The sequence below is a fragment of the Bacillus cereus group sp. RP29 genome, from assembly GCF_040459765.1.
Lineage (GTDB): Bacteria > Bacillota > Bacilli > Bacillales > Bacillaceae_G > Bacillus_A > Bacillus_A paranthracis.
The window spans coordinates 3,687,894-3,803,236 of sequence record NZ_JARVHN010000001.1; the positions used below are offsets into that span (position 1 = coordinate 3,687,894).

The following is a 115,343-nucleotide window of genomic DNA, read 5'->3' on the forward strand; positions in this document are numbered from 1 at the left end:
CGTTTAATATAATATTTAATCATTATATTATTATTATACATTTTTTAAAATATTATTTAATAAAATATTATTTAAAAATGACAAATTATTAAAATCTCATTTAGAAATCCCTTCTTTTCAACACTATACTAATAAAACATGATAGCTTTAAATCAGCATTGCATATCCACCCAACAAATCGGTCAAAAACATTACAATGAAACCAAATTTCTACACAAAACAAAAGGGAAATACATATAAACTATGTATCTCCCTTTTATTTTGTACCCAAATTTTATTACTGCGTTACAGTCATAACCTGTCCACTGCGATCAACCATAATTTTCATTTTACCGTCTTGTGCATTATATAACCCTAATTTATGCAAATCTTGTTTACATTCTTTTACGAAGAAAGGCAATGTGCGAATTTGATCGATATCAGAACTCGTAATGAAATGAATTAAATGATGCGTCATTTCTTTTATATCATGAACAAGCTCTTCCTTTTCTCGCTTGATCCTTTCATTTTCAGCTCGTAATACGCGTAATTCCCCTTCGAGACCACGTGCATTCTTTTCATCCTTTGAACGCTCTGCAGCCATGCTAGAAAGCTTATAGATTCCTTCCATAAACTGATGTAGTTCATGCTCTTTTCTTTCACTACAATGGCTTATCGTCTCAAAATTATCAACAATACCAGATATAACTGTTACAAGGCTTTTTTCATTCTCTGTATTTTGAACTTCTTCTCTTAACTCTTGCTTGTTTTCTTTTTTCATCTCAACAATCGGTTCTTTTACAGGTGTATATTTTCGCTTTCTTCCTGGTTTTTGTTTTTCAATATTTTCAAACGGTATTTCACATTTTTTTAATTTGTAATACGTATTTTGCAATTGACTTTCTGTTTTTGGGAAAAGATTTAGTTCTTTTTTACTAACGTATTTTGAAATATTAATAATGTTTAAACCGTGACGTTGGGAAAATTGATACACTTCATACAGTAACTCTAGCTCAGACTTCAGCCATGTAATCGCTGATTTTTCATACGCTCGCATCCCGCCATGTTTTTCTATATCTATTTGAAATAATACCATTCTATTATATAAATCAACTAGTTCTTCATATTTTACTTGGAATTGTTTTTCTATTTTTTTAAATTCCGCTTCTAGTTGCATATCGTTCATTTTATTATTTGACATGTTTTGTAAAAGACTTAATACATTGATTGCTGTGTGGTGATACATAATCTGTGTCACTCCCCCTCATCCTTTCACAATTCTCATCTGACTCCCATGTCTTCTCAGAAAATAGCAATTTTTTCATATCCATATTATAACATTTCGAAATTATCTGTCAAATAATAAACATACAAAAATGTATAGAAAGTATATAAATAGAAAAAGATTTTTTATTAATATGCATAATTGCATATTAATCACTTTTAATTATATTATATGGTATTTAGAATGTAATTTCACCGAAAAAATTTGCGTTATCACGAAAAATTACTAAAATAATCCAAAGATACATTTTTCTATTTTTAAACAAAAAATCTTCAAATAAAGATTTTTCATACATACAATCACAAACACTCCAAAAACGCTCCATCTTTCCACCTATACAGGGTATAGAACACTAAAAAGGAACTAACCAATATTACACAAAGTTAGTTCCCTTCTCTCCACTAAAAGAATAGAGTTATAAGTAGAAATCTATAAATCTTCAATTGAAACCTCACATCGCGTGTGGCTCTATTAAGCACTAACCGCCATCATCACTCTCAATGTCCCACTTCTTCCACTTACCTAAAAAACCCGCTATCTATCTCTGGTCTTAACATGGCATGGGGCTCTATTGGGCACTGACCGCCACCAAGCATGGCTAGAGTTTCTATTCCAGCTAAAAAAAGCTTTTAAATCTCTTTTACAGCACTAACTTATCTACTAAACCAATTAACTCTTGAATATCTGGCTTACTTACTTGAGCATTTGCTCCTACAGCTTCGCCTTTATGGAATAATTCATTTGTAATTAAGGAAGAGAAAATAATGACCGGTAAACGATTCATTACTTCACTATCTTTAACCACTTTCGTTAAATGGTGTCCGTCCATTTTCGGCATTTCAATATCAGTAATTAGCAAGTGAATATGTTCAAACATTTTTTCCCCTTGCTCTTTCGCTAGTTTTTCAATTTGTGCTAACGCTTCTGCACCATTACTGAAGAAGTTCATTTTCGTATATCCAGCTGACGATAATGTTTCTTCCAATATTTGGCGAAGCATCGCTGAATCTTCTGCAATATAAATCACTTTTTCAGCTCGATCTGTTTTCTGTTCTAACCCTGCAAGTGATTTATTGTCATAACCAGTACCACTAATTTCACATACAATTTTTTCATAATCTAATAGCAAAATAATTTGCCCATCTAGCTTTACAATACCAGATGTCGTTTCTTCTAGCCCCATAGATAATGAAGCTGGTTCATCAATTTGTTCCCACGAAATACGTTGAATACGATGCACTTCATCCACGCGGAAAATAACTTTCATTTGGTTTAATTCAGAGATAATAAATTTCGTTTGATCAAGTGGCTTTGTCGATTTTAAATTAAGAGCTGTCGCTAAGTTAATAACAGGTAAAATTTCACCACGTACTTGAACAACACCTTCAACTGCGTGATGAGATTCTGGCACAGTTGTAACAGGGAATGGATTAATGATTTCACGTACTTTCATTACGTTAATACTAAATAGGTTTTCACCAACAGTATATGTAACAATCTCTAATTCATTTGTTCCACTTTCTAATAAAATACTTTGTGCTTGTGACATAAAGGTGTCGCTCCCCTTCCATTAATTCCGTATATCTAATTATTAAGCTTTATAAAAGAGAAAAAGTCAACTACCTATATGAAAAATATAGATAGTCGAACGATTTATTTTAAAAGACGCTTAATCTTGTATAAACGAAGCAAGTGCCTCTAATAACACTTCTTGTGCTCCTACAATTTCTGTCGGCATTGCTTCCCACTTTTTCGAAAGCTCCGTTTCTACTCTTATTCTTAGCTCCGAATCCATTTCTTCTAGCACATATTCTTTCGTCGCTATATCAACATCAAGTAGCGCAAGTGCATATAATTCTGGATCATTGATTTTTTTAAATAATTGTTTCAATATAGCTGGTGCTATATGTTTTAATTTTTCAATATGAATTTCCTTATCTGAAAATAGTAACTCATATTGAATAAAAGTAACATTATCTTTAATCACTTTAAAATAGCAATTATTTTTTTTATCATTTACAAAATAACCGTTCGGATCTGCAATAATACTCTCTACTTTACGAATTAAATCCGGCAAACTACTCGCCGCCATAACAGTCCGCTGCTCAACCTCACTTGGCGAAATGAATGTAACGCGATACTTATTCTGCGCCATCCTCCTCACCTCTCCTTTTATAAAAATCTATCGTCACAAACTATCCAAAAGGCACTGGTCAACTATGAAATGATTATCTCATCCCAACCATCCCAGTAGCTCTCATATCTATGCTCTTACAACTACGTGCAAATCATGTCTGTTATCTACACTTCGATTAAATCTTCTCATATTACCCTAGTAACTCTACATATCTCTGGGCTTTTAAACACCGGTCGAGAATCTATTAGGCACTAACCGCTACCATATATCGCCGGGTCCTCTCTCAAAACCCAAAAAGGGCCTTTAAGGTCTTTTTAAGGCTTTTAAAAACTTTTTAAGAGCTTTTCAACAACTCGATGTTATTGAACCAAAATGCAATCTGCTGATCCGTTATCCCTGATAGTGTAATAAAAAACTCACGGCACTTCATCTCGTCCTTAAACAGTTGATACTTCCATTCTCCTTCGCTACCAACACTTACGAAATAAAACTCATGAATACGGCCAATGATTGATTGCTTTTCGCCAAATGAATATGGAGGTACTTGCTTAATTTCAAATTGATCCGGTAAATATATATGCTCTTCTCGTTCCATTTTTAACACTTGCTCAGCAAGTTCACGTTTATTTTCGAAAAAAGGCAATTGTAAAATTCGCTCTTGTCTTGTCGTCATACGAATAAAAAACCCTTTCTACTACATTACAATTTTACTTTATGATATATTATCGAATTAAGTTTACAACTTCATTTAATACTTCATCTGACACTTTAATTACTTTCGCATTTCCTTGGAATCCACGTTGATAAAGCATTAAATCAACAAATTCTACAGATAAATCTACGTTTGAGCTTTCTTTTGCTGACCCTCGTACATTACCTGCACCATTCTCACCAGCAACACCTATTCCTGGAATACCCGCTGATGGTGTCGCAACGTAATTTCCATTCCCTGTTTTCATTAATCCACCTGAATTCGGGAATGTAGCTACAGCTAGTTGTCCTACAACTTTCATACTACCATCTGAATATTTCATCATAACGAAACCACCGTCAGAAATAGAATAATCATTTGCAATTGCAGCTGGGCGCCCCGTTACTTCTGTTGTAGAAAGAGTTTTCCCCGTTGGATAATTTGTTAATCCGCTTAAATCAAGTGTTAGACCACTACCAAAAGGAATTTGAACAGATCCACCTTTAGTAATTTCACCAGTTACTGGATCTTTTTGTACAGCCTCATCTGTCTCCTTTAAATTTCCTAACGTATCAAATTTAAGATTTTTTTCGCCCGTCATGCCTTCGACAGGCTTAAATTCTTTTTCATTTTTAGAATCATTCCTTACAGAAACTGTATATGTATATTCGCCTGGCACTGGCTTTTCAACTTCTTTACCATCTACATTCTCTTTTGTTGTCTTTTGCTTAATATTTACACGTAACGTTAATGAGTTCCCTTCCGCATCAAAAACTGTGAATTCGTGAGATAATGCATTTTGGTTTCTAGGAAGGTTTCCACCTATTGTCGCTTTATCTGTTTGAATCCCACCAACAGCTGATCCCATCGGAATATGAATTGGGCTTGGTCGTGAAGAGAAATCTATTTCTTGTGTTCCTGTTTTCACACCATAACCTAGCACATACTGTCCACCTGTAGTTGTAACATAGTTATCTTTCGATACACCGAAAGACCCTTTTCTCGTATACTCTACATTTCCAGCATTACGATCACCAACTAAAAATAAACCGTTTCCTTCTATCGCTGTCTCCATCTTATCACTAGTTAAAGTAATAGAACCATCACTAAAATCTGTAGATGTCCCACTGAACTTTACACCGTTACCAATACTCTTTGGATTCGTACCAGCATAAGCACCATCACCACGTGAACCAACCGTATTATTATATAGCAAATCATCAAAAATAGCCTTTTGCTTTTTATATCCAACTGTTTGTGCATTTGCAATATTATTTGAAGTAACACTTAATGCATTTTGTGCTGCATTCATCCCTGTAATACTTGTATATAACGCTTTAATCATAACCTTTGTACACTCCTTTTATTAATCTGGCTTAACCTCTTCATTTTTTTCTATATCATCTTTCTTCTCATCTTCCGGATTAGTTTCTGTTATCGGTTTATCAGAAACCCTTTCTATGAAACGAAGTGAGACAACTTGATTATCAACAATAAGTTGCACATCGTTATTTTCCGCAAGTCGAACTGTTTCTACTTGACCAGTCACTTGCTTTCCATTATTACTTACACCTCTAACGTACTTTCCTAAAAACTTCATCCCTCCATCAAGAGCTGTCGAATACATCGTTGATTGCAGTTTATCTACTGCTTTTGTCATATTCTGTACTTGCTCCATAAGCGATAGCTGTGCTGTTTGGTTCATCATTTGGTTCATATCCATCGCATTAAACGGATCTTGATGTTGAAAGCTTGCTAAGAAAAGTTTCAGGAAATCATCTTTATCCATAATACCGGGTGTTTTTTGAGTATTTGCTGATACTCCGTTTGCTTGTTGAGCTGTCGACTGTGCACCAGTAACAGATGCGTTTTTTGTTTGTGCTCCTGCTTGTAACGGAATATGATTTGTACTCGTTGTATTTAATCCAACTGTTGGCACACTTTATTCCTCCAATAATCCCGCAAATTCTTTTGATTCTTGTTTCTCATGTTTCGTACTTGCTAATTTCTGTTTTTGTCTTTGCTCTTGTTCTCGCTGTTCTTTTCGATTTTCATCTTTATCTGAATAGCTAATTTGAATATTGATTTCTTTTTCTTTTAACTTCAATCTCAATTCATCAAAAATGATTTCAACACGTTTTTTTGCATCATGTTTTTCCATTTCTACGTGAACATCAATTTGATCTCCATGTTTTTTCATAAACACTGTTAATGTACCGAGTTTCTCTGGATTTAACTGAAATAAAACACGCTCTTGTCTCACTACAAATTTTTGTAACGCTTCTACTTGCGCTTCCATTTTCTTTCCTAAGTCAGGTAACGTAACCTTCTCAGCGCCACTATTTGATTTTCCTATTTGATCGGTACCCGTTGCTTTATTTAGTAACTCCGCACCCGTTGAACTCGAATCATTTAACACATCACCTTCCGGCAACTCTATCTTTACATCATCGCTCTCAGCTTTCGGAAGATCTCCATCTAATTCTTTGGACTCTTCTTGTTTCTTTGCAATATTACAAGTTTCTGTTTCTACCACTTTCAATACTTGCATCGTTTGCTCCGGCATCGTCAATTTATCTAATACCGTTTGCATTGTATCTTCTAAACATATAGCATTTTTGATATTCATATTGGAAAGAAGCTCTTGTAATTGTTGTAATTCTGCTGCGGGCAATTCGTTAAGTTTTATATTTCCATATTCTTTATACAGCTCTTGTATTTTTTGTATGTATTGATATAACAATTCTGGCTGCACACGTAATTGCTCAATTGCAACCATTTGCTCAGATACAGCTAATAACAACTGTTCTGTTTCTTTTTTTTCTTCTTTCTTTACAATTGGCTCTTCTTTCGTTACTGATTGTTTAGAAAGAATATATTCTTTTTTTTCTTCTTTTGGTGCTTCTTCTTGTTTCATTTTCTCCGTTTTCGGCTGCTTTTTATTTTCCATTCTCATCGTACGATCGAATGAAGAATCTTCACTTTTTGATTGTACTTCTAGCCCTTTTTCTTTTTGCGGAGGTAAACTTTGTTGCACCGGTAATACAGACTGTATCACTATATTCACCTCATCCATTCATACACATTTTCAAATCAAGAAGCATTTTTTCTTCCTGCTTTTCTCGTACTTTTGCAAGCTTTTTACAATTTTCTTGATACATCTCATCAATGACACGTTCTTTTTCTTTTACTTGTTCTAAAAGGCTTTCATTTTTTTGAATAAAATCTTCCGTTTTTTTAATTTTCCGATTCCATTCTTCTATTCTTTCAGGTGAAAACGTATGTGAGGAAAGCATACCAGCCATTATACGTTGCCCAGTTTGTACGACTTTACTACGCGATTTTACTACATATAAATCATATTCTTTTTTTTGTTCTATTTTTCTTTTTTCAGCTGTTAATTCATACACTTCTTTCAAAATCTGTTCTTTTTCTTGATTTATTTGCAACTTTATCGTGTCGTACTGCTGCTTATCCACCTGTTTTTATAGCCCCTTCCTATTATAACGCTCTCTTTTTCTATTATATAGTTTTTTTCCAAAAAAATCTGTGAAATATTAAAAAACAAAAAAATAAGACCTCTTGGGCAGAGGTCTTATACGATATGGTGCATCGCTTCAACAATATCATCAAATTGGAAACTATCAGATCGACCTTGTTTTAAAAACGTATTTATACCTTCTACTTTGTTTTTACATTCAAAAATATAAGCATTTTCTGCATTTTCTTGAATCGTTCCTAATTTAAAATACAATTCATTTTCTTTATAAATAGATAAGATTTTTCTCATTTCATTTGCAAGTTGCCAGTGATTTGGCGACACGATTTCTTCCATAATCCTACTTACTGAATCTAGCACTGAAATAGCAGGGTAATGACTGAGCGTTGCAAGTTCACGCTTTAATACAATATGTCCATCTAAAATACCACGTGCTAAATCTGGTACAGGTCCGTTTAAATCGTCCCCATCAACGAGTACGGTATAAATACCTGTTATGGATCCCTTTTGTGTTTTCCCAGAGCGCTCTAATAACTTCTTCATATAACTTTCCATTAAGAGTGTTTTACCACCGATCGGCAACTCTTTAACGGCAATATCAACACTTCTACGCGCGTCAGCAAAACGTGTGACAGAGTCCATCATAAGTAATACGTTATTGCCTTGGTCTCGGAAGTATTCAGCAATAGATGTTGCAAGCTTCGCTGCACGAAGCTGCATAAGGTGACTTTCATCTGACGTCGCTACGACAACGACGCTTTTCCTCATACCTTCCTCGCCTAATTCTTTTCGAATAAAATCTTTTACTTCCCGGCCACGTTCTCCTACTAAACTAATAACATTTATATCCGCTTTTGCATTTTTAGCAATCATGCCAAGTAAAGTAGATTTACCTACACCTGACCCAGCGAAAATACCAATCTTTTGACCGATACCAATTGTTAGCATGGAATCAATGGATTTAATTCCTGTTTCAAATACATCAGTAATCTCTTCACGTTCAAACGCATGAATAGGCGGGGCATCTAGTTTTATTTTTTGTAGTGGAATATTGTCTGCATCCTCATTTAGTACTTCACCGTTTGCACTTAACACTTTTCCGAGTAAATGATTGCCACGAGGTATAACAACATCTTCTGCAATTAGTGTAACGGAATCTCCGTAACATACTTTTTCTGTCTGTTCAAACGGGAGTAACATGTTGTTCTCTTTTTCAATCGCAATCACTTCACATAAAACATTATGTTCTCCAACGAAACAAACATCTCCAATTTTCGCCTTTGGCCCTTTCGCTACGAAAAACTGTTCTTGTACACTATGAACTTTACCGACTTTCGTATAAAACGGTGTTTCAATAAACGTATTCCATTTTTGGTTTTCATTCATTAATAGTCGATTCATACATTTTGCTCCTCAAATAACTTCTCTTCTTCCCATTTCTGGCGAAGTTTCGCAAATATAGGTGCAAATTTAAATTCAAAGAACTCTTTCTCTTCTTCTAGAACAAATTCACCGAACTGTAAGGAGAAATCGTATTTCCATTCTACTAATTGTAGTAACCAATATTCTTTCGAATTTTCCTTCTCTTCTTGAATACGTTCAAATGTTTCTGGATGTACGGTAATAACTAGTTTTTCAAACGAAGTCGGCAACGTTTGAACGATGCCAGTTAAAATTGGTAACACATCAAGTAAACGCGAATCTACTGCTTGATTCACAATTTTTTCTGCTAGTTGAAAAGATTGATCCCATAATAATTCTGTCCATTGGTACGCTGTTTCTTGTTGTTCCTTTTGAAACTGTATACGTGCGGATTCTATCTCTTTCATCTGCTGCTGAACATGCATTTGAAATTGTTCTTGATCATGTAATAACTGCTGACGCTCTCGTTCTAATATTTGCTGCTCTTGCCTTAGTTGATTCAGTTCAGTATGTAACGATTGTTGCTGCGCAAGAAGTTCTTCATGATCTACTTGTATTTCTTCTTCTACGTGAACTGGTATCGGTTTTGGAAATTGTAATTCATACGTTTCTTCAGAAAAAGAAACAGAATTCTTCGGAATTCTGTTTTTAAATAAGGACATCATCTTCACCTCTTTGAACGATAATTCTTCCTTCCTTCTCTAGCTTTTTCACTGTGCCTGTAATCGTTTGCTGCGCTTTCTCAGCATCCGTCATCTTAAGCGGTCCTAAGCCATCTAATTCTTCTAGAATCATCTCTTTACGGTTTGAAGACATACATGTAAATAATTTCTCTTTAATTTCTTCTTTTGCAATTTTAAGTGCTTTCGCAATAACACCATTATCTGTAATTTCCTCTAATACACGACGAAGTGCGAGATCTTCAAGTCCGAGTAAGTCTTCAAATACAAACATGTTTTCTTTAATTTTCTCAGATAACTCATAATCCATTTCATCCAGCTTTTGAAAGACTGTTTTTTCAACACCTCGTGAAACGTTATTTAAAATGTTTACTATTGTTTTCAAGCCATCTGTTTTATTAATTGCATTAAATGCCATATTATTTAATTTTGATTTTAATAAATCCCCAATTTGATTTATTAATTCACCATCAACTTGCTCTAGCTTCGCAATCCCCATTACCGTTTCTACTCGCTTATGATCTGGTAATCTCTCAATTAATTGAGAAGCAAGCTGCGGTTTAATATAAGAAGCGATAATCGCAATCGTTTGTGGCGATTCATCATTAAGTACAGTAAGAAGTGGTTCTAAATCTGTAAGTGAATTTAAGAATTCAAACGGATTATCTTTGTTATACCAAAGATCTTCTAATAATTTTTCTAGTTCGTCTTCTGGCATATTTTTAAATATGCGACGAATATATTCTTTATCTGGAGTCACTAGGTTTAATTCTTTTACATTTAATTCATACAAGAACTCCCCTAGTACATTTTCTAACGTTTCCGGTTTATATACACGAAACTTCGCGATTTCACGAAGTAATACTTCTTTTTCCTCAGCCGTCATATATTCAATGACTTTTGCTGCCACCCCTTCTTCTAATGTACGAATAAGGATAGCAGCTTTTTCTTTGGAGGAGATTTCATCTAACATCGTTGTTCCTCCCTTACTGTCCATTTAACCATTTTTTAATTACTTTTGCAGTTCCTTCTACATGTTCTTTCGTAGCATCCTGCACTTGTTCATCTAACGTCGGTTCTTTCGGTTCTTCTGGTTCTGGTTTTGGCTCTGGTACTATTTTCTCTTCAGGAATTTCCATAATACTTTCATTACTTGCAGCAATTTCCTCTTCTGCTAAGTATTCTTCATATTCCTCTTCTTCTTTCTTTCTCTTACGTCTTGCTAAGAAGAACCATACTAGACCACCAATCGCTAATAAACCAGCTGGGATTCCACCGAATAACCACCAGTTTATACCGCTTTCTTCTGTTTCTTTCTTCTTCTCTTCTTTCGGCTGATCAAACTGAACAGTTACAACGTTAACTTGACCGTTTGTAAAGTTTCCATTCGGATCAGCTTGAAGCCCAGCAGCTGTGCCGATTGCTTCTTTGAAAGTAGTCATATCTATTTTTCGTTTTACTAACGTATCGTTGTCTACCCATACTACAACATTTGTTTTCGTTAATTCTGGGTGTTTCTTAATTGTTTCAACTGTTTTATCTATTTCATAGTTTTCAATTTTGTTACCATTTTTATTATCGTAGACGATTTTACCATTTTGATTATTGTTCGTACCATAGTTTGGTACTTCGCCGTTCGCTGTAATACCAGCACCTTGCTTCGTCTCTGCACCTTCTTGTGCAGTAGAGCTTTCTTCTTGCTCTTGTTTACTACGAAGTACACCTTTATCACCATACTTTTCTGACTGACGTGTAACTTCATCATAGTTTACAGATACTTTCGTATTCACTTTATATTCATTCGGTTTAAACATCGTCATTAACGTTGCATCAATATCTTGCTTTAATTTACCTTCAATTTGATGCTGCATCTCTACTTCTTTTTCATAAGAAGAGGAACTAGTAGAATGCGCTTCATCTGCCCCTTTTGAGATGACACCTTTTTTACTATCAATCACACTTACTTCTTCTGCTTTCACCCCAGGAACTGCTGCACTAATCATTTGCTGTATACCCGCAACTTGATCAGCAGTTAATAATTGTCCACGTTTTACCCCAACAGTAATCGCAGCTGTTCCTTTTGCTTTTTCTTCATCAAAAATTGTCTCTTTTTCAGGTAATGTAATTTGAACATTCGCCGTTTCAACTGTCGCAAAGTTTCTTACAATATCTTGCTCCAATTGCTTTTTCGTACCGACAATTTGCTTCATTTTTTTATCTTGCTCACTTGAACCGAGCGAGCTTTCTAATAAAATTTCCTCACCGCTTTTAGAATTAAACGGTAAGCCCATCCCATTCATTTCTTTTCGCACCCATGGAGCATCATTTTTTTGCACACGAATCGATCCATCGGCCGCTAACTGATAATCGACACCTAACTTTGATAATTCTGCTGTAATCTCTTGCTTATCTGCATCATTTAAATTTTGATATACAACAACATATTTATCTGGCAAGGTGAAGTATAAAAGTGCTCCTGTTACAATCGCTAAAAGCGCAGCACCGATTACTAACTTATGCCACGTTTTTAACGATTGGATAACATTTTTCATCTTTTCCATTTAAACACACCCGTCCACTTTCCTAAATTTGCATATTAATTAGTGACTTATAATTTTCAATAAGATTATCACGTACGAGAGCAGCCGTCTTCATTTGAGACTCAGCCTTCTTCTGCTGAATTAAAACGTCATGCGTTTCTCCTACCCCTTTAGTTAGTAAATCATATACTGCTGTTTGCGCATTGTTTTGCGTTTGATTCATATCTTCCAATAAATCGATAAACTTTTTCCCCTCAACTACTGATGTTTGAGAAGTTTTTGGTGCACCAATTTGCTGAACCACACCAAATGGTTGCGTATTTAACATTGGTTGGATTTTCATATTACTATATTCCCCCTTATCCTCGGCCAATTTCTAAATCTTTATCAAGCATTTTTTTATTCGCATTTAATACACTTGTATTTGCTTCATACATTTTTTGGGCAACCATTACATTCGTCATTTCAGCAGTCACATCAATATTTGGATAACGCACATATCCTTCTTCATTTGCATGTGGATGTGTTGGGTCATACACTAAGTTTTCAGTTTTATCTGCTTCAATACTTTTTATTTTTACTCCATTAGTAGGAGACCCATCTAACATATTTGCAAAACTATTGTTTGATTCTAGCACTACACTACGACGCTCATATAAATCTGCCCCCGGAGCCGCCGTTGTATTTGCATTTACAATATTATTTGAAGTAACTTCCATCCACTTTCTCGCTGTCGTTAGTCCTGAGCCACTTGCATTAATTGCCTGAAACATCGTTGTCTCTCCTTCTACTTTTAACGTCCGCGTGCCGCTTGATTAATTGCATATTGTGTATTAATCGCGTTAATTGAAATACCATATAACTGATTTGCTTTCATTAAATCTAGCATTTCTGTCGTTACATCCACACTATTTCCATCTTTATTCGTTTGCATTGATTTTGTTTGAATCTTTGCATATGTATTTTTCGTATTTACTGTCGGTAAGTGCATTTCATTCGTTTGATATAAATCTGGATTACTCTTTAAGTCTGCAGCATTGTTCTTATATAATGCACTACTTTTATTCATTTGCTCAGCAAATGTTACATCTTGTGCTTTATAGCCGGGTGTATTCGCATTTGCAATATTACTAGAAACAGTATTTCGTTTCGTCACTAAATAATTCATATAATGGCCTACATCACTCACTAAATCTGGCATATTCCACACCCTTTCTTTTTTAACTTAATGATCCACTGATGGAAGTTTCACTTCATTATTTATTTTCTTATATGCGTTTATTAAAATATTAACAATCATGTACCCTTACATATTTTATTCCATTTTTCCATTGTTGTCTTTAGAAAAATACAAAAATATAAAAAAGAATACAAAAAAACTGTATACACGCAATAATCTATGAAACATTTCAATCTATGATTTACAAACTAAAGTTCATTTTCACATTATTTAGATTACTACTTTTTTCATTACAGTCATAAAATGAAACCTCAATCAGCGGAAATCTTTATTTAAATAAAGGAATGGATCCCCTCTTAAAAGGGGAATCCGTTTCTAAACTCTAGCACTAAAATTTACCGTAAAATGAATTAGCTTTCATGCGTCCATCATTTGTCATAATCATTTCTTCCAAAATCTTTTGCTTATCCCGAATATGCTGTGCCGCCTTAATAATGAATGGACTTACTTCTGCTGCAACTTGCGCACGCGTTTCCTCATCCAATGTCATCATCCAGCGATTTAACATTTCACTCTTCTCAGCAAACTCTTCATCTGACACTTGCAATTCACCGATTTCATTAAAACAGCCGACAAACGTCCGATAAATATCATTGTTCATTTTCAAGTGCTCCGCGGTAACCGTCTATTAAATCTTGTAACACTTTCACAATCTCATCAATGTCTTTTGCTTCACGCGTTACTTTCATTGTTTGAATTTGAATACTAATCCAATCATATAAGCCATATAAACTATCATATAAATCCTTCGTAATTTCAGGATTTAATTGAAGCTTCAATTCTTCAAAAATACGTTCTAACTTTTCAAGAAGCGCATCCCCTTCTTGTAGTTTAAAAGCATGTAACAGTTCTTCTAAATTACGAAACTCTACAATGCATCTTTCATAAATAAAAATTGTATTTTTAATTGGATTACTCGTCATAATATCATTTTGCATATAACGTTGCCATGCTTGCATACAATCACTTCCTTACCTTTCATTAATCATCACTTTTTTGTTTTGTCATTGCTTTAATTGTTTTTAATTGCTGATCTAACATTGATAGTTGCTGCTCTAACTTTGAATATTTATCAATTATTGCTTCTTGTTTCTGTTTATTCATTTCATCAATAGCTACAATTTTTTTATCTAGCTCTTTTACTTGTGCCTCAATACTTTTAGTACGTTTTCCTATAACTCCTTCATCACCAAATATCCCATCTAATTTCTTTTCCATATCATGCCCTAAGCCATTAAATCCAAAGAAAAATTGCTTTGCAGCCTCAGGATTTTCTTTAAAAGCTGTCTTTAATTTTTCTTCGTCTAATGTCATATTCCCAGTCTTATCAACTTGAATACCATAAGAAAATAAAAAGTTATTTTCTTGTGAGTGTTTAAATAGACTAGACATTGTATTGCCAATGGAAAATGCAACATTACTTCCCTGCATTACCCCATTTTTCCCTGCAAACAAATCTAAAGTGGATACCGCCTTATTATATTCATCTTTCATTTTTTTGATTAGCTCAATAGAATCCTTGATGTTAGAATCTTCAATCGTAATCTTAATAGGATTTGTTGTTTCCTTCTCTAAATTAATTGTTAAACCCGGAATTGTTTCAATTTTGTTAGATGTACTAATTTCTTCAATTCCATTTATTGTATATTTTGCATTTGTAGCAGCTGTCACTTCATGCGCAGCCACAAATACTTTTTCACCACTTGCACCAACAGATGATTGTACTAAACCTATTTCTTCTAAAAAACCTTCTTTACCATCTACTAAATTTATTGTTCCCTTCTCTCCCGCTGTAGTAGATGTAAAGAATAATTGTCCACCTAACGAATATACGGACACTCCATAATTCCCATTATTGATTCTATTTACTAAATCTTTATAAGTCATATCCTTAGATACTCCAACTTCTTTACCATTAATTTCAAAAGTAACATCCTTTTCAATTTTTGCATCTAAGTCTATTTTATTTTTCGGGTTATCAGGATCAGATATGTCTACTGGTCTTGTTGTAATTTGATGGCGTTCTGCAACTTTTTCAACTGTAATATTGTATGTTCCAGCAATTGCTGATGCATCTGCTTGCACAGTAACAAATCCTTCTTTTGATAAAGCTGTTTTCTTTTCATTCCCTTTAAAAGCATACATATCTTTAAAAACTTGCACAAAGCTACTAAATTCCTTCTTCATGCTAGCATAAATATTTCGCTCATTACTTAATGTTTGCTTTTGATTATTATACGGTGTTTTTTTCATTTCTAAAGCTTGTAGTTCTAAGTTTACTAGATTAGAAGTATCAATTATATTATTACCAAGATTCCAAATTTGTTGTCTACCGCCAATATTAGATACTGTTGTTCCCATAAAAATCCACTCCTTCTCTACATATAGTCTAAAATACTCGTTTTGCTCATCGTGCTAACCGCTTTAAGCGTCGCTTCATATGTTGCGTTTATGTATGCTAACTCTGAAATTGCTGCCGCTAAATCAACATCTTCAATTTCTTTACGATTTTCTTGAAGCGCTAGATTTTGCTCACTTAAAATCGTCTTAAATGTGTCTACAGTGTTCATAGTTGAGCCAACTTCTGTCGTACGGTTAATGACACCATCTAAATTTTTCTTATTTTCTTCTAAAAATGGTTGTAATGCTTTTTGATCACCACTTTGCAAAGCATCTTTCATCTTTACTAGCGTTTGAATTACAGGTGTTAATAAATCATCACCTTTACGAAAGGCTTTAATTTCGTAGCCATCATTCAACTTCCACATTACATCTTCATTTCCACCTTGATATGTTCCATCTTTTGTAAATGGCAGCTTATCAACGCTATCACCACCAAAAAGATAGCGCCCTTGTTCCTTCGTATTTGCTAGATAGACGACATGTTCTAAGATTTGATCAATTTCTGTTCCAATAGATTTTAACTCTTTTTCACTATTCGTCCCATTTAATGCTTGTATCGTTAATTGATCCACTCTCGTTAAAGATTTCACAATACCTTGCAATGTATTTTCTGTCTGACTTAGCACATTTCTAGAATCCGCTAAATCCTTTTGCATTTGTTCAATATTCGCCAATGAATGTTGAATCGCAAATGATTTACTTGCCGCAAGTGGATCTTCACTCATAAGAAGGTTTTTCTTCCCTGAAGTTACTTGATTTCGGTGGTATTGTTGTTGCACATTCAAATCCATTAACTGATTCTTTGCCCAGTTTGCATTTTGAAATGTAGATACTCTCATTTCTATATCCTCCTTTATCTATTTCAAATTAATTTGACGAAGAAACCACAATTATTTCCGGTTCTCCCCTATCCCTCTACCGCTCCATAGCTCTGATCTCACACTGATAGGTCCACTGTTAGACACTGACCGCTTCTTCACTTCGCTTGCTCTCTCTTTAAACATAAAAGAAAAGATCTTCGCTTTATCACTCATTCATCGTTATGCAATAGACGATTCATTCGCGATTCATGGCTGCTCCCTCTTCTAACTTATCCGGCAACCGCCCCATAGCTCTGGTCTCACACCGATAGGTTCACTGTTAGGCACTGACCGCTTCTTCACTCTGCTAGCTCTCTCTTCAATCATAAGAGAAAAGGCCTTCGTTTTTATACCTCATTATCTAATAATCGAAAATAGACTATCAAACACTTCATTCATCGTAGTAATAGCTTTAGAGTTCGCTACGAAATATTTTTGGAAAGCCATTAAATTTACCATTTCCTCTTCCATATTCACGCCTTCGATGCTCATTTTTTCTTGCTGAATTCCTTCTAATAAATCCTTATGTATACTTTGGTAAGCATTTACTGAACTTTTATCAGACGCTACGCCTACTAAAAGTTGATCTAAAGCTTTTTTATATGTAAGTCCAGGTTTAAAATCTCCCTCAGTAATACCTGCAAGTCTGTTTGCAGTTTCAGCTGAAATTTTCATTTTCGAAATATCTTTTGTAAAATCAGGGTTTATTTCAATTTTTTTCGCACCTTCTCCAACAAAGAAATCTTTTTTCATAACTGTATTTACTTGTTTTTTTAATGAATTTACAAATTCATTTAGATTATCTTTATAACTAGTAATCTTTGCTTTCGTATCAATTGCTGATTGAATTGCCCCACCATTTAATGGAATATCGGTTCCGTATATTTGTACCAACATAGGCTCCTTATCCTTCTGCAATTGAAGTGGATATGTATCTTGTCCATTTACTGCTAAAATGCCATTCATTCTAACACTTGCAATATTAGGATTAGTAGATTCATATGATACTTCTATGTCTGCATACTTAGCCATCTCTGTCATAATACGATCACGTTCATCTAATAGTTGATTCGGTACTTGTGTGCCAGCTTGTCCGATTTTCTTGTTCGCTTCTGCTAGACTACCAGCAAGCCTATTAAATTCATCAACGTGAGCTTCTATATCTGCTGTTGTTTGCATTTCTATTTCTTCAAACTGTTTAGCAAGTCGATTGACTTGGTTCGTAAACTTCCCAGTTTCAGCAATTAATGTGTCGTAATAGTTCGATTGCTCTGGATTTTTTGCCACTTCACGAAAAGCGTTAAAGAATCCGTCTATTAAACTAGATAATGAGTTTTTACCCGTCGTTCCTACCATAGACTCTACTCGTGACAAAGTAGAATTCATATATGCATAGTAAGAGAACTGTGACATTTGATCGTTAAACTGTTTTGTCTTCACTTCATCTGTAATACGATCAACACCTAACGTTTGTACACCATAACCAATTCTCTGTTCCGGCGTATGACCATTACTTGCTCCAGCAGAACCGAGATTCACTGCTTGACGCACATAACCAGGCGTATGAATGTTAGATAAATTTTGTTTCGTCGTTTGTAATCCCATTTGTGCCGCTAACAAACCCGATAGCGGCGTATTATAATCAGATAATCTCATAATCTTTCACTTCCCCTTTACAATAGTTCGTTCATAAAGATTTGTGAATTATTGTTTCGTTCTAAATTATATTCAGAAACGGAATCCACAATACTTTCTGTAGTTTTTAATAGTACGTTTAAGTAATATTGATTTTTCAAAAGAATCATTTTTACATTCTCTTCTAATTCAGCTACACTTTTTTGTAATTCTTCCATTTTTTCAATTTCTTCGTTAGAAAAATGCGAAAATAATGCACTTACGCGAAACGGTTCAATTCCCTTTTCTTTACAAAACTGAATAACCATTTCTTCAAACGAGATTGATAATCCTTTTAAACCATCTATGTACTGCAATTGCTCTACTTGCAATTTTTGAACTGCATTTACATTTTTATGTTTCAAATTCTCATATATTTGTTCTCCAAGCGTTTGAATGTTTTTATATGCTTTTTGAATAATAACGAGCTTTTCATATAATTGTATGTACATATCGTTTCCTTCCCTTTTACAAGACTAAATTTACAATTAAACCGTGGATTTCTCCAATCTGATTTAACATTTCTAAATGTCCCGTTTTCGTATTAATTAAATTCATAACATCTTCTAACTCATTTAATCCCATTTCCGCCTGTTTCACAATCGTCATTTTCTGTGAATAGCCATAACGTGGATGGCGCGACATGACATCTTTATATTGCAATACATTATCTACGTAAAAATTCAAAAATGACTTTACTGTATTTTTGTATTCCATTACATTATCAAGCGTTAATTCCATTTCAATTTTCTCTTTAATTTCTCCAATGTTATCGACAAATGCTTCCATTTGTTCTAGCAATTTATCTTTTTTCGGATCTGCATGCAAATTATCCGAAAATACAAGTCCTGTCCTGACATTTGCTTCTTTCGGCATTTGAGTAGCAGGCGGTATATGCGATAAAATTGGATTATGCGAGATCGAACGCAGCATATATATCACCTATTTATTTTTTTATTTCTTCCTAAACTTAATCGTAAAATCCAGTTATTTATAATTATACTCTGAACACTAATATTTTGCAGTTATTTTTTATAAAAGATATGTTACAATTTAGCATGAGGTGGCACAAATCTATGAATATTTTTCTTTGTGGTTCAAATCAATTAACAGCATTAGATCAGGAAGAAATAAAAAAATTTTTAACTGACTATGCTCACAAACATAAAATTTACATATTATGTTATAAATCTATTGAAAATGAGGTTCTTCGTTTCTTCATCGAAAACGAAAGACTCGCTCAAAATTTATGCCTTTACACGCTACAGCCGTTACAAGCATTAACAGATGAATTTCAAGAGGTCGTTGATTACTTAAAAAAACACGGAGCCGAGTATGTCGCTTTTGATCATCCTTCCGACTCCATTTACCGATCAGATTATATGTTTTTTGTAAAACAAATAATCGAAGATACCGATTTAGTTCTCTGTTTTTATAATGGGGACAAGCATACATCTGTCATTCCCGTTGACGTTGCAAAAGAAACAGGAATTGATGCTGTTATTTATGATTTACCAGGTTTACATGAAAAACAGATGAAAAAAAACTTTGAACAAAAAATCCGTATGATGTAAAGGGGGAGGCACAATATCGTTATTGTGCCTATTATAAATATGATAATTGAACAAGATTATGATCATTTTATCGCGAGTTTTAAACAACAATTCAATATGGATATCGCTTCATATAAACAAGATAGAATGCGTCGTAGAATCGATGCTTTTATTTCGAGAAAGGGCTTTGAGAACTACACTAGTTTTCTAAGCAATTTACGTACCGATCAAAAGTTATTTTTAAGTTTTATTGACTATATTACAATTAACGTTTCAGAGTTTTTTAGAAATAAAGAACGTTGGCAAACGTTAGAGACGAAAGCACTACCAAAATTACTCGAACAAAATAACGGAAAATTAAAAGTATGGAGTGCCGCTTGCGCTGCCGGTGAAGAACCATATACACTCTCTTTAATTTTATCGAAGCACCTAGCTCCATATCGTTTTGAAATACAAGCAACAGATCTTGATTTTCACATTTTAGAAACTGCAAAACGCGGTCAATATACAGAACGTTCTTTAAAAGAATTACCTGCCGATTTAAAAGAGCGTCATTTCACAAAAGAGAATGATATATATTCATTACACCAAAACATTAAGCAAAACGTGACGTTCAAGCAGCATGACCTGTTAATGCAGTCATTCGATACAAATTACGATTTAATCATTTGTCGCAACGTAATGATATACTTTACTGAAGAAGCAAGGGTAAAACTTTATGAAAAGTTTAGTCGTGCTTTACGAAAAGGCGGCGTATTATTTGTTGGTAGTACTGAACAAATTTTAACACCTGAACGTTATAATCTTCAGCGCTTCGATACATTCTTCTACGAAAAAATATAAAAGAGGTCGTCACAACGTAAAGTGACGACCTTTTTATATAACTCGAATTAAAATAATAGCAACAATCCATACAAAGAGAAAAAGAAACGTCATAGACCATTTATGTTCTTGCATCGTATGTTTCAAAGCCTGTGATAATTGTGTCATATTCATTTCTGCAAGTGCTCTCCATACGCTTACATCCCGCTCTTTAGCAGTGCGATCTGTAACGCTAATTAAAATGGTTTCGTTAGACAATTTCGTTATATAAGCAGTAATAACCGTTACCATTAAATTTATATTTCCTTCTGAAGAATCACTTTCCACTCTAGAAAGGAGTGCACTTACATCTAGTAACGGAATATGTACCTTTCTACCAAATGATAGTTGTACTTCAGCAAAATCATACGTCCCATCTAACAAAGGAAGCTCTTTTATATGCGCCTGCTTCACAAGTCCTTGCAAGCTTTTCATTACTTGTTCAAATATTTTTTCTGTTTGCTTTCCTTCTCCAGATAATGTATGTAACTTCTTAAAGAGTTGTAATACTGTATCCATCTCTTTAGAAAGCATTTCCTTCATAACCTTTCCATCGCCTAAACTCGCAAGTAAAATCCCTATTTCATTATTCTTCGAAATAATTTTAGACTGACCAGTAAACACTAGATTACTATGCTTTCGTTCTTTCTGGATTTCATGTTCTGAAATAGCTGCAGGCTGTTTTAATGGTTGTAGCGTCTTATTTTCAATTGTCGTACGTTTAATCTCCATCTAAGCGCCTCCACTACTATGAAATTATTAGCCCCATTCTTTATTACTTTTTAAAACTAAAAACAATACGAATAAACCTGACATGATAGCAAATACATTAGAAGCTTGTATTTCTTGGTCACTTTCAGCTTCTTTCTTGTCTGCTGGCTCTTCTTTTTTCTCTTTCTTTTTCGAAATGACTTGATTGTTATTTTTATTATCTTTATCTTTTTGAGCCGTCGCTTTATTTACTTCCTTGTTGTCTGTGAGAGGCTCTTTTATAACATAAGTAATTTTTTCTTTCTCTTTCAATGGTTCATTTATAAGATCGTTTACTTTCTCTTCTTTTTTCGGAATTTGAACAACTGGTGGTTTTTCTTCCTGAAGCGGGATTTCTACTTTCGAGTCTTCCTGCTTCTCTGTTTCTTTCTTATCTTCTAATTTATTTTCTAATTTATCTTCTCGTTCTTCTATCTTTTTATCCTCTTCTGTTTTTTGCTCCAAAACAGAAACGACATACTCACTTGCTTCAATCAGTTTATTTCCAGCCGCATCTACTACCTCTACAAGTAGTTCGTATGTCCCACTTGGCAACGCATCCGTTATTTCAAATACTTTTTGCCATTCCATGTCGCGCTTATTGTAATCTAACAAAAATGTAATCTCTTTATTTTCTTTTCCTTTTAATGTAACACGAACTTCTTTCACAACCGATTCCACGTCTGCCGCCTTCACTCTTACACGTATAGAATCGCCTCGTTTTCGTTCGATTACATTCTCCTTCGCCTCGTCAATAGTGACTTTATGCAACTTCGGCATCTCTTTATCTATTGTTGGCGTTTCATTATTTATACGAATAAGTGGGACTTTCACTTCATTTTCTATAAGCTCTTCTTTCTCATTTTCTTTAAAACTTTGAATGAGCTGAAGGTTCCAATCACCTTGCAAATCAAAAGTCTCGACCTTGTAGTTAGCAATCCATCGCTTCGTTTCCTCTTCATACTTAAACGATAGCATTCTTTCTTGTTCATACTGATCGCCGTTTTTTGGCAAGCGCAAAATACCTTTTATACTTTGAACATTTTTCTCTTTCGGCTCTACAATAACCAGCACTTCTTCGCCAACTTTTAATTCCGGCTTATTTACTGTAATAACCCCTTGATCCGTCTCTATCTTCTTTTCGGTTTCTTGTTCATTTTTTGCTTCTTGTTGTTCCTCTTTATCTTGCTTCATTTCCACTTGTTCTAGCTGTTCTTGAACTTCCTTATTCTCTTCTTGCACATTCACTTCATTTATATTTTGTTCTGGCACATTTTGCTCTTCTGCCTTACTTTGTAGCGGGAAGAGCAAGCACACATGTATGCATAACCAGCTCATTAGAAAAAACTTTACGTTTTTCATCTACTAGCTCAAACTCCTATTTCAACGACTTATAGCGATTTCGTCACTTTTACTCCGAAAAATCCATCTACATTTACAAGTTCACCATACGCCACCAATACATCATTTACATAAATACGAATTGGTTCGTCAATATCTTCATCTAGTACAACCGCTTCATTCTCTTGTAAACTTAAAATATCTTGAATGGTTTTCACTGTGCTTCCAAATACAAATTTCACGTTCATTTCTACATTTTGTAAGATGGATGTGTCCATGTATACTGGTTCCATCTGTTTTACTTCTTTAAATTCAATAGGTTGCACAACAGGTTCTACAACTTTTTCTTCTTCAATTTCTTCCGTAACAATCTCTTCTTCTTCCACCATTGGATATAGAAGTCTTCTTACCATTTCTTTCGCTTCTGAAATCGGTAAAATTTGATACATTTTTGATTGAAGCAGGTCGCCAATTTCAAGGTTGAACGTAATTTGAACGAGTTCGTCCACTTCCATTGACTCTCCCAAATATTCCATTTCTTCTTTTAAAGTTACAAATTTAACATTTGGTGGCGTCATGTCCATTTTTTCTTGAAACATTTCTGACATCGCCGTTGCAGCATGCCCCATCATTTGGTTCATGATTTCTTTAATACCGCTCAGTTCTAATTCACTAAGTTCTTTCTCAGAATCAACTTCCCCTGTCCCCATCATCATTAAATCTACCATTGTTAAAGCTACATCTTTCGTAAATACGAATACATTCTCATTCTTTAGTCCTTCAACAAAATCAACATTTAAAATAACAAACGGGACTGGTACTCCATCATAATGACGAACATTGATCGCTTCTACATTCGGTGTACTAATTGAAACTGGCTGATTTAAAAGCGTTGACAATACTGTTGAAGCGGAACCAATTGAAATATTTGCAATTTCACCAAGGACATCTTTCTCTTCTTGCGTTAAATGTTCTTTTTCAACTTGTTCTTCTACAATCTCAGTTTCCACTACTTCTGCTGGCTCATCTTGCTCTTCTACTCCACCAGATAATTGCATTAATTTATTTATCATTTGTTTCGCATGTTCAACTGAAACAATTTGCACAAGTTTAGAGTTTACAAGATTATCTATTTTTAAATCAAACGATACTTTAACAATCGTTTGATTTCCATCGATTTCCGAGATTTTCTCCATTTCTTCTGATAGCTTTACAACTTTAATTGTCGGCGGAGACATATCTACTGTATCTTGGAAGAATTCAGACATAGATGTAGCTGCGAACCCCATCATTTGATTCATCGCTTCTTGTACAGCACTTAGCTCTAATTCACCAAGTTCTTTTCCGTCCTCCACTTCACCTGTTCCCATCATCATTAAATCAGCAATGGATAATGCAACATCTTGCTTAAGGACAAGAAGGTTTTCCATATCTAATCCTTTTGTAAAATGAATATTTAGTACAACGTGTGGAACTTCGACGTCGCTTGAATCATATAAATCTACCAATTCGATGCGAGGAGCAGTAATGCTTACTTGCCTATTTAAGATTGTTGATAATACAGTCGAAGCTGAACCAAATGATATATTTGCAATTTCGCCAAGAATATCGCATTCTTGAGGCGTTAAATGCTCATTTTCTTTTTCTAGCACAATTGTGCTCGTATCCCCTTTTGTGTGTTGCTCAGGCATTTTCTCTGCCTCCTCATTTCTGTTTTTCTATCAAATGATATAAACTCTCATTTTATTTTAACAAACTTATTATATAAAACGTTAATATGTATTTATTCCCATTTTCAGATTAGTAACGATTAACCAAAAAGCTCCCCAATTGTATACAAGTGGGGAGCTTTCCTTCATTCCTATTATAAACCTTCTGGGTTTAAAATGAGGACCACTCGTCCATCACCGAGAATTGTCGCACCAGAGAAATAATTAGAACTCTCTGCAAAGAAGTCACCTAATGACTTTAAGACTATTTCTCTTTGACCGATAATTGTGTTTACAATAAGTCCATAGCTGCGATGTGTATTACGAACAATTAACACAGGAACCATTTGACCATCATATGACGCAAACGCCTCATCTGCTGTTTTCTCACCAAATACCGTACTTAAATGCTTCACTTCAATAATTTGATTACGGTAATTTAACACATCTTTTCCTTGTATGGATTGGATGTCTTCTCTCTTGATTCGAATTGCTTCAACAATATTACCAAGAGGTAAAGCATACCGTTTATCATTCGTTTGAACAAGCATAGATTGTATAATAGACAACGTTAATGGAAGTTCAATTCTAAATGTACTTCCCTTGCCTTCTTCAGAATCAATAATTAAATGTCCACCTAAACTATGAATTGTATGTTTCACTACATCTAATCCAACCCCGCGCCCAGAAAGGTCTGATACAACTTCAGCTGTACTAAATCCTGGTTGGAAGATCAAATCAAATATTTCACGGTCTGTTAATTTATTTGCCTCAGATTCTGTTACAACACCATTTTTAATCGCTTTTTCTAATACTTTCCCTTTATGAATTCCATTTCCATCATCCGTAATTTGAATTACGACATGATTTCCACTATGGAACGCTTCTAATTTAATCGTACCTGTCTCATTTTTACCTGCATCACGACGTTGTTCAACAGTTTCAACCCCATGATCAATTGCATTACGAATTAAATGAACAAGCGGATCACCAATTTCATCAATAACAATTTTATCGACTTCAGTATCTTCACCTGTAATTTGTAAATCGATTTTTTTCCCTAAATCTTTCGCTAACATACGTACCATACGCGGGAAACGATTAAAGACTGTTTCAATCGGCACCATACGCATGTTTAGAAGTACATTTTGAATATCTTTTGAAATATCGCCTAATCGATTTAAATGCTCAATTAATTCTTTGTTTTGAATTGCTTGCGCCAATTCATCTATGCGACCACGCTCAATTACACTTTCTTCAAACATGTTCATTAATCTTTCAATTTTTTCTAATTGAACACGTATGGAACGATTTTCTACTTTACCATTTTTCGTTTTTGCAGTGCTTTTAGCTGGTGTAGCATTAGCAGATTGTTTAGATACTTCTTTAGTTGATTCCACATGCGTATCCGCTTGTATAACTTCTTGTACGACTTCTTGTGTAACCAATTTTTCCGAAACTACTTCTTTTGATGTATGTCCTTGCTTCACTTCTACTTTCTCAATTTCAGAAACATGAAGCACTACTTGTTTTAATTCTTCTTCACTTTGATCAGTATCCATAAATACTGTGAACTCAAACCCGAAAGCGTCTGCTTCAATTTCTTCAATACTAGGAACTGTTTTTTTTACATTACCTACATTTTGTAGCGCTTCAATACACATAATGGCACGTACTGCTTTTAAAATAGCTTGTTGCTCAACAGTTATATGCACTTCATGTGAAGCTGCATCATCGTTATTTATGGTTTCTTGTTCTATATGTTCATTAGGAATTTCTATATTGCCGTTCAATAATGCTTCTAATTTCTGTTTCGTTGCAATTACATCAATATTGCCCATTCCACCTTGCTGCACATCTGCAACCATCTTCTCTAAATTATCAATGCATTCAAAAATCACATCAATAATCTCCGCATTTACAACTATATTCCCATGACGAATTTCATCTAAAACGTTTTCCATTTTATGCGTTAAATCCGCCATTTCCGTAAATTCCATACTCGCTGACATACCTTTAAACGTATGGGCTGAGCGGAATATTTCTCCCACAACATCCATATCAGTGGGGTTTTGTTCTAAAGTTAGCACATTTTCATTTAGCGATTGTAAATGTTCTTCTGATTCCTCAAAAAATATATTTAATAGATCTGTTTGCATTTTAATCCCCTACCTGTCTAACAAACATTTCATTCATGTATAACAATTTAGTGTTTTAAAACGAGAAAAAAGGGGGCCACACGCATATCCGCTATCAATGTTTAGATTCCTTGTGGCACCCCTTCTATATTAGCTGTTTGCTACTTTTGTTAAAGCTTCGATTACACGATCTGCTTGGAATGGCTTTACAATAAAGTCTTTTGCCCCACCTTTAATTGCATCTAATACCATACCTTGTTGTCCCATTGCAGAACAAATAACAACTTTTGCACTTGAATCAATTTTAATAATTTCTTTTAATGCTTCAAGTCCGTCCATTTCTGGCATAGTAATATCTAATGTAACTATATCAGGCTGAAGTTCTTTATACTTTTGAATTGCCTCTACTCCATTTTCCGCTTCTCCGATTACTTCAAATTCAGAATTACTTTTTAATAAGTTTTTAATCATTGTTCGCATGAACATCGCATCGTCTACAACTAAAATTTTATGTGCCATTCTTTTTGATTCTCTCCTTCTATGTATAAATATATCTTAATATTTCACCTTATCATTCTCACTCATTATACAAAATAAAATGATAAAATTTAATATTTTTTTAAAAGAATTTTCGTATTTTTATTATTTATTATCAAAATAACAATATACTATTCTTTTATATAAATGACAACGCGACGGTTTTTTTCCCAATTTTGCGGTGAATCATTTGGTACAACTGGTTTTGTGTCTGCATATCCTACCGCAGCTAGCCTTTTATCATCGACATTATACACTTCGATTAAGTGGTGAATCATATTTGCTGCTCGTGCGGAAGATAATTCCCAGTTTGAAGGGAATTTGTCGTTATGAATAGGTCTACTGTCTGTATGTCCTTCTACAACAATGGGATTTGGTACCGATTGGAAAAACCCAACTAATTGACTTATTATCTCTTTCGCTTCTGGTTTAACGTTCGCGTCACCCGTATCAAATATTAAATTATCTACTATAACGACGCTTACTCCCGTATCCTCTCGATATACATTCACTTGACTAATACCGTTATTATCTACATATGCTTTTAACTTCTTATATAATTCATCCATTCTTTTTTTCGAAATCATTTTTTCATCATTTTTTTCATGCGAAATATCTGGTATTGTATTTTCCATTACTTTTGCATCTACTTGCTCCGTATCACTAAACTTTTCAAGCATCTTTGACAATTTTACTGCATCCTGCTTTGAAGTAGCAACTAGTAATACAAAGAAAGTTAATAATAACATCGTTAAATCTGTAAAAGTCGTCATCCAACGAGGCGATCCCTTTTGCGGTCGTTTCATCATCACCATACCACTCCTTGCAATATTAGGCTGCTCGTTTTACTTTTTTTATCTTTGTTTCGTATACATACGTATCCAGTTTCAACTTTAATTTAGACGGAATTTGTCCACGATACAATTCTGAAATTGCTTCAATAACAAACTTCTTCTCTGTATATAAATCCTCAATCCCTCTATACACTTTTTCAGCAAGTGGGATTGCAATCATATTTGCAAGTACGGATCCATACAATGTCGTTAACATCGCAACTGCCATCCCGGTACCAATTTGCGATGTGTCTTGCAAGTTTTGAAGCATAATGATAAGACCGATTAAAGTCCCTATCATGCCCCAAGCAGGAGCGAAATCACCAATTTTATCTAATAATACAGCTCCTTTTCTTAACTCATACACTTCCGTTTCGACATCTTTCATTAACACTTCTTTTAATTCCTCTTCATCGTAACCACTTAACATTAATCGAATTCCTTTTTGAATAAAAGGGTTATCTACTTGCTCTCCATCAACTTCTAAAGAAAGCAGGCCGTGTTTTTTAGATTTTTTCGAAAAATCAACAAACAAATCCGTTAACTGTTCTAAATCTTCTTCTCTTCTATGTAAAACAGTAAAAATACTTTTCGTATATTTTTTTATTTCTCCAAATCGATATGCTACAACAATTGTTGCTGTTGTTCCCCCTATGACAATTAAAATAGATGAAACATCTAAAAAGTTTTTAAAAGCTTTTATTCCGCCTCCGCCAAGCATAATTGCCGCTATTACAATAGAAAAACCTACTATTATGCCCACTGGGCTAGAAATATCAAACTTCCTTTTTTTTCTTTCTGGTCTAGCAAATCCTTGATTTTCGTCTCCCATATTCCTGCCCTTTCCTTTTCATTTTTATAAAACATTTTTTTATTTTAATAATGCGTTTTCACATATAATGTTTATTATACGCTTATCATCTATTTATCGCAATATACTCATAAAATTGACACATTTCATTTCCATATTAGAATTATATTATAGAAATATGAGGAGGATCACGATGGAACATAACATTTTACAAGTCATTGCACTAGCAGAAAAACTAAAATATGAAATGCGACATAGCTGGCTTTCTAACGGACGTCAAGAAAGCGTTGCTGAACACACGTGGCGCATGTCTTTAATGGCCATTTTAGTTGAACCTTATTTAGATCAAAAAGTAAATATTGAAAAATTACTTAAAATGGTTATTATTCACGACCTAGTCGAAGCAGAAGCCGGTGATATTCCTGCTTTTGATACAATGAATAGTCATGAATTACAACTACAAAAACAAATGAATGAACAAGAAGCAATTTTAAATATTAAACGAACATTAAAAGGTTCTCTCGGCGAGGAATTATATGATTTATGGATGGAGTTTGAGGCGAAAGAAACGTACGAAGCAAAAGTTGCTAACGCACTTGATAAGCTTGAGGTAAAAATTCAGCATAACGAAGCTCATATTGATACGTGGCTGCCAATTGAACATAAAATGACATTCCAAGTAGCAAAGCATACAAACTTTGATTCTTTCCTATCTAAATTACAAAAAATCATTGAGCAAGATGGTGAAAATAAATTATTAGCTGCTGGCATTGACGTTGAAGCTTGTAAGCAATAATGAAATAAGACACTCAGCACGAGTGTCTTATTTCATTATTGTTGATACAGCCTGCTTGTAAATAAGTTGTTGTTTTCCATCAACTAACATTAAAACGGTAAATTTGTCTATTGCAACAATTTCTCCTACTATTCTAACGCCACTCTTTAAAAAAATTGTAACAATACCTTTTTCTTCTTTTATTTGTTTATATAGCTCTTCTTGTAAATGTTCCAAATATATATCTCTCCTCTTTGTTGAATATCTTAATATAAAAAACTACAAATTATTTATTTATGCACTTTATCTTTCACATTCATAAACTTATTAATAAGTATATCTAAATCTCGGCTAAATAACAAAACTTTATCATGATCCAATCCATGTCTAGCAACAAGTTGAATTAGCTCTTTCTTTTTAGTTTCTATTTTATTTTGTAGTTGTCCCATCTCCATCTCTTCACTAAAACTCCCTTTTCCCATAATATTACTTGTAAAATTATAGTACAAATCCTCTCATAAAAAAATATAAAAATGTTTTTTTTTACAATTTTTATATTTTTTATGAACAAATCGCGAAATATATAACGATTTCTTCACATACCCCTAGCTCCATATACAATCAAAATGACCATACAGGCGTTTGTCTAATTAAAAAAGAGACTGGCTCCTTTTCCATACGAAAAACATACTGTATACAGTAGTCCATGAATTATATAGATTAACTTACTCAAAAGGAGGAAAACATATGAGTTATGGTGGAAGTTGCGCTGGTTTCGGCGGTGGATTTGCTTTGCTTATCGTACTATTCATCCTTCTAATCATCATTGGATGTAGCTGTTGGGGTGGCGGCGGATACGGATACTAATATATCCTATCCTTAACAAATGAACGAAAAACTATAAGAAAACAGCTCATATTTGAGCTGTTTTTTCATACTTTCGTATGAAGTTATGTCCCTCCTTTTTCTAATTTCAACTCAAAAAAAAACGTTTACTATGAAATAAGAAATATTTTTACTTAGGAGGATTACAATGATTAAAGGTCTTTACGAAGCACATTTACCTGTCCGCAACTTAGAGGTATCAATATCTTTTTATGAATCACTTGGACTGAAATTATATAAAAGAGGAGATGATATTGCTTTCTTTTGGATTAAAGAAAATGAAAGTTGGCTCGGTCTTTGGGAAGGTACAGAATACAAAGTAAATTATCATCCCTCTTTACGACACATCGCCTTTCAAGTAAGCTTACATGATTTAGAACATGCGATACATCGGCTAAACCAAAAAGGCATTTCAGCACGAAAAGACTTTGGAATGGAGCCAATTGAACCGATTGTTTTTCCAAAATTAGCGCATGCCGCCGTATACTTTAACGATCCTGACGGAAATAGTTTAGAATTGATTGCACATTTACCTGTTGGACTCCCTACAGAGGAGAAAGTGTATTTAAGTGAGTGGAAAAAACAAGTTCAAGCATCATTATTACATAAGGATTAATCTTTTATGTCAGTTTCTTATTCCACGCTTCTTAAAACAAATACTAACTTCAAAAAACTATTTTATGGGCAAACATTAAGTGTGCTTGGAGATTGGTTTCATACAGTAGCTTTATTAACATTCGTCTATAGCATAACGGAATCACCGTTTATGATCGCACTTACTTTTATAAGTAAAGGTTTACCACAACTACTTCTTAGCCCTTTTATAGGCGGAGTGGTAGATCGTTTTTCTAAAAAGAATATTATGATTTTTACCGATATTACACGGGGAATTCTAGTCCTTACATACATACTCGCAAGCTATAAAATTGAAATTATTTTCATTGCTAATATATGTTTATCTGTACTTTCTTGCTTATTTGAGCCAGCTAAACAAGCAACCTTAAAAAACATCGTACACGAAAATCATTTCGTAACTGCTAACTCTCTTTCTAGTACAATGAATGGTTTTATGTCTATTATGGGTGCTTCTTTAGGCGGGATAATTGCACAATCTTTACATATTGAGTTCGCTTTTTTAGTAAATAGCCTATCATACTTTATTTCAGCCTATTTTATTTATCATATGAGTGTTCCCTCTTATGATACTTGTAAGAAGAAAAAAGCATTTTTTACTGATATAAAAGATGGTTACACATACATATTACAAACAAAAATCATTTTAATATTAATTCTTGTAGGCATTTCATGGGGGCTTATTGGAGGTGCTTATCAGCTACTTCTAACAATCTATGCCGAAAAAATTTTCCACACGAACATTGGGATTTTATATACGGTTCAAGGGGCTGGGCTTATGATAGGAAGCCTTCTCGTTAATCTTTACATATCCAGCAATAAAGAAAAAATGAAAAAAGCATTTGGTTGGGCCTACTTCCTACAAGGCTTTTTCTTTCTTGGATTCATTCTATCCGATCAACTTATTTTCGGTATCATTACATTACTCTGTATGCGCATAGCAGGAGGAATCATCGTTCCACTTGATACGACATTACTTCAAACTTACACGCACGAAAATATGATTGGTAAAGTTTTTTCCTTTCATTACTCAATTTATGGTTCACTCATACAGTTATCTATGTTCATTACAGGATGGCTATTAGAAATCCTTTCTCCTCAAATAATTGGTAGTTTTCTAGCTACATGTTGTATTTTTGTTAGTTTTATATGGCTGTTCTTGTATTATCGCGGGAAACTTAATGAAGAATCTACTATTACTTAATAGCATGTTTATGTACATGCTATTTTTATTTATCTCGAAATATAAAGGAAAAAGACGATTTATTTTCCTTACGTTCTAATTTTTTAGAATGTACAATAAATTTAGATTATAAGAAAGGGGATGCCATAATGTTTGACGATAGACTTACTATTTCAGCTGAACAGCAGAAGCTCATTTCCAACGCAACTCGTATTCAAATTCTTCACCTTTTAAAAGACGAAGCACTCACTGCAAAACAAGTAGCTACTAAACTAAACAAATCTACTGGTAGCATACATTATCACGTTCAAATTTTATATGATGGAGGGTTACTTGAATTAGTAGACACGAAGGAAAAACGAGGGATTATTGAAAAATATTACAAGGCAAAATCTGCTCATTTCTATATTGAAGAAAGCGGCACAGAGGGAACGAATACAGGTAGTCATATTGTTTCTCATTTATTTTTAACTCCAGAGGAATTACAACAGCTTACTTGGGAGGTTACACAAGTTTTATTACGCTGGGAAAACAAAACCGCTCGTCAATCAAACTCTGAAGAGGAATACGCTATTTCCTGCAGGATAAAAAAACAATGAAAGAAAGGTCCAGCTGCTCATGAAAAATAAATTATTATTATTGTCGGGAACAGGAATTTCTCGTTTAGGTGATTTTATGTATCTCGTCGCCCTAAACGTAATGGTTTTACATAGCACAAACTCTCCTGCTGCTGTAGCAGGATTATGGATTGTCGGTCCAATTGCGACCGTTGTTACAAAAATTTGGTCTGGTAGCATAGTAGATCGATTAAACAAGCGGTCCATTATGCTCATCACAGATATCATTCGAGCAGTTCTCATTGGCTGCGTTCCACTATTTGATTCTATTTGGGCCATTTATATTTTTATCTTTTTGACTCGCATTGCTACATCATTTTTCGATCCAGCTTCATTTTCTTATAAAACAATGCTTATACCTGCTGAAGAACGCGCTCAATTCAACGCTTGGAGTAGCTTTTGTACAAGCGGGGCTTTTATTATCGGTCCAGCTCTTGCTGGAATACTTCTCACCACGCACTCAGCATCCTTTGTAATTTACTGCAACTCACTTTCCTTTCTACTTTCTACTATTCTCATTTATTTCTTACCTAATATTACGTTACAAACAAAGCAAAGCGAAGAAGTTGCAAATACTTTCGTACAAACATTACGAAGTGATTGGAAACAAGTTTTTTCATTCGCTCGAACTGAAACGTACATTATTCTCATATTCGTTTTATTTCAAGCGACTATGCTTGTCGCTATGGCACTTGATTCACAAGAAGTTGTTTTTACAAGACAAGTACTGTTTTTAACCGATATAGAATACAGTATGCTTGTTAGTATAACTGGCGCTGCTTACGTTTCCGGTTCATTTCTTGTCTCTCTCTTTGCCAAACGTTTACCAATTCAATATTGTATCGGATTAGGGACAATTTTCACAGCAATAGGCTATGTAATTTTCGCCTTTTCAAATTCATTTATCGTCGCGGCAGGCGGTTTCATTTTACTTGGCATTTCTTCATCATTTGCTGGTACTGGCTTTTTTACATTTTATCAAAATAACATCCCAGTTCATATGATAGGACGTATCGATAGCGTATTTGATTCCATAAAAAGTTTTATCCAAATCTTTTTCATTTTAGCAATTGGAGCATCCGCACAATTTCTTTCCGTTCAAATGACTGTAATAAGTAGCGCATTACTCATTCTTTTCCTTTCCTGTTTATTAGCAATCCGAGTAATGACTCCTTCACGTGAAAAATATTTTAAGGCTACAGGATCATCATTGGAATATTAATTGCAACATATAAAGCGGCTACTTTGCCGCTTTTTTCCCCGTATGAAAGGCCAGTAAGCCTCCACTGATTAAAGTTTTACTTTATGTTAAAATATTAATGAAATTTGATTATGTGGGGGGCTTTTTTGAATACTATATTCATGTTCATTTGTATTATATTAGTAGCTTCTATTTTACAAACAAGTACCGGTTTTGGCTTTTCTATTATGGCAACACCTTTCTTACTCATGTTATTTCTACCACAAGAAGCTATACAAATAAATATCATTTTATCATTCATTATTTCTATATCACTCATTTGGAAAATAAGAATGGACATTGATTGTATTCTACTGAAAAGATTAATTTTCGGCAGTATAGTTGGTGTTCCTTTTGGTATTATCATTTTCACTTCTATTAACATCAACACATTTAAATTAGCAATTAGCATCCTACTCTTACTATTAACTTTGATGCTAATCTGTAACTTTAAGATTCAATCAACAAAATCTAGAGATTTCATAGTTGGCGGATTATCCGGTCTTTTAACGACAAGTATCGGTATGCCAGGACCACCCCTGTTACTGTACTTTACAGGAACTGATACAAAAAAAGAGAAGCTGAGAGCAACTACTTTAGCTTTTTATCTATTTATATATTTCATTAGCCTACTAACGCAAATACTCTTTACTGGCACAAACAAGACAATTTGGGAATCAAGTTTTTACGCTATTCCAATCGTATTTCTAGGTTTGTATATAGGTCAAATTATTTTCAAATGGCTTAATCAACGAGTTTTTAAAATATTTACGTATATTCTTTTGAGTTGTACAGGTATATATCTTCTTATTGAAAGTTTGCATTTGTTATAAAAGGTGCTTTAGTATGTGTCATAACGGCGGATAAGTTTTCAATATTTTTAAACGTGATAACAATAAAAAGCGGCTATTATGCCGCTTTTTATTTTCAAATTAAATATTTTAAAACTAGAAGCCCACCCATCGCTATTACAAACACATTGAAAAAAATCAGCCAACTTTTTTCAAACTCTTTATATCTCTCTTCTTTCACCCCGCGTTGTTTTAGCTTCTCAATTACAGTTTTCAGTTCTTGCTCATGCTCGGTACTTCCTAATTGTATATAGTTATTATCTATAGTAATTCCATATACATTCTTCATTTTTTTATGTCGCGAAACTGCTTGAATTGAGTTTATTAGTACATTGTATTCATTTAATTTTTTAAAATAACAATCTAACGATTTAATTCGTAATCTTGTATTTGTTAAAACAATGTAATAATAAAAAGTAGCACCTGCAGTTATTATACTTGGGATAACTTTAGAATTCACAAGGCTCCCCTCTTCCACTAATATTTCACATTCAATTTCTTCTCCCTCTTGTAACTCTTTCCGAACTGATTCTTCCAACATTTGCACCGTTAATTTCTTCAATAATTCTCCGTTTTTCACATAATACTTATCTACATTTATAGTCTCATCCGCTTCTTTCTCCAAACGTGTAATCTCTTCCTCTGAATATTGGAGCTCATTTAACATAGATAATAATCTTTTATCCATATTACACACTCCCTTTCCATAGTTTTTGAATTTTTTTCTTCCCACGAGAAATTCGATTGTATATATAATCCGCCGTTACTTTTAATTCTTTTGCAATGTCATCAATGGAATACCCATCAATATACCTCTTTAAAAAGATATATCGATCTTTCTTATTTAAATCTTGAACTATTTCCATAATCTCTTCTTCTTGTTCTATGTCATACCTATCATGGACACCTGTATCTATCTCTACGTCTTTATCAATTTTATTCTCTTTATATACTTTCTTTTTATATTCCAACGCCTTTAGTTTAGTAATACCAATCATCCAAGATTTTAAGTTGCCCTTTTCTGTATCAAAATGGTCGATATGAAACCAAATAACAGTAAATACATCGTTATAACAATCATCCACATATTGTTTTTCAATAGGGGTACTTAACGATTTATGAATAATGTACAAAATTAATTTTCCATATTGATCAATCACTTCTTTCAAAGCATCTTGATCGCGTTTTTTCATAGCTATAATGAAATCCTCTTCAGAATTGAAAATCATAAGCATCTTCCTTCCTCAATTCCCCTTTAGCAGCTGCCTTTACTTACTATTGGTATTTCATTCTCATTTTCTATCACTTTTGTAAAAAATTATTAATTTTTATTTCTATGTTTATGATAACAAACAAAATACCTAAGTTCAGAAAGTAGTATCTACATTCTGAACTTAGGTATTAACAATTAAATTATTCACTTATACTAACGTTTCATCACAAATCTCTGTTACGTTTTTAAAATATTGCAAGTTCTCCTTCGCTTCAGCTTCATTAAATAAATTGAGTTGCTTCATTATTTCAGTAGCAAATTCAACGTACGCAGACCCTACCGCTGTTATTATTTTTCCATCAACCGTTACATCTTTGTTTTGTTTATATTCCCATTCATGTAAATGAGCTAATTGTTTTTCATCTGATGTTAATGATGTTGAGAATTTCTTCTTATTCAGCACCCCTGCTGCATGTAATAAAGATGTTCCGGCACAAATACCCGCTATCCATTTATTTTGCTTATGTAATTTGTTCACAATAGATAACAATTGTTCATTTTCTAAATGATCAAAAATATGTCCGCCTGGTACGATAAACACTTCATAGTCCGCTACTTCAATATGCTCCATAGACACATGTGGTTGACACAAAAACCCACCTTCTCCTGTAACTGTTTTTCCGTCTACAGTTGCTGTTATTATTTCAAATTGCTTACTTATCAAAAATAAACTCGCTATATTCACTTCAAATTCTGCAAATCCATCAAATAAAAAGATTAAAGCTTTTTTCATATTATCCCCTCCCCCTATACTTATTCGAAGACAATCACCTTTCTCCTCCCCAAAAAGGCAAACCTACATCACAGGTTTGCCTCTTTATTCATTTCTTATTTAATCCTTTCTCATTTAAAAACTCTTTCATATGCATTCTTTTTTCTTTAGACATAAACGAACTCATCGATTCCGTCCATGTGACGCTTTTCTTGTTTGATGATCTTTCTTTATAATACGCGCTCATCGTTTCATCGTATTCGTTTAGTAATTCATCATATTTCTTTTCATCATAGCCATTTTCATGAAGGATTGCTGCTACTGGTAAGCGTGGTTTTACTCCGTGATCTTCATCTGGTACACCGACTGTCATTCCGAATACAGGATATACTTTATCTGGTAAATGAAGCAATTCGCTCACTTCTCTCGGATTATTACGAATACCACCAATATAACAAATACCGTATCCTAACGATTCTGCTGCTAACGCCAAGTTTTGCGCAAAGAGTGAAGCATCTACCGTTGCTACGATAAAGTCTTCTACTCCTTCATGCTTTATCTCTGTACCATGTTTTTCACATGCCATTTCAAGTCGTTTTAAATCTGCACAACAAACAAAGAATGCTGCGCAATCTTTCACATGACGATTTCCGGATAACTCTGCTAGTTTCGCCTTTAAGTCTTGATCGGTTATATATATAACAGAGTAAGCCTGTACAAAATGCGAGGAAGCAGCATGCTGCGCAGCTTGCACCATTCTTTCTACTACATCTTTCGGAATAGGTTCTTCTTTATATTTACGAACTGAAACGTGTTGCTCCATTTTATGTATCATCTCATTCATGAAAATCACTCCTTTTTCTCTTCCTAATGAAAAATTAACATATCTTTTCCAATATTCACAACTTATAAGCACAAAAAGAGCAATTCTTTTTGAATTGCTCTTTTTAAAAGATCTATTAATACGGTAAATGAAATTATATCGTCGATTTTTTCAATATATCAACGATTCCCTGCACTATATCGACGATTTTTCAAATATATCGTCGATTCGACAAAGAATATCGACTTACCGACAAATAACGACAAACTCACTCCGAATTATTCCTTATCTTATTACGCTGTTTTCAACACTTTAACACCTTTTACGATATTCCAAATGAAGTAATAAATCCCTACAAGAATGAATACTGCATATGTGATCATGATCCCAATTCCAGCACCATCAGATTGATTGAATCCTAAACCGTATATTCCTGATATCGCTACCCCTCCGAATAAAATTGCATATGGGAAAATATGTGACCAAAATGCTTTTTTCGCGTGATATTTCACTTCATCCTCTGCAACGAAGTACACGATAATTGGTAATAAAAATGGGGCAAAAAAGATACTAAAGTAACATAGTGAAGATAATATATTATTTCCTTTCATCCGATTCACCTCTAAATAGTTTTTGTTATCTTCATTATGTCAGGAATCCATTCTAGAAACTATCGCTTTACCTTTCATTAAGATGACATATTTGTAAGATTCCCCTCAAAAAATCCCGCCTAGAATGCTAGGCGGAATCACTTCCACTATATTCGATTCATAAACCAATATTGCGTAATGGCTAAATATTCACGTATATTCGATGGAATGACAATTCGCTTCGGTGTTTCGGCCGGAAGACCTTCTAATTGTAAACCTTGCTTAGCTGCTATTTTTTTCGCTCTAAACATGTGGAAATCGTTTGTTACGATCATTCCTTTTTTCATATTGTCCGGAATTAAAGGTTTTGAGAATTTAATATTTTCATCTGTACTCGTTGACTTATCTTCCATGATAATGCGATCTTCTGCAATTTTTAGTTTCATTAATCCATTTTTCATTGCTAATGCTTCTGAAATATCTTCCCCTTTTCCTTTTCCTCCAGACACAATAGCAATTGCTTTCTCATGTGCTTTCAAATACTCAGCTGCTTTATCAATACGATATTGCAATGAGTACGATGGTTTCGTTCCGTTTACTTTCGAGCCTAATACAATGATATAATCAGCTTCATAGGTCGCATTCATGTGCCCATGCTTATAAATGTTATATTGTAAAAATCCCACATAAACGGCGCAAACCATTATAATTCCTATCATATACTTCATTATTTTTTTCTTTCTCATATCTATATACTCCTATGTTCTTTGCTTCTTTCATGATAATATCCATTTATTTGTTTGTATACAGACAAATTCCAAATCACCCTAATTTATCCTCTAGAAAGTAATATTTATATTTCTTTCGGGAACAGTAAGTACAACTTTGCACGAAGGAGTGTCTCTATTGCTTCTCTTTTTATGTAACGTATCGTTCTTTTTTATTTTATTTTTACTATCACTTAAGATGCTCGGTAAATCAGCTTTAGCACAACTAACTCCTCATGATTTTGGTGCGATTATCTTTTTATCTTATTTAGCTTTTCAAGCCATACCAGTCTCTGGTGCTTTGCAAGCTTTTCTCGGTATGGTTGTAATTACATGTTTACATTTAATCCTTACAAAATTAAGCCTATTCAACAAACTAAATCGTTTTATTCTCGGGCACCCGATTATTTTAATTAAACATGGTGATATTATTTTTGAGAACTTACAAAAAAGTAGGTATCCCATTGCTGAATTACTTTCTAATCTTCGCGTTGCAGGATACCCGAGTGTTCATGAAATTGAATACGCTATTTTAGAAGCGAATGGAGCCATTAGCATTTTACCAAAGCGTGAACTTGTACCATTAACTCCGAAAGATTTGAATATAGATGTTAAGTATGCTGGATTACCAATTGCCCTTATCGTCGATTCACAAATTCAATACGATAACTTAAAGTTAATTCATAAGGACGAAAAGTGGTTATATAAAGAATTAAAAGAAAAAGGAATTACAAACATTAAAAACGTTGCCTTTGCGTCTGTTCAAGAAACAGATGGATCTTTTGCTATTAGTTTAAAAAAATAGAAAATCCCCTTCATTTCTTAAGGGGATTTTCTTCATTATATCGCTTCTTTCTTTCCCGCCATATTTAATGGAACAGGATGTTTCATACGATTCATCGTAAATACGATAATCGCTGTCAATACTTCCGCTACTGGCATAACGAGCCAAATTCCGTTTATCCCAAATAATTTCGGCATAATCCATAATAATGGAATAATAAATAGTAACCCTCGGCTCATTATAATAAGTACTGATTTTGTCGTTTGTCGCACTGATTGGAAGTACTCTCCATATACAATGTTATAGCCTAAAAATACGTATTGGATAAAGAACAGGCTAATACCCGTTAATGTTAACTCCAATAACTCTGGAGATTGGACATCAAATAGACCAATAATATATTTCCCAAAGAATAATCCGACAATTATTGCAACGCCTCCAAGTACAACTGCAATTTTCACAGCAAACTGTAATCCTTCACGTAATCTTTCTGATAAATTTGCACCGTAATGGAAACTAGCAATTGGTTGCAATGCAGCACCTACACCGAAGAATAATAGTAATGTCATCGCATGAATGCTGTTTACCATCGCATAGGAAGCTACTCCTACTTCTCCTGCATATTGAACGAATGCAATATTAAAACCAATCGTTACAATCGCTACTGTACTTTCGGCTGTAAAGCTCGGGAAACCTATTATCATAATTTGTTTAACTGTATCCCATTCAAAATGGAATTTCGTCCATTTTAAAATACTACTTTTTCTCAAGAAGTGCGTTAATAATACAAGGAAACCAATCGCTGCTGAAAGGATAGTTGCTGAAGCAGCTCCTGTTACGCCCCATTTAAAGATGAAAATAAAGATATAGTCAAACACTATATTTAATACAGCTGTTACAACTAAACCTGCCATTGCTAAATTAGGATTTCCATCATTTCGTATAAATGTACTTAAAATATTTTCTAAAACGTATATCATTCCAAATGTTAATAATACGTGTAAATAGTCTAATGCATACGGTAAAATCACTTCGTTTGCACCGAATAAGTATGCTAAATCTTCTATTCTCCATAAGCAAATCGCCGCTAAAACGCCTACAATAATGACTGCTACTGTCATGGATTGAGTAAAAATAGACCTTGCTCTTTCAATTTTATTTTCACCTAATGCAATGGAATATAACGTTGCCCCGCCCATTCCAATCCATAATGAAATAGAGAAGAAAATTGAAAACGCTGGAATAGCCACGTTTACTCCTGCTAAACCGTTCGCCCCAACTCCTCTACTAATCATGACCGCGTCAATTACAATATTCACTGACATTAATACCATTCCAAGAACGGCCGGTATTAAATAAGAAATAAATAAACTTTTTATCGGTTTTTCTCTTAACTTTTCTGTTGCTTCCATACTATTTTGCTCCTTTTTTTCAACTCTCTTTTCTTAGTTTAAACCTTCAAGTAACTTGAAGGTCAATAGAGAATTTAAAAAATAGGTAACTGAATTATATGAATGAATGTAAATTTGTAATCAATTCAAAGGTTTTCATCTTATTTTTTTACTACAGGAATTTGAATTTCTGTTACTTGCTCCTCTGGATTTTCTGTTACAGACCAATCGATTAATCCAATCTCAATCGCATCTCCACTTACCTCATATCCTTCTTGATCAATGTATGCAAGTAATTCCTTATACGTTGCACCTGTTTCTTCATACGGTCCATGATGATAAGAACAAGCATATAAACCTTCCTTAATCTCATCTGAACTCTGTACTTGGAAAGGCATGTAATCCAAAAGAATAAAAACACTGCTATATGCTTGAAACTCATTTTGCATGAATCCTTTTTTCGCGACTGTTACACCGATATCTCCAGAAAATAAGCTATCATCCATTTGCCTCATATTTTTTTGCAACGAATGAATGTAGTACTCAAACATATCATCCGTCGTATCCGGGGCAACCGCAATAGCTGTTATTTTTCGCTGCGGGATCTCTTTTATTACCACTTGTTCAGCTTTTGCTTTTGTTGCTTCCTTAATTAAATGAATTCTATGCTCCATTTTCGCCAAAGCATACTCAATTTCTCTTTGTTTTTTCAACATCATCTCTTGTTGTTTTTCCAGTAAATTGAGTGCATATGCTGGATTTCTTTCATCAATATATTTTTTAATTTCCTTTAATGGAATGTTTAATTGGCGTAAAAACTTAATCGTATCTAATAGTGAAAATTGATCGATTGTATAATAGCGATAATTTGTTTGTGGGTCCACAGTGGACGGATGAAAAATTCCCTTCTCATCATAATAGCGTAAAGTAGATTCCGCTATATTATGCATTTTTGCCATTTCTCCAATTGTAAAGCGTTTATTTAATAACATCTTGTATTCCCTTCCATTTCTATTTATTTCATTATATGTTCATTCTGTCTTCAAAACAAAAAAGAATTCCCCTACGAGAATTCTTTTTATTAACTCTTAAACCTCTATTATTATAGGAAGGATCATCGGTTTTCTTTTCGTATTCGTATATATAAACTTCCCTAAAGCCTCTCTTACTTCTCTTTTCAAAATACCCCAACTATTCACATTCTCTTTCTTCAAATTATTAATTGTAATAACAGCTAATTTATTTAATTCCTTCAAAAACTCTTCTGAATCACGAACATAGACGAATCCACGAGAAATAATATCAGGACCTGAAATTATTTCTCCATCCACTTTATTAAAAGTAATAACTATAACGAGCATTCCATCTTCTGAAAGTTGTTTTCGATCACGTAATAATGCATTTCCAACATCACCAATTCCTAATCCATCTACATATATATTTCCTGCTTGTATTTTTCTCGATTGAACGGCCACTTCATTACTTATATCTACAACATCTCCATTACGAACGATAAAGATATTCTCTTTTTCAACACCAATTGATTCTGCTAACAAACTATGGTGATGTAGCATTCTAAACTCTCCATGAATTGGGATAAAATATTTTGGCTTCATTAATGTGAGCATTAACTTTAATTCTTCTTGATATGCATGGCCAGATACATGGACTCCAGTAGAACTGCCTGATCCGTAAATCACTCTTGCCCCTAATGCAAATAAGTTATCGATAATTCGCGAAACGTTACGTTCATTTCCTGGAATAGGAGTCGCAGCTATAATAACTGTATCTTCTGGTAAAACATCTACTTGCCTATAGTTTCCACTAGCTAAACGCGCTAAAGCTGCCATTGGTTCTCCTTGACTTCCTGTACAAAGTATTGCGACCTGCGATGGATCTAAACGATTTACCTCACTTGCTTCAATTAACATACCATCTGGAATATTTAGATACCCTTTCTCTAGAGCAACTTCTACTACATTTACCATACTTCTGCCGAGCAAAGCCAGTTTTCGATTTGTTTTTATACAAGCTTCAACTATTTGCTGCACACGATTCACATTAGAAGCAAATGTAGAAATAATTACTTTTCTATTTGCTTTCATAAATATTTCCTCTATCCGTTCTCCTACCGATCTCTCTGATGGAGTAAAACCTGGTCGTTCTGCATTTGTACTTTCCGATAGTAAAGCTAGTACACCTTCACTACCTATTTTAGCCATTTTATGAATATCAGGATGTTGGTTATTTACTGGTGTTAAATCAAATTTAAAATCCCCAGTATGTACTACATTACCTTCTCGAGTATGAAACACAATACCGAGACAATCTGGAATACTATGATTCGTTTTAAAAAATGTCGTCTTAATAGAACCGAGATCAATTTCTGATTCTGCGTGAATGACGATTAATTCTGTATCATTTTGAAGATTATGCTCTTTTAATTTAATTTCAATTAAACCTAACGTTAACTTCGTCGCATAAATTGGTACGTTTAGTTGTTTTAAAAAATATGGTATTCCGCCAATATGGTCTTCATGTCCGTGCGTCACGACTAACCCGCGAATTTTTTCTTTATTTTCTTGTAAGTATGTGATGTCTGGAATTATTAAATCAATTCCTAATAAACTTTCATCTGGAAATTTAGATCCACAATCAATAACGACAATATCATTTTCATATTGAATAGCGTACATATTTTTCCCTATTTCATTTACTCCACCTAAAGCAACGATAGACAAGTTATTTTTTAATGACTTCAAATGATAAGTCCTCCCTTTCACATTTATAATTCGTGAAATAGCATTTAGGCTTTATTATTTGTAATAAAAAAGGACTTCATACTATTTCATACATATAAAATCCACACGCTAATCTTATATGTATATCCCTAATAACACCGTCTCTCTCTAAAAAAGCTCCCATTTTTTCATTGATTTTTTGCAAAATATATTATATATTAATTACAGGTTCAAATTACAAGTTCAAAAGAACTTGTAATCAGACCCTTTGTTTAATGGGTTTTACATATTTTCATTAGGCAAATTCCGAGAAATCGTATGATAAAAATAAAAATGATAAGGAGAGGATCCGATGGAATTCGAATTTTTCTTTCAAATTGCACTTATTTTATTAAGTACAAAGCTTGCTGGTGATCTTAGTGTTAGATTAGGCCAACCTTCTGTACTCGGTAAATTAATTGTCGGTATCGTTATCGGTCCAGCTGTATTAGGTTGGATTGAAAACTCAGAACTTCTAACACAATTAAGTAATGTTGGTGTTATTCTTTTAATGTTTATGGCAGGACTTGAAACAGACTTAGAGGAATTAAACGCAAATCGTAATTCTTCTTTAGCTGTTGCACTTGGAGGTATCATTCTTCCATTCGTAGGTGGTTACGTTTCTGGTCTTATTATGGGAATGGAACAAGGAAATGCTGTATTTTTAGGATTACTTCTATGTGCGACAAGTGTTAGTATTTCCGTACAAACACTTCGTGATTTAGGAAAGATGAAAACACGTGAAAGTACAACTATGCTGGGCGCAGCTGTATTTGATGACATTCTTGTCGTTATTTTATTAGCATTTGCAATGAGTTTCCTAGGTACAGACGATGTTAACTTAACAATGATTATCTTGAAGAAAGTTGTATTCTTCGCTTCTATTATTTTAATCGGATGGAAAGGTGTTCCTGCGATTATGCGCTGGTTATCACCGCTACGCGTATCTGAGTCTATCGTGAGCGCGGCTCTTATCATCTGTTTCTCATTCGCATATTTCGGCGAACTATTAGGAATTGCTGGTATTATCGGTGCTTTCGCAGCTGGTATCGCTATTTCTCAAACGAACTACAAACATGAAGTAGAAAAGAAAGTAGAGCCAATCGCTTACGCTATGTTCGTTCCAGTATTCTTCGTAAGTATCGGTATGAATATTACATTTGACGGTATTGGCGATCAAATTTGGTTCATCCTAGCATTAACAGTAATCGCTGTATTAACGAAACTAATCGGTTGTGGCTTAGGTGCACGAATGACTGGATTTGATGCTAAGTCTTCTGCAATTATCGGTTCTGGAATGGTTTCTCGTGGTGAAGTTGCACTTATCATCGCAGGAACAGGACTTTCTTCAGGTCTACTAGCACAAGATTACTTTACAGCTATCGTTATTGTCGTTATTTTAACTACAATGATTACACCACCAATGTTAAAATACACTTTTGGTGCAAAAGATAAAGCAATGAAAGCAAGTAAATAAGTTTAATAAAAAAGAAGCTTACTATCTTATAAGATAGTAAGCTTCTTTTTCGTTTTATCTTTAAACAATCCCGTTCGTTTTTAACCTTTTTCAAAAATAATTCGTGCATCATCATCATCAATATCATTACGAAATGAATACACCATAATGCCATAATCATCTACATATTCACCTAGCTTCATTTCCTCCACTTTCTTATAAAAATCGTCTACCTCATAGTGTGGAATATACGCATCCCAAACTGGTTCATGTATTCTTTTGTACGCTGTCACTTCTAAATCATATCCATCTTCATAATATCCGATGTGATAATGTTTACTAGGTTCATATTTCTTCATAATAAATTCCCCTCTCTTTGAAAATTTATCATATTTCACATCATAAACAAAAGCGAGCTGTATATTACAGCTCGCTTCATTCATTAAATACGTTCCATCGCTGTCTTCAACGTTCCAACAACAAAGGCAATTTCCTCACTTGAAATAATAAGCGGTGGTGCTAGCGTTAAAACGTTATTATATCCTGCTGTTGTCATACCGTTTCGTCCTATAATTAACCCTTTTTCTTTACAAGCATTTACAACACTTGCAATTTTGTCGTTATCAATTGGCTCTTTCGTCTCTTTATCATTTACTAGTTCAATTCCAACTAGTAGTCCTTTTCCTCTAATATCCCCTACAAGTGGATGTTCTCCAATTTCTTCTTTTAATTGCTCTAATAAAAGCGAGCCCATTTGTGCAGAGCGCTCAATTAAATTTTCATTCTCCATAATTTCTAAGTTTTTAAGTGCTAGTGCACAAGCTGCAGGATTTCCACCAAATGTATTAATATGACGGAAGAATTCATATTCTCCCTTTCCTTTAAATTCTTCATATATTTCTTTTTTCACAGCTGTTGCTGATAATGGTAAATATGCACTTGTAATCCCTTTTGCCATTGTAATAATATCTGGTTTCACATCATAATTCATAAATCCAAATGCCTTTCCTGTACGCCCAAAACCGCAAATCACTTCATCGCTAATGAGCAAGGCACCGTGTTTTTGACACGTTTCATGAACAGCTTTCATATAGTCTTGTGGCGGCATTAAAATGCCTCCGCCTGTAATAATTGGTTCCATAATAAAAGCTGCAATCGTTTCACTTAGTTCCCATGTCATGACCCGATCTACTTCTTTTACACATTCTACATCATAAATGTTCTCTCTTTCTATTCCAGGCATACGATAACAATCTGGCGGCGTTACATGTAAAAACCCTGAAGCAAATGGCTCATATTGATATTTACGCTGCGCTTGCCCTGTCGCTGCCATCGTTGCCATTGTATTCCCATGATAGCCGCGGTAACGTGACATAAATTTATAACGATGTGGCTCACCTTTTTGCGCATAGTATTGTCTTGCTATTTTAAAAGCTGTTTCGTTCGCTTCCGAACCACTATTAGAGAAGAAAATAACATACTCTCCTCCAAGCCATTCATTTAATTTTTCTGCAAGCTTTATAGCCGGTTCATGTGATTGTGACATCGGAAAGTATGATAATGTTTGTAATTGCTTATAGGCCGCCTCTGCAAGCTCTTTTCTGCCATATCCACTATTCACACACCAAAGACCACTCATACCATCTAAATATCTTTTTCCTTGTATATCTTCAACCCAGCACCCTTCTGCTTTTGCCCCTACCATTGTACTATTTGGACTAAAGGGACGCATTCCGTGCCAAACATATTGCTCATCTTTTGCTAATAATTCATCAGTCTGTTTCGTTTTCATCATTTCTTCCACCTTCCATAACAACTTATTTTTCACAAAAGCTGCGCTGGTACCATGATGATTTAAATTTCTCCCTGCTTATTTTCATTCCACAAAATTAAGACAAATCCTACTTACAAAGCAGTATTATTTACAAGAAAAGGACAAAAGAAAAAGGAGCTTTTCTTATCTATCGAAAAGCTCCTCTTTTTTAATGCGAAGACGCGTCACTAATACCATGCCCAGTATTAGATTTTACGAGAATTTCATCAAATTTCGCTGCATCTTCTTTCTTACTAGATAAAACAGTTCCTAAATACGCTGCAAGAAATCCAAGCGGAATCGAAATAATTCCAGGTGTCGTATATGGGAATATCGCTTCCCCAACAAATATAGCTTTTCCAGCTACAGGGTTCCATACATTTGGGCTTAACGCGACAAGAACAATAGCTGATACAAGACCAGCAATCATACCAGAGATGGCACCTGTTGTATTGAAGCGCTTCCAATATATTGTAAATAATATAACTGGCAAGTTTGCACTCGCTGCAACTGCAAATGCTAACGAAACTAAAAATGCTACGTTCAATGTTTGAGCAAATAACGCTAGTATAATAGACAATACCGCTACTCCAATAGACGCATAACGAGCCATGGATACTTGCTCTTTTTCCGTTGATTTCCCCTTGCGGATAATTTCATTATAAAAATCATGTGCGAATGCGGATGCTGCTGTTAATACAAGGCCTGCCACTACAGCTAAAATCGTTGCAAAAGCAATTGCTGATACGAAAGCAAATAAGAAATCTCCGCCCAATGCTTTCGCTAATAAAGGTGCTGCCATATTACCAGCAGGGTTTGCTTTCATAATCGCCTCATTCCCTACAAACGCCGCTGCCCCAAATCCTAAGAAAATTGTCATAATATAAAATGCGCCAATTAACCACGTAGCGTATACGACAGATTGACGTGCTGTTTTTGCATCACGTACTGTAAAAAAGCGAACAAGAATGTGTGGTAATCCTGCCGTACCAAGAACTAGTCCTAAATTTAAAGATAGTGTATCAAGACCATCTTTATACTTTACTCCTGGATTTAAAAACGAATCTTTTAATGGAGTTGCTGTTTTCATTTGAGCAAACATTTCCGTCACACTAAAATTAAATTTTGCGAAAACGATAACAGAAATAATAAATGTACCGGCCATAAGTAATACAGCCTTAACAATTTGCACCCAGCTCGTCGCGGTCATTCCGCCAAAAATAACGTACACTGTCATTAATGTACCAACAATTAAAACGGATGTTGTATATTCGATCCCTAATAATAACTTAATAAGTGCACCCGCCCCAACTAATTGTGCAATCATATAAAAAATTGAAATCGTCATCGTATTAAGCGCTGCAACTCCGCGAACTTTTTTCGCGTCAAAACGCGCCGCAATCATATCCGCTAACGTGTACTTCCCTAAATTCCTTAGCGGTTCTGCGACAAGGTATAGAACAACTAAATAAGCAACTAAAAAGCCGATACTATAAAAGAAACCATCAAACCCAGTTAATGCGATCGCTCCAGCTATACCAAGAAAAGACGCAGCAGACATATAATCTCCCGCAATGGCCAGACCATTTTGCCAACCAGTTAATCCCCCTCCAGCTGTATAAAACTCACTCGCATTTTTCGTTTTTTTCGATGCAAAATAGGTTATGACGAGCGTACCAAGGACAATAATTAAAAAGAGTGCAAATGCCGTCGTATTCAAGTTCAGCCCCTCCCTTTTTGCATATTTTGTAGAATTTTTTGCGAGATTTCATCAAAGGATTCCGCCTTTTTGCTATAAATCATACATAAAGCCCAAGTCATAATAAATTGTGCAAAAGCAAATACCCACGCCCACGTAACATCACCAAATGCCGGTGTATTGAGTACCTTTGAATACGATGTTAAAATAGGTAACGCAATAAAAAAACTTAAAAAGAAAATACTCATTGGAACGATAAACTTCTTTTTCTTATTTAATAACAATTGAAATTCTTCTGACTGAACAACCTCTGTATAATTCACCTCATTTTGTAACTTACGTGCTGACGTATCATCTCTTTTCATTCTCTTATCCCCTCTCTTACTAGAAATGCAATTCCCCCTTGTATACCTAAAGACTAAATTTTATAAATATTCAGAAACTTATTTTCATTTTAGACAATCCATACATTCCTGCAAAGATTTTTCGATAGACATTTTTCGGCATTTTCCCCTAAGTTTTTAATATACTTTTTCAAAATAAAGTGACACCTTACTTATTTTTTCCTCATTAAAACAAAAGCAGTGCTTAACGCACTACTTTTTTCTTTTTTTCCTTTTCTAAATTACGAGCTGTTTCGCTTAATTCAACGTCTTTTCCATCTTTAAGCGTTCCAAATATGAAATCGAATACTGGATTTGAAACACCAAACCAAAACTTTTCATTTTTATAATGGTGTAATATGTGCTGTTTTTTTAGCCATCTTCCAAACTTAGTAACAGGACGAATTGGCTTATGTGCAATATAATGTTTCCATTCATAAACGAGAAGCATAATAATCATTCCAATTCCGAACGAAAGTGCAATAGTAACACTTTTTGTTATAGCATATGATATAAGTAAATATATAGTAAAACTCGGTATACTAAACCATACAGGTAAAAATAACAGTTTTAAATCATCTGGATAGACGTGATGGTCATAATGTAATCTTCTTAGCATTTTTAATAAAAATACGTTTTTAGGTGGTTTTAAGTGAAATAAAAAACGGTGTGTCATATATTCGTTTAGCGTATAAAAAATAATACCAAACAAACAAGCTAGCAAACCGATCCATGTGAAAAATTGCATTTTTAAAATAATGATAAAAACAAATAAAATACTATACATAATAACGATATCATGTTGTAAAAAGAACTCTTTCCCCACCCTCTTCATCTTCCTTCCCCCTTTTCAAAAAAAACAGTCGCAACATATCGTTACGACTATTTCTTTTCTATATCTTATTCTATACGCTTTACAAATTTGCCTGTTGCTCTATTGTCGAGAAAAAATTGTTCGGTCCAAATATATTTTGCTTCGGAATAATATGTTCCACCGCAAACACTGTTACTTCTCCTCTTTGGGCCTCTCCAATGATAAGCCCAAATATTTCATGATTTACAGCAAACGTTGATTGCTTTGTTTGTAGTAATCTTGCTGCATTCTGAAATACCGCTTCATATAGTGGATTTCTATCAGTAATTTCTTTTCTGATTTTTGGTGCTAACGTAATAATGATTTCTTTTCCGTCAATAGTGGTTCGATACATAAAAATCTCCCCTTCAATCTTATGTGAACAACTGTAAAGCTTTGTATGCAAAATGGATAGAATATCCTACTAAAATAATACCTGCTCCGGCTGTTATATAGCCAAGTGCTTTTTGCTTTAATAAAGTTCTGCCAAAATGGACAGAAAAAGCAATATTTACATTCCATAAAATAATACCAACGATAATACAAAGACTATACAAAAAGGCTTCTTGTTTCGTTACCTTCGTAAGCAATGAGCTAAGTGTACTTCCGTATATACCAAACCAAAAAACAAGATTTAATGGATTGGATATCGCAATTAAAAAACCTGCCATAAACGATTGTTTAAGGCCGCCTACCTCTTCTTTTTTATATTCCATATTCGATTGAGAAATTCCTTGTTTTACACTTTGAAATCCTAAATAAAATAATAAGAAAAACCCTGTGCAATACATAAAAGCTTGTACATATGTATACATAAACAGAGAAGATAAACCGAAATAGATGAGAAGCATAAACAAAATATCTGCTGTCATTCCACCAATTCCAACAACCCACGCATGCCAAAAACCTCGTTCAATTCCTCGTTTTAACATTTCAATATTAATCGGACCTACTGGCGCAGCTAATGAAATACCTAATACAATTTGTTGTATAATCGCTCCAAACATCACTCTATCCTTTCTACTTCCTTTACTATTAAGTAATGATATAATAATTAAAAATAGACTAGCTTCCCTCAAAATATTTACTACTAAAATACCCTTTTTTATCCAAAATATGCAAAAGAGCCATCCAGATGATGACTCTTACTTTTCTATCTTATGAAGAAAAGGACATTTTCCTTTTAACGGTTCTACATCGTCTCCTATAAAGTATTGTTTCCATTCACGATGATCCGGATCACCATAATGACTAATGTTAGGATGTTTCGGCAGCTGATCCCACTTTTCAACTCGCTCACGGACCGTTTGCCTAGAATATGCTCCTTTAGGACGATCCCCTTCTAATCCATCAAATATAGTACGTGGCTGAAATCCAATAACGAGAGAATTTCCTAAATGCCTAGTTTTTCGTTGTTTATAGGCTGGTGCGTTTCCAAATGCGAATATCGGTTCCCCGCCAAATGAAAATTCCCATAAGTAATGGTCTGGGTCTTTAGGAATTTGCTTTGGCCATGTTTCCTTATCGTTTTCATGTAAATATTGTAGTACTTTCCAAAAGTAATCACGGTAATATTCCAGTGATTGCTCCTCACATTCCGGTTCTACAAAAAGAAAAAAGCCTCTTCTTACAATTGGACGCTCTTTCATTAGCTCTAAAAAAGATAACATTGTATGCGGCAAATGACTCCAATCATTATGAGATAGAAAGGAATAGCGAAGTTCATTCTTTTTCAAAGCAGTTAAACCAAAATAACATGGGAAAGTTGGTTCTAATACGACGTTAGAAAAATTTTCAAATTCTTTTGCAACCCAATTCGGTATATCCGTTCTCATTCTCATTCCTTCATTATCTAATAAATAAGACTCATTCATTCTTTCACCCCATTATGTATAGCATTCAATTAAGACTATTACATACTTGGCCTGTCCTATACCTATTTAAAAATTTGGTTAAAAAATTATTTAAAAATACAAAAAATAAAATCGCTTACTTGACTAAATTCTCCCAATTCGTGTATATTTAAATTAATCATTTAGCAGAATATTCAAGATTATAGCATTTTTAGTTTATATTATCTTTTCAAATGAATTTCACTAAATGAAAAAAGCAAATGTTTTTAGGAGGAATTGTAACATGCAAGGAAAAGTAAAATGGTTTAACAACGAAAAAGGTTTTGGATTTATCGAAATTGAAGGCGCTGACGATGTATTCGTACATTTCTCTGCTATTCAAGGCGAAGGCTACAAAGCTTTAGAAGAAGGTCAAGAAGTATCTTTCGATATCACTGAAGGAAACCGTGGACCTCAAGCTGCTAACGTAGTAAAACTTTAATCCAACATATGACAGGAGGTTACCTTACTTGGTAACCTCCTTTGTTATTCCTTTGTATATTTCCGTTTTCCAGAGCAAAAACTATGTGAAATGCGCACTATACAAAGGAGGAATTATTAATGGGATCAGAAGTAAATGATTTTGAAGAAGTGAAATTCTGTGTAGAAACAGCACAAAAAATGGTAGGATCAGCGACAATTTCAATGGATCCAGATACATTAGAGCATGCTACTACTGCTGTAGAAGCAGCTCGCTCTCAGCTTGAAATTATGAAATCTGTTGCAACAGATTTAGACGAGCCATTTTTAATAAATGAGGAAAAGAAATTAAGCGAGTGTGAGCATCAATTAAATGAAGCGAAGCACTAAAAAACATCCAGAGAGTTTTCTCTGGATGTTTTTTCATGACAACTGTTCCCCATATTTTTTCAATGTTTCTCCAACTGTACATTGTCTTATACAAAAGGAATGAGCATAATACTTACTATTTGTCTTTCGATTATGTTCTCGCAAAAAACATCCTTCACAATACGTTTCTAATAAGTCATTTACCTCTGTAATGAGTTGCTTTTTATCCACCTTTGCACCTCTCTATTCGGTTATTTCTTTATGACTATCAATCACTGTTCCTTCTAATGCTTGCGTAGCTAATTGATGTGCTTCTTTATTTTGTTTTCTTGATATAGGCTCACATACAAGTTTTAATTTCATTTGCTTTGCTTTTTGCTCAATTTGGTCTAAATAATGATTTAAATGTTCATCATAACAAGGCCATTCTCCAGCCAATTGCTGCAGTACAACTTGAGAATCTCCGCGAAGCGTGACCGCTTCATACTTAATCCCTAATTCCTCGAGTATATTCATGCTATATAGTAATGATGCATATTCCGCTTCATTATTATCATATATGCCTTCTATATATGCATTACGGCGAATTCGGTATTTTGTATTTCCTTTTTTATAGTATACACATATGCCTATACCAGCTTCTTTCGTCTGTACATCATAGCCACCATCAAAATAAACGAGTATTTCTTGGGGTTCTTCCTCCACTTGTTTGCTCAGCTTCTTCATTTCCTTTAATGACCATTCTGCATCCATTTCATCGTAAAATAATACTTCTTTCACTCTTCCTGTTTTCTCGAAATCCTCCGCAAATTGAAGTGCTTCTTCTATGTTCATATAATCTGTCGTTAATTCCGTCTGAAAACCGCGTTTTGTTTTATACAACCAATGAATTTTATATTTCATACTAGATTCCCCTTATGTAAGACTTCTTATATGTATCCAGCTAATGAAAGCCTCACTTTATTTTATTATATTTTATCAAGAGTCAAAGAATTATATTCAATATTATCACATGCAAAAAGAGCTATCCCTATAGGAATAGCTCTTTCATCTATTACATAAATCTTTCAAATTGTACTCGTTTATTAATCCAGTACATTACAGGCATACCAATCGCCATAACAACAAATTCACCGATTGCACATGTTAACCAAGTCAACATGAATGGTAAATCAAATGCAAGATGAAGTTCAATTGCAATCATAAACATTGTAATTGTAAAAATGACTGTATTAAAAATCATACGAGCCCAAACACCTTTAATAAATCGCATAGAAATAATCGTTGCAACTAATGCAAGAATAGATTGCCCTACTCCAAATACTAAATCGTAAGCGATCATAGGTGAGAAAAAGAGATTCGTTAAAAATACACCTAATACAATTCCGTAAATTGCTTTCTTATTAAATACAACGAGATGATTAAACATCTCTGAAATACGAAACTGTACATTCGTAAAGCCAAATGGCTGAATAAGCATAGAAACAGCAATATATAATGCCGCTAAAATACCATTACCGACTAAAGTTCTAATATTCATGACAAAATCTCCTTAGTTTTTTTACGTGGGATGGTTTCGAACCACGTTATTCGTTTTTTAAGCAACAAGATTATATTTTACGCGGTAGCCCCCCTTTCGTCAATAGATTCCTACCATGAACTACCCTTTTTCTTTTAGACAACGTATAATGAAATATATGAAAGATTTAGGAGGTTTTACTTCATGACTGCAACAATTCAAAATGAAAAAGTGATCGTTACCATCTCTGACAAAGGTGCAGAATTACAAAGCGTTCTCTTAAAAGAAGACAATACAGAATACTTATGGCAAGGTGATGCTACTTATTGGGGACGCCGTGCACCAATTTTATTCCCAATCGTCGGCCGATTAGTAGATAATACATACTACGTAGATGGTAAACCTTATTCTTTAACACAACACGGCTTTGCTCGTGATCTTACATTCTCTGTAGAAGAACAAAGTGAAACGAAAATCACCTACATTGTAACTAGTAATGAAGAAACATTAAAAAAATACCCATATGAATTCGAATTACTCGTTTCTTATGAACTAGACGGACAAACCGTTCATGTAACATACGAAGTGAATAACCCTGCTTCAAAAGAGATGTTCTTCTCAATCGGAGCACATCCTGGTTTCAATTTCCCGTTATTAGAGGGCGAGTCATTTACAGATTACCATCTATCTTTTAATGGTTCAGAGCGTTTAGAAACGAGCGTATTAGAAGGACCTTACCTTTCAAATAAGAAGCAACTAATTGCTGAAAGTACGAATGAATTGCCACTTACATACGACCTATTTAAAAACGATGCACTTATTTTTGAAAATATGAATACGGATGAAATCTCCATCCGTTCTCATAAACATAATAAATTCGTAAAAGTAGAATTTGACGGATTCCCATTTGTCGGCGTATGGACACCAGGCGAGAATGCACCTTTCTTATGTATTGAACCTTGGTACGGAATTGCTGATGAAGTAAATCCAGCAAAAGATTTCAAGGAAAAAAAAGGAATTCAATCTTTACAAGCGAATGAAACATTTACATGTCGTTATAGTATTACAATCGGCTAAGTTACTCTATCCCCTACTTCAAAGAAACATATAGGTAGGGGATCATCTTATCATTTGGAGGTTTCTCATTTTGATTGAAGTATATATTGATGGTGCATCAAAAGGAAATCCTGGTCCTTCTGGTGCAGGCGTATTTATTAAAGGGGTTCAACCCGCTGTACAATTATCATTGCCCCTTGGGACAATGTCCAATCATGAAGCGGAATACCACGCTTTACTTGCGGCATTAAAATATTGCACGGAGCATAATTATAACATTGTCTCTTTTCGTACAGATTCGCAACTTGTTGAGCGAGCTGTCGAAAAAGAATACGCAAAAAATAAAATGTTTGCACCACTATTAGAGGAAGCACTGCAGTACATAAAAAGTTTCGATCTCTTTTTTATTAAGTGGATTCCAAGTAGTCAAAATAAAGTTGCTGATGAATTAGCTAGAAAAGCTATCTTACAAAATTAACGGGGGTATGAGTGTGAAAAAAGATTGGATTGCTCCTCTTGCTTTATTATTTGTGTCTTTTATTTGGGGAGCTACATTTGTTGTCGTTCAAAATGCTATGTCTTTCGTTGGTCCATTTACATTTAATGGTATACGTTTTTTATTCGCTGGAATCATTTTATTATTCGTTCAACTGATTTTCTCAAAAAAAACTTCAAAACAACATATAAAACAGAGTAGCCTCGCTGGATTAACCGTTGGATTCTTTTTATGCGTCGGCTATGTATTACAAACATTCGGCTTACTTTATACAACTTCTTCAAAAGCTGGTTTCTTAACAGGGCTTAGTATCGTTATGGTACCAATCTTGTCTTTTATCTTTTTAAAACAAAAAGCTACTATTTTTATCGTAATTGGCATTGCTGTAGCAACAGCGGGTTTATATTTATTAACAGCAGGTGATTCTTTTCAATTAAACATTGGAGATATACTCGTTCTCGGTTGTGCAGTTGCTTTCGCTGCTCATATTCTCGTTAACGGCTTCTTCTCTAAAAAAATATCACCTTTATTGTTAAGCACATCGCAAGTATTAGCTGTCGGTATGTTTTCTTCTATTTGCGCCTTTTTGTTTGAAGATTGGGAAAAATTATTTTCAGTAGCACTATGGACGAATTCTTCCTTTTTATTTGCTCTATTTCTAACTTCTCTGTTCGCGACATCCATTGCTTTTTTCATTCAAACATCAGCACAAAAACATACGTCTCCAACGAGAGTAGCAATTATTTTCGCAATGGAGCCCGTTTTCGCTGCCTTAACAGGCGTTCTCGTTGCAAACGAACAACTTTCTATTTCCGCTATTATCGGATGCCTCTGTATTTTCCTAGGCATGGTTTTTGTTGAATTACCTTCTAAAACAAAAAAAGAAGCGCAGGCTGCGTGAAGTTACGCTTGTAACTTCCGCATAAAAGCCTTAGCGCTTTTTTTATCTGTAATCTCTTCTTCTTTCAATCGTTCTAATAACGCAACAAAATAACTGCCATCAAACTGCAATTGATGCTTAATTGTCGCTTCTATTGCTGCGTTTACAATGCCATCAGATGCACCCGTATATCCTTGTCCGAACATAATAAATCCTTGTGCTTCCTCTGATAATTTAAATCCTTTCGTATGTAAGAATGAAAGATAATCTTCTACTGTTTGCATGTTATTCCCACCTACTCAAAAATTCTCCACTTCCTATCATACATGTTTTTATACGCCATGAGAATGAAATTTCTTTGACAACTTTGTAAATCAGCCTATACTCTACTTGCAATGGAGGATTTCCTTATAATATGGAGGAATATGTACAGTGGAACTTATTTCATATTAAAGGGGAGACACGATGAAACAAGCACTATTAATTATCGATGCGCAGCAAGAATTAATGGATGGAAATGAACAAGAAAGTGAAGTTTTTCGTAAAACCGAATTATTATCTACACTCAATACAGCCGTGCAGAAAGCAATAGATGCCAATGCCCTTATTGTTTTCGTAAGAGATATCGATGTTGCTTCTGGTAGCGGAGAAGGCTTTGAAGTACATAATCAAATTCAAGTACCTCAATCTGCAATCCTTATTAATAAAGCCGCAACAAATTCATTCTATGGTACTTCTTTACTTGAACTGTTAAAAGAAGAAAAAATTAACCATATCGTTATAGGTGGATGTAAAACAGAACATTGTATCGACACCGCTGTTCGAACAGCAACTGTACAAGGATTTGATGTTACATTAATTAAAAACGGTCATTCCACAACTGATTCTGACGTATTGACTGCAGAACAAATTATCTCTCACCATAATAAAATTCTCCATGGTCATTATAATGTTGATCATTTTTCTATGGTAAGGGATATCGAGGAAGACCTCTTTCAGCCGACTCATAATCAATATCGTGATTAGCGAAAAAGAATCCTTCGTTCAGAAGGATTCTTTTTCACCCAAAAATTTGTGCTGCAATGCTATATAACTCATTATTCCTTTTTAATAATTGACCGCTATTTTTCATCATAATTGGTGGTGTATTCACCTTTTTAAAACCAGTAATCTCTAATACTTTCATGAAATCTTTCTTTCCTTCTAGTACATCAATTCTTAATTTACCATTATGCCCTTTTGCTAAATCATGTACAATTCTCATTGCCATCTCATCATTTTTAGCAACAACCGGTCCTATTATTTTATTTTCTGGTGTTTGTATGCTTAAACCGTAACCTAATACTTTTTGTTCCTTGTCCCTTACAACAGTGCACTGTTCACTTTGCATAATTCTTTTCTTTAAAAACTCTTTTCTATTTGTTCCAAACGCATATTCATCTATTTTTATTATTTTTTCTAACTCACCCTCTTCATAGTTCATTACATAATCTTCATTTCTTACACAATAATCATTCGCATTGTACGAGTTACATATGTATTTAGAAACATAACTTACTGCTCTAAATCCTAATTTTTCATATAAAGGTTTTCCTTCATCCGTAGCAATAAGCATAAATGGAGTTTGAGCTGATACGCTATTCATGCATGAATTTGTAATCATCTTTCCAATTCCTCTTCCCTTATAATCTGGATGTACAATTACCATTCCGATAGATGCCAACGCCTCCCCATATAATATTATTGCTGCGCTAGCAATAAGTTCCTTTCTCTCATTCCATACGCCGTATACAATACCTGAGTTAAAAATTGTTTCAACTTCTTCCCTGTTATAATCCCAACCAATATAAGATGATAATGCTACAATATCGCCTATTTGTTCTTCCTTAAGACGCTCCACGCTAAATTCCAATTCAATCATACTCCACCCCTTATCTAGCCATCTTCCCAATTCAACTTGTACATGTTACCCTTTATTTGTCACACACATATCCTATTTTGACCAAGACTATATTGTAAGTGAGGTGACAACATGCCCATTACAAATCGATTTTCTACCACCACTAACGGTGCACTTGCGATTACAGGAAACACACTCGGTTTAAGTAAAATCAGTAATCAAAACCGTGCTGGTACAATCGGGGCAATTGGCGCATTTATAACTACCAATACCGCTTTACAAGTAACTTCTTTTCCTGCTGGTACAACATTAAACTATACACAAAATAGTTCTACCGCTCTTTTAAATATACCTGCTGGTAGTACGATTCTTTACGCAGAACTCGTTTGGGGCGGAAACTATTTATCTCGTGATCAAAACATTACGAACGTATTAGGCAATCCTGTTTCTTTTACAACACCTGTTTCAACATACTCGATTACTCCATCGGCTGTTACAGCTTCCAATCAAACATTCGTTTCTGGATCTATCACATTTGGATTCTATACACGTTCTGCAGATGTAACATCCCTCATTCAAGCAGGAGGATCTGGCTCTTATACAACCGGCTCTGTCCCTGGACTTGTAGATCCTATAGATGCTTCTAACGGAACAATTAATTCAGCTGGGTGGACGCTTATCGTCGCTTACCAAAATGGAACATTACCTGCAAGAAATTTAACCATTTATGTAGCAGGTAACCGGGTTTCTGCAGAAACTGGTAGTGCCGATGTATCTGTTTCAGGATTTTTAACACCTTCAGGAGGGCCTGTAAGCGGGAGATTGTTTTTAAGTTCTACCGAAGGAGATGCTGATTTAATTGGGGATCAGGCTCTATTCGGGCCAAATTTCAGTTCATTAAATGCCTTATCTGGACCTAACAATGCTGTAAATAATTTCTTCGGTTCTCAAATTAATAATGCCGCTGGAAACTTAGATACAACCGGGACATTTGGAACGCGAAATCAAAGTGCTTCTACAGGTACAAACATCTCCGCTGGAAGACAGGGCTGGGACATTACTTCCATTGATATTTCTCCTTATTTAACAAATTCTCAAGTGTCCGCCGCAATCCGTTTAACAACTAACGGAGACGCATATATGTTGAATACAATCGGTTTACAAATCAACATAAATTCACCTAACATACAAGCAACAAAAAGCGTGAATAAAAGTGTTGCAGCAATTGGAGACGTTCTCACTTATACAGTTACTATCCCTAATACAGGGCTTCTCCCCGCCAATAACGTTATTTTTACAGACATTCTTCCTAACGGTACTTCCTTTATACCTGGAACTGTAACAGTAGATAATGTCCTGCAAACGAATGCAAATCCGGCCGCTGGTATATCTCTTGGAACCATTAATAACAGCGCTTCTCGTACAGTAACTTTCCAAGCTACTGTCGTTTCTTTTCCAAATCAAAATCCTATCTCCAACACTGCTAATATTACATTTCAATATACACCAATCGCTGGAGGAACGACTTTTAACGGTCTTGCAACAAGCAACTCTGCTGGAACACAAGTTAACCTCGCAGATATTAATGGCACAAAATCAGTTAACAAACTTTTTACCGATATTGGTGAAACGTTAACTTACAGTATCGCCTTAGCTAATATAGGGAATATTGCTGCAACGAACGTTATATATACGGATCCGATTCCTAGCGGGACTACTTTCGTTCCAGGAAGTGTAACTGTTAACAGAATTACGCAAGCTGGAGCGAATCCCGCAAATGGTATATCAATTGGGTCTATTGCCGCTAATTCTACGACTACTATTTCATTCCAAGTATCCGTTCCATCTATCCCCCAAACAAACCCCATATTAAATAGCGGGACTACAACTTATCAATACATTCCTGTACCAAATCAACCGGCAGTAAGCGGGACTGATACGACGAATATTGTCTCCACTCAAGTGAATAATGCTACTGTAACAATGACAAAAGCGGTAGATAAAAATTTTGCCGATATTGGTGATACACTAACGTACACCGTTTCCTTTACAGGTACAGGTAATACAAGTGCAAACAATGTTATGTTTACAGATGCCATTCCTACTGGAACCACTTTTGTCCTTAACAGTTTAACAATAGATGGCACAACGCAAGTGGGAGCAAATCCCGCTAACGGTGTGAACATTGGAGCGATCCCAACTGGTACAACAAAAAATGTTTCATTTCAAGTAGTTGTAAATACGATACCCGCGCTAAATGTCGTATCTAATGGATCAAGCGCTTCTTATCAGTACACTGTCAATCCAAGCCAATCACCCGTTACAAAAAACATTTCTTCTAATCTCGTTTCCACTCAAATTAACAATGCGAATTTAGCATTAACAAAATCAACAAATAAACAGTTTGCCACAATTGGGGAAACGATAAGTTATACAATTCTTATTACAAACAGCGGAAATACAGCTGCAACTAATGTACAACTAACAGACCCACTTCCAAACGGAACAATATTGACCCCTGGTTCTGTAACACTCAACGGCATTTTGCAAAATGTAGATTCTCTCGTTGCTTTACCTATCGGCACAATTCCTGGCGGAGCTACTTTTACACTTTCTTTCCAAGTAACAGTCATCAATATTACCGCTCAAAATCCTATCATTAATAATGCTTTCGCTTCTTATTTATACACTGTAAATCCTAGTCTGCCACCAAATTCAAAAACAGCAAATTCTAATTCTGTTACATCAACAATTAGACTAGCAAACCTTCAAGCTACTAAATCTGTAGATAAAACGTTTGCAGAAGTTGGAGATATATTAACCTATACCTTCGCTCTTACAAACAACGGAAATGTTACGGCAAACAATGTATTACTATCCGATTCAATAGCGAACGGGACTTCCTTTGTACCGAACAGTGTTATCGTTAACGGCGTTAATCAGCCGGGCGCAACACCAGCTAGCATCAATATCGGTAGCATCAATGCTAATACTACGATTACAGCTTCATTCCAAGTATTAATCACTAGCATTCCAAACCCAAACCCTATTTCGAATAGTGCCTCCATTTCTTATAACTTTATTGTTGATCCAAACGCTTCGCCTGTAAGTAAGAACACTACTTCAACTACTACATTTACGCAAGTAAACGATGCAAATGTCATTTCAGCTAAAACAGTGGATAAAGGGTTCGCTACTGTAGGGGATGTATTAACTTATACCGTCGTTTTAACGAATGCAGGAAGTGTTTCTGCTGATAGTCCTACTTTCGTAGATACAAATCCAGACGGCACTACCTTTATCCAAAACACGTTCCTGATTAATGGTGTACTCCAAAATAACGCCGATCCAAATGTCGGTGTTCCGTTACCTTCCATTCCTGCGAACGGTTCACTTACCGTCTCTTATCAAGTAACTGTCACCTCTTTACCAACACAAAATCCAACAATAAATTCATCTAGTACACAGTATAGTTTTATTTTAAATCCGGGCGATCCACCAACTATAGAAACATCTTTAAGTAATACTGTAAGTACACAAATTAATGTAGCAAATGTAGTTATTGTTAAACAGGTAGATTTAACTATTGCTGATGTTGGGCAACCAATCACATATACCATTGCCCTAGCTAACCCAGGAAATACTACTGCAAATAATGTTGTTGTTACTGATATACTACCTCCTGGTACGACTCTCGTACCAAATAGTATTTTTATAGGTGGTGCTTTACAGCTAGGTGCGGATCCAAGTGTTGGCCTTCAAGTTGGTACGATTCCAGCAGGCGGAATTACAACAATTGTTTTCCAAATTAGTGCAACCAGTTTACCTTCACCAAATCCAGTTCAAAACAGCGCCGCACTTCAATATAGCTTTATTGCCGATCCAAATTTACCTGCTGTTGTGAGAAATGCTACTAGTAATATAGTAACGACACAAATTAATACTGCTAATATTGTCGCTACGAAACTAACAAGTACAAATTTCGCTGATGTTGGTGATGTCATAACTTATGCAACGATTTTAACGAATAACGGCAATATCCCTGCCCCTAATGTAACGTTTACAGATATCATTCCAGCTGGTACCATCTTCCTTCCTAACACTGTAACGATTAACGGCGTCCCTATAGCTAATGCAAACCCGGCTAATGGCATTTTAATTGGTACGATAGGAGCGAATTCATCACGTACTGTTTCATTTCAAGTTTCTGTACTAACTATTCCTAGTCCAAATCCGATTACGAATCAATCGAGCACTACATTCCAATACACGTACGATGCATCCAAACCAGTTGTAACGCAGATGTTGGCCTCTAACACCGTACAGACAACTATTAATAATGCTACCATTGCCGCTGTAAAATCGGCAGATAAACAGTTTGCTAACGTAAATGATATGATTACGTACACGACTACTTTAACGAATAACGGGAACACACTTGCATCAAATGTAATTTTTACAGATGTACTTCCAAACGGAACATCATTTATCCCTAATAGTGTAACAGTAAATGGAAATGCACTCCCTAATACAAATCCAGCAAGTGGGATTGCAATTGATCCAATAAACCCTAATACAAGTGCAACAATCTCATTTCAAGTAATAGTAAATTCCATTCCTAGTCCAAATCCAATCCCGAACCAAAGCAATACAGCGTACCAATATGTCATAGATCCTAACTTACCTCCAGCATCCGCTAATGCGTTAAGTAACGTAATAACAACTCAAATTAATAACGCTACAATCGTCGCTACGAAGTCAGTAAATACACCGACAGCTGCAATTGAGGATATCGTTACTTATACGATTGCCGTTACGAATACAGGAAATATTCCTGCTAGTGCTACAGTTTTAACAGATGGACTCGGCGCAGGCGCTTCATTTGTCCAAAACTCTGTAACTATCAATAATATTCCGCAGCCGGGTTTAGATCCATCACTTGGTATTCACTTAGCAGATATTCCCCCAGGAGATACTGTATTCATTACTTTTCAAGCACAAATTTTAGCGATACCACCTAGTGGCACATTAACAAATAATGCTCTTGTAAATTATGAATACACCGTGAATCCAAACCAATCACCTGCTGTTGATAGCACAATTACGAATACGACGGTTACTCCAATTATTGATGCTACTTTAGTTTTAAATAAAAATGCGAGTACAACTTTCGCTACAATTGGTGATACGATTACATTCACTTCATCTATTACAAACACAGGAAATACTACTGCGAACAACATTGTGTTTACAGATTCCATTCCAAATGGTACTGCCTTTGTCCCAAATAGCTTTAAAATAAATGGTGTAACCGTCCCAAATGCAAATCCGCAAAACGGTATCAATATTGGTAACTTGAATGCAAATGCATCGATTACACTCAATTTTCAAGTAAACATTACAACGCTGCCAAACCCGAATCCAATTCCGAACAAATCATCGCTTCAATATAACTTTATTGTTGATATAAATGAGCCGCCTGTTTCCCGAACAGTTCAATCCAATAAAACCTTTACACAAGTAAATACTGCTTCCGTTATCGCAACAAAAACTGCAAGCAGTGCATTTGCTGCTGTTGGAGATACAATTACGTATACAACTACCCTCACTAATAGCGGAAATACTACCGCAAACACACCTGTTTTTATCGATATATTACCACCCGAACTTTCATTCGTTCCTGATAGTGTACAAATTAACTCCATCCCACAACTTGGATTTAGACCAGATAGCGGAATCTCTTTAGACGCAATTCCATTTGGAGAAACGATAACAATTAGCTTTCAAGCTATTGTTGGCTCAATACCAGCTACAAATCCAACATTGAACCAATCTAGCACAACATACTCTATCATTGTTGATCCTAACCAGCCGCCGGTGACAGAAACAGCTACAAGTAATCCAACTTTAGTTCAAATTAACGAAGCGATTATTCAAGCAACGAAAAGTGTGGATCGACTATTTTCTGACATTGCACCTGGAAATTCATTTTTAACGTATACTGTTTTATTAGAAAATATAGGGAACACAACTGCTACGAATATCATTTTTACAGATCCGACTCCAAATAATACAATATTTATAGAAGATAGCGTTCGAGTAGGTGGGGTTTTATTACCTGGAGTAAATCCAGCGAACGGGATACCAATTGGGGATATTATTGCAGGAGATTTTATAAATGTTACCTTCCGTGTGCAAGTAGTTAGCATCCCAAATCCTATTTTTACAATCGGACCTGGAGGACCAAACTCACCAGTTGTAAACGGTGCTTCTATTGATTATCAATTTATGACAGGACCTAATTTACCACTTGTTTCACGAAATACGACATCTAATTCTGTTTCGACACAAATAAATTCTGGGGAAATTGTGGCAATCAAATCTGTAGATAAAACTTTCGCAACGATTGGCGATACAATTTCTTATACAATTACATTAAGCAACCCTGGAAATGTCACTTCACAAAATATAATTTTCACGGATACTTTACCTGATGGAACGGCATTCATATCTGGCACTCTTACAAACGATTCTGGTACACAGCAAATCGGAAATCCATCTAACGGGATTCAGATTGGAAATATAAACCCAAATGGAACGGCCGTGATTACTCTTAATGTACTTGTTACAAACATTCCAAGTATAAATCCAATTTCTAATTTTAGTTCTGTACAATTTGCACATGTGGTTGATCCTAGCCAACCTGCCGTAACACAAACGAATGTATCTAATTCTGTTTCGACAACAATTAATAGTGCAATATTAACGACCCAAAAAAGCGTTGATAAATCTATCATTTCTGTTGGAGATACGATTACGTATACAACAACTATTACAAATACAGGAAATACGACTGCAACGAATATAACGTTCACGAGCGCAATTCCAGCTAACACTACCTTTATACCAAACTCAGTCAAAATAAATGGGGTTCAGCAATCTGGTGCGCAACCAGCACTTGGAGTAACTATACCAAATATCGCTACTGGTGAAACAGTAACCGTTACTTTCCAAGCAACTGTTCTTTCTGTTCCCCCTTCAAGTTCAATTATGGGTAGTGACACAATTTTATATTCTTATACTGTCGATCCAAACGGAACTCCTATTACAACTTCTACTTCAACGAATATCGTTACAAACCCGGTACTAGATGCTATGATAACGATGGTGAAATCTGTAGATCAAACAATTGTAACACTAGGTGATACCATTACCTATACGACACTTTTGACAAATATCGGTAATACAAACGCTACGAATATTACTTTCACTGATCTTATACCAAATGGTACAACGTTTATTACTGATAGCGTTACAATAGGTGGCATTACACAAATCGGGCTCAATCCTAATACCGGCATAACAATTGGATCAATTGCTCCTAACAGCTCAATATCTATAGCATTTCAAGTTACCGCTACTTCTACACCAGCCCAAAATCCTATTGCCAATTCCGCTACTGCTTCTTACACATTTATCGCTGATCCAAATGCACCAGTTGTTTCAAGAAATGTTACTTCAAACACCACATTTACTACAATTAATACAGCTACCATTCTTTCATCTAAACAAGTTGATAAAGCATTTAGCCACATCGGAGATACACTCACTTATACTGTCACTTTAACAAACAATGGAAATTCATCTGCACAAAATGTTATTTTCACAGATACTATGCCGAGCGGAACTACATTTATTGCAAACACATTTTCCATTAATGGAGTTCCTCAAAGTGGTGCGAATCCAGTAAACGGTGTAAATATTGGACCGATAACAGCGGGGGCTACAGTAAATGTTTCCTTCCAAGTAAACGTGACCTCATTACCGACCGAAAACCCAATTGTAAATTTCTCATCAACATCTTATCAATTAGTCTCACCGCCTGATACAGAAACTTCCATTAGCAATCCTGTTTCAACGCAAATTAAAGAAGCCATATTATCTATGACGAAAAATGAAAGTGCATCCTTTGCAGATATCGGGCAAACTGCCTTTTATACTACTTCTATTTCCAATATAGGAAATACGGATGCAACTAATATAGTATTCACAGATGTATTACCAAGTGGACTCACATTTGTTCCTAACACATTAACCGTCGATGGCGTTTTACAACCTAACGCGAATCCAAATACAGGTGTATTACTTGCAGCGCTTCCACCAAATGAAATATATAGTATCGTCTTTCAAGTGACAGTAAATAATATTCCCCTTAGTAACCCAGCACCGAATACAGCATCAACGACATATGAGTTTACTGTTGATCCTGTTAACCCTCCAGTGTCGAGTTCAGCTACTTCCAACACTACGCTTCTTCAAATAAATAACGCAAATATTATAAGTACAAAAACGACAGATCTAGCCTTTGCGGATGTTAGTAATACAATAACATTTACACTTAACCTCCCTAATACCGGGAATGTGGCTGCAACTGATGTTACCGTCATCGATATACTTGATAGCAATTTAAGTTTCGTTCCAAATAGTTTCACAGTTAATGGGCAAACCATTCCAAATGCTGATTTATCTACTGGTGTAAATATCGGTTCCATTAATGGTGGTAATGCCGCAATCGTCACATTCCAAGCAACTGTTACTACACTTCCTACACTAAATCCTATTTCTAATTCTGCTTCTATCACATATCATTATGTCGTTGACCCTAGCCAGCCATCTATTACAACTTCTAATCAATCTAATACAACAACCACACAAATTAATAGCGCTATCCTTACTGCACAAAAAAATTCAAATGTATCTACGGTTGACATTGGGCAAGATATTGTCTACTCCGTTACAATTACAAATAGCGGAAATGTTAGTGCAACAAATGTTATTTTCACCGACCTTATTCCAGATGGAACTTCATTTGAACCGAATAGTTTTACACTTAACGGAACTAGCATCCCAACTGCAGATATCGTTACAGGGGTTCCAATTGGTGATATCGCGCCAAACCAATCTGTCATTGTGGCATTTAATATTCTCGCACATGAAATCCCGCCTATAAATCCAATTACCAATCAAGCTAGCGTTAACTTTCAACATATCGTTAATCCGGCTAATCCACCAGTTTCAAAAAACATTACTTCTACTACTGTTTCAACAAAAATCGAAAGTGCAATTTTAAACACGATTAAAATTGGAGATAAAGCTTTTGCAACGATTGGTGATACGATTACGTATACAACTACGATTATGAATACAGGAAATATTCCAGCTAACAACGTTGTTTTCTCAGACCCTTTACCTTCATGGGCACAATTTGTTGCAGGATCAGTTGTTGTTGACGGTACTTCATTACCATCCGCTTCTATCACCAGCGGTATTGGCATAAATACAGTCAATCCAGATCAAACTGTAACAATCATATTCCAAGTTCAAATTGTAAGCAATCCAACAACATTCACTCCTGAACTCCAAAACTTAGCATTTGTGAACTTCCAATATAACGTAGGCAATGCATTACAAGCTCAGCCTGGCAACGTGGAAACGAACGTCTTTGTTACTTCTATTAATACAGCAATACTTTTAGCTGTAAAAACTGCTAGTACAGCCTTTGCGAATATTGGAGACACAATCACTTATACAGTTTTAATTCAAAATAGCGGCAATACAAACGCTACGAATGTAAATTTCTCAGACCTCATTCCAGGAGGAACGACCTTTGTTGAAAATAGTTTTGCTGTAAATGGAAGTACCATTCCAGGTGCCAATCCTAATAACGGAGTGAATATCGGAACCGTTAACGCGAGTAGTTCCTTAACCGTTACTTTCCAAGTCATAGTTACATCTACTCCACCTTCAAACCCAATTACAAACGTTGCATCTATTCAATACGCATTCATCGTTGACCCGGCAGCTCCTCCGATTATAGGCACAATAACTTCTAATAGTGCTTCCACACAAATTAATAACGCGACTGTTACAACTGTTTTAGAAGCAAATCGTACAATCGTATCTATCGGAGATATCATTACGTATACAGCAACATTAACGAATACTGGGAACTTCCCTGCAAACTCTGTATTACTCATTAACGGTGTTCCTGAAGGGGCATTATTTGTTCCAAATAGTGTCAAGCTTAACGGGATTTCACTTCCAGATGCAAGTCCAACTCTCGGTATTCCAGTTGGTATTATCGCACCAGGTGATTCTGCTACGATTACGTTCCAATTTCTTGCAAACTCTATTCCACCGCAAGGAGCAATTATAAATCAAGCACTTACAAGTTACACGTATATTGTCGATCCGAGTCAACCTCCAGTTACAGCAACCTCCTCATCTAATACGGTTAGTACAGCTGTCGTTGATGCATCGCTGTCTGTAATTAAAAATACAGATTCTCTCGTACAATCTACTAACGGTACAATCACTTACACTGTAGTCGTTCAAAATAACGGGAATACAACTGCAAATACAGTTACTTTAACAGATTTGGTCCCAGAAGGAACTGCATTTATTCCGAATAGCGTAACCATTAATGGCGTTTCAGCTCCAGGTGTCGATCCAAACGTAGGGATACCATTAAACTCCATAGCGCCTTCAGACATTATCACCATAACATTCCAAGTGATCGTTCAATCCATTCCAAGCGTGAATCCAATTTCTAATATAGCCCGTATTGCCTATACTTTTATCGCCGATCCAACCGCTCCTATCATCTCTCGAACAATAACGTCTAATCCAGCAGTCACACAAATTTCGGATGCGAATGTTCTTTCATTAAAAGCAGTCAATGCACAACAAGCAACAACAGGTGATATTTTGACTTATACGATAACGCTAGAGAATACCGGAAATATTCCTGCTTCAAATCTTATATTTTCAGATACTCTTCCAGAAGGGACTACATTCGTAGACAATAGTTTTACACTTAACGGAACAGCTATACTTGGTGCCAATCCAAATGCAGGTGTTACTTTGCCTAACCTAGCAGCAAACGCTACTCACCTTATTTCGTTCCAAATTCTTATTAACGATCCATTCTCGCAACAATCGATTACAAATCAATCCAATACAACATATACAATTCAACCAGATCCAGGGCAACCGCCTATTACGGAAACATCTACTAGTAATATCGTCATTACAAATTTCGTGCAAGCACAATTAACAATTACAAAAACATCCAATCCAACAACTGTAGATATTGGTGGAACGATCCTTTATATTTCTGAAGTGAAAAATATCGGCAATGTTGACGCAATAAATATTATTTTTACAGATTCGATTCCAGCTGGGACTACATTCGTTCCCGACAGTGTCACAATTAACGGTGTACTTCAGCCTGATACAAATCCAGAAAACGGAATATCAATTGGAACGATCCCATCAAATAGTTCCAAAACAATACTATTTCAAGTACAAACAAACAATCCACCTACTGAAACCGAAATTGTAAATCAATCTTCAGCAACGTACCAATATGTAAGCATTCCTACAGCTCCCCCAGTGAATCGCTCTGCAACCTCTAATATCGTTACAACATCACTTCAAAATGCAAATATTATTTCTGTTAAGCAGGCAGATGTTACTTTCGTATCCATCGGGCAAAATATTACCTACACAAATACACTACAAAATATAGGAACTGTTCCGGCTAACAATACATTGTTCATTGACAATATTCCAGAAGGTACGATATTCATTGAAGATAGCTTATCAATAAATAATGTCATTCAGCCTGGTGCGAACCCTGAAAATGGAATAACTCTTGGCACGATACAACCAGATGAAACAGTCACTATTTCATTCCAAGTACAACTTACAAGTATACCTCCTGGCAATACAGTCATTAACATTTCAGACACTTCGTATGAATACCAAATTGAGCCTAGTTCTCCAATTATTCAGCGTAGATCGTTATCAAATGCAGTAAATACTGAAATCCGTACAGCATATATTAGTGCAATTAAATCCGCTAACAGATCTATTACACGCATCGGTCAAATCATCACATATACAGTCGCAGTTACAAACGCTGGTACAGTACCTATTACAAATACTCTCCTAATTGACGCAATTGCTGCTGGCACCACATTCATTCCAAATAGCATTCTTGTAGATGGTATACCAAGACCTAACGAGAATCCAATTACTGGAATCACCCTTAATATTATCCTTCCAAACAATACAATTATCGTTACATTCCAAGTAAATGTAGTCTCTATACCTCATCAAAATAACATTAATAATATCGCCGTCATCCACTATGAGTATCAGCCAGACCCAAGCTTACCACCAATTTCAGAAACGACATCTTCCAATACTACAAATATACAATTTATTGATGCTATTCTTATCGCTACAAAATCTGCTAATACAATATTAGCTAATATTGATGAAACTATTGAATATACAGTACTCATTCAAAATAACGGATCCACTACAACTAACTCCATCTTTTTTACAGATACGATAGAAGATGGAACAGTCTTTATTCCAGGAAGTGTAATAGTTAACAACACGGTACTTCCTGCAGCAGATCCAAATATCGGTTTTTCTATTCCTAATATTGCGTCAAGTCAAGCGACTACAATAACGTTCCAAGTTTCCGTTACGAATTTACCTGCTGTAAACCCAACACCTAATACTGCAAACATCGTCTACGACTTTATTTTCAACCCTGATTTTGCACCAATTCAAAAATCGACTACTTCCAACACTACTTTCGTTCAAATTAATGATGCTGATATCGTTTCACTTAAAACCGTTGATTTAACTTCTGTAACAATTGGTGACATTTTAACTTATACAACAACTTTAACGAATACAGGGAATACAGATGCCACTGCTGTTGTATTTACAGACAATATTCCTGGTGGAACTACCTTTATTGACGGTAGCGTTTTAGTAAATAACATTCCGCAGCTTAACGCCAATCCAAGTACCGGTATACTTGTAGGAACGATTGCTCCTAACATTTCTATCCCAGTCACATTTTCTGTTACCGTCATAGCGCTTCCAGCTAGCGGCCATGTTCAAAATCAATCAACTTCTCGTTATACGATAAATGGAGAAGAACAAATATCGACTATTAATATTACCTTCACTGAAGTTATTACTGCTACTGTAGTCGCAACAAAAACAACGCCTATCCAATACGGTGACCTACAAACGATTATCCCTTACACAATTTCCATCACAAACAACGGGAATATACAAGTAGAAAACATTATCGTGACAGATATCATCCCAGCAAATACGAACTTTATAGAGAACAGTGTTATTGCGAATAGCAACGCTCGTCCAAATGACAATCCACTTAGCGGGATACAAATTGATAACATTCCGCCTAATACAACAGCAACTATTCTATTCCAAGTACGTGTTACTTCGATCCCACAAACAAATCCAATTTCTAACACGAGTACAATTAAATTTCAATACACGTTACCAGATCGACCACCTATTACAGAAACTATTATTTCATCAGCTGCCGTAACAGAAATTAATCACGCGACTTTAAATAGTAATAAAGCTGTTGACCTGGCATTTGCAACTGTCGGTGATACGTTAACGTATACGATTACACTCAATCAAACTGGTAATGTTGCAGCAAATGATGTAGTCATTCAAGATATAATTCCTCAAGGTACCACATTTATAGAAAATAGCGTTATTGTAAACGGAAAAACGCTTCCGGGAGTTAATCCAGTAAGCGGTATACCAATTGACACTATAATTGTTGGTGGAGATGCTATCGCTTCATTCCAAGTTTTTGTGACTTCTATCCCAACACCAAATGAACTTAACAACAATGCAATTACTACCTTTAACTATACTGTCAATCCAAATAACGCACCTGTTACAAATACAACCACAACAAATACTGTTACAACAACCGTCCAAAATGATAATGTCATTGCGATAAAAGCTGTTGATTTCACGAGTGCCTTACCTGGTCAAACTTTAACGTACACCATTACGATTACTAATAGTGGTAATATCACTATTGAAGATCTTCTTCTAGTAGACACGGCACCAGTAGATACGACATTCGTTATTGGTAGTGTTACGATTAACGGAATCAATCAACCTAATGCGAATCCTGAAAATGGTATTACGCTAGGCAACCTTGCTCCAAACGAATCTGTTATTATTACATTCCAAGTGACAATGTCTTCTTCTACTCTTCAATCTACAATCAATAACGATGCTACTATTTCCTATACACCTATTGTCGGTCCAACCGAACCTCCTATTACGATTACAAGGCAAATAAATACCGTTACAAAGCAAACAAATACTGTTACAACAATAATAGTTGATCCAATGGTTAGTATTGAAAAAACAGCCGATAAATCTATCGTGGCGACAGGGGACATCATAACTTTCACATTAGAGGTGATAAATCATTCACCAATTCCTACAATCAGTACTTCCGTCCTAGATATAATTCCAGCCGGTACAACATTTATAGAAAACAGCGTATCAATTAATGGTACTCAAGTTCCAAATATCCGTCCAGACACTGGTATGAATATCGGCTCTTTACCTGCAGATGGAGTAGCAACGATAACATTTAAAGTTCTTGTAACTTCTATTCCTTCAAACAGTACAATTATAAATTCTGCAACAGTTACAGCCGCTTTCCAATTGACACCACAGGATCCGATTATTACTTTCGTTGTTAATTCGAATATTGTTCGTATACCAGTTCAATTTGTAACTGCGACAGTCACGAAAAACGCTTCCGTCAGCTCAGCTTATTTCAATCAATATTTTGATTACACGGTGCGTATTACAAATACTTCTGAGATTTCACTCTTAAATATTTCTTTACAGGATACTATTCCAGTAGGTTTACAATTTATGAGCGGCACCGTCTCCATTAACGGAGAACGCTCTCCACTAGCGAATCCGAATATCGGTTTCCTAGTTGCTACTAATTTAGAACCAAGCGAAACAATTATCGTGTTATTCACCGTACAAGTGATAAGTCCACCTGTTACTAATGAGTTTAAAAATACGGCTAATATTTCGTTACAACTTCAAGCCTCGCCTACCGATCCACCAATTACAGTAACCGTTACGAGTAACGAAAACATCGTCACTTTTGTTCCAGAAAACCAAGATGAAATACTTCCAAATTTCAATTGCTTCTTTGACGGGGAACGTTTTATTCGCATTACTCCTCGGAATATACGAAATTACCTTTGGACTTGGATTTGGTGGGATTAAATGAAACAAAAAGAGATTGTAGTTTGGTTGAAACCAAATTACAATCTCTTTTTCATTCTCTTTATCGTACTACTTAATAACTCGTCCAAGCATTTATAACCGAGCATCATCTCAAGTTAATTTAGTCGTAATAAGTTGACCTGCCTCATTAATTGTTACTTTCCATTTCGCTCCACTAACAGTCTTCATAATGATACCTTTACTTGCTTCTATTTCAATATCTCCAAACATTCTTCCGCCTGTTGTTGCTAACCAAGCATTCCCATTTTCCATAGAAGATCTCGCAAATATACGATTAATTCGAAAACGTTTATGGTCTTGAACATAACCACTCAGTGTAATTCTCGCTTTATATAGTTGACTCGCCTTCATATTCGATATAATTGTGTCGCCTACATTTAATGGAACATCCGATGCAACAACCCAATTTCCAGTTGCACTTAATGCATACTCAATTTTAATTTTCTTCGGGCTCTCTCCCCATCCAAAATACATGCCAAAACAATTCAACATTTGGATTGGATTTTTCGTAAAATCTAATTCAATCACAACTGGATTACTATCCGGAACATCGATATAGTTTACACTTTGTTCATCTATTAAATTAAAACAATTTGCAAGATTCCCCCCGTAAGGTAATTTCCCACTTACTTGCTTAACAGTATACTTCTGCTGAGCATTTACTAATATATCATCTTGGTTCCCTATTAAATGTGGTTTATTTAACGTAATCGGCAACTGAATCCGAAGAGATTCTTCATAGGTAGACTTACAAACATTGTATTGTCCTTTATCTACAATAGTTGTGGAAAGTAAATTCGAAAAAAGGTAGTTACGATGCGAATTAGAAGAAAATTCAATGACAATCTGTTCGCTACTCATCCGGTACGTATCCCAGATCATACAATCAAATGTATTATAAGCGCCCGTACAACGAATTACTTTTTTCGTTTGCTGTCTACATTGTACTTGAATATCATGAAATGTATTACCTGAACTTTCATTTGGCAAATCACTATTTCCATCTACTTCTATCCCATACTGACATCCATCAATAAATATAGATTGAAATACATTTGCATTAATCCAGCAAGGGGTATTTATATCATCTATAAATTCTGTCTTTAAATGTATTGCAGTTTGAAAGTTTTTAATTTGAATAAAGTTGACTTGAAAAAAACTAATATAGTCCCATGCTTTTTGACAATAAAAGTGTATAGCCTTTCCTTTATATGACGACGTTGCATTTATTATATTTATATTTGATATAAGAGAGTGATTAGGAACTTCTATTTGTTGTGAACCGGAAACATAAATAACTGCAGATTGAAACAGTGGATTTATAACTTGAACTGTACCACCTGTTATAGACGCATTTTGTTGCAATTCGAACGCATTAAAATCTCCATCGATTTGTAGTGTTACAGTAGGATCTAGCTCTAACCTTACATTTGATTTAACAACAACCGGCTTTACAATTTTGTACGTATTTACCCCTGTAATTCTAACCGTCGAAATTCGATTCGCTACACAATAATTTATAGCTTGCTGAATTGCTAATGAACTATCATTTCCCGAGTTTGGAACTGCTCCAAAACAATCAATATGAACGCTATTTTCTGGTGTACAATCTTCTTGGGAAGAAATATATTCTGACAAAATAAATTCACTCCTCATATTACCTTTTTCATATAATATGTGAGTTTTATCTTAAAAGTTTCTATAATAAAAAAAACAAACGACTTCTACAGTCATTTGTTTAATTCATATAAATCTTTCGTTTCTTCTATCATTTTGGTTAACGAGAAATATCTCTCTGCTTTCTCTCGTGCTTTCAGTCTAATACCATTCACCTTTTCTTCATTCTCTTTTAGTTCCTCAAGCGCACTTACAAATCCTGATTCGCAATATTCAGATATCAAAACACCTGATTCTCCATCTATTACTGCTTCATTTATTCCGCCGACATCTATTGAAATAATTGGTGTTCCTGTGGCCATCGCTTCAATTACCACCATCGGAAACACTTCACGAAAAGATAATAAAAGTAGGGCATCCATATTCCCTATAAATCTATGTGGTTCCGAAATATTCCCTAACATCTTTACATTTTGCTGCAATCCATACTTTTCTATTTCTTTCATAATAGACTCTTTCTCTGGTCCATCACCAGCAATATAAAACTTAAAATCATCTCTCTTTCTCAACACATTTGCAATTTTTACAAATAGTCGATGGTTTTTTTCTTTGGATAATCTGGCTAATATCCCTACATGATAAGTAGATTCTGTCTTTTTCTGCCGAAATAAAAACTTTTCAATATCCACACCATTATAAATCGTCTTTATTTTTTCTGCAGCTACATGCATTGAAATTAAATTATTTTTTTCAAACTCACTTACTGTAATAATATTGTTCACATATTTATTCATAAAATAACGAAAAAGAGTTGGCATTTTCTTCTCTAATATCGTTACATTATGCTTCGTATACACAATTTTCATCTTTTTTTTCATAAACTTTTGAAGTAGAAAAGCATATAATACCATTCGTAAACTATTGGCATGAATAAGTTCTATCTTTCGTTTACAAATTTCGTTTCGTAAGTAATAAATATTTCTCAAATGATTCCATCGGCTAAGTAACATAAAATTTTCTTTTCTAGTAAGAGATTCATATAGCTCTCCATCACCTGCAGCTGTATAAACCTTAAAATCCTCATAACGCAAATTACTTTCCAATTTACAGAAATAACTTTCAGCTCCGCCTGTTATCAATTTATCTGTCATCAAAAGTATATTCATAATTGCGTCTTCCCAACTACATTGATTTTATTTTTTCTATAGGCATGATAAGCATACTTACTAAAATAGTAAAAGATTTGCACTGCATTAAGACATTTTTGGTCTCTTAATAATTTCCAATACCGAAAAGCTGCTTTAATTTTATTTCTGGAAACCGAATTTGCTACAATTCGATACTTCGCTAATACTTGCTGTATCCCTTTCGCTTCATGCCCTTCATGTAATAATTTCAGCCATAACGCCGTATCTTCCGGCTGTACACTAGGCATTTCAATATGCGGAATTTTTTCACGATCAATTATTACTGTTAAACATCCGATAATTGTATTTCCTGCCAAACAATGATAGTCAACAGATTTCGGTACATTCACTTCTCGATTTAGTCCATTACCGTTTTCATCGATTAAACTATACGATGCATATGAAAAGGCCACACTCATTTCTTCCATAAATAACAATTGTGTCTTCAATTTATGCGGTAACCATATATCATCACTATCTAAAAAGGCAATATATCTTCCTCTCGCCTCTTGAATTGCTATATTCCGAGCCTTAGCAGCACCAATATTTTCTTTTAATGATACTAACCTAATACGCGAGTCTCCTTCTATTATCTCTTTAATTTTTGTAACAGATTCGTCAGTTGAAGCGTCATCAACGATAATCATCTCCCAATTTTCATATGATTGATTTTGTACAGATACAATCGTCTCACCTATAAATCGTATACTATTATAAGAAGGTGTTATTACAGAAACATGAGGCGCCTTATTATGTGCTGATTGACATTTTACCATCTATCTTTCCCCTTCCTTCATATATTGAAATGTACTTCACAACAATTGCTAAAAATAAAAAGAACGCTTCGTTAATAATGAGTGACAATGACATCATCTGAAATAAAAATGCAACCATAGTCAATAAAAGATACGGTTTTTCACGAAACAAAGTATACTGCGTTAACTTGAACATTAATACAAATAAAAAAGCGCTATATAAAAGAAAACCAATGGTACCCGATTCAGATAAAATTTCTAAAAATGTATTGTGCACATATAATTTTTCATTAAATTGAAATTCATAATAATTCGAAAAATTAAACGCACCGATTCCGATATATGGATTAGATAAATAATATTTAAAAGCTGCTTCCCATAATGTAAATCTGCCACTTCCATTATCATGCGAAAAATCAGAAATTCGTTTATTCAATATGTCATCCAATTGGCCACCCATTACACTATTAGATAAACTAAAGATCACTACACCAAACAATAGTAAACTTATCATTATTTTTATTTTTTTTGCAAAACTAGAAGTACATACATATACAAAAATGACAAGCACAAGCGCTAATATTCCTCCCCTTGAAAAAGTTAATAAACTTGTCGTAACACATAAAATCAATCCTAAAATGTTCGTCATATTATGTAAATTTGTCATATAATACATAAAAAATATTGTATTATAAAAAATAAAAATGTTAGGATCATCTAGCAAACCAATTAATCTTGGATATCCTCTATCAACTAATAGTCCAGCAAAAATTTCTCTTTCTTCTCCACCGTATAACCCAAAGTGCTGTAAACCAACTATATAAAGTATTAAGCTTACAATATTAAATATAAATCCTACATAAAAAATAGATGATTCAAGTGTTGCTATTTCAATATTTCCTAATAAATTTCTCATTATAAAATAACAACCTAAAACAAGTAACACACCAAAAATCATACGAATGCTAGCATGTAAATATATAGAAAGAATTCCACTCAAACAATAGATGAAATAAAATAGTAAAAATACAACTTCATGAAAATATAGCTTTTGGATATGGAAGTTTTTAATTGTTAAACAAAAATATATGACTAAAAAAATCATATAGATCTTCAACGAAAATCCAATATATATATTGTATTTACTTAACATGACAAATAATATTAGAAGCATAATCCATTTCATCGACATTTTCATATTATTTTCCATATGCTATATCCCCTGTTTCGTAATATAATCCTTTTTGCGTGTTTTTGTTATAAACGAAAAAAGAAGTTTTTTCAGCTCATAATCATATAGGAATATACCAACTACTACGATTAACGTATTCAGAACGAGCGCAATGAAATGATATGTATGCAACATATATTGCACCCCAATAAAAGTTACGCCAAAATAAATTGTATAAGGTATGACAATTTGGAATACAATTTTCTTCCTCACTACACTTACTGCTATATACCCAACTAAAGCTACAATTTCAAATAAAACCATAGCATAAGCCGCTCCTATCACTCCACCAATACTACTAAAACTATAAAGCATAATCCCACCTATCACTAATGCTATACATTGCACAACCGTTCTTTTATTTTGACGTCCACTCGTTGTTAAGCCGTCAGCTATAGCAATATTTAAACTTTGTAGCACAATGAGAAAGGATAATATTTGGAGTGGCTCTACTGCATTGCTCCATTCCTCATAAAAAAATATAGAAATAAAGTATGGTGCTAAATGATATAAACCGATTGTCATACAGACTCCCACAATCGCCATTGATTTTATTTGAAGTAAGTTTAATTTCGTATGCTCTTCTAAATTTTTTTGATTATAATGCTTAAAAAGCACTGGGTAAAACGCACCTGCAATTACCCCTGGCACTTGATATAAAGCTGCTGGCATCCGGTACGCCACTGCAAAAACACCGACCATACTTAGTGGCAATGTATAGTTAAGTAAGATAGGCGCTAATTGCGGGGTGCTCATTATTAAAAAACCGCTAATAATAAAAGGTGTTAATTGCCAAAATAATGCTTTATGGATTACGACTTTCATATTCATTTTCGTCTTTTTTCTCATGATATATATGCTGAACAAACCACCGATCATATACCCAAAAGCATATAAACGAGCTGTTACATACACCGGTAACTCTCCGAAAATACAAAAACATGTAATGATGATAACAACTGACGCTGATACAACTTTAATAAGTGCTATATACTTCATTCGTTCCATCAACTGAAAGTAGGCAATCCCTATATTTTGGAAAGTTAATCCTATTAACATGAAAAACATTACGTTTATCATCATGTAAATTACATTTCTATCCGCATACATATAATGAATAGCAATATAACCGATTATAGAAATAAAAATAAGTAGGATCATCCTTATTTTTATATACGACGATAAAATCTTCCCTAAGTCTACTCCATCTTTTGCCCCTTCTCGAAGAAACGTGTTAGTAAGTCCTAAATCTGTAAAAAATAACATAAAAAACGTCACTGCTATAGCAACACTAAACATCCCATAATTTTGTGCATTAAAAAAATTTGCTAAAGCAATTAAACTCACAGCCTGAAGAAGATTAGCTAAAATTGTGCTATAAAATAGATGGATAATATTATTTAAAATAGATCTACCCATACCTGTTCTCCTTTGCAAGCAACCTACTTACATATATTTATCTTGCACCATTACGGTTCAATACAATTAAAACAGTTTTACATAAAATACGAATATCCATCCTGATCGTTTTCATTTCAATATACTCCATGTCCAACTTCAATTTTTCTTTTGCATCAAGATTATATCCTCCATTTATTTGTGCCCATCCTGTTAACCCTGGTTTCACGATTAAGCGGTCTTTGAATTCTGGAATATACGTATCAAATTGTTTATAAAAATACTCTCTCTCTGGCCTAGGTCCAACAAAAGACATATCGCCTTTTAAAATATTGAAAAGTTGCGGCAATTCATCAATTCTCGTTTTTCTTATAAATGATCCAACTTTAGTAATTCTTGGATCATTTTCATCTGCCCACTGTGGTCCATTTATTTCAGCATCTGTTACCATCGACCTTAATTTAAATACATTAAATTTCTTCCCATTCATGCCTAAACGTTCTTGAAAATAAATTGGAGCTCCTGCTGTTTCGAAAACAATTATAATACAAAAAAACAACATAATTGGCAGCGTAACTAGTAACAATATGAGTGAAAATATAATATCAAACAAGCGCTTTATACTTCGATTCAAAATACTGGTCTTTTCTTGGGCCGGAATCGTATACAACTCGGCTTGATTTGTTTCACGAATCATAAATCGTTACCCCCACATTCAAGAATATAAAACTATACCTATTAATTCACATTCTTTCTTCTTTATATTTGCTATCACTTTTTGCACAGTACGTAGGGAATCTTTTCTCTTTTTAACTGCTAAGACCACTCCATCGCATTTTCCTGCAATCATGTGCGTAGCAGGAAGCTCAAATACTTCAGAGGAATACAAGAAAATGTAATCAAAATCTTCCTTCCATTTTGCAATTACATCATCAAATTCATCTGTAGCAACTAAAGGTGTACCGGTGTGTACTGTTTTTTTTGCAGGAATACAATATAAGTATTTAGATAAGTTACTAGAGAAAGTTTCATAACTACAGGAGGGATCGCTTATTATATCATTCACTGTTTTCGTATGGTTGCTTTGTAATAATAGATGTAGCTTAGGATCGGAAAAATTCACATCGATAAGTAACACCTTTTTTTTCATTTCTGCAAATACTAGCCCTATATTGACTATAAACGAGGCAACAACGCCTCTATCCTTCGTTGAACTAATTGTGAACACTTGTTTCCCCGATTTTTTTAACTCGTGATACAGCGTATAAAACTGCTCTTTCATTAAAGTATCATGCGGGTCAAATGGAAGCCGTTTCTTTGTCTTAAACATCGACATGTTCACCTCGATATATAGATGATTGCGAATCAACTTCTGTAAATTTCTTTTTTCTTTTCGGTTTCATATTTATGTAACCAATAACAGGGATTGTTGTTATTTTCTCCAAATCTTGTTCGACGTATATACGCTCATCAAAATAATCTCGAAATACAGCTAAACCTACCCCAACAAAAAAACTAACAAGTAAAGAAATAGGGATAATAAGTTGAAATTTCGGAAACAGTTTTTCAGCTTTTTCCTGTAACTCAGGGTCAGTTAATATTTTTACTCCCTGTACATTCGTATACTGCTGAAAGCTTTTTTGAGATTGTTCTGCCAGTGACTTTACAATTTCTTTTACAATTTTAGGATCCGAATCTTTTACTGTAACAGTAACAATTTGTGAATTGTCCATATTCACTACTGAAATCTTTTGAGCTAATTCGTAACTTGATTGCTCTAATTTCAAAGTTTTTTTGACGGTTGAAATAATAAGTGGACTTTTTAAAATATCAACATACGAAGTTACGAGTTGCTTATTTTCCTGTGTTTTATTTGCTGAATTTTCCTTATTAAACTCATCTAAATTCCCAACGAGAATTTGTGTTGAATATTGATATGAAGGCTTTAATACGTACATAGAGATAAGAATTAGAGAAACAGTTAAACAGCACATCGTCAAAATAATTGTTACTATCCTTCTTTTCAATAACTGTTGAAAATCCTTCATACTAATTTCTTGCTTCAATTATTTCACCGCCTTTGTCTGATTCATATTCTGCACATCATTCTTTACAGATAACTCTTTCTTCTTTCTATTCGCTTGCTTTGTTACATACTTTCCGACTCTGAATGCAAATTTTTCTACAAATATATACGAAAGCATTGCAAGTATAAATGAAAAAACGAGTGAAAAAATTAAAATGATAGGCAACGGCAATATTTCATGAAGCATGTATATAAGGGAAAATAACGATATGATATGGTATAAATAAAGACTGTAAGAAATCTTCCCCAAATATAACAAGTATTTATTACGCAGCAACGATGACAAAGTTGATACTGCTAAACTTAATATGACAAATAAACATGCACTTATCGCTACTACGTAGTCTCGCAATATAAAATTATTGAGCACTTTAATTTCTCCGATAAGCCCTTCATACATATAAAGTAAAATCGCTAATAAAAACCATGCAATTTTCTCATTTTTAGTACGATTACTATAAAAAATTATTACATTATTTTTATACTTCGCAACTAGTGCTCCTAGTAAAAATAGCACCGTGTAATGTGGTGTTAACATATAGCTTGTTAATGTTAAACTCGAGCGAAATAAAAATAATATCGCAACAGAGCATATACTAAAACTAAACAATGTCAATAACGAATCCCTCAACGTTTTTCTTAAACAAACCATCAAAACTAACGGGAAAATGATTGATATTCGCATTTCATGAACAAGTGACCAAATTACGCCGTTATATGCATCTGTATTATATTTCCCAACCAATAATATATGCTGCACGATTAGGCTTAAAGAACTTTCAATCGTCCATGAGCGATTAAACCATTCACTTAAATGAGAAATTCCATATTCACTCATTGTAGTTTGGCATAAAATAGCTATAAGTATCGCTACGATATATGGAATATAAATTCTGCATATACGCTTTACAAGGAATGACCTATAGCTATCATAATTTTTTTGAATAGATTCATACAAAACAAATCCACTCAAAACAAAAAAGATAATAACAGATTCGTTACCACTACTAAAAACAAGACGAGCAGGTGTTTCTTTTAATAGATACATAACAAATGGTTTATTATCTTCATAACTGTAATTTTGAAATACTGAAAAAATCATTAAATGATGGCCAATCATTACTACTAATGAAGAAATCCCTCTAATTGAATCCAGTTCTTCATACCTATTCATCGCTTTATATCAACTCCTAATGAAATGATAATAATCATTTCAAAGCGACACCATTATTCATATTCCTCTCCTTTCTTTTCATTCCAATTTTTCATATTAAAATGATTTATAGCGTAATTTTTAATGTATTGTAACATTTTTTTTGTAATATTATGAATAGTTAATCCCTTTAATTGGTATATACCAATTTCAACCTCGAAAAATGAAAAAGATTGCTAGAAAAGCACTATAAAAATATCTTGTATATTTACAAGATTAAAGATAGGAATAGCATTTTTTATTTTATTTAATTACTAGCACCACTATATGCTACATGTCGTTTCTCAATTCGTTCCTCAATTTCTTTCATATTTTCTTTATTATTTAATAGTGATTGTTTATTTTCAATTAATAATTGTTTAAAAGATTTTCTCACTTTTTTTCTCATTTTCATTGTCCTCCTTGGGGGATGATTTATATAAAAGATAAAGAATTATCTGGTTGTTCTTATAATAATTGATTGTTGTGAATTCCATTTGAACTTCATATGAAAATTCCGTTTATTTTCTGACAACTTTGTGAACACTCAAAAAAGAGTCTCCTAAAACAATTTTATAGTCGTTTCATTCAATTACATAAATCGCCATTTGCATCATCTTATATCAATTTACCTTGTCGAAATATTTATATATTTTAAGCTGCATTCCATATACTTTCATCTACTAAAATTCTTTTTTTCAAAATAAAAAAGAAGGTGTCACCTAGTCTAAGTTCGACTTATGCAACATCCTTCTTTCCAAACTATTTACAGCATATTGATTAACATTTCAGGTCTTCCCCAATTCATTTCTTCACAAACGAATCGTAGTTTTTCTTCATCTATTGTGTGTAATCCTTCTTCTAGTGAACATGAAATTGGAACTTCACAATGAATTTGCGCTAATTGTAATGAAATATTTAAATTCTCTAAATCACTTTCGATCTTCGTACGTTGCGCTTTCGTTAATGATGCCACATTTTCTAGTACAGTTGCTACTGTACCATGTTCTTGAATAAGCTTATACGCTGTTTTTTCACCGATACCTTTTACACCTGGGTAATTATCGCTCGTATCTCCCATGAAAGCTTTCGCATGCACGATTTGCCACGGTTCTACACCTTTTTCTTCCATAATTTTCTCTGGTGTGTAATACTCGTAATTTCCAATTCCTTTGCGCAGAAGCATAACTGTAACGTTCTTATCAACAAGCTGAAGTAAATCTGTATCACCTGTTAAAATATAAACTTTCGCTTCATTGCAGTATTGTTTTGCTAGTGTACCGATACAATCATCCGCTTCATACCCTTTCATGCCGATAACTGGAACAGATAATTTCGCAGTCATTTCTTGTACTAGATCAAATTGCGGAATTAATTCTTCAGGTGGCGCTGCACGATTCGCTTTATAATTTGAGAACGACTCTGTTCTAAATGTTGTACTTCCCATATCCCAGCATGTTACGATGTGTGTCGGTTCAATTGCTTGCATTGCCGTTAATAAATGTTTCATATAACCATGAATCCCGTTTGTAGGGGTACCATCTTGTCGTTTCATAAACTGCCCGTAGACACTTGTTGCATAAAAAGCACGAAATAATAGTGCCATACCATCAACTAATAATACTTTTTTCATAATTCCTCTCCTACCAAAAAAAATAATAACCCCACGTCATCACGTAAGGTTATATAAATAGATTACCATTCTACGTTTTTCAACTTTGTCTATTATACATTGTTTTTGTATATTTAGCATCATTTACACATTAAGACGTTTTACTACAACAAGTATGAAGAATCCCTGTATACGTATTTTTCCCAGTTGAAACTACTACAGCTTTTGCATTTCCACTAACAATATACGTCCCTTTGAAACATACATTTTCAAGTTCAAGTGGATTATAGTCTTTCATTCTTTTCAAAGGAATAAATCGTTTGCGTTCAAGATGATAGCAACTTTCAAATTTCTCAATACTTGCATCGTTTCCTGTTAGCACAGATTCATTTACTAATAGATCATTTGCATAAATGATACGTACATCTGCTGGTACTGTATCACCTTCTGAAAGGAAAATCATATCTCCTGGAACAAGCTCTTGTACTGGCAAATCCATCATTTTTAATTCACCGTTTAAACCTGTTACACTAGAACATTCTACTCGAGACACAGTAATCTTCTCACATTGTAATCCATCTCTCACATGTTGTTTTGAAAAACCTGGGATCATTCCACCTAGCTTCATCATCACTTCTGCAATACGAGCTCTTTTTGAAGTTAATTCATTTCGGCCGTATACTTGAATACGTTTTTGTGCCTCTTTCATAGATAATCCATCTCTTGTTGTTTTAAAATACGCAAATACAGATTTTACATCTCTCGTTGCGATTTCAATTAATAAATCTTTATTTTTTTGAAGCATCGTTTGTTCTTTCATTGATTTTTTGCTTAATTTATATGACGTGTTACCCACAGTTTTGTTTGCATATAACATATTATCGTCTCCTCCTTTACAACGTAGGAAGAAACGCTTTGTTTCTCAATTTATCCACTTTACGGTGAAAGTGTCTAGCGCCTAAACATACATATAAACGCTACATGATGATAAATATAGAGGGAGGAACAAGTCGTTTCCTGCCTACATCATATATTTTTGATTTGAAGTATATGGGTAACGGAACCGAGTCAGAATTTGACATGCTCCTCACCTCCTCGTTTTATTTTATAGTTTATACTATGAAATTACTCATAGCTTTGTAACAAAAAGACCCTTACTCCGAAAAGAGTAAAGGCCATGACATACACAAATAAACGATTCCTAATACAATTAGAAATCTACGGACCTCTCCCTCGCCGAGTTTTAGCACTGTATAGCATAGGTACATTACCAGCTACATTAAGAAAAACCTTAATTCGATCATTCCTGTTGACCCATTGGCGTCTCTCGACATTTTTGGGCAGTAGCATTTCTCTATACAGGAGCCTCACCTAACAGAGACTTATTTTTATTACATAGAAAATGTTACTCTTATTTAAAATAGATGTCAACACCTTGAATGGAATCTTTTCCTTATTACAACAACTCCCTCTCATATACATACTATTTCTCTTTCTACGTATCAAATGAATGAAGCACATATTTTAAAATTAGTAAAAATAAAAACCTTACGTTTAAACGTAAAGTTTTTAATAAGTTATACAACCAGCAATTACAATCCCAATTGAAAGCGATAAAAACATAAGAAAAAGACCGACCGCTTGATTATCTTCTTCAAGACTTTTATTTATATTAAAGCGTGGTGTAAGCCACTCAGCTAAATAAAAGACGATAATTTGAGCCAAAATCCCAACCGCTCCCCACGAAACCATATCAAGAAGTGAAATGGAATTAGCTGCTGTTGAATATAAAACAATAGCTAACCCCAGTAATCGCCCTCCAAGTACATAGCTTACTGCCTTATTCCCTTGGGCCATTAACTTAAATTCTTTTACTTTCGTTGTCACTTCCATCAGGAAAAGACCTATGCATAAAAGACCAAGTGTTACTGCTAAATATAATAAAAAATTAATCATATACTTCCTCCTTTTTTATACCTACTGGTAAATAGTACGATTCATTCCCCGTAATTTTTTCACCAGCACGAATACCGATACTACTTGCTTTTCCTGCAATTAAAAACGAACCAAACACATACGACAGTTTCTCCATCCCTTTCTCTGTTTCCAAAGATACGACTGGAAGTTCTGTATACTTTTGAAATATCGGCAGTGACGCTTTATACGTTTGGTGTGCATTTTGAATCATAATATTTTCGTCCTTATCACGAATGGTAATCGTGTCTCCCTCTCTACCAAATGAAGGTTTTTGAACGAAAGAACCTTTTCCTAAAAATAAATCTGGTTCTAAATATGTAGGTAACATATATTCTTTAATCCACTGTCGTTCCTCATTTGTATAAAAGACCTCTTCTTCTGCTAATCCCCAAATAAGACACTGAACTGATTTAGGCTGAAGTAAAAATGCTGACAAAGGATTTATAATAAACAGCTTTCCGGCTTTTACGAGTTGCAACAACTCCACACCTACCAAATCCCCTGTTTCAGGATCTTGATCCTCAATTAAATCTTCTATCGGATATGTTTGACGATATAAAACATCAATTTGCACTCCATCCCTATCCACTAAAGAATCTTTTGTAATTCTAAGTTCTGACATTGGCACGACTTTATTTTCAACACGGCATAACTGACTTAAATACATAGTCGTATTCCAATCCTCAATATGCTCATGATGCGCTGTAAAAACAACATTTGGGTTGTCTATTCCCTTTGTCGCTTCCATTACAGCTTTTGTAACACCAGAGGATAGCAATCGCTCTTGGCCTAAGTTTGGATCATCATAACCTAGCTTTTTACAAACTTCCCCATTCATTTGAAAGCATTCCATAATAAAGGTAGGTGTATCACTATTAAACTCAAGCATTTTCATTTGGTTATCGCCTGTTAAAACGAAATCAAATCGTGAAATAACAGATTCAGGATATAATCCTTTCATTCTAATGAACGATAAGCTTGCGGGGGGAAATCCAAGTTCAAGAAGCTGTTCGTCACTTAAATTACGCAAAAGTCTAGCAGTCTTAAAAAATATTTTCCCCATTCGTTCAGTTGCAACTTGTAATTGTTTCATAGTCTCATTTGTTATAGGAAAAACATGAAACAAACTATACTCACATTCATATAAATCCGACCAGAAATCCTGATATTTTGAATAAAACTCTTTTCGATCCCTTATGTATTGCGACATATGTTAGCCCCCAAATCCTCCCTTTGAACCGCTTCCAATTCCACCTTTAAATTCCGCAGACGATTGATACGATTTAAATGCCGATGAATTTTTAAAAGTGGATTTATTTTGATAGTATGTTCCGCCATAGAAATAATGTCCACGATAACCTGAACTACTATCATCACACTGCCATACCCCAAGTTCATCATCCCAATCCCAATCTGAACAACTTTTATCATTCGGTTTTGGGGGTAAATCTTGTGCGCAGCCAAATAAGGTGCCAGTCATTAAAGACGTTACGACACCACCTACTAGCCATTTCGTTTTTGTCACCTTCGCACTCCCCTTTATAAAATATATTTCTATTATATAAGAAGCCATGATAAAGTAGAAGAAAAAGGAAGAAGAGGGATGAAATGCGCTTAGAATATCGACTTAATGATGAAACAAAAGGGTATCCTGCTTTATGGAATTACACAAATATTTCTAATTCTGAAATTATCGCACGCATGACTTGTGAATATTTTATAAAAGATAAAAATACATATGTTGTTACTGCAACTTCAGTAGATCCAGATGGAACAGTAGTTATATATATTCAACAAGAAACTTTCTCTAACGATCCTTCAGATCCTACTTACTTCCACATCGGTTTTGAAATTAGAGAGCTAAAGGATACAAGTTCAAACTTGATTGAAAGTAAAGATGTATGGAACTATGAAGAAATCTTGCCATATCTGCATTCAGATATTATATATATTCAACAAGACGGCATGCATATGGAATTTACTTTAGATTCAAGAGAAATTGATGAAGACAGAAAATGCTATATTTATTACGGAAACTTCACAGGTGAATCAAGATAACATGGATATATGTATACAACAAAAAAACCTTACGTATAAAACGTAAGGTTTTTATATAGCCCCACATATGCCGTTCTCTCTAGATGTCCATAAACCTGCTCTCACAGGTGGATGCTCTCACAAATGTTTGTAACTTCCTTCTTAAAAAGATGGCATGTTAGCTACATTTAAATATTGAACTTCCATATTAAACTTATTGGTTTAAGACATGCATAAGCTACGTACACCGTAGGAATTTTATATAATGTTAGTTGAAATAAGACCCCCGCACGTGCCGCTCCTCGTAAATGTCCAAAAACCCGCTACTCGCAGGTGGATGCCCTCACAGTTACCGTACATCTTCCTCCACAAGGAAGGCTTGATGATGGTCACTAAATATTGAGCTTCCGTATAACTAACATCGGTTTTAGACATAAATAAGTTACGTACACCGCAGGATGTATTATTTACTTGTCGTTATATTATCACATTGTTTCCAATGTGTAAAATACAAAGTTTTTCGAGCAATCTCTTGCTTGTGACCTTATTTTAATACAAATTATTTTTGCATGCAAGTGATTAATCTTCTTCTTTTGCAATTTGATTTTCTGGATAAGAAATCCAATCACTCCAGCTACCTGCATACAATTTAACATTTTGGAATCCAGCTAATTTCAATGCAACGATATTTGGACATGCTGTAACACCAGAACCACAATATACAATTGTTTCCTTATCTTTCGAAAGATTTTGGAATCGTTCTTGTTGCTGAGCTTCATTCTTAAATTGTCCTGATTGCAGCATTCCATCCTTCCAAAAATAATTTACTGCTGTTGGAATGTGTCCTGCTTTCGGATCAACAAGTTCCTCTACACCAGCATAACGTTTTGGCTCTCTAGAATCAATTAACGTAACATCTGCACCTGCATAGATATTCTCTCTCACCGTTTCCATCGTTACAAGCATATGATTTTGTATATTTTCTTTGAATGCTTTTCGTTTAGCAACAGAAATTTCTGTTGTTACCGGTAGTCCATTCTCTTTCCATGCTGGAAATCCACCATCTAATATATATACTTTCTCATGTCCTACATAGTTTAATAACCACCAAAGACGAGAAGCATTTGCACCCGCTTCACTGTCATATGCAATCACTGTCGTATGTCCATCAATACCAGCTCGCGACAGCTTGTCTGCAAACTCCTCAATATTTGGTAACGGGTGGCGACCACCATGTTCTGTTATAGGACTTGATAAATCTACATTCAAATCAAAATATAATGCATGAGGAATATGTTCCTCCTCATACTTTTCTCTACCCCAATTAGGATTCGCTAAATCAAAACGACAATCGATTATACGGACGTTCTCATCTTCTATATGCTCACGTAACCATTCGACTGTAACTAACATCTTTAACGACCTTCTTTCTCTTTCAAACGACTTACATACTCCATAACCATTTCTTTTGTAACATATTTACGCTCTAGTGTAACACCATTTTTTGCAAGAGCATTAATTTGCTTCGTTACAACATTAATGACATCAACCGAAAATTCTTTCCCATTTGACGCAAGAGATACGGCTGCTTCAATAGCTGCTTCACGCTGCGCATCTAATTGTAAACATGCTTTTACACTTTCATTTTGTTTACGAGAATGTGCTGTAATTGCTTTATGTACTTCCATCTTCTCTTCCCCCTAAATAAGTTATACGTTCTGATTTAATTCCATTGCAAGCCGAAACATATCACGGCATACAATCCCATTTTCAATAATCTCTTCTTCATAATGCTTCGAAAAGTAATCAAAATCAATAGAAAAAATACGAAATCCACATTTTTGATAGAAAGCAAGTTGTGAAACACTAGAATTGCCTGTACCAACTTCAAGTTTTGACATACCATATCCTTTAGCAGTTTCTATAGCATGACTTATTAGCTTCTTTCCAATCCCTTTTCCTTGCAAATGCTCTACAACCGCAATATTCATAATTTCCATCGTCTTCGGCCTTGTTTCCAAAATTACATATACACCGATTACATTATCCTCTTGCTTAGCTACGTATGTTAATCCTCTTTGTACATATGCACCAATTTGCTGTTCACTTGGATCAGCAAGTAGTAATAAAGACTTCGGTATAGCTTCTTTTGAAATACGTTCTATTACAACAGTCATAAAAAATTCCCCCTTCTCTATTGTTCTAAACCCTCCTTGTCTACCATAAGTAATAGAAAGGAGGGATTCACCATGGACAACAATGAGAAAAAATGCAACGTCATCTCTATTGATGGAAAGAAGAAGAAGAGCGACACGTATTCCTATCCAAAATTAGTAGTAGAAAATAAAACATATGAATTTTCTTCGTTCGTCTTATGCGGTGAAACACCAGACGGCAGACGACTCGTTCTTACTCATATGATTTCTACCGATGAATTTGCTGGATTTGTCAAATCTTTAGATACGGTACTACAAAAGAAAATCGAACGAATCTTTTTCTCATAACGACTACATCACATACATTTCTTTTTCAATCTCTACTAATTGCTTTTGCAATTGTTCTTTACTTTGTTCATATAGTGATACATCAATCGTTTCAGCCAATGCAAATAATACACTTTCATAATAATTCATCACATCTTGCTGCATCACTTTTTGGAATAAGTTCCATTTCAAATCCCACTCTTGCTTATAATGATGAACAAATAAATCTTTTTCATCAGCTACATAGTTTGATACGAGAGGTTCTAATACAGATTTAGCGTCTTCTTGCATAAAGGCTTTGTCATTCTTTTCAAAAAAGCTTTTCTCGTTTTTAAAGTGTGCCAATGCTTTTTTGAAATCTTTTATTTCAACTGAAGGAAACGGTTCTTTATGTGTAATATCTTTATATTCATATTCCACTGTTCCATTCATAGAAATTGATTCATTTTCTACTTTACAGTTCACCACAATTTCATTCTTTGCACGCTTCATCGCTTCATCTATCCATCTTTCAAGGCGTAATGATGTCGCACGCATTTCTTGTAATAAATCATGCTGAATAAATGCTACTAATTCCATAACACACTGCTGCAACTGCACTTTCACATTTCCATCCGTTCGAAGTGATGCTGGATTAATAAATTCAGTAAACACATCGTTATAACGTAGGAATAGACGTTGTTGCACGTAATAAAGCAATTCTTTCACTTCATTTTGCATCGCCTGTTCTTCAGCAAGCACACTATATGATGAAATAATATGAAGTAGTTGATCACGCTCTGCTTCATATTTTTTCGTTTGCTTCTCTTTCTCTTCATTCCCCTGCTTTGCACCATTTATCATATTTACTAACAGCTGATCTGCCCCTTGCAATGCACCATATAAAGCATGAACAGATACGAGCATTAAATCTCTCATCATAAAGGATGTAAATGATTCCTCGAACTTAGTAATCCCAGAGTTTTGTAAAATACCGTACTTCTCTTTCTCAATATTTTTTCCTTGTTTCTCTTCAAGCGCACATAAACTTGAAATTGCAAATAAACGTGGATTTCTAATACCGTATTGTAGTAGCTGGTCTGCGATATAACCTTTTACCATTTCAAGTTCTTCTTCAGACTCTGCTAAATCGGCCGCATTAATTAAGAAGAACATTTTATCAAGAGCAAAAGTATCCTTTACACGACCGAGCTGAATTAAAAATTCACGGTCAGCACGAGAGAACACGTGATTATAATACGTGACAAACAAAATAGCATCTGCGTTTTTAATATACTGGAACGCAACGTCTGTATGGCGGGCGTTAATAGAATCCGCTCCAGGTGTATCTACAAGCGCTACTCCTTGCCTTGTTAATGCACAATCATAATAAAGCTCCATGTACTCAACAAAACAAGATTTTTCTTCATTCGCTACATAATCAGAAAACTCTTCTAATGTAACTTGTACTTTCTCGCCTAAATGTGCAGAAACTGTATCATACCCTTTTTGTACTGCTCGTAAAAAGCTAAATGTTGTTTTTTGCTTCCCAGTTGGTGAAGGGTATTTCATAACTTTATCAATCTGTGCTAACGCTTCATCTAACGTAGTAATCTCATAATGAAACAGCTTATAAACAGCTTTCATATCTTCTAATAAGGCTTGCTTTGATTTAAATTGAACCATTACTGTTCCGTGTGGTTTTTCCTCTGTAACTGGCAAAATTTGATTAATCGTTGCCGTCGTCGGATTTGGTGACACTGGAAGTACTTTCTCACCAAGCAATGCATTGGCAAATGATGATTTCCCAGCACTAAAAGCTCCAAATAATGCTACTGTAAATTGTTTCGTTTCCACACGGCGCCTTTTTTCTATTACCTCTTGCTGTACATGTTTTAGCGCTGGCAATGGCTCTAATATCGTTTCAGCTTTCTTCACTTTCTCTAATATACGCTGAATATTTAAAGCTGCCGTTCCTTTTATCTCTTCCTCACGAGCCGTTACGTTATCATTTACAATTTCCTGCTCTTGTAGTGTGAATTTCTCACTAACAATTTGTTTTTTACTTTGCAATATCTCTTCTATTTGCAATCCTTCTGGTGTAGCAACACGATCATGCCAAACATTTTGTAAATAGCCTTCATATGCCTCCAAATTGTTACTGTATTGCAATTTCGTTTCTTTCGCCGTTTGCAACATCGTATATGTTTCAATCTCTTCTTCAATACGATCAACTGCTTCTTTTACCTTTTGCTTTAAAACGACTGCACTTTTATCAAAAATTTGCTGTGCTTTTGTAAAATAACGTTTCTTTAATTCATTCGCTACATCCGCTGTATAAAGAAGTAAGTAATCACCTGTGAAACCTGCACCTTGTTTAATTACTTCTGCTAACATTTCTGGTCCAAAAGCAATTTCTAAATCATATATGTCTTTCCCAATCTCTTCTGTAAACAACCCTTCTTCTTTTAAGAAGGCAACAATAAATTCTTTCACATGAAAATCAAGTTGCGTTTCGACAGTCTTTTGCAAAGCAGCATAAAAAGCATCTAAACGTCTCTGTTTTTCTTGCTCAGTCTTTCCTTTCGCAAATAGCAAACCAACTTTAAATTTTGTTAATTTTGTTTCTAAGTACGCATTTGCCAATTCTCTCATTTCAAATGGCATTAAATACGCGTTATCTAATATAGCTTGTAAGCCTTTTATAAATTCATTTCTCATTTGAGACTCTTTATTAGCCTCGCGATGTTTCATTTCCGTTAGCTCTTCTTTCTTTTCAACTATTTCTGAAATGGAAAGCGGTGATGCTAACTCTTCCTCATATTTCAAAAGAGCTTTTTCATTTTCAGAAAGAATAAACGAGAAATGTTCCCCCATTAAATATTCTGTTTCTCGCACCATTCCATCTCTTACATACTGCTCTTTTTCTTTCATAATAGAAGTAATTAACGTTTCTAGCTTTTCAATTTCATTATGTGGATGGTTCATCATTCGTAATGATGTATAATAAACTCCATCTACTTCAATATCCCAGTTAGAGAATGATTGTTTTACACTATCGCTATAATCTGCAAACGATAATTCATTTTCTTTATGTTTATCTATTTGATTTACAACGAGATAAACCGTTTTATTACGTTGTTTCAATTCTTTAACAAATTGTAAATTCACTTCCGATTGGACGTGATTATAATCCATCATATAAAAAATTACGTCTGCTAGATGCAGCGTTGATTCTGTCGCTAGTTGATGGGCATCATCTGTTGAATCAATCCCTGGTGTATCAACTAACATAACACCTTCAGGAATTGGTGCATCATTCCGATAAATATGAACACCAATTACCTCATCGCCATCTTTACAAATTTGTTTTAATTCTTCTGCTGAATATGCACCGTCATATTCGTACTGCTCTCCAGATTTAATCGTTACAACAACACGATCAAATCCCTTTTCAATTTTAACGACGTTAGCGCTTGTCGGAATTGGACTTGTCGGTAACAACTGCGCTTTATATAGATGATTCATCATCGTTGATTTCCCTGCTGAGAAGTGACCGCAGAATGCTATCATAAGCTGCTCTCGTTTATATTTTTGAATTACTTCAAACAACTTTAAACTATTCTCTGCATCGCCGTGTTTTTGCCACTCTTCATAAAAACAAACAAGCTTTTTCATACCGTTTGTCTGTACTATGTTTGTCATCCCCTTGTTCCCCTTTATCCAAGATGTATATGCTATTTGCAAGCTAATAACCAATGAGAAATGCACCTACTCATTGATTACCTTTTCACTTTACTATCATACTAAATTTTCAGCATATTCTCATTAAAAATAAAAAATCCCTTTCATTCTTTTTACAAATGAAAGGGATTTTATGTAATATCACTCATTTTGCTGTTCCTACTCCATTTAAAACATACTTTGCAATAACTGCATATACAGCGACTGTACCTGCTACTAATGCATATACCATACTCATGCACCAACCTTTTTTGATAATGATTATCACTTTTGAATACATTTTATCATTAAAGAGAATCATTATCAACACTTTTTCATAAAGAAAGCCCCTTATAAGAAGGAGCTTCACTGCCTGTTTTGAAGAAGATTAAAACTTGTTGTGCACTCTTATTATATCTCATCTTACATAACTTAATAGTTAAAAAAAATGGAAATCCACCCTATACCCTCCATCTTACATTTTGTATAATAAAAGGGAATTACTTAACAAGGAGGAAAATAATGACACAAAACATTTCACAAGGCGAGAGGATACACTCCATCGATATTATTAGAGGAATAGCTGTACTTGGTATTTTTCTTGTGAACTGGCCTGTTATCGCCGGGATTGACTCACGTGATATTACAGGAGTTTACGAGGGGCTAGATAGCTATATCCGTCTATTTTACGATATGTTTATTCAAACAAAGTTTTATACTATCTTTTCGTTTTTATTCGGCCTAGGATTTTACATTTTTATGACTCGTGCTGAAGCGAAAACAGATCGACCAAAAACTTTATTTGTTCGTCGCTTACTTATTTTATTATTATTTGGTTTCTTACATTACGTTCTTTTATGGGACGGAGACATTTTACATACTTATGCAATTACCGGGTTTTTCTTATTTTTATTTTACAAAAGAAAGCCACGTACTATTTTAATATGGTCAATTGTACTATTAAGTTTCATGCAATTGTTCACATTATTAGGTTCTCTTGTCATGTTAATCGTGCCAGTAGAGGAGTTAGGCCTTTCCACAGCAATTATGCCGTTAGAAAACTGGGGCTTACAAATCACAGACCGATTCTATTCTTTCTACTCTGAAGCAATAAGTAACAGTCTTATTATGCTTCCTGAAACACTAGGATTGTTTTTACTCGGATTATATGCCGGTAAAAAAGATATTTTCCGCCGTGCGAAAGAATTAGATCCAAAACTAAAGAAATGGCAAATTATTATGTTTGTTTTAACATTACCGATGTGGTTTATTATGGTTTACTTCTTTATGAACAATCAGCCATACACACCATTTTCACTTATGGGTATTACGATGATAAGCGGAAAGACATTATTCATATTCTACATTTTCACGCTCATGCGTTTATTACAAAAAGAAAAATGGCAAAAGATATTACGTCCGTTCCAGTACGTTGGTCGAATGGCATTAACAAATTATATCTCGCATACAATTGTTACGTTGCTTGTATTCGGAATATTGTTCAAAAATGATTATCTTGCTCCATTATGGGTAGGACCACTATTTTGCATCGGTTTCTACACGCTGCAAATCTTTATTAGCCGCTGGTGGCTGTCACGTTACCAATACGGGCCACTTGAGTATATATGGCGCCTTGGTACGTACGGAAAGATGATGCCACTTAAAAAGAAAAGCAAGGTCTCGTAAACAACACAAAAATAAAAGGTTCAAATCGCATGCGATTTGAACCTTTTATCAATTTTACGCTTCTCTTACCGCACTTTGCATAGACACCGGCTCTTCTTTTACTTTCACTTTACGCTGTGGCACCATATTAAATACGATATTTAAAAGGACTGCTGACGCACTTCCTAGTACGATTCCGTTATCTGTTAAAATACGAATGCTTTCTGGAAGTTGTGAGAATAATGTAGGAACGACAGTAACTCCTAGTCCGATCCCAACAGAACATGCAACGATTAATAAGTTTTCTTGTCTTCCAAAATCAACGCTACTTAACATTTTAATACCATATGCCATTACCATACCGAACATCGCTAACATCGCACCGCCAAGTACTGATTTCGGAATGATTGTTGTAATAGCTGCGATTTTTGGAATGAATCCAAGAACGATTAACATACCACCACACGTGTAAATAATCACGCGATTTCTTACTCCAGTTAATTGAACAAGCCCTACGTTTTGTGAGTATGTTGTATACGGAAAGGCGTTGAAAATACCACCTAACACCATCGCTAATCCTTCTGCACGATACCCTTTTGTTAATTCTTTTTCACCAATCTTTTTATTGCAAATATCAGATAATGCAAAATAAACACCTGTCGCTTCTACAATCCCTACGCAAGCAACGAGAATCATCGTAATAATTGGCGTTAATTCAAACGTTGGTGTACCGAAATAAAATGGCTGGATACCATGGAACCAATCCGCTTCTCCAACCGCTTGCAAGCTTACTTTCCCCATAAATGCTGCAACGATTGTACCGAACAATAGACCTAGTAAAATAGAGATTGAACGAATAAATCCGTCGAAGAAACGATACATAATGATAATAAATAGTAACACACCAAATGCTAATGCTAAATTTTCAAGACTACCGAAATCCTTACTTCCTACTCCTCCAGCCATATCATTAATTGCTGCTGGAACAAGTGTAACTCCAATTACGGTAACGACAGATCCTGTTACAACAGGTGGAAACAGCTTTACAAGCTTTCCAAATAATTTCGCAAAAATAACAACGAATAACCCCGCAGCAATAATTGCTCCATAAATAGAGGATACGCCGTATTGTTTTCCGATTGCAATCATCGGCCCAACGGCTGTAAATGTACAACCTAGTACAACTGGGAGTCCAATACCGAAAAAGCGATTTGATAATGCTTGTAAAATTGTCGCAACGCCGCACATTAATAAATCAATTGAGACTAAATATGTTAACTCTTTTTGATTTAAACCAAGTCCGCCGCCCACTATAAGCGGAACGATAATTGCGCCAGCATACATAGCAAGCATATGCTGCATACCAAGCGATGCGATTTTAATTGGATGTTGCTTCATCGTTTATTTCACCTCCGCAGTTTCTTGCTGTACAAATGTAACTGCGTTATTATGAAGTGATGCAATTTCTGCTAGTGATTCAACACGAACGCCTTGTTCACGAAGCTTCTTTCCTCCATCTTGAAATGCTTTTTCAATAACAATACCAAGTCCAGCAATACTTGCTCCAGCTTGCTCTACTAGGCTCATTAAACCTAAAGCAGCCTGACCGTTTGCTAAAAAGTCGTCAATAATTAAAACGCGATCACTTTCATCAATATGATTTCGAGATAACGAAATTTCATTCGTTTCTTGTTTTGTAAATGAATATACGTTTGCAACATACATATTATCTTGTAACGTTAACGATTTACGCTTTCTAGCAAAGATTACTTTTACACCAAGCTCTAATGCAGCCATAACTGCTGGTGCAATACCTGAAGATTCAATCGTCACGATTTTTGTAATGTTCTCTTCTTTAAAACGTTTAGCAAATTCTTTTCCGATTTCTTGCATAAGTACTGGATCAATTTGATGATTTAAAAATGCATCTACCTTTAATACATCACCAGATAAAACCTTTCCTTCGTTCAAAATCTTTTCTTGTAATACTTTCATGTTTGTTCCCCCTCTTATGCAATAAAAAAACTCCAAAAGCCGCCACCACTCTTTACAAGTGAGAGACGCGCTTTTGGAGTTTCGCAAAAAAGAATGCTAAACAAGCAAATATATTCGTCCTCACTCATAGTCAAAGTATTTACGGTACTTCGGTAGAAACTTGCAGGCCATATCCCCGCGATTATATGAGTGTAGCTAACTATTTATTTTATAGAAGGATTATAACGCACTTTTTATACTTTGAAAAGCTTTTATTCATAAAACACGTACAAATTTTATAAAAACATCATTTTCGTTCGAGTTTTGTAAACTCTTTCATTCCCAATTATAACTTCGTTAAAATGATTGGTCCATCTTCTGTAATCGCAATTGTATGCTCATATTGAGCTGATAATTTCCCGTCCATCGTTCTCGCGGTCCATCCATTTAAATCTACTTTCGAATATCGCATACCTACATTGACAATTGGCTCAATTGTAATTACCATTCCTTCTTGTAACTCAGGCCCTTGTCCTTGCTTCCCAAAATGAAAAATTGCTGGTTCTTCATGAATTTTTTTACCGATTCCATGTCCCGTAAAGTCTCTTGCGACAGAAAAACCTTCAGCAGCTACATAACTTTCAATCGCATAACCAATATCTCCTACATGATTACCGATTATCGCCTGCTCAATGCCTTTATACAAAGCATTCTCGGCTACTAGTAATAACTTTTCTGCTTCATCAGAAACTTTTCCAATTCTATACGTCCAAGCAGAATCTGAAAGACCACCATTTAAGTTTACTACCATGTCAATTGTTACAATATCACCCTCAGTCAAAGGAACATCGGCCGGAAATGCATGACACATTTCATCGTTTACAGATGCACATATCGCATATGGATATCCGTTGTACCCTTTCTGCTCAGACGTTGCACCATGTTTTTCTAAATACGCTTCCACAAACGTATTAATTTCTTTTGTTGTAATACCTGGTTTCATTATCTTCGCAATTTCTCTATGACATGAAGCAAGTAACTTTCCAGATTCATGCATTAAATCTATTTCATTTTTCGTTTTAATTGTAATCATGCTTATCTCTACCTTCCTTGCTAGACCTACTATTTGCTACTAAATTTCAATGATACACATACTCTTTCAACACTTTCAATTAATATTACATCTAGTATTTTTAGTTGATGTTTACTTATAAACAAAGTATATTGTTACTATACTATTAAAAGGAGGATTGTTAAAGATGATGCACGCAGGAAGACTACGTCAGCAAACTTTGAACACTAAGTAACTTAATATGTTCAAAGGCTCTGTTTTCATAAAGCAGAGTAAACGGGATTAGTCTGCACATTTTTAATAATCTTCAACGGAAGAGTACACTTTCCACATGGAGAAAGGCAGATATACATCTGTCTTTTTTTCGTATATTTTTCATACAAAGAGAGACGTTTATTCCTTATATCCTCGTTTACTCTTAACCACAGACAGAAGCCCGTCTGTGGTTTTTTATGATTACATTTCTTTAATCATATTGATGTATTTAGGATGATTAGTAACAGAAAACGTATAAAAGCATTAAAATCAAAATAAACAATTGGAGGAAATAAAAATGAATATATTTAAAGTGAAACAATTAGCAAATAAAAAAGGACTAAATATCTTAGAAGATTCAATAGAAATCAATGAATCTGGCGTTGACTTTCAAGTAGCACACGTTACAGAACAAAACGGAGATAAATGGATACTAAGAATTCCTCGTAGACCAGAATCCATGAGACATGCCTTACGAGAAAAAGAAGCGTTAGAAATTATGAAAAAACATGCAGCATTCCAAGTTCCTGATTGGTCTATATTTTCTGAAGAACTAATTGCTTATAAACAACTAAATGGCTTTCCTGCTGCTACTATCGATATAGAACAACAAAGATATGTATGGAACTTTAATGAAAAGAATGTACCAACCGAATACTATATTTCATTAGGAAAAGTTCTAGCGAATGTACATTCATTACCTCAGCAAAAATTTAATAATATAGGTGTTGAAATTCTTACGGCTAATGAATTAAGAACTTCTATGCAACAAAGGATGAATCGAGTGAAGGAACAATACCATATTAATCAAAACTTATGGGATCGTTGGCAAGCATGGCTAGCTGAAGATTCTTTTTGGCCATCTCACGTGGGAGTAAAGCATGGGGATATACATCCAGGTCATATTCTGATTGATAAAAAAAATAATGTAACTGGTTTAATCGATTGGACAGAAGTAGGGATAGGTGATGTATCTATAGATTTCACATCGCATTATCTACTCTTTGGGAAAGATGGATTAACAAAGTTAATTCACTCTTATGACAACGCTGGTGGTAAAACTTGGTCAAGAATGGAAGAACATATTATCGAACTTCTAACAACAAGTAGCATCACTGTTGCTGAATACGCTCAAGTATCAGGTTTGAAAGACATGCATGAAGCAGCTATACACATGCTAGCAACTGAAAGTTAATACAGTTGCTAAAAAAAACATTAAACTAAAAAACAGAAGAACTCTCTTCTGTTTTTTAGTTATCTTTACATATATAATTCATTTCCAAAAATTCAAAATAACTACCATTCGTCTTCTGTATAAACGTCCCAACTGCTTCAAACCCTGCCCTTTTATACACTTTAATCGCTCTTTTATTAAATGTAGCTACTGATAGTGTTATATACTTGCATCCATATTTTTCTTTACTAAAAGCTAGTATAGCATTTATGAACTGTAAACCAAATCCATTCCCAGTTATATTAGGTCTCATCCCAAGACCTATATCAACCGTTCCATCATTTATTTTACAAACAGTAAAATAACCAATGAGAGTGCCATTTTCCTTCACAGAAAATGTATGATCCCCTCTACTCTCATCTTGTAAAAATTCGGCTAAATCTTCTTCATCTGCCTCTATATCGTAAAAGGAATATTTCCCTTCATAATGCCAGTTGTATGCAATTTCTTCTGCTTCTTCTTGCGCCATTACTGTATAAGTATACTCCATTTTTCTATCCCCTTAAAAAAAGAGCTGCAAGTAAGCAGCCCTTTTTTATAACTCGTAAATCTCTCTATACTTCGCTTCTAAATAATCTGCTAAGTAATTTGCATTCAATCCTTCACCTGTTACATCTTCTAAAATTTCAAGTGGCTTTTTCGTTTTACCGTATTGGTGAATGTTTTCTGTTAACCATTCACGAATTGGTGTTACGTTTCCTTCTTCTAATAATGCATCAAAATTCGGAATGTCTTTTACCATTCTTTGCTTAAATTGCGCTGCATACATATAACCAAGCGCATAAGATGGGAAGTATCCAAATGAACCACCAGCCCAGTGAACATCTTGTAATACGCCTTGTGCATCGTTAGCCGGACGAATTCCTAAATATGCTTCCATTTTATCGTTCCAAGCCGCTGGTAAATCCTTCACTTGTAATGTGCCATCAAATAACTCTTTCTCAAGTTCATAACGAACCATAACGTGAAGCGGGTATGTAAGCTCATCTGCTTCTATGCGAATAAATGAAGGCTTCGATTCATTTATTGCATCATAAAACTCATCTACTGATATATCATTGAATTGACCATCGCTATACTCTTTTAATAAATCATAATTTTTCTTCCAGAATGATTTATTACGACCGATAAAGTTCTCAAAGAATAATGATTGTGACTCATGAATACCCATAGATGTTCCACTACATAGCGGTGTACCTTCAAATTTCTCTGCAATATTTTGTTCATATACAGCATGACCACATTCATGAATTGTGCCAAACACAGCCATACGGAAATCTTTTTCGTCATAGCGTGTCGTAATACGAACATCCCCTCTATTTAATGTGATCTCGAATGGATGTACCGTTTCATCAAGACGACCTGCTTCAAAGTCATAATTTAATTGCTTTAATAGCTCTAATGTAAAGTTTTTTTGTTTTTCTTTTGAAAAATGTTCTGATAAAGCACTTGTCTTTAATCTCTTTTGCGAATCCGATATTTCTTTTACGAGCGGTACGATACGCTCACGAAGTTGACCAAATACGTGGTCTAACACTTCTACCGTAATGCCCGGCTCATACATATCTAATAATGTATTATATTTATATGTTTCATAACCCCAATATGTAATAAATTTCTTTTTAAATTCAACGATTTGTTCTAAATACGGACGGAACATTTCGAAATCAGATTTTTCGCGAGCTTCTTCCCACACACTTTCTGCTTTCGCTTCTAATTTCACATACGCTTCATATTCCGCTTGTGGAATTTTCTTATTTCTATCATATTCTTTACGGCACTCTTCCACCATTTTCTTCGTCGTTTCAGAAAGCTTGTCTTCACGTATTAAATCTTCAAGCTCTGTTAAATAATTTCCCATTTCATCTGAAGTCGACATAGCAAACACTTCTGATGAAAGCATGCCAATTACTTCTGAACGCTGGTCTACACCTTTTTTAGGCGCCCCTGTTCTCAAGTCCCAAAACATTAAGCTTAATGCTTCTCCGTAATTTTGTATCTTCTTCACATATGTTAAAAATTGTTTTTCTACTTCATATGTAGCTACTGTCATTATATAAAAACCTCCTTTTTCTACCTCAAACTTAATTCGACATGAAAATCTAAATTCCTTTTATAATAGAAAAAAAGCTTGGCGAGCGCCAAGCTTTCTCCTTATAATTCTTTACCTACTACTGGTAGTACGTTTTTCACTGCTTCTACCACTTTCTCATCTTCTGTATCAGATAAGAATATTGATATAGCACCTTTATCTTCGCTCGTACGAATTAAACGGCCAATCCCTTGACGAAGACGTAAAATCATATATGGTACATCTACATCCCAGAATGGATCATTTACGTGCTTACGCTTCGCTTCAAACACAGGATCGTTTGGAGGGAATGGTAATGACCAAATAATAACATGTGATAATGATGAACCAGGAATATCTAAACCTTCCCATAAATGAACGGCACAAAGTACAGTCTCTTCTTCATTTTGGAAACGAGAAACAAGCTGACTAATTTCTTGGTCCCCTTCATATAGGAACGGAACTGACATTTGTTCTTTACTTACATATTCTTTAAACGCTGCAAGTTCTTGCGTTGTACGGAATAATACAAGTGTACGTCCATTTGTTTTTTGTATATTTTCAAGTGTATATTGACACTTTCTTTCCCATTCATTTTCTTTTGTATGAGATAGTAAGTTTACTGCCATTTGCTCTTCGTAATCAAACGGGGAGGCAACTGAGAATGATAAGTAATCTTTTACCCCTAAGCTATTTGCTGTAAATGCGAATGAATCGTTGTTAGATAATGTAGCAGAAGAGAAAATATACGGGATTTTCTTCGAGAATACTTTCTCTTGTAATACTTCTTCAACTGCACGCGGCATAATTACTAACGTGAAGGCTCCATCACCTTCTTCACCCCATGTAATTACATTTTTCTCGTGCATAAACAGACGAAGTGAATGCTCTAATACATCTAAATGTTCATCAACGATATTTAAATCATACGTGTTTACTGTATGCATTTCACTTTCAAATACTAATGCATCACCGACTTCACCAATTTTCGCATAAAGTCGCTTCGCTTCAGCCGTTACTTTTTCTGTCACAGTAATTTCTAAACGATCAGAACCAGCAATTTCTTTTTTATTCTCTTGTAACACATCAAAGAATCGCTCTGTTTGCCAAATTGTTTCTTCTACTAAATGCGCAAACTCCTCGCGAATATCATTTTGTAATAATCTCGTTAAAAGTTGCTCCATCATCGTTTGCTTTAAACGATATGTTAAAGCTTTTTGAGCTGCATATTCTACAAGATGTCCTTCATCAAATACAACACAACTGCTTTCTGGTAATAACGGAATTTGCCCTTCACGCTTACGAGCATCGTACGTCCAAATATGATCCATATAGAAATCTTGAGAGCAAATAATTAAATCTGCCGCTTTACGATAATGTTCACGTGATAGAGTTTGCCCGCAACGATGACGAGAATCACAAGTGAAGCAATCTTGGAAGTAGTCCCAATTTACTTTTGACCATTCCTCGTCATTTAAAAGTGGAAATTCTTTTCGATCACCGTAGTGAGTAAAGTTTTGCATCGTACCGTGGTCAAATACAAACTGTGGTAATTCGTAGTATACATCTTCAATTACTTCTGGAGCTCGTCCACTCATAACATCTTCAAGTTTACGTAAGCATAAATAATTATCCATTGATTTCGCAAGTCTTACATCTACCGATAAGCCTAATGCTTCAGATAATTTAGCAATGTCCCCTTCTTCTTTTACGAGCTGCTCAATTAACGTTTCATCTGCACAAGCGATAATAGCTGGTTTCCCAGTATAACGCGCATAGCAAATTGCATATAGAAGATATACAATTGTTTTCCCGGTTCCTACACCCGCTTCTGCGAACATAACTTTCTTTTCTTGGAAAGCACGCTCTAATTGAAACGCCATAAAAATTTGTTCATCACGCTCTTCAAAGCCTTTTTCCGGAAGGATGTCGTAAAATACATCTCCAATCCACTCATTCAACTTATCATAAAAATTGTCTTGTTTCCCTACTTCAAATGGTAATCTCTTCTCAGTAAACATCCTTAGCCTCCAACCAAAAAGTTTTTCTATAAAAGATATAGCAACTGCTACTCATATGTGTGCAGCCACTTTCCCCTGTTGCAATACATAGAAATACACGAAAAAAAATTTTCCTTTCGAAAAAGGAAAATTTTCTTCTATATTAATGACTTTAAATACCGTTTATCAATCGCTGTTTCATGTGAAAGAGCTGACAAATATTCTTCTTGTGCTTTTTGTATTTCATCTACAATCGCACCTTGGCTATCCACTTCTTTTCCGAGCTCATCATACGTACGGTGAATAGCTTTTTGAATCATTGATAATTGGAAACTATCCATATCAGTTCCTCCTTTACGCATTACATAATAGCCAGTATATGCGCGCTGGAGGAGTTTTATACTATGAATTACGAGGTGGACGTTTTCCGAAGTATTGGTAATAATCTGTACGAGTTCTAATCTAAACAAGCCTTGACCTTTAAGTGTTTTCCCCACTCTTTTTCCGTACAACTATTCAGTTACCTCAATAATAATACGGTCTGCTTCTAAATACAACCTTTATTTAGGTACATACCAACCTTTTTATACTAACATCCCATTAAGTTTCCTGATATGATTCCCGTATAAATTCCTATCACATAGATAAACCAACCTATCAGAATGCCCATCATGCTTCCCTAAATGTGTTCCCTATACAATTCCCACTAAAGACATCAAACGGGAATATGAGCAATGTAGGTATGCTCTAAGGTGACGGATAGCTTCGGTGTTCCCCTTAAGTGGAATATCTACCGTGTACGGATACCACGCATGAGCCTTCTATTGTAGATTATCCTCTTTCATGACATTGCCCAATCGAGAAACCAAAAGAGTGATAGCCACATCACCAGAGATATAATCGAAGCATTGATGACCCCTTTTATGAAGTTCATTCCGCCACATCCTCCCTCATGATAGCCTTGTAAAGAATATGTACTCCTGCTATAGTGAATACAGGGATGATAATGCATAGTGAGAAGAATAATTGTAGACTCATATGTATTTCCTCCTATGACGGCTACTGAGGGTGTGACCTCTATAGCCGTCTTTTTAGTTTAATTACCTAATGGTGTTAGTTTCCCAATAGTTTTAATTGCACAATAGTTTAATTACCTTCAGTGTTAGTTACCTTTAGACGAAGTACCTTTAGACAAAGTCGAGTTTCATTTAGATGTAGTCAAGTTTCCTTTAAAGTATCTGCTATTCAAGTCGCTAGCCTTCTCATCTAGTACGGAAACCCCTGAGATTTCACCACTTCCATCATTAGCCCAAAGAACTATCAGTATTTCACCTGGATCATATGTACCCTCGAGAGCCAATGTCTCCTTCTGCCCGTCCTTGATGTCCCTTACGTTGTATACGCCTAAGTTGTCGTCATAGCCTAATACTTCAAAGCTAGATACCAGTGGATACGTTTGAGATAGAACTTCACGAGTAGTCATTAGCTCGTACGGAGTCGTATGTGATGTCTCTGATGCTTCCGCCTTCATTGGAGTCGGATGGAATGTATTAGCTAAAGAGTTGTCCGCCATTCCCCCAAAGGTCGCTCCCACGAATAGACTTCCCATAATTGTGAACCCTGCAAGTACTGTTGATTTGATTTTCATTTTAATTTCCTCCTAATTTTAATCAATATAAGTCTCGCAACTTATGAGGTTTAAATAATCGAGATGATATAAGTCTCGCAACTTATTAGACTTAAGCAATCGAGTAACAAACCCGACTACTTAAGTTTTTCTACCCCGTTTTACAGGTGGTACGATTGGCTCTCCGCTTTCAATCTTACTAGTCATTCTTTTAAGAAGATATTGAACATCAACGCCATTCTCGTGAAGACCTTTAACAGCTGAGAACATCATTCGAGCATAACTGCCATCCTTTATAGTTGGGAGATCATACTCGGAAGCTATTCTCTCGTGATAGATTTCGTGCTTAGTTTTGTCTCGCAACTTTTAAACCTCCTATGTTGCTTGATGGGTTAATCATAACAACAAAGTTGCGAGACCGCAACCCCTTTTGTGAAATTTATTTTTAAACGCAAAAAAGGACTCCGTTTTAGGAATCCTTTGGAACTTTTAAGTATCCTCTCTCTTGATGACCTCTAGAGAGTAGTTCTCTCCGTCCAGTCTCTTCTCTATTGTTTCGTATCTCACGTAGTTCTTCCTCTTATGAGATATCTTGTGTTTCAACTCTAAAGCAACCACTGACGTTATCATCAACATCCCAACTACGAAGGCAACCATTCTATTGAATCAGCTGTCTAGCTTGCCTAGCTGTCATACGTGTCATATTACCTTGAAGGATATCATCTTCAAGTTCATCCAATAATGTTCGGTGATGAATCAATGAAGGCTCGTTCACAACTGTCTCTTTAAAGATTTCTTTACGGCACATCCACATATATGCATCCGTCTCTCGTAATACTTGAAGGGGACAATACTTTTTGAGGTTCTGTGTCATTCTGTATCGTGGTACTAATATGAGATTCTTATGAGTGAGGAGAGATTCTATTGAAGGTTTTACATAGGGGAACTGCATGCGGTTGAGGATAGACAAGACCTCCCCATCCGAAAGGATGAAGGAAGCCCCGTCTGTAGCTTTTACTTGATGGAGTGTTTCTTGAGAGGTTGTAGTAGTGCTCATTCGCCTTGACCTCCTTCAGCGGACACTGGAAAGTCTGCATTCTCAATCATGTATTCCACTTTAGCTTGTTGCTCCATAACCTGTTTAGATAGTCCTGCAAGATGTTGAGGGGAGTTGATATCTATAAGAGCTTCTGCTCTTTTAGTGATTCCCGCTTGACGGTGTTCCGCTGAAGAAAAGTGACTCCATACTTCAGACGATGGTACTTCCTTCTCAATGTCTCTACCTCTCTCTTGGATTAAATCGAATGGTTGCCCTTGAGCTTCCGAGAATACTTTATAGAACTTGTCCGATTTCTCTCCAGTTGTGTAATCATTATGCTCTAGACGGGTAGCAAGCACCTTGTCGTATTGCTTAATAGCTTGCTTGTCTTGTAAGTTCATCTCATTGTACACTTCTTGGTCGAGTACCTTAATGGATGAGATACGGGAATGACCGTCTGTAGTGGCTAAACAAGTTACTCCGTCAATGTTGACTAAAGTTTCAGCGTTTTGAATTGAGCCGTATGTAGCATAGTGTTTTGCATCCTTTAGTTGTTCCAATAGCTGTTTCTCTTTAGATAATTCAGCTTGGAACTTTGCTTCTTCGGCTTTTGCCATCTTCTCTAATCGTGAAAGTACTCGTGGGTTGATATTGTTTAAGTTCATTATTAAATCATCCTTTTTCTAATTGTATTGAGCATTCGCTCTAGTTTTATAATTGTCTTTTAATCTTCAATGTTTACATCAATAGTGTCTCTGTCGTCACCTTCTATGAAGGCGTCCTTCTCGAGGTCAAACTTGCCTTCCTTGGCGAGTGTTTCCTTTGTAGCTTCATCAAAGTCTACTATGATTTGTCGATTTCCCACACTGACATTCATTGCCTGTGAGTCAAAGAATCCGTGGAAGCGAGCCAACAACTCTAGAGCTTTCGATTGATCTTTTACTGGCGTGGGAATTTGTACCGTCCCCGTGGGCAATGCCACATGGGTAACTGTTCTATCTTCGGCGATATCTGTAAGTTTCTTTAGGAGTCTAAAACCATCGGCGATCTCATGGAAGGATGCTTCCTGTCTGTAGCACTGATAAGCGTGTCTAAATCGTGGGTCACTTGTGATGGCATATCCGTAGTGTGGTGCGTAGCCTACAAGTTCTGCTGCTTTCATGGGAGAAAATTGTGCTTCACCGACATATGCAAATAGGAACTTCTCCCACTTGGGATTAATCTCTCGGAGTGTATCCAATGCTGATGTAAGGTCACCGTGCATGGCTAGGGCATTGTCGTGCTTTCCATAAACGCCTATGTCCTTTTGAGTATCTGGAATGAGTGGAGCATCATTTAAGTGTCTGTTGCGTTTAACTCTCTGTAGTCCCATTAATTATACACCTCCTTATCATCTTGTAGGGGTACCGCCAGCATTTCGGAAAAAAACCACGCTAAGAGAATATATATAAGAAAAGAGCCAGAATTTACCCCGCTAAGAGTAAATCGGCTCTTTAATATATAAAGGATGCACAGAAAAACCTAGAGGGGTTCAGCCGAGATACTTGTAGAAATGGGTCATAAGCATACATTATTTTACAAATACATCTTATCTTGAAGGTATATGGATTATATAAAGTTAAAAATATAGTGTTAAACCCAAAAAAACACCATAACAGTGTTCACGGTGTTTTCCATATTAAAAATAAGACTATTATTTAAGTACTCTGAAACTGATTCATATTGTAGAAATATCCATTTTAAGATAATGATACGCTTCAAAATCTTCATTAAATATATCTGTAACTAATTTTATAGCCTCCGTATCATAAAAGCTCTGATATGTCGGCAGCCGAGGGAAAGATGGATCTGTAATGTCAGCTTCAGCGTAGTTTCCCTTATGAATCATCTTAGGCGCCTGATGATGCCATGATCTCGTTAATGTGTCTAGTGGGATAGTCTGTAAGTTATATTTGTTTTCTATTTTTGAGATTTCATTAGAGAAATTCTCTAAATATATATAATTGGTTACAAACTCTTCTTCTCCTTGAATATATTGTTGTGAATAGTGTGGATTAAGATAGTCAGAATCTGCCCCATTCGCGTGAAGATAATGTAAAAAATGTTTAAATGATTTTTTCTTTTTGCATGTACTGTCGTTATAAATAAACTTTCTAATAGGTTCCCACTCTGGATTTTCTATACCTGGTGGAGCAATAAGGGGTCACCATACCAAAAAAAGAAAATTGTACGTTTAGACAAAATTTAGACACATTTAAACTGATTCCTGTACGTTAAGGAACCGATTACTTAGTTTACTACTTTTTTTAAAGAATCAAATAGTGAAAATTTCGTGGAAATTTGCTTAACGTAAGTTTTATATCAACTATTACGTTGGAGTACAGCCAAGGTACGTGTATTATCTACTATGAAAATCAGGAATATTTAAAGTATTCTAAGAAGAAGAATTGAGTGATAAGCTACGTTAACTACTTGATATCTTAACTAAGTAAATTATGTATTTAATGTATTCAAGGTAGTGCAATGAGAAGGTATCGAATAACCTTGCTTGGATAAACCGTGTCTCTTAAGAGCTCCTTAAGGCGCGTCCGTTACCTTGAGGGCAACGAACGGTTGTAGACTTCGATGTTGCAAGGATCGTTGTCAAACAAATTGTTTACATGTATTCAATGTAAAACTCTTATTAAATTAAGGTTTTTACTCCTAAGTATAGATAACATGTATATCTCGTCTGTATCCCTTTTTGACTTGCTCTTGATTGACCAAATAAGTCAAAATACCTTTCTAAATTTCCCTCTGATATTCCCCCTATTTTATCTTATTCAAACTTGCATTCCAATAACCCATTTCTCATACGCCTGTTTCTAAAATAATAATTTAAATTGGGACCTCTGAGAGATCCCAATTAATTAAAAAGTAATGTCTCCTCTTGTTACATCATTTACAATTTTTATACTAATCCCTCTAACATCTCGAAGACTTCTAAATTATTTTTTTGGTAGTTCAGGGAATAAATAATGTAATATACAGATGGTCAAACGTCTGGATTTGCCTTTATACGGATATATATGCATATACATCGATGGATTAAAGTTTGCCTCAATAATTCCATAAGCATTTTTATTAGCTGCAGGAACTTCTGTATTTTCAATAATCAAATCAATACCACTAATATTTGCTCCAAGTGCCGACACAGCATCTACGGCAATTTTCTTATAATCATCGGGAATTTGATCTGTCATATCAATTGAGTCTCCACCTGTACTGACATTAGAATTTTCTCGCAGAAAAACAATTTCATCACTTGTTGGAATAGAATCTTTTCGATACCCTTGAGCTTTAAGCATTAGGACCTCTAATTCACCTAATTGTATATTTTCTAAAGGTGTTCTATGGTCCATTCCTCTTAATGAATTCAGGTTCTTTTGAGCGACTAACTCTTCAATCGTATGTGAACCGTCTCCTATAACATTGGCAGGAATTCGTAATAAAACGGCAGAAACTTTGCCATCTAGCACAAAAAATCGATATTCTGTTCCATTAATAAATTCTTCTATTAATACTGATGAGTCCTCTTTAAATGCTATTGTGAGTGCTTTTTGATAGTCTTCGTAACTTGCTCCGTTTTCTTTAAAGATAGATATTCCTAAACCATAATTTGTTGTTTTTGGTTTAACGACAAAAGGCTTTCCTGCAAATATATCATAGGAACGTAAGGCTTTTTCTATATCACTAAATTCCTCACCTATTGGTACACGAAATCCATGCTGTTGAAGAATTTTCTTTGTTACTGTTTTATTTTCCATAATTAATGGTGATATATAACTATCTTTACTTGTCATATTCCCATTTTTCACATATTCAACATGATTTCCTAACTGTAGTTTTAAAAATTGATCTTGTCGATCTAAAACGTCTACTTGTAATCCTTGTTGAATAGCATCAAACATTAAAATTTGTGTAGACAACTCCATGTCAGTAAATCCTGATAGTTGATATGGTTTATCCCATGCTTTTTTATAATTTTCTTTAGCAATACGGGAAGCTACCTGACTTTGACTACTTTTTATAATCTCTTTATAAAGTCTTCCAGCTAAAGTCTTACTTGGATCTGTTAGCATTTCTCTCAAGTTAACAAATAAGGTATTCGAAACAGTTATGTCTAACAGCCCTGTTAAATGTTCCATCTCATCAATAATACGCTCAGCATCTGTTTTAAATTGCGTATGTTCTAACGGATGTTCAAGAGCCACTAAATTATTTTGAAAATCACCGATTTTTACCCATTCATCATTATTATCGTCTTGATCAATCCAGAGTAAATAGATGAGGAAAAGATGTAGAAATTCTGCTTGTTCATGGCTAATTCCATATGTTTCAAAAGGATTTAAATCTAGGTTTCTTAATTCAATATAACGAATCCCATGATTTTTTAAATCTGAAACTTGAGGACCGCCCCTTAAACGGACAGATGCATAAAATTCTTTTTCTTCTAATAAAACCCCTTTACTTACCAGCGAAGAAAGATCAGATATATAGTTCTGTAAACTACTATAGGATACTTGAACATCATTTTCATTACTATAACCATATTTACTATTTCTAATGCTTCTTACGGCGTCATTTAAAGGATTTATTTCAAAGAAATTCTTTTCACTACTAGGAGAAGCACCGAAGAAATAAGTTATTAACCATCGATAGTGTAAATAATTCCTTGTGACTTTCAGATAAATTTCTGTTTTAAATTGATGATAATCTTTTATTTCTGATTGTAATTCAAATAATGCCTGAATCAAATTATCGCTAAATTCAAAATTGTAATGAATACCACTAATCATTTGTTTTCGTCGACCATAAGAATTAGATAAATATCGACGATATAAAACATTTTCATGATTATTAAGTTTCGCAATAACAATATCTTCTTCTTTTTCGGGCAACTGTGGTGGCATGCTTAATGGCCAAAGCATTTCGTTATTTCCCATAGAACGATAGGCAACATCATGGATAGCTGCTAAATAATTAAATAAATCTCCTAGTGTCTCAGTAACTGGTGTGATTAATTCCATTTGTGTTTCAGAGAAATCTCGCTGAATATAAGGATGTTCATCTCTTACTGAAATACTTTTGGGATGTTCCGTTTTAGCTAAACTTCCTGATAGGTCAACTCGTTGACTTTCTTTTTCAACTCCAAAACGTGCTTTTAATAAATATGGTTTAATACGGTCATTGTTTAACATTTTTTTCATTTCCATACAAACTGTACCTCCCATCAACTCAAATATTTGATATAGAAATAGCTAAAATTATAACCATTATTTTTTTGAATTTAGCATTTGGATATTAATGGCCAAAGCATTTTATTCTTATCCACGGAAAGAGAAGGGATTTCACGAATAGCTGCTAAGTAATTAATCATGTCTTCTAATGTTTTAGTATTAGGCTGAATATATGATCTTGTATCTCTTATCGAAACGGGTTTAGACGTTTCAGTGGAACTTTCAAATAAGTCAACTTGTCGATTTTCCTTTTCGATCTCATAACGAGATTTTAATAAGGATGGTTTAACACGGTAATTAAATAACATTTTTTTAATCCACATGAACTCTTCCTCCCAATTTATTTGTTTTTACAAACGATATAATATGACAAAATATAACAATCAAAAGTACCCACATCTCTACATGCGGATACTTTTGTTACTATATTTTGCTGTAAACTTAAATACTTCATATGCCATTGGAAGTGGGTATTGTTGTAAATAAGAATCATCTTAAATACTTCATATGGAAAGAGAAATGCTCATTTAAGAAAGTGGAAATAAAGAAGTAGCTATGATCATAGCCCTCCATTTTTTTATAAGTTACCATTTGACTATTTTTTTGAGCGTTCTCTAAGAAAATATGTTCTTCCAATTGTTTCGGATAAAACTCGTCTTGACTACCTTGCATAATAAGAATTGGTGGAATAGTAGCTTCTTTAATTAATTCTGAAGCATCCCATTCTTTCCAAGAATCTTTGTCTTCACCTAAATAAGAGGTGAAAGCATTTATTCCCCATGGTACTTGACTAGGAGTTAAGATTGGAGAAAAAGCAGAAACCGCTTTGAATCTCTTAGCATTTTTCAAACCGATCACTAAAGCCCCATGTCCTCCCATTGAATGCCCCATTATGCTTTCTTCACCTGAAAAATTAGGTACTATAGTCGAAGCAATGGATGTTAATTCATCTACGATATACGAATACATTTTATAATGCTGTGCCCAAGGATCCTGGGTAGCATTTAAATAAAAACCTGCCCCTTGTCCAAGATCCCATGCTGCAACATCAGAAACGTATTCTCCACGTGGTGAAGTATCTGGCATAATCACTGCAACTTGATGTTTTTCAGCCAAACGTTGAAATCCACTTTTTTGACTAAAATTATCATCTGTACAAGTTAAACCAGATAACCACCATATAAGTGGAATTTTTTTCTTTTCTTTATTTGATGGTAAGTAGATACTAAATTTCATATCACATTGCAAGACTTCGGAATAATGGCTATACTTACGTTGCTCTCCTTCGAAAGAACGATGTTGTTCAATACATTTAAGACTCATTATCTCACTCTCCGTAAGTTAAAATCGTACGAATGGATTCACCTTTGTGTAATAAGTCAAATGCCGCATTGATGTCTTTAAATTCTAAATGATGAGTAATAAATGAATCTAAATCAATATCACCATGCATATAATCTTCGACCATTTCTGGAAGTTCAGATCTTCCTTTAACTCCACCAAAGGCTGATCCACGCCATACTCGGCCCGTTACTAATTGGAATGGACGAGTATGGATTTCTTTACCAGCACCAGCTACTCCGATAATAATACTTTCGCCCCAACCTTTATGACATGCTTCAAGAGCGGATTTCATTACTTCAACATTACCAATACATTC

General features: G+C 34.7%; 111 protein-coding genes, 2 other RNA genes, 1 pseudogene and 3 riboswitches (2 of these 117 cut by a window edge). Of the genes and pseudogenes, 22 read left to right on the forward strand and 92 right to left on the reverse strand.

Annotated elements, in window-relative coordinates:
• The 23 genes from QCI47_RS19535 to QCI47_RS19645 all read right to left on the reverse strand — a co-directional run.
• Window positions 1–41 carry the 5' end (the start) of a glycosyltransferase gene (locus QCI47_RS19535; RefSeq protein WP_308669264.1) on the reverse strand. Its footprint begins 1,900 nt before the window's first position, so 41 of the gene's 1,941 nt are visible here — the first part of the coding sequence; its start codon is at window positions 39–41; its stop codon lies beyond the left edge, outside the window.
• A gap of 236 nt (window positions 42–277) precedes the next feature.
• On the reverse strand, window positions 278–1,225 hold the full coding sequence (locus tag QCI47_RS19540) for a DNA-binding domain-containing protein (protein WP_061131082.1): 948 nt from the start codon (window positions 1,223–1,225) through the stop codon (window positions 278–280).
• A gap of 679 nt (window positions 1,226–1,904) precedes the next feature.
• Entirely contained in the window at window positions 1,905–2,813 is a 909-nt protein-coding gene (locus QCI47_RS19545) for a chemotaxis protein (protein WP_000075958.1), read from the reverse strand.
• Window positions 2,814–2,933: 120 nt separating this feature from the next.
• Complete coding sequence (locus QCI47_RS19550) at window positions 2,934–3,419, reverse strand: hypothetical protein (protein ID WP_000068312.1); 486 nt, start codon at window positions 3,417–3,419, stop codon at window positions 2,934–2,936.
• Window positions 3,420–3,735: 316 nt separating this feature from the next.
• Entirely contained in the window at window positions 3,736–4,074 is a 339-nt protein-coding gene (locus QCI47_RS19555) for a DUF3964 family protein (RefSeq protein ID WP_000213336.1), read from the reverse strand.
• Between the two features lie 49 nt (window positions 4,075–4,123).
• Complete coding sequence (flgE, locus tag QCI47_RS19560) at window positions 4,124–5,437, reverse strand: flagellar hook protein FlgE (RefSeq protein ID WP_000588297.1); 1,314 nt, start codon at window positions 5,435–5,437, stop codon at window positions 4,124–4,126.
• A gap of 21 nt (window positions 5,438–5,458) precedes the next feature.
• Complete coding sequence (locus QCI47_RS19565; protein WP_001143478.1) at window positions 5,459–6,031, reverse strand: flagellar hook assembly protein FlgD; 573 nt, start codon at window positions 6,029–6,031, stop codon at window positions 5,459–5,461.
• A 3-nt stretch (window positions 6,032–6,034) separates the two neighbouring features.
• On the reverse strand, window positions 6,035–7,150 hold the full coding sequence (locus QCI47_RS19570) for a flagellar hook-length control protein FliK (RefSeq protein WP_001989754.1): 1,116 nt from the start codon (window positions 7,148–7,150) through the stop codon (window positions 6,035–6,037).
• A gap of 10 nt (window positions 7,151–7,160) precedes the next feature.
• Window positions 7,161–7,571 (reverse strand): hypothetical protein, encoded by a 411-nt coding sequence (locus QCI47_RS19575; protein ID WP_000360873.1) that lies wholly within the window; start codon window positions 7,569–7,571, stop codon window positions 7,161–7,163.
• 116 nt (window positions 7,572–7,687) lie between these two features.
• Entirely contained in the window at window positions 7,688–8,992 is a 1,305-nt protein-coding gene (fliI, locus tag QCI47_RS19580) for a flagellar protein export ATPase FliI (protein WP_001080944.1), read from the reverse strand.
• Window positions 8,989–9,675, reverse strand: a complete 687-nt coding sequence (locus QCI47_RS19585) for a FliH/SctL family protein (RefSeq protein WP_000051710.1) — start codon at window positions 9,673–9,675, stop codon at window positions 8,989–8,991. Before QCI47_RS19585 ends, fliI begins: the two co-directional genes overlap by 4 nt.
• Window positions 9,662–10,666 carry a flagellar motor switch protein FliG gene (locus QCI47_RS19590; protein WP_000883361.1) on the reverse strand — a complete coding sequence of 335 codons (1,005 nt, stop codon included), beginning with the start codon at window positions 10,664–10,666 and terminating at the stop codon, window positions 9,662–9,664. Before QCI47_RS19590 ends, QCI47_RS19585 begins: the two co-directional genes overlap by 14 nt.
• Before the next feature lie 13 nt (window positions 10,667–10,679).
• Window positions 10,680–12,254 (reverse strand): flagellar M-ring protein FliF C-terminal domain-containing protein, encoded by a 1,575-nt coding sequence (locus tag QCI47_RS19595; protein ID WP_061131081.1) that lies wholly within the window; start codon window positions 12,252–12,254, stop codon window positions 10,680–10,682.
• 22 nt (window positions 12,255–12,276) lie between these two features.
• The gene (gene fliE / locus QCI47_RS19600; RefSeq protein WP_000701688.1) at window positions 12,277–12,576 is read right to left on the reverse strand and encodes a flagellar hook-basal body complex protein FliE; all 300 of its coding nucleotides are present in this window, start codon (window positions 12,574–12,576) and stop codon (window positions 12,277–12,279) included.
• Window positions 12,577–12,592: 16 nt separating this feature from the next.
• Window positions 12,593–13,006, reverse strand: a complete 414-nt coding sequence (gene flgC / locus QCI47_RS19605) for a flagellar basal body rod protein FlgC (RefSeq protein WP_000484673.1) — start codon at window positions 13,004–13,006, stop codon at window positions 12,593–12,595.
• A 20-nt stretch (window positions 13,007–13,026) separates the two neighbouring features.
• The gene (flgB, locus tag QCI47_RS19610) at window positions 13,027–13,434 is read right to left on the reverse strand and encodes a flagellar basal body rod protein FlgB (RefSeq protein WP_001113099.1); all 408 of its coding nucleotides are present in this window, start codon (window positions 13,432–13,434) and stop codon (window positions 13,027–13,029) included.
• 367 nt (window positions 13,435–13,801) lie between these two features.
• Window positions 13,802–14,074 carry a hypothetical protein gene (locus QCI47_RS19615; RefSeq protein WP_001058076.1) on the reverse strand — a complete coding sequence of 91 codons (273 nt, stop codon included), beginning with the start codon at window positions 14,072–14,074 and terminating at the stop codon, window positions 13,802–13,804.
• Entirely contained in the window at window positions 14,064–14,432 is a 369-nt protein-coding gene (locus tag QCI47_RS19620; protein ID WP_061131079.1) for a flagellar export chaperone FliS, read from the reverse strand. The genes QCI47_RS19615 and QCI47_RS19620 overlap by 11 nt, the downstream gene beginning before the upstream one ends.
• A gap of 22 nt (window positions 14,433–14,454) precedes the next feature.
• Entirely contained in the window at window positions 14,455–15,834 is a 1,380-nt protein-coding gene (locus QCI47_RS19625) for a flagellar hook-associated protein 2 (protein WP_309422623.1), read from the reverse strand.
• 17 nt (window positions 15,835–15,851) lie between these two features.
• Entirely contained in the window at window positions 15,852–16,715 is an 864-nt protein-coding gene (locus QCI47_RS19630) for a flagellar hook-associated protein 3 (RefSeq protein WP_061131077.1), read from the reverse strand.
• A 378-nt stretch (window positions 16,716–17,093) separates the two neighbouring features.
• Window positions 17,094–18,392 carry a flagellar hook-associated protein FlgK gene (gene flgK / locus QCI47_RS19635; protein WP_353811926.1) on the reverse strand — a complete coding sequence of 433 codons (1,299 nt, stop codon included), beginning with the start codon at window positions 18,390–18,392 and terminating at the stop codon, window positions 17,094–17,096.
• Between the two features lie 17 nt (window positions 18,393–18,409).
• Entirely contained in the window at window positions 18,410–18,862 is a 453-nt protein-coding gene (locus QCI47_RS19640) for a hypothetical protein (RefSeq protein ID WP_309422619.1), read from the reverse strand.
• A gap of 16 nt (window positions 18,863–18,878) precedes the next feature.
• The gene (locus QCI47_RS19645) at window positions 18,879–19,343 is read right to left on the reverse strand and encodes a YaaR family protein (RefSeq protein ID WP_098358336.1); all 465 of its coding nucleotides are present in this window, start codon (window positions 19,341–19,343) and stop codon (window positions 18,879–18,881) included.
• 143 nt (window positions 19,344–19,486) lie between these two features.
• Here QCI47_RS19645 and QCI47_RS19650 point away from each other — a divergent pair, with 143 nt between their 5' ends.
• Together QCI47_RS19650 and cheR are read left to right on the forward strand one after the other, a co-directional pair.
• Window positions 19,487–19,984, forward strand: coding sequence for a hypothetical protein (locus tag QCI47_RS19650; protein ID WP_001020099.1), 498 nt, complete (start codon window positions 19,487–19,489; stop codon window positions 19,982–19,984).
• A gap of 39 nt (window positions 19,985–20,023) precedes the next feature.
• Entirely contained in the window at window positions 20,024–20,806 is a 783-nt protein-coding gene (cheR, locus tag QCI47_RS19655) for a protein-glutamate O-methyltransferase CheR (protein ID WP_000582886.1), read from the forward strand.
• Window positions 20,807–20,839: 33 nt separating this feature from the next.
• Here cheR and QCI47_RS19660 read toward each other — a convergent pair whose 3' ends face one another.
• The 7 genes from QCI47_RS19660 to QCI47_RS19690 form a co-directional block, all read right to left on the reverse strand.
• The gene (locus QCI47_RS19660; protein ID WP_000403978.1) at window positions 20,840–21,556 is read right to left on the reverse strand and encodes a hypothetical protein; all 717 of its coding nucleotides are present in this window, start codon (window positions 21,554–21,556) and stop codon (window positions 20,840–20,842) included.
• Window positions 21,557–21,583: 27 nt separating this feature from the next.
• Window positions 21,584–22,936 carry an Ig-like domain-containing protein gene (locus tag QCI47_RS19665; RefSeq protein WP_000800093.1) on the reverse strand — a complete coding sequence of 451 codons (1,353 nt, stop codon included), beginning with the start codon at window positions 22,934–22,936 and terminating at the stop codon, window positions 21,584–21,586.
• A 29-nt stretch (window positions 22,937–22,965) separates the two neighbouring features.
• Complete coding sequence (locus QCI47_RS19670; protein ID WP_001115024.1) at window positions 22,966–24,606, reverse strand: flagellar motor switch protein; 1,641 nt, start codon at window positions 24,604–24,606, stop codon at window positions 22,966–22,968.
• Between the two features lie 173 nt (window positions 24,607–24,779).
• Window positions 24,780–26,783 (reverse strand): chemotaxis protein CheA, encoded by a 2,004-nt coding sequence (locus tag QCI47_RS19675; protein ID WP_001192595.1) that lies wholly within the window; start codon window positions 26,781–26,783, stop codon window positions 24,780–24,782.
• Window positions 26,784–26,912: 129 nt separating this feature from the next.
• Window positions 26,913–27,281, reverse strand: a complete 369-nt coding sequence (locus QCI47_RS19680) for a response regulator (RefSeq protein WP_000940576.1) — start codon at window positions 27,279–27,281, stop codon at window positions 26,913–26,915.
• Window positions 27,282–27,430: 149 nt separating this feature from the next.
• Window positions 27,431–28,108 (reverse strand): OmpA family protein, encoded by a 678-nt coding sequence (locus QCI47_RS19685; protein ID WP_000977942.1) that lies wholly within the window; start codon window positions 28,106–28,108, stop codon window positions 27,431–27,433.
• A 22-nt stretch (window positions 28,109–28,130) separates the two neighbouring features.
• Complete coding sequence (locus tag QCI47_RS19690; protein ID WP_309422618.1) at window positions 28,131–28,964, reverse strand: flagellar motor protein MotP; 834 nt, start codon at window positions 28,962–28,964, stop codon at window positions 28,131–28,133.
• A gap of 172 nt (window positions 28,965–29,136) precedes the next feature.
• Between QCI47_RS19690 and QCI47_RS19695 the strand changes: the two genes are divergently transcribed.
• Complete coding sequence (locus QCI47_RS19695) at window positions 29,137–29,739, forward strand: HD domain-containing protein (protein WP_000400775.1); 603 nt, start codon at window positions 29,137–29,139, stop codon at window positions 29,737–29,739.
• Between the two features lie 27 nt (window positions 29,740–29,766).
• On the opposite strand, the gene hfq is transcribed toward QCI47_RS19695, so the two are convergent.
• Window positions 29,767–29,955, reverse strand: a complete 189-nt coding sequence (hfq, locus tag QCI47_RS19700; RefSeq protein ID WP_000400658.1) for an RNA chaperone Hfq — start codon at window positions 29,953–29,955, stop codon at window positions 29,767–29,769.
• 53 nt (window positions 29,956–30,008) lie between these two features.
• Window positions 30,009–30,227, reverse strand: a complete 219-nt coding sequence (locus QCI47_RS19705) for an aspartyl-phosphate phosphatase Spo0E family protein (RefSeq protein ID WP_002091864.1) — start codon at window positions 30,225–30,227, stop codon at window positions 30,009–30,011.
• Window positions 30,228–30,465: 238 nt separating this feature from the next.
• Between QCI47_RS19705 and QCI47_RS19710 the strand changes: the two genes are divergently transcribed.
• The 6 genes from QCI47_RS19710 to QCI47_RS19735 all read left to right on the forward strand — a co-directional run bounded on the left by QCI47_RS19710 (window position 30,466) and on the right by QCI47_RS19735 (window position 35,109).
• The gene (locus QCI47_RS19710; protein ID WP_000120179.1) at window positions 30,466–30,585 is read left to right on the forward strand and encodes a YjcZ family sporulation protein; all 120 of its coding nucleotides are present in this window, start codon (window positions 30,466–30,468) and stop codon (window positions 30,583–30,585) included.
• 166 nt (window positions 30,586–30,751) lie between these two features.
• The gene (locus QCI47_RS19715) at window positions 30,752–31,219 is read left to right on the forward strand and encodes a VOC family protein (protein WP_309422616.1); all 468 of its coding nucleotides are present in this window, start codon (window positions 30,752–30,754) and stop codon (window positions 31,217–31,219) included.
• A gap of 6 nt (window positions 31,220–31,225) precedes the next feature.
• The gene (locus QCI47_RS19720; RefSeq protein WP_061131071.1) at window positions 31,226–32,440 is read left to right on the forward strand and encodes an MFS transporter; all 1,215 of its coding nucleotides are present in this window, start codon (window positions 31,226–31,228) and stop codon (window positions 32,438–32,440) included.
• Window positions 32,441–32,568: 128 nt separating this feature from the next.
• Window positions 32,569–33,018 (forward strand): ArsR/SmtB family transcription factor, encoded by a 450-nt coding sequence (locus tag QCI47_RS19725; protein WP_098671812.1) that lies wholly within the window; start codon window positions 32,569–32,571, stop codon window positions 33,016–33,018.
• Window positions 33,019–33,037: 19 nt separating this feature from the next.
• Window positions 33,038–34,258, forward strand: a complete 1,221-nt coding sequence (locus QCI47_RS19730) for an MFS transporter (RefSeq protein WP_076873298.1) — start codon at window positions 33,038–33,040, stop codon at window positions 34,256–34,258.
• A 125-nt stretch (window positions 34,259–34,383) separates the two neighbouring features.
• Window positions 34,384–35,109, forward strand: a complete 726-nt coding sequence (locus QCI47_RS19735) for a sulfite exporter TauE/SafE family protein (RefSeq protein WP_001092070.1) — start codon at window positions 34,384–34,386, stop codon at window positions 35,107–35,109.
• Between the two features lie 94 nt (window positions 35,110–35,203).
• Here QCI47_RS19735 and QCI47_RS19740 read toward each other — a convergent pair whose 3' ends face one another.
• The 6 genes from QCI47_RS19740 to QCI47_RS19765 all read right to left on the reverse strand — a co-directional run bounded on the left by QCI47_RS19740 (window position 35,204) and on the right by QCI47_RS19765 (window position 39,244).
• Window positions 35,204–35,815 (reverse strand): flagellar motor switch protein FliG, encoded by a 612-nt coding sequence (locus QCI47_RS19740; RefSeq protein WP_000361349.1) that lies wholly within the window; start codon window positions 35,813–35,815, stop codon window positions 35,204–35,206.
• Between the two features lies 1 nt (window position 35,816).
• Complete coding sequence (locus QCI47_RS19745) at window positions 35,817–36,362, reverse strand: sigma-70 family RNA polymerase sigma factor (RefSeq protein ID WP_139303311.1); 546 nt, start codon at window positions 36,360–36,362, stop codon at window positions 35,817–35,819.
• A gap of 186 nt (window positions 36,363–36,548) precedes the next feature.
• On the reverse strand, window positions 36,549–37,133 hold the full coding sequence (locus QCI47_RS19750; RefSeq protein ID WP_353811927.1) for a type 1 glutamine amidotransferase family protein: 585 nt from the start codon (window positions 37,131–37,133) through the stop codon (window positions 36,549–36,551).
• An 88-nt stretch (window positions 37,134–37,221) separates the two neighbouring features.
• Window positions 37,222–37,956: an oxygen-insensitive NADPH nitroreductase gene (nfsA, locus tag QCI47_RS19755; RefSeq protein WP_240814278.1), complete on the reverse strand. Its 735-nt coding sequence runs from the start codon at window positions 37,954–37,956 to the stop codon at window positions 37,222–37,224.
• A 272-nt stretch (window positions 37,957–38,228) separates the two neighbouring features.
• On the reverse strand, window positions 38,229–38,546 hold the full coding sequence (locus tag QCI47_RS19760; protein ID WP_000678046.1) for a magnetosome magnetite crystal formation protein family: 318 nt from the start codon (window positions 38,544–38,546) through the stop codon (window positions 38,229–38,231).
• Window positions 38,547–38,692: 146 nt separating this feature from the next.
• Window positions 38,693–39,244, reverse strand: a complete 552-nt coding sequence (locus QCI47_RS19765; protein WP_306447215.1) for a YdcF family protein — start codon at window positions 39,242–39,244, stop codon at window positions 38,693–38,695.
• A gap of 187 nt (window positions 39,245–39,431) precedes the next feature.
• Between QCI47_RS19765 and QCI47_RS19770 the strand changes: the two genes are divergently transcribed.
• Window positions 39,432–40,097 (forward strand): DUF421 domain-containing protein, encoded by a 666-nt coding sequence (locus QCI47_RS19770; RefSeq protein WP_000923932.1) that lies wholly within the window; start codon window positions 39,432–39,434, stop codon window positions 40,095–40,097.
• 35 nt (window positions 40,098–40,132) lie between these two features.
• Here QCI47_RS19770 and QCI47_RS19775 read toward each other — a convergent pair whose 3' ends face one another.
• From QCI47_RS19775 to QCI47_RS19785, 3 genes are all read right to left on the reverse strand, one after another.
• Window positions 40,133–41,488, reverse strand: coding sequence for an MATE family efflux transporter (locus QCI47_RS19775; RefSeq protein WP_061131065.1), 1,356 nt, complete (start codon window positions 41,486–41,488; stop codon window positions 40,133–40,135).
• Window positions 41,489–41,628: 140 nt separating this feature from the next.
• Window positions 41,629–42,459, reverse strand: a complete 831-nt coding sequence (locus tag QCI47_RS19780; RefSeq protein WP_061131064.1) for a MerR family transcriptional regulator — start codon at window positions 42,457–42,459, stop codon at window positions 41,629–41,631.
• A gap of 96 nt (window positions 42,460–42,555) precedes the next feature.
• Window positions 42,556–44,229, reverse strand: a complete 1,674-nt coding sequence (locus tag QCI47_RS19785) for a ribonuclease J (protein ID WP_074542984.1) — start codon at window positions 44,227–44,229, stop codon at window positions 42,556–42,558.
• A gap of 331 nt (window positions 44,230–44,560) precedes the next feature.
• Between QCI47_RS19785 and QCI47_RS19790 the strand changes: the two genes are divergently transcribed.
• On the forward strand, window positions 44,561–45,724 hold the full coding sequence (locus QCI47_RS19790; RefSeq protein ID WP_000393887.1) for a cation:proton antiporter: 1,164 nt from the start codon (window positions 44,561–44,563) through the stop codon (window positions 45,722–45,724).
• A gap of 80 nt (window positions 45,725–45,804) precedes the next feature.
• On the opposite strand, the gene QCI47_RS19795 is transcribed toward QCI47_RS19790, so the two are convergent.
• The 8 genes from QCI47_RS19795 to QCI47_RS19830 form a co-directional block, all read right to left on the reverse strand.
• On the reverse strand, window positions 45,805–46,062 hold the full coding sequence (locus QCI47_RS19795; RefSeq protein ID WP_033688408.1) for a DUF3986 family protein: 258 nt from the start codon (window positions 46,060–46,062) through the stop codon (window positions 45,805–45,807).
• Between the two features lie 83 nt (window positions 46,063–46,145).
• A complete protein-coding gene (locus tag QCI47_RS19800; protein WP_061131062.1) occupies window positions 46,146–47,495 on the reverse strand; it encodes an aspartate aminotransferase family protein in 1,350 nt (449 codons plus the stop codon).
• Between the two features lie 190 nt (window positions 47,496–47,685).
• Complete coding sequence (locus QCI47_RS19805) at window positions 47,686–49,236, reverse strand: solute symporter family protein (protein WP_001098246.1); 1,551 nt, start codon at window positions 49,234–49,236, stop codon at window positions 47,686–47,688.
• 2 nt (window positions 49,237–49,238) lie between these two features.
• A complete protein-coding gene (locus tag QCI47_RS19810) occupies window positions 49,239–49,580 on the reverse strand; it encodes a DUF485 domain-containing protein (protein WP_000817360.1) in 342 nt (113 codons plus the stop codon).
• Between the two features lie 223 nt (window positions 49,581–49,803).
• Window positions 49,804–50,433 (reverse strand): sterol desaturase family protein, encoded by a 630-nt coding sequence (locus tag QCI47_RS19815; protein WP_000832150.1) that lies wholly within the window; start codon window positions 50,431–50,433, stop codon window positions 49,804–49,806.
• Window positions 50,434–50,512: 79 nt separating this feature from the next.
• On the reverse strand, window positions 50,513–50,806 hold the full coding sequence (locus tag QCI47_RS19820; RefSeq protein ID WP_309422613.1) for a cytoplasmic protein: 294 nt from the start codon (window positions 50,804–50,806) through the stop codon (window positions 50,513–50,515).
• 19 nt (window positions 50,807–50,825) lie between these two features.
• Window positions 50,826–51,458: a LysE family transporter gene (locus tag QCI47_RS19825; RefSeq protein ID WP_000466557.1), complete on the reverse strand. Its 633-nt coding sequence runs from the start codon at window positions 51,456–51,458 to the stop codon at window positions 50,826–50,828.
• 138 nt (window positions 51,459–51,596) lie between these two features.
• Complete coding sequence (locus QCI47_RS19830) at window positions 51,597–52,325, reverse strand: YqcI/YcgG family protein (RefSeq protein ID WP_074542986.1); 729 nt, start codon at window positions 52,323–52,325, stop codon at window positions 51,597–51,599.
• Between the two features lie 262 nt (window positions 52,326–52,587).
• Here QCI47_RS19830 and cspB point away from each other — a divergent pair, with 262 nt between their 5' ends.
• Together cspB and QCI47_RS19840 are read left to right on the forward strand one after the other, a co-directional pair.
• Window positions 52,588–52,785 carry a cold shock-like protein CspB gene (cspB, locus tag QCI47_RS19835; protein ID WP_001161727.1) on the forward strand — a complete coding sequence of 66 codons (198 nt, stop codon included), beginning with the start codon at window positions 52,588–52,590 and terminating at the stop codon, window positions 52,783–52,785.
• Between the two features lie 119 nt (window positions 52,786–52,904).
• Window positions 52,905–53,153 carry a DUF2564 family protein gene (locus QCI47_RS19840; protein WP_353811928.1) on the forward strand — a complete coding sequence of 83 codons (249 nt, stop codon included), beginning with the start codon at window positions 52,905–52,907 and terminating at the stop codon, window positions 53,151–53,153.
• A gap of 33 nt (window positions 53,154–53,186) precedes the next feature.
• Here QCI47_RS19840 and QCI47_RS19845 read toward each other — a convergent pair whose 3' ends face one another.
• The 3 genes from QCI47_RS19845 to QCI47_RS19855 all read right to left on the reverse strand — a co-directional run bounded on the left by QCI47_RS19845 (window position 53,187) and on the right by QCI47_RS19855 (window position 54,672).
• Window positions 53,187–53,363: a zinc-finger domain-containing protein gene (locus QCI47_RS19845; protein ID WP_000358801.1), complete on the reverse strand. Its 177-nt coding sequence runs from the start codon at window positions 53,361–53,363 to the stop codon at window positions 53,187–53,189.
• Between the two features lie 12 nt (window positions 53,364–53,375).
• The gene (locus QCI47_RS19850) at window positions 53,376–54,035 is read right to left on the reverse strand and encodes a ribonuclease H family protein (RefSeq protein WP_000875519.1); all 660 of its coding nucleotides are present in this window, start codon (window positions 54,033–54,035) and stop codon (window positions 53,376–53,378) included.
• A 151-nt stretch (window positions 54,036–54,186) separates the two neighbouring features.
• Window positions 54,187–54,672 (reverse strand): QueT transporter family protein, encoded by a 486-nt coding sequence (locus QCI47_RS19855; protein ID WP_001026467.1) that lies wholly within the window; start codon window positions 54,670–54,672, stop codon window positions 54,187–54,189.
• Window positions 54,673–54,678: 6 nt separating this feature from the next.
• A riboswitch (PreQ1 riboswitch) is annotated at window positions 54,679–54,723 on the reverse strand.
• 132 nt (window positions 54,724–54,855) lie between these two features.
• Between QCI47_RS19855 and QCI47_RS19860 the strand changes: the two genes are divergently transcribed.
• The 3 genes from QCI47_RS19860 to QCI47_RS19870 all read left to right on the forward strand — a co-directional run bounded on the left by QCI47_RS19860 (window position 54,856) and on the right by QCI47_RS19870 (window position 57,104).
• Window positions 54,856–55,728, forward strand: coding sequence for an aldose 1-epimerase family protein (locus QCI47_RS19860; protein WP_000127427.1), 873 nt, complete (start codon window positions 54,856–54,858; stop codon window positions 55,726–55,728).
• 70 nt (window positions 55,729–55,798) lie between these two features.
• A complete protein-coding gene (locus QCI47_RS19865; protein ID WP_000573873.1) occupies window positions 55,799–56,185 on the forward strand; it encodes a reverse transcriptase-like protein in 387 nt (128 codons plus the stop codon).
• 13 nt (window positions 56,186–56,198) lie between these two features.
• Window positions 56,199–57,104 carry a DMT family transporter gene (locus QCI47_RS19870; protein ID WP_000711147.1) on the forward strand — a complete coding sequence of 302 codons (906 nt, stop codon included), beginning with the start codon at window positions 56,199–56,201 and terminating at the stop codon, window positions 57,102–57,104.
• Window positions 57,105–57,106: 2 nt separating this feature from the next.
• Here the strand turns inward: QCI47_RS19870 and QCI47_RS19875 are convergent, their stop codons facing one another.
• On the reverse strand, window positions 57,107–57,367 hold the full coding sequence (locus QCI47_RS19875; RefSeq protein ID WP_001195212.1) for a DUF6123 family protein: 261 nt from the start codon (window positions 57,365–57,367) through the stop codon (window positions 57,107–57,109).
• A 181-nt stretch (window positions 57,368–57,548) separates the two neighbouring features.
• On the opposite strand from QCI47_RS19875, the gene QCI47_RS19880 reads away from it, so the two are divergent.
• The gene (locus QCI47_RS19880; protein WP_000806354.1) at window positions 57,549–58,109 is read left to right on the forward strand and encodes a cysteine hydrolase family protein; all 561 of its coding nucleotides are present in this window, start codon (window positions 57,549–57,551) and stop codon (window positions 58,107–58,109) included.
• Between the two features lie 34 nt (window positions 58,110–58,143).
• Here the strand turns inward: QCI47_RS19880 and QCI47_RS19885 are convergent, their stop codons facing one another.
• Window positions 58,144–59,004 carry a GNAT family N-acetyltransferase gene (locus QCI47_RS19885; RefSeq protein ID WP_000570996.1) on the reverse strand — a complete coding sequence of 287 codons (861 nt, stop codon included), beginning with the start codon at window positions 59,002–59,004 and terminating at the stop codon, window positions 58,144–58,146.
• Between the two features lie 111 nt (window positions 59,005–59,115).
• On the opposite strand from QCI47_RS19885, the gene QCI47_RS19890 reads away from it, so the two are divergent.
• Complete coding sequence (locus QCI47_RS19890) at window positions 59,116–74,169, forward strand: DUF7507 domain-containing protein (RefSeq protein ID WP_353811929.1); 15,054 nt, start codon at window positions 59,116–59,118, stop codon at window positions 74,167–74,169.
• 111 nt (window positions 74,170–74,280) lie between these two features.
• Here QCI47_RS19890 and QCI47_RS19895 read toward each other — a convergent pair whose 3' ends face one another.
• From QCI47_RS19895 to QCI47_RS19965, 15 genes are all read right to left on the reverse strand, one after another.
• Window positions 74,281–75,828, reverse strand: coding sequence for a hypothetical protein (locus QCI47_RS19895; protein WP_309422609.1), 1,548 nt, complete (start codon window positions 75,826–75,828; stop codon window positions 74,281–74,283).
• Between the two features lie 92 nt (window positions 75,829–75,920).
• Window positions 75,921–76,973 carry a glycosyltransferase family 4 protein gene (locus QCI47_RS19900; RefSeq protein ID WP_309422608.1) on the reverse strand — a complete coding sequence of 351 codons (1,053 nt, stop codon included), beginning with the start codon at window positions 76,971–76,973 and terminating at the stop codon, window positions 75,921–75,923.
• A complete protein-coding gene (locus tag QCI47_RS19905; protein ID WP_353811930.1) occupies window positions 76,970–77,770 on the reverse strand; it encodes a glycosyltransferase family 2 protein in 801 nt (266 codons plus the stop codon). Before QCI47_RS19905 ends, QCI47_RS19900 begins: the two co-directional genes overlap by 4 nt.
• Window positions 77,745–78,959 carry an O-antigen ligase family protein gene (locus QCI47_RS19910; protein WP_098671821.1) on the reverse strand — a complete coding sequence of 405 codons (1,215 nt, stop codon included), beginning with the start codon at window positions 78,957–78,959 and terminating at the stop codon, window positions 77,745–77,747. The genes QCI47_RS19905 and QCI47_RS19910 overlap by 26 nt, the downstream gene beginning before the upstream one ends.
• A gap of 3 nt (window positions 78,960–78,962) precedes the next feature.
• Entirely contained in the window at window positions 78,963–80,399 is a 1,437-nt protein-coding gene (locus QCI47_RS19915) for an oligosaccharide flippase family protein (RefSeq protein WP_229132103.1), read from the reverse strand.
• A 37-nt stretch (window positions 80,400–80,436) separates the two neighbouring features.
• On the reverse strand, window positions 80,437–81,075 hold the full coding sequence (locus QCI47_RS19920; protein WP_071742714.1) for a sugar transferase: 639 nt from the start codon (window positions 81,073–81,075) through the stop codon (window positions 80,437–80,439).
• Between the two features lie 18 nt (window positions 81,076–81,093).
• Window positions 81,094–81,714, reverse strand: a complete 621-nt coding sequence (locus QCI47_RS19925; protein WP_041184092.1) for a CpsD/CapB family tyrosine-protein kinase — start codon at window positions 81,712–81,714, stop codon at window positions 81,094–81,096.
• Window positions 81,701–82,444 (reverse strand): YveK family protein, encoded by a 744-nt coding sequence (locus tag QCI47_RS19930; protein WP_061130692.1) that lies wholly within the window; start codon window positions 82,442–82,444, stop codon window positions 81,701–81,703. The genes QCI47_RS19925 and QCI47_RS19930 overlap by 14 nt, the downstream gene beginning before the upstream one ends.
• The gene (locus tag QCI47_RS19935) at window positions 82,445–83,638 is read right to left on the reverse strand and encodes an acyltransferase family protein (protein WP_061130693.1); all 1,194 of its coding nucleotides are present in this window, start codon (window positions 83,636–83,638) and stop codon (window positions 82,445–82,447) included.
• Between the two features lie 286 nt (window positions 83,639–83,924).
• Window positions 83,925–84,065 (reverse strand): FbpB family small basic protein, encoded by a 141-nt coding sequence (locus QCI47_RS19940; RefSeq protein WP_001228048.1) that lies wholly within the window; start codon window positions 84,063–84,065, stop codon window positions 83,925–83,927.
• Window positions 84,066–84,422: 357 nt separating this feature from the next.
• Window positions 84,423–85,289 (reverse strand): 5'-3' exonuclease, encoded by an 867-nt coding sequence (locus QCI47_RS19945; RefSeq protein ID WP_076873281.1) that lies wholly within the window; start codon window positions 85,287–85,289, stop codon window positions 84,423–84,425.
• A 130-nt stretch (window positions 85,290–85,419) separates the two neighbouring features.
• Window positions 85,420–86,145, reverse strand: a complete 726-nt coding sequence (locus QCI47_RS19950) for a P-type ATPase actuator domain-containing protein (protein ID WP_000964968.1) — start codon at window positions 86,143–86,145, stop codon at window positions 85,420–85,422.
• A 343-nt stretch (window positions 86,146–86,488) separates the two neighbouring features.
• Window positions 86,489–86,654: riboswitch (M-box (ykoK) riboswitch) on the reverse strand.
• Window positions 86,655–86,837: 183 nt separating this feature from the next.
• A complete protein-coding gene (locus QCI47_RS19955) occupies window positions 86,838–87,224 on the reverse strand; it encodes a DUF350 domain-containing protein (RefSeq protein ID WP_000606860.1) in 387 nt (128 codons plus the stop codon).
• Window positions 87,217–88,455, reverse strand: a complete 1,239-nt coding sequence (locus QCI47_RS19960) for a glutathionylspermidine synthase family protein (protein ID WP_000084961.1) — start codon at window positions 88,453–88,455, stop codon at window positions 87,217–87,219. Before QCI47_RS19960 ends, QCI47_RS19955 begins: the two co-directional genes overlap by 8 nt.
• A gap of 3 nt (window positions 88,456–88,458) precedes the next feature.
• Window positions 88,459–88,770 carry a hypothetical protein gene (locus tag QCI47_RS19965; protein ID WP_000169022.1) on the reverse strand — a complete coding sequence of 104 codons (312 nt, stop codon included), beginning with the start codon at window positions 88,768–88,770 and terminating at the stop codon, window positions 88,459–88,461.
• Window positions 88,771–88,853: 83 nt separating this feature from the next.
• Between QCI47_RS19965 and QCI47_RS19970 the strand changes: the two genes are divergently transcribed.
• Complete coding sequence (locus QCI47_RS19970; RefSeq protein ID WP_229142945.1) at window positions 88,854–89,303, forward strand: hypothetical protein; 450 nt, start codon at window positions 88,854–88,856, stop codon at window positions 89,301–89,303.
• A gap of 54 nt (window positions 89,304–89,357) precedes the next feature.
• Here QCI47_RS19970 and ssrS (QCI47_RS19975) read toward each other — a convergent pair.
• From ssrS (QCI47_RS19975) to QCI47_RS19995, 5 genes are all read right to left on the reverse strand, one after another.
• A non-coding RNA gene (gene ssrS, locus QCI47_RS19975) (6S RNA) lies at window positions 89,358–89,541 on the reverse strand.
• Between the two features lie 21 nt (window positions 89,542–89,562).
• A non-coding RNA gene (gene ssrS / locus QCI47_RS19980) (6S RNA) lies at window positions 89,563–89,745 on the reverse strand.
• A gap of 116 nt (window positions 89,746–89,861) precedes the next feature.
• Window positions 89,862–90,695, reverse strand: coding sequence for a sulfurtransferase (locus tag QCI47_RS19985; protein ID WP_074542997.1), 834 nt, complete (start codon window positions 90,693–90,695; stop codon window positions 89,862–89,864).
• A 2-nt stretch (window positions 90,696–90,697) separates the two neighbouring features.
• On the reverse strand, window positions 90,698–90,970 hold the full coding sequence (locus QCI47_RS19990; RefSeq protein ID WP_000451811.1) for a YpbS family protein: 273 nt from the start codon (window positions 90,968–90,970) through the stop codon (window positions 90,698–90,700).
• Window positions 90,971–90,991: 21 nt separating this feature from the next.
• Window positions 90,992–91,459 (reverse strand): GNAT family N-acetyltransferase, encoded by a 468-nt coding sequence (locus QCI47_RS19995; protein WP_000219273.1) that lies wholly within the window; start codon window positions 91,457–91,459, stop codon window positions 90,992–90,994.
• A gap of 72 nt (window positions 91,460–91,531) precedes the next feature.
• Here QCI47_RS19995 and QCI47_RS20000 point away from each other — a divergent pair, with 72 nt between their 5' ends.
• Entirely contained in the window at window positions 91,532–91,786 is a 255-nt protein-coding gene (locus QCI47_RS20000) for a DUF3931 domain-containing protein (protein ID WP_000369740.1), read from the forward strand.
• 3 nt (window positions 91,787–91,789) lie between these two features.
• On the opposite strand, the gene QCI47_RS20005 is transcribed toward QCI47_RS20000, so the two are convergent.
• Entirely contained in the window at window positions 91,790–95,449 is a 3,660-nt protein-coding gene (locus tag QCI47_RS20005; RefSeq protein ID WP_061130696.1) for a dynamin family protein, read from the reverse strand.
• Between the two features lie 540 nt (window positions 95,450–95,989).
• Here QCI47_RS20005 and QCI47_RS20010 point away from each other — a divergent pair.
• Entirely contained in the window at window positions 95,990–97,153 is a 1,164-nt protein-coding gene (locus tag QCI47_RS20010) for a DUF418 domain-containing protein (protein ID WP_000193095.1), read from the forward strand.
• Between the two features lie 54 nt (window positions 97,154–97,207).
• Here QCI47_RS20010 and pbuX read toward each other — a convergent pair whose 3' ends face one another.
• The 3 genes from pbuX to QCI47_RS20025 form a co-directional block, all read right to left on the reverse strand.
• The gene (gene pbuX, locus QCI47_RS20015; protein ID WP_000809240.1) at window positions 97,208–98,530 is read right to left on the reverse strand and encodes a xanthine permease PbuX; all 1,323 of its coding nucleotides are present in this window, start codon (window positions 98,528–98,530) and stop codon (window positions 97,208–97,210) included.
• Window positions 98,531–98,533: 3 nt separating this feature from the next.
• Window positions 98,534–99,127, reverse strand: a complete 594-nt coding sequence (locus tag QCI47_RS20020) for a xanthine phosphoribosyltransferase (protein WP_061130697.1) — start codon at window positions 99,125–99,127, stop codon at window positions 98,534–98,536.
• Between the two features lie 107 nt (window positions 99,128–99,234).
• Window positions 99,235–99,336: riboswitch (purine riboswitch) on the reverse strand.
• Between the two features lie 116 nt (window positions 99,337–99,452).
• Window positions 99,453–100,199: a type I methionyl aminopeptidase gene (locus QCI47_RS20025; protein ID WP_000628427.1), complete on the reverse strand. Its 747-nt coding sequence runs from the start codon at window positions 100,197–100,199 to the stop codon at window positions 99,453–99,455.
• Window positions 100,200–100,731: 532 nt separating this feature from the next.
• On the opposite strand from QCI47_RS20025, the gene mphL reads away from it, so the two are divergent.
• Window positions 100,732–101,628 carry a macrolide 2'-phosphotransferase MphL gene (gene mphL, locus QCI47_RS20030; RefSeq protein WP_309422604.1) on the forward strand — a complete coding sequence of 299 codons (897 nt, stop codon included), beginning with the start codon at window positions 100,732–100,734 and terminating at the stop codon, window positions 101,626–101,628.
• Window positions 101,629–101,683: 55 nt separating this feature from the next.
• Here the strand turns inward: mphL and QCI47_RS20035 are convergent, their stop codons facing one another.
• From QCI47_RS20035 to QCI47_RS20100, 14 genes and pseudogenes are all read right to left on the reverse strand, one after another.
• On the reverse strand, window positions 101,684–102,157 hold the full coding sequence (locus tag QCI47_RS20035; protein WP_061130699.1) for a GNAT family N-acetyltransferase: 474 nt from the start codon (window positions 102,155–102,157) through the stop codon (window positions 101,684–101,686).
• Window positions 102,158–102,202: 45 nt separating this feature from the next.
• Window positions 102,203–103,720 carry a carboxypeptidase gene (gene ypwA, locus QCI47_RS20040; protein ID WP_000215095.1) on the reverse strand — a complete coding sequence of 506 codons (1,518 nt, stop codon included), beginning with the start codon at window positions 103,718–103,720 and terminating at the stop codon, window positions 102,203–102,205.
• A 101-nt stretch (window positions 103,721–103,821) separates the two neighbouring features.
• Window positions 103,822–105,759 carry an ATP-dependent DNA helicase gene (locus QCI47_RS20045; protein WP_061130700.1) on the reverse strand — a complete coding sequence of 646 codons (1,938 nt, stop codon included), beginning with the start codon at window positions 105,757–105,759 and terminating at the stop codon, window positions 103,822–103,824.
• Window positions 105,760–105,896: 137 nt separating this feature from the next.
• The gene (locus tag QCI47_RS20050; protein ID WP_000376895.1) at window positions 105,897–106,079 is read right to left on the reverse strand and encodes a DUF3921 domain-containing protein; all 183 of its coding nucleotides are present in this window, start codon (window positions 106,077–106,079) and stop codon (window positions 105,897–105,899) included.
• An 863-nt stretch (window positions 106,080–106,942) separates the two neighbouring features.
• Complete coding sequence (locus QCI47_RS20055) at window positions 106,943–107,311, reverse strand: hypothetical protein (protein ID WP_327911812.1); 369 nt, start codon at window positions 107,309–107,311, stop codon at window positions 106,943–106,945.
• A gap of 195 nt (window positions 107,312–107,506) precedes the next feature.
• Entirely contained in the window at window positions 107,507–107,728 is a 222-nt protein-coding gene (locus QCI47_RS20060; RefSeq protein ID WP_327911813.1) for a hypothetical protein, read from the reverse strand.
• Window positions 107,729–108,023: 295 nt separating this feature from the next.
• On the reverse strand, window positions 108,024–108,239 hold the full coding sequence (locus QCI47_RS20065; RefSeq protein WP_353811931.1) for a hypothetical protein: 216 nt from the start codon (window positions 108,237–108,239) through the stop codon (window positions 108,024–108,026).
• A 179-nt stretch (window positions 108,240–108,418) separates the two neighbouring features.
• Window positions 108,419–109,069, reverse strand: coding sequence for a hypothetical protein (locus QCI47_RS20070; protein ID WP_353811932.1), 651 nt, complete (start codon window positions 109,067–109,069; stop codon window positions 108,419–108,421).
• Between the two features lie 59 nt (window positions 109,070–109,128).
• Window positions 109,129–109,776 carry a hypothetical protein gene (locus QCI47_RS20075; RefSeq protein WP_353811933.1) on the reverse strand — a complete coding sequence of 216 codons (648 nt, stop codon included), beginning with the start codon at window positions 109,774–109,776 and terminating at the stop codon, window positions 109,129–109,131.
• A 345-nt stretch (window positions 109,777–110,121) separates the two neighbouring features.
• A pseudogene (locus QCI47_RS20080) lies at window positions 110,122–110,604 on the reverse strand (sulfotransferase family 2 domain-containing protein); the annotation flags it as partial.
• Between the two features lie 787 nt (window positions 110,605–111,391).
• On the reverse strand, window positions 111,392–113,659 hold the full coding sequence (gene gshAB / locus QCI47_RS20085) for a bifunctional glutamate--cysteine ligase GshA/glutathione synthetase GshB (protein ID WP_000425291.1): 2,268 nt from the start codon (window positions 113,657–113,659) through the stop codon (window positions 111,392–111,394).
• 74 nt (window positions 113,660–113,733) lie between these two features.
• Complete coding sequence (locus tag QCI47_RS20090; protein WP_000264855.1) at window positions 113,734–114,006, reverse strand: hypothetical protein; 273 nt, start codon at window positions 114,004–114,006, stop codon at window positions 113,734–113,736.
• A gap of 166 nt (window positions 114,007–114,172) precedes the next feature.
• Entirely contained in the window at window positions 114,173–115,006 is an 834-nt protein-coding gene (gene fghA, locus QCI47_RS20095; RefSeq protein WP_000053341.1) for an S-formylglutathione hydrolase, read from the reverse strand.
• A gap of 4 nt (window positions 115,007–115,010) precedes the next feature.
• On the reverse strand, window positions 115,011–115,343 hold the 3' portion of the coding sequence (locus QCI47_RS20100) for an S-(hydroxymethyl)glutathione dehydrogenase/class III alcohol dehydrogenase (RefSeq protein WP_000842153.1). Its footprint extends 783 nt past the window's final position; the window shows 333 of its 1,116 coding nt (coding positions 784–1,116); its start codon lies beyond the right edge, outside the window; the stop codon is at window positions 115,011–115,013.

Coding starts and splice junctions, on each gene's coding strand:
- flgE (WP_000588297.1), bottom strand. CDS start 5,437: ATGATTAAAGCGTTATATACAAGTATTACAGGGATGAATGCAGCACAA.
- QCI47_RS19890 (WP_353811929.1), top strand. CDS start 59,116: ATGCCCATTACAAATCGATTTTCTACCACCACTAACGGTGCACTTGCG.
- QCI47_RS20090 (WP_000264855.1), bottom strand. CDS start 114,006: ATGTGGATTAAAAAAATGTTATTTAATTACCGTGTTAAACCATCCTTA.
- QCI47_RS19540 (WP_061131082.1), bottom strand. CDS start 1,225: ATGTATCACCACACAGCAATCAATGTATTAAGTCTTTTACAAAACATG.
- QCI47_RS20005 (WP_061130696.1), bottom strand. CDS start 95,449: ATGACAAACATAGTACAGACAAACGGTATGAAAAAGCTTGTTTGTTTT.
- QCI47_RS20010 (WP_000193095.1), top strand. CDS start 95,990: ATGACACAAAACATTTCACAAGGCGAGAGGATACACTCCATCGATATT.
- QCI47_RS19645 (WP_098358336.1), bottom strand. CDS start 19,343: ATGCTGCGTTCGATCTCGCATAATCCAATTTTATCGCATATACCGCCT.
- QCI47_RS20055 (WP_327911812.1), bottom strand. CDS start 107,311: ATGGCGGACAACTCTTTAGCTAATACATTCCATCCGACTCCAATGAAG.
- QCI47_RS19810 (WP_000817360.1), bottom strand. CDS start 49,580: ATGAAAAGAGATGATACGTCAGCACGTAAGTTACAAAATGAGGTGAAT.
- QCI47_RS19675 (WP_001192595.1), bottom strand. CDS start 26,783: ATGCAAACAGATCTATTAAATATATTTTTTGAGGAATCAGAAGAACAT.
- QCI47_RS20050 (WP_000376895.1), bottom strand. CDS start 106,079: ATGGATAGTTTCCAATTATCAATGATTCAAAAAGCTATTCACCGTACG.
- QCI47_RS19750 (WP_353811927.1), bottom strand. CDS start 37,133: ATGAAAAAAGCTTTAATCTTTTTATTTGATGGATTTGCAGAATTTGAA.
- QCI47_RS19880 (WP_000806354.1), top strand. CDS start 57,549: ATGAAACAAGCACTATTAATTATCGATGCGCAGCAAGAATTAATGGAT.
- QCI47_RS19935 (WP_061130693.1), bottom strand. CDS start 83,638: ATGAATAGGTATGAAGAACTGGATTCAATTAGAGGGATTTCTTCATTA.
- QCI47_RS20065 (WP_353811931.1), bottom strand. CDS start 108,239: ATGACACAGAACCTCAAAAAGTATTGTCCCCTTCAAGTATTACGAGAG.
- QCI47_RS19695 (WP_000400775.1), top strand. CDS start 29,137: ATGGAACATAACATTTTACAAGTCATTGCACTAGCAGAAAAACTAAAA.
- QCI47_RS19945 (WP_076873281.1), bottom strand. CDS start 85,289: ATGAAAAAAGTATTATTAGTTGATGGTATGGCACTATTATTTCGTGCT.
- QCI47_RS19710 (WP_000120179.1), top strand. CDS start 30,466: ATGAGTTATGGTGGAAGTTGCGCTGGTTTCGGCGGTGGATTTGCTTTG.
- QCI47_RS19795 (WP_033688408.1), bottom strand. CDS start 46,062: ATGAAGAAATATGAACCTAGTAAACATTATCACATCGGATATTATGAA.
- QCI47_RS19920 (WP_071742714.1), bottom strand. CDS start 81,075: ATGATTCGTGAAACAAATCAAGCCGAGTTGTATACGATTCCGGCCCAA.
- QCI47_RS19925 (WP_041184092.1), bottom strand. CDS start 81,714: ATGTCGATGTTTAAGACAAAGAAACGGCTTCCATTTGACCCGCATGAT.
- QCI47_RS19720 (WP_061131071.1), top strand. CDS start 31,226: ATGTCAGTTTCTTATTCCACGCTTCTTAAAACAAATACTAACTTCAAA.
- QCI47_RS19815 (WP_000832150.1), bottom strand. CDS start 50,433: ATGAAGAGGGTGGGGAAAGAGTTCTTTTTACAACATGATATCGTTATT.
- cheR (WP_000582886.1), top strand. CDS start 20,024: ATGATAATTGAACAAGATTATGATCATTTTATCGCGAGTTTTAAACAA.
- QCI47_RS19590 (WP_000883361.1), bottom strand. CDS start 10,666: ATGTTAGATGAAATCTCCTCCAAAGAAAAAGCTGCTATCCTTATTCGT.
- pbuX (WP_000809240.1), bottom strand. CDS start 98,530: ATGAAGCAACATCCAATTAAAATCGCATCGCTTGGTATGCAGCATATG.
- QCI47_RS19630 (WP_061131077.1), bottom strand. CDS start 16,715: ATGAGAGTATCTACATTTCAAAATGCAAACTGGGCAAAGAATCAGTTA.
- QCI47_RS19620 (WP_061131079.1), bottom strand. CDS start 14,432: ATGCAAGCATGGCAACGTTATATGCAAAATGATATTATGACGAGTAAT.
- QCI47_RS19550 (WP_000068312.1), bottom strand. CDS start 3,419: ATGGCGCAGAATAAGTATCGCGTTACATTCATTTCGCCAAGTGAGGTT.
- QCI47_RS19665 (WP_000800093.1), bottom strand. CDS start 22,936: ATGAAAAACGTAAAGTTTTTTCTAATGAGCTGGTTATGCATACATGTG.
- QCI47_RS19825 (WP_000466557.1), bottom strand. CDS start 51,458: ATGTTTGGAGCGATTATACAACAAATTGTATTAGGTATTTCATTAGCT.
- QCI47_RS19670 (WP_001115024.1), bottom strand. CDS start 24,606: ATGCCTGAGCAACACACAAAAGGGGATACGAGCACAATTGTGCTAGAA.
- QCI47_RS19730 (WP_076873298.1), top strand. CDS start 33,038: ATGAAAAATAAATTATTATTATTGTCGGGAACAGGAATTTCTCGTTTA.
- QCI47_RS20045 (WP_061130700.1), bottom strand. CDS start 105,759: ATGTTTACTGAGAAGAGATTACCATTTGAAGTAGGGAAACAAGACAAT.
- QCI47_RS19745 (WP_139303311.1), bottom strand. CDS start 36,362: ATGCTTATGATTTTCAATTCTGAAGAGGATTTCATTATAGCTATGAAA.
- fliI (WP_001080944.1), bottom strand. CDS start 8,992: ATGAATCGACTATTAATGAATGAAAACCAAAAATGGAATACGTTTATT.
- gshAB (WP_000425291.1), bottom strand. CDS start 113,659: ATGGAAATGAAAAAAATGTTAAACAATGACCGTATTAAACCATATTTA.
- QCI47_RS19595 (WP_061131081.1), bottom strand. CDS start 12,254: ATGGAAAAGATGAAAAATGTTATCCAATCGTTAAAAACGTGGCATAAG.
- QCI47_RS19555 (WP_000213336.1), bottom strand. CDS start 4,074: ATGACGACAAGACAAGAGCGAATTTTACAATTGCCTTTTTTCGAAAAT.
- QCI47_RS20075 (WP_353811933.1), bottom strand. CDS start 109,776: ATGGGACTACAGAGAGTTAAACGCAACAGACACTTAAATGATGCTCCA.
- QCI47_RS19545 (WP_000075958.1), bottom strand. CDS start 2,813: ATGTCACAAGCACAAAGTATTTTATTAGAAAGTGGAACAAATGAATTA.
- mphL (WP_309422604.1), top strand. CDS start 100,732: ATGAATATATTTAAAGTGAAACAATTAGCAAATAAAAAAGGACTAAAT.
- QCI47_RS19680 (WP_000940576.1), bottom strand. CDS start 27,281: ATGGCACATAAAATTTTAGTTGTAGACGATGCGATGTTCATGCGAACA.
- QCI47_RS19780 (WP_061131064.1), bottom strand. CDS start 42,459: ATGTTATTAAATAAACGCTTTACAATTGGAGAAATGGCAAAAATGCAT.
- QCI47_RS19905 (WP_353811930.1), bottom strand. CDS start 77,770: ATGGTAAAATGTCAATCAGCACATAATAAGGCGCCTCATGTTTCTGTA.
- QCI47_RS19915 (WP_229132103.1), bottom strand. CDS start 80,399: ATGGGTAGATCTATTTTAAATAATATTATCCATCTATTTTATAGCACA.
- QCI47_RS19940 (WP_001228048.1), bottom strand. CDS start 84,065: ATGAGAAAAAAAGTGAGAAAATCTTTTAAACAATTATTAATTGAAAAT.
- QCI47_RS19660 (WP_000403978.1), bottom strand. CDS start 21,556: ATGGAGATTAAACGTACGACAATTGAAAATAAGACGCTACAACCATTA.
- QCI47_RS19725 (WP_098671812.1), top strand. CDS start 32,569: ATGTTTGACGATAGACTTACTATTTCAGCTGAACAGCAGAAGCTCATT.
- QCI47_RS19840 (WP_353811928.1), top strand. CDS start 52,905: ATGGGATCAGAAGTAAATGATTTTGAAGAAGTGAAATTCTGTGTAGAA.
- QCI47_RS19960 (WP_000084961.1), bottom strand. CDS start 88,455: ATGTCGCAATACATAAGGGATCGAAAAGAGTTTTATTCAAAATATCAG.
- QCI47_RS19885 (WP_000570996.1), bottom strand. CDS start 59,004: ATGATTGAATTGGAATTTAGCGTGGAGCGTCTTAAGGAAGAACAAATA.
- QCI47_RS19820 (WP_309422613.1), bottom strand. CDS start 50,806: ATGTATCGAACCACTATTGACGGAAAAGAAATCATTATTACGTTAGCA.
- QCI47_RS19995 (WP_000219273.1), bottom strand. CDS start 91,459: ATGACTGTTGTAATAGAACGTATTTCAAAAGAAGCTATACCGAAGTCT.
- fghA (WP_000053341.1), bottom strand. CDS start 115,006: ATGAGTCTTAAATGTATTGAACAACATCGTTCTTTCGAAGGAGAGCAA.
- flgB (WP_001113099.1), bottom strand. CDS start 13,434: ATGCCAGATTTAGTGAGTGATGTAGGCCATTATATGAATTATTTAGTG.
- QCI47_RS19985 (WP_074542997.1), bottom strand. CDS start 90,695: ATGTTAGTTACAGTCGAATGGTTACGTGAGCATATAGAAGATGAGAAC.
- QCI47_RS19875 (WP_001195212.1), bottom strand. CDS start 57,367: ATGCAAACAGTAGAAGATTATCTTTCATTCTTACATACGAAAGGATTT.
- QCI47_RS19855 (WP_001026467.1), bottom strand. CDS start 54,672: ATGAATATTAGAACTTTAGTCGGTAATGGTATTTTAGCGGCATTATAT.
- ypwA (WP_000215095.1), bottom strand. CDS start 103,720: ATGACAGTAGCTACATATGAAGTAGAAAAACAATTTTTAACATATGTG.
- QCI47_RS19765 (WP_306447215.1), bottom strand. CDS start 39,244: ATGATAGGAATTATAATGGTTTGCGCCGTTTATGTGGGATTTTTACAA.
- QCI47_RS19775 (WP_061131065.1), bottom strand. CDS start 41,488: ATGGAAGCAACAGAAAAGTTAAGAGAAAAACCGATAAAAAGTTTATTT.
- QCI47_RS19970 (WP_229142945.1), top strand. CDS start 88,854: ATGCGCTTAGAATATCGACTTAATGATGAAACAAAAGGGTATCCTGCT.
- QCI47_RS19950 (WP_000964968.1), bottom strand. CDS start 86,145: ATGTTATATGCAAACAAAACTGTGGGTAACACGTCATATAAATTAAGC.
- QCI47_RS19740 (WP_000361349.1), bottom strand. CDS start 35,815: ATGGATAAAAGATTATTATCTATGTTAAATGAGCTCCAATATTCAGAG.
- QCI47_RS20000 (WP_000369740.1), top strand. CDS start 91,532: ATGGACAACAATGAGAAAAAATGCAACGTCATCTCTATTGATGGAAAG.
- QCI47_RS19910 (WP_098671821.1), bottom strand. CDS start 78,959: ATGGAAAATAATATGAAAATGTCGATGAAATGGATTATGCTTCTAATA.
- QCI47_RS19640 (WP_309422619.1), bottom strand. CDS start 18,862: ATGTACATACAATTATATGAAAAGCTCGTTATTATTCAAAAAGCATAT.
- QCI47_RS19685 (WP_000977942.1), bottom strand. CDS start 28,108: ATGATGAAACGACCGCAAAAGGGATCGCCTCGTTGGATGACGACTTTT.
- nfsA (WP_240814278.1), bottom strand. CDS start 37,956: ATGAATGAGATGATACATAAAATGGAGCAACACGTTTCAGTTCGTAAA.
- QCI47_RS19625 (WP_309422623.1), bottom strand. CDS start 15,834: ATGGGAACAACAGTATCTAATATTGGCGGTAGACAACAAATTTGGAAT.
- QCI47_RS19650 (WP_001020099.1), top strand. CDS start 19,487: ATGAATATTTTTCTTTGTGGTTCAAATCAATTAACAGCATTAGATCAG.
- QCI47_RS19760 (WP_000678046.1), bottom strand. CDS start 38,546: ATGAAAGGAAATAATATATTATCTTCACTATGTTACTTTAGTATCTTT.
- flgC (WP_000484673.1), bottom strand. CDS start 13,006: ATGTTTCAGGCAATTAATGCAAGTGGCTCAGGACTAACGACAGCGAGA.
- QCI47_RS19850 (WP_000875519.1), bottom strand. CDS start 54,035: ATGAAATATAAAATTCATTGGTTGTATAAAACAAAACGCGGTTTTCAG.
- QCI47_RS19955 (WP_000606860.1), bottom strand. CDS start 87,224: ATGATTAATTTTTTATTATATTTAGCAGTAACACTTGGTCTTTTATGC.
- QCI47_RS19790 (WP_000393887.1), top strand. CDS start 44,561: ATGGAATTCGAATTTTTCTTTCAAATTGCACTTATTTTATTAAGTACA.
- QCI47_RS20035 (WP_061130699.1), bottom strand. CDS start 102,157: ATGGAGTATACTTATACAGTAATGGCGCAAGAAGAAGCAGAAGAAATT.
- QCI47_RS19715 (WP_309422616.1), top strand. CDS start 30,752: ATGATTAAAGGTCTTTACGAAGCACATTTACCTGTCCGCAACTTAGAG.
- QCI47_RS19615 (WP_001058076.1), bottom strand. CDS start 14,074: ATGAACAATGATATTTATCGGACGTTTGTCGGCTGTTTTAATGAAATC.
- cspB (WP_001161727.1), top strand. CDS start 52,588: ATGCAAGGAAAAGTAAAATGGTTTAACAACGAAAAAGGTTTTGGATTT.
- QCI47_RS19860 (WP_000127427.1), top strand. CDS start 54,856: ATGACTGCAACAATTCAAAATGAAAAAGTGATCGTTACCATCTCTGAC.
- QCI47_RS19800 (WP_061131062.1), bottom strand. CDS start 47,495: ATGAAAACGAAACAGACTGATGAATTATTAGCAAAAGATGAGCAATAT.
- QCI47_RS20025 (WP_000628427.1), bottom strand. CDS start 100,199: ATGATTACAATTAAAACGAAAAATGAAATAGATTTAATGCATGAATCT.
- QCI47_RS19585 (WP_000051710.1), bottom strand. CDS start 9,675: ATGTCCTTATTTAAAAACAGAATTCCGAAGAATTCTGTTTCTTTTTCT.
- QCI47_RS20070 (WP_353811932.1), bottom strand. CDS start 109,069: ATGAACTTAAACAATATCAACCCACGAGTACTTTCACGATTAGAGAAG.
- flgK (WP_353811926.1), bottom strand. CDS start 18,392: ATGAGATTATCTGATTATAATACGCCGCTATCGGGTTTGTTAGCGGCA.
- QCI47_RS19830 (WP_074542986.1), bottom strand. CDS start 52,325: ATGAATGAGTCTTATTTATTAGATAATGAAGGAATGAGAATGAGAACG.
- QCI47_RS19690 (WP_309422618.1), bottom strand. CDS start 28,964: ATGGGAGACGAAAATCAAGGATTTGCTAGACCAGAAAGAAAAAAAAGG.
- QCI47_RS20020 (WP_061130697.1), bottom strand. CDS start 99,127: ATGAAAGTATTACAAGAAAAGATTTTGAACGAAGGAAAGGTTTTATCT.
- QCI47_RS19990 (WP_000451811.1), bottom strand. CDS start 90,970: ATGGAAGTACATAAAGCAATTACAGCACATTCTCGTAAACAAAATGAA.
- fliE (WP_000701688.1), bottom strand. CDS start 12,576: ATGAAAATCCAACCAATGTTAAATACGCAACCATTTGGTGTGGTTCAG.
- QCI47_RS19900 (WP_309422608.1), bottom strand. CDS start 76,973: ATGAATATACTTTTGATGACAGATAAATTGATAACAGGCGGAGCTGAA.